Annotated in this window: 82 protein-coding genes, 1 tRNA gene and 11 pseudogenes; 54 read left to right on the forward strand and 40 right to left on the reverse strand. The window is 69.3% G+C overall.

What is annotated here, in order from left to right:
- Positions 1–278 precede the first annotated feature (278 nt).
- Entirely contained in the window at positions 279–1,241 is a 963-nt protein-coding gene (locus tag RUTHE_RS01190) for a sugar phosphate isomerase/epimerase family protein (RefSeq protein ID WP_021096396.1), read from the reverse strand.
- 280 nt (positions 1,242–1,521) lie between these two features.
- Between RUTHE_RS01190 and RUTHE_RS01195 the strand changes: the two genes are divergently transcribed.
- Positions 1,522–2,385 carry a PfkB family carbohydrate kinase gene (locus RUTHE_RS01195; RefSeq protein WP_040644911.1) on the forward strand — a complete coding sequence of 288 codons (864 nt, stop codon included), beginning with the start codon at positions 1,522–1,524 and terminating at the stop codon, positions 2,383–2,385.
- A 9-nt stretch (positions 2,386–2,394) separates the two neighbouring features.
- Here the strand turns inward: RUTHE_RS01195 and RUTHE_RS01200 are convergent, their stop codons facing one another.
- From RUTHE_RS01200 to RUTHE_RS01220, 6 genes and pseudogenes are all read right to left on the reverse strand, one after another.
- Entirely contained in the window at positions 2,395–3,330 is a 936-nt protein-coding gene (locus RUTHE_RS01200; RefSeq protein WP_021096398.1) for an HAD-IIA family hydrolase, read from the reverse strand.
- Positions 3,323–4,090 carry an SDR family NAD(P)-dependent oxidoreductase gene (locus tag RUTHE_RS01205; protein ID WP_021096399.1) on the reverse strand — a complete coding sequence of 256 codons (768 nt, stop codon included), beginning with the start codon at positions 4,088–4,090 and terminating at the stop codon, positions 3,323–3,325. Before RUTHE_RS01205 ends, RUTHE_RS01200 begins: the two co-directional genes overlap by 8 nt.
- A 3-nt stretch (positions 4,091–4,093) precedes the next feature.
- Positions 4,094–4,654 carry an SIS domain-containing protein gene (locus RUTHE_RS01210; protein WP_021096400.1) on the reverse strand — a complete coding sequence of 187 codons (561 nt, stop codon included), beginning with the start codon at positions 4,652–4,654 and terminating at the stop codon, positions 4,094–4,096.
- Positions 4,651–5,259, reverse strand: coding sequence for a dehydroquinate synthase/iron-containing alcohol dehydrogenase family protein (locus tag RUTHE_RS15210; protein WP_021096401.1), 609 nt, complete (start codon positions 5,257–5,259; stop codon positions 4,651–4,653). Before RUTHE_RS15210 ends, RUTHE_RS01210 begins: the two co-directional genes overlap by 4 nt.
- 238 nt (positions 5,260–5,497) lie before the next feature.
- Positions 5,498–5,995 (reverse strand): annotated as a pseudogene (locus tag RUTHE_RS18520) (iron-containing alcohol dehydrogenase); the annotation flags it as partial.
- Complete coding sequence (locus RUTHE_RS01220) at positions 5,992–7,053, reverse strand: ABC transporter ATP-binding protein (RefSeq protein WP_021096402.1); 1,062 nt, start codon at positions 7,051–7,053, stop codon at positions 5,992–5,994. The gene RUTHE_RS01220 and the pseudogene RUTHE_RS18520, both read right to left, overlap by 4 nt.
- Positions 7,054–7,189: 136 nt before the next feature.
- On the opposite strand from RUTHE_RS01220, the gene RUTHE_RS01225 reads away from it, so the two are divergent.
- From RUTHE_RS01225 to xylB, 5 genes are all read left to right on the forward strand, one after another.
- Positions 7,190–8,530: an ABC transporter substrate-binding protein gene (locus RUTHE_RS01225; protein ID WP_021096403.1), complete on the forward strand. Its 1,341-nt coding sequence runs from the start codon at positions 7,190–7,192 to the stop codon at positions 8,528–8,530.
- A 141-nt stretch (positions 8,531–8,671) separates the two neighbouring features.
- Positions 8,672–9,550: a carbohydrate ABC transporter permease gene (locus RUTHE_RS01230; protein WP_021096404.1), complete on the forward strand. Its 879-nt coding sequence runs from the start codon at positions 8,672–8,674 to the stop codon at positions 9,548–9,550.
- A 1-nt stretch (position 9,551) separates the two neighbouring features.
- A complete protein-coding gene (locus tag RUTHE_RS01235; RefSeq protein ID WP_021096405.1) occupies positions 9,552–10,379 on the forward strand; it encodes a carbohydrate ABC transporter permease in 828 nt (275 codons plus the stop codon).
- 8 nt (positions 10,380–10,387) lie between these two features.
- Positions 10,388–11,356, forward strand: coding sequence for a sugar-binding transcriptional regulator (locus RUTHE_RS01240; RefSeq protein ID WP_021096406.1), 969 nt, complete (start codon positions 10,388–10,390; stop codon positions 11,354–11,356).
- Positions 11,356–12,804 carry a xylulokinase gene (xylB, locus tag RUTHE_RS01245; protein ID WP_021096407.1) on the forward strand — a complete coding sequence of 483 codons (1,449 nt, stop codon included), beginning with the start codon at positions 11,356–11,358 and terminating at the stop codon, positions 12,802–12,804. Before RUTHE_RS01240 ends, xylB begins: the two co-directional genes overlap by 1 nt.
- Before the next feature lie 40 nt (positions 12,805–12,844).
- Here the strand turns inward: xylB and RUTHE_RS01250 are convergent, their stop codons facing one another.
- A complete protein-coding gene (locus RUTHE_RS01250; protein ID WP_021096408.1) occupies positions 12,845–14,335 on the reverse strand; it encodes a DEAD/DEAH box helicase in 1,491 nt (496 codons plus the stop codon).
- A gap of 268 nt (positions 14,336–14,603) precedes the next feature.
- Here RUTHE_RS01250 and RUTHE_RS01255 point away from each other — a divergent pair, with 268 nt between their 5' ends.
- Entirely contained in the window at positions 14,604–15,032 is a 429-nt protein-coding gene (locus RUTHE_RS01255) for an OsmC family peroxiredoxin (protein WP_021096409.1), read from the forward strand.
- A 9-nt stretch (positions 15,033–15,041) separates the two neighbouring features.
- Here RUTHE_RS01255 and RUTHE_RS17250 read toward each other — a convergent pair whose 3' ends face one another.
- Together RUTHE_RS17250 and RUTHE_RS01260 are read right to left on the reverse strand one after the other, a co-directional pair.
- A complete protein-coding gene (locus RUTHE_RS17250) occupies positions 15,042–15,191 on the reverse strand; it encodes a hypothetical protein (protein ID WP_021096410.1) in 150 nt (49 codons plus the stop codon).
- Positions 15,149–16,753 (reverse strand): trypsin-like peptidase domain-containing protein, encoded by a 1,605-nt coding sequence (locus tag RUTHE_RS01260; RefSeq protein WP_245542175.1) that lies wholly within the window; start codon positions 16,751–16,753, stop codon positions 15,149–15,151. Before RUTHE_RS01260 ends, RUTHE_RS17250 begins: the two co-directional genes overlap by 43 nt.
- Positions 16,754–16,960: 207 nt before the next feature.
- Here RUTHE_RS01260 and RUTHE_RS01265 point away from each other — a divergent pair, with 207 nt between their 5' ends.
- Genes RUTHE_RS01265 through glyS form a run of 3 tightly spaced genes read left to right on the forward strand, consistent with a single transcriptional unit; the run spans position 16,961 to position 20,463 of the window.
- Complete coding sequence (locus RUTHE_RS01265; RefSeq protein WP_021096412.1) at positions 16,961–17,890, forward strand: glycine--tRNA ligase subunit alpha; 930 nt, start codon at positions 16,961–16,963, stop codon at positions 17,888–17,890.
- Positions 17,887–18,402, forward strand: coding sequence for a DUF6446 family protein (locus RUTHE_RS01270; RefSeq protein ID WP_021096413.1), 516 nt, complete (start codon positions 17,887–17,889; stop codon positions 18,400–18,402). The genes RUTHE_RS01265 and RUTHE_RS01270 overlap by 4 nt, the downstream gene beginning before the upstream one ends.
- Positions 18,403–18,405: 3 nt before the next feature.
- Positions 18,406–20,463, forward strand: a complete 2,058-nt coding sequence (gene glyS, locus RUTHE_RS01275) for a glycine--tRNA ligase subunit beta (protein ID WP_021096414.1) — start codon at positions 18,406–18,408, stop codon at positions 20,461–20,463.
- Between the two features lie 3 nt (positions 20,464–20,466).
- Here glyS and RUTHE_RS01280 read toward each other — a convergent pair whose 3' ends face one another.
- Positions 20,467–21,171: a class I SAM-dependent methyltransferase gene (locus RUTHE_RS01280; protein ID WP_021096415.1), complete on the reverse strand. Its 705-nt coding sequence runs from the start codon at positions 21,169–21,171 to the stop codon at positions 20,467–20,469.
- 247 nt (positions 21,172–21,418) lie between these two features.
- Between RUTHE_RS01280 and RUTHE_RS01285 the strand changes: the two are divergent.
- The 4 genes and pseudogenes from RUTHE_RS01285 (at position 21,419) to glmM (ending at position 27,412) form a co-directional block, all read left to right on the forward strand.
- Positions 21,419–23,919: pseudogene (locus tag RUTHE_RS01285) on the forward strand (putative PEP-binding protein).
- Between the two features lie 225 nt (positions 23,920–24,144).
- The gene (locus tag RUTHE_RS01290) at positions 24,145–25,062 is read left to right on the forward strand and encodes a dihydroneopterin aldolase (RefSeq protein ID WP_021096418.1); all 918 of its coding nucleotides are present in this window, start codon (positions 24,145–24,147) and stop codon (positions 25,060–25,062) included.
- 23 nt (positions 25,063–25,085) lie between these two features.
- A pseudogene (gene folP, locus RUTHE_RS01295) lies at positions 25,086–26,059 on the forward strand (dihydropteroate synthase).
- The gene (gene glmM, locus RUTHE_RS01300; RefSeq protein ID WP_021096421.1) at positions 26,060–27,412 is read left to right on the forward strand and encodes a phosphoglucosamine mutase; all 1,353 of its coding nucleotides are present in this window, start codon (positions 26,060–26,062) and stop codon (positions 27,410–27,412) included.
- Positions 27,413–27,823: 411 nt separating this feature from the next.
- Here the strand turns inward: glmM and ilvC are convergent, their stop codons facing one another.
- The 3 genes from ilvC to RUTHE_RS01315 all read right to left on the reverse strand — a co-directional run bounded on the left by ilvC (position 27,824) and on the right by RUTHE_RS01315 (position 30,841).
- Positions 27,824–28,846 carry a ketol-acid reductoisomerase gene (ilvC, locus tag RUTHE_RS01305; protein ID WP_021096422.1) on the reverse strand — a complete coding sequence of 341 codons (1,023 nt, stop codon included), beginning with the start codon at positions 28,844–28,846 and terminating at the stop codon, positions 27,824–27,826.
- An 80-nt stretch (positions 28,847–28,926) separates the two neighbouring features.
- Positions 28,927–29,775: an FAD-dependent monooxygenase gene (locus RUTHE_RS01310; RefSeq protein WP_425413914.1), complete on the reverse strand. Its 849-nt coding sequence runs from the start codon at positions 29,773–29,775 to the stop codon at positions 28,927–28,929.
- 388 nt (positions 29,776–30,163) lie between these two features.
- Complete coding sequence (locus RUTHE_RS01315) at positions 30,164–30,841, reverse strand: pyrimidine 5'-nucleotidase (RefSeq protein ID WP_021096424.1); 678 nt, start codon at positions 30,839–30,841, stop codon at positions 30,164–30,166.
- A 152-nt stretch (positions 30,842–30,993) separates the two neighbouring features.
- Between RUTHE_RS01315 and RUTHE_RS01320 the strand changes: the two genes are divergently transcribed.
- Positions 30,994–31,653 (forward strand): GntR family transcriptional regulator, encoded by a 660-nt coding sequence (locus RUTHE_RS01320; protein WP_021096425.1) that lies wholly within the window; start codon positions 30,994–30,996, stop codon positions 31,651–31,653.
- On the opposite strand, the gene RUTHE_RS01325 is transcribed toward RUTHE_RS01320, so the two are convergent.
- Both RUTHE_RS01325 and carA read right to left on the reverse strand, forming a co-directional pair.
- On the reverse strand, positions 31,604–33,355 hold the full coding sequence (locus tag RUTHE_RS01325; protein WP_021096426.1) for a glycosyltransferase family 2 protein: 1,752 nt from the start codon (positions 33,353–33,355) through the stop codon (positions 31,604–31,606). The two genes, RUTHE_RS01320 and RUTHE_RS01325, sit on opposite strands and share 50 nt — an antisense overlap.
- Positions 33,356–33,454: 99 nt before the next feature.
- Positions 33,455–34,618: a glutamine-hydrolyzing carbamoyl-phosphate synthase small subunit gene (gene carA / locus RUTHE_RS01330; RefSeq protein ID WP_021096427.1), complete on the reverse strand. Its 1,164-nt coding sequence runs from the start codon at positions 34,616–34,618 to the stop codon at positions 33,455–33,457.
- A gap of 113 nt (positions 34,619–34,731) precedes the next feature.
- Between carA and RUTHE_RS01335 the strand changes: the two genes are divergently transcribed.
- Together RUTHE_RS01335 and RUTHE_RS01340 are read left to right on the forward strand one after the other, a co-directional pair.
- Positions 34,732–35,193, forward strand: a complete 462-nt coding sequence (locus RUTHE_RS01335; protein ID WP_021096428.1) for a GatB/YqeY domain-containing protein — start codon at positions 34,732–34,734, stop codon at positions 35,191–35,193.
- A gap of 71 nt (positions 35,194–35,264) precedes the next feature.
- Entirely contained in the window at positions 35,265–35,453 is a 189-nt protein-coding gene (locus tag RUTHE_RS01340; protein ID WP_021096429.1) for a DUF3008 family protein, read from the forward strand.
- 18 nt (positions 35,454–35,471) lie between these two features.
- Here RUTHE_RS01340 and RUTHE_RS01345 read toward each other — a convergent pair whose 3' ends face one another.
- Both RUTHE_RS01345 and ctaD read right to left on the reverse strand, forming a co-directional pair.
- A complete protein-coding gene (locus RUTHE_RS01345; RefSeq protein WP_040644918.1) occupies positions 35,472–35,999 on the reverse strand; it encodes a DUF2244 domain-containing protein in 528 nt (175 codons plus the stop codon).
- 14 nt (positions 36,000–36,013) lie between these two features.
- Positions 36,014–37,688: pseudogene (ctaD, locus tag RUTHE_RS01350) on the reverse strand (cytochrome c oxidase subunit I).
- Positions 37,689–37,915: 227 nt separating this feature from the next.
- On the opposite strand from ctaD, the gene RUTHE_RS01355 reads away from it, so the two are divergent.
- Complete coding sequence (locus RUTHE_RS01355; protein WP_021096431.1) at positions 37,916–38,557, forward strand: GGDEF domain-containing protein; 642 nt, start codon at positions 37,916–37,918, stop codon at positions 38,555–38,557.
- Positions 38,542–39,531: a putative bifunctional diguanylate cyclase/phosphodiesterase gene (locus RUTHE_RS01360; protein ID WP_021096432.1), complete on the forward strand. Its 990-nt coding sequence runs from the start codon at positions 38,542–38,544 to the stop codon at positions 39,529–39,531. The genes RUTHE_RS01355 and RUTHE_RS01360 overlap by 16 nt, the downstream gene beginning before the upstream one ends.
- A 7-nt stretch (positions 39,532–39,538) precedes the next feature.
- On the opposite strand, the gene lipB is transcribed toward RUTHE_RS01360, so the two are convergent.
- A complete protein-coding gene (lipB, locus tag RUTHE_RS01365; RefSeq protein WP_021096433.1) occupies positions 39,539–40,270 on the reverse strand; it encodes a lipoyl(octanoyl) transferase LipB in 732 nt (243 codons plus the stop codon).
- A gap of 34 nt (positions 40,271–40,304) precedes the next feature.
- On the opposite strand from lipB, the gene RUTHE_RS01370 reads away from it, so the two are divergent.
- Positions 40,305–40,391 (forward strand) — tRNA-Leu (locus tag RUTHE_RS01370).
- A gap of 168 nt (positions 40,392–40,559) precedes the next feature.
- Here RUTHE_RS01370 and RUTHE_RS01375 read toward each other — a convergent pair.
- Entirely contained in the window at positions 40,560–41,567 is a 1,008-nt protein-coding gene (locus RUTHE_RS01375; RefSeq protein ID WP_021096434.1) for a GlxA family transcriptional regulator, read from the reverse strand.
- 126 nt (positions 41,568–41,693) lie between these two features.
- Between RUTHE_RS01375 and RUTHE_RS01380 the strand changes: the two genes are divergently transcribed.
- From RUTHE_RS01380 to RUTHE_RS01410, 8 genes and pseudogenes are all read left to right on the forward strand, one after another.
- Complete coding sequence (locus RUTHE_RS01380; protein ID WP_021096435.1) at positions 41,694–42,827, forward strand: extracellular solute-binding protein; 1,134 nt, start codon at positions 41,694–41,696, stop codon at positions 42,825–42,827.
- A gap of 65 nt (positions 42,828–42,892) precedes the next feature.
- Positions 42,893–43,042 (forward strand): annotated as a pseudogene (locus RUTHE_RS18125) (GntR family transcriptional regulator); the annotation flags it as partial.
- 166 nt (positions 43,043–43,208) lie between these two features.
- Entirely contained in the window at positions 43,209–43,607 is a 399-nt protein-coding gene (locus RUTHE_RS18130; protein WP_021096436.1) for an FCD domain-containing protein, read from the forward strand.
- On the forward strand, positions 43,604–44,515 hold the full coding sequence (locus RUTHE_RS01390; RefSeq protein ID WP_021096437.1) for a dihydrodipicolinate synthase family protein: 912 nt from the start codon (positions 43,604–43,606) through the stop codon (positions 44,513–44,515). Before RUTHE_RS18130 ends, RUTHE_RS01390 begins: the two co-directional genes overlap by 4 nt.
- Positions 44,512–46,005: an aldehyde dehydrogenase gene (locus RUTHE_RS01395; protein ID WP_021096438.1), complete on the forward strand. Its 1,494-nt coding sequence runs from the start codon at positions 44,512–44,514 to the stop codon at positions 46,003–46,005. Before RUTHE_RS01390 ends, RUTHE_RS01395 begins: the two co-directional genes overlap by 4 nt.
- The gene (locus RUTHE_RS01400; RefSeq protein WP_021096439.1) at positions 46,005–46,763 is read left to right on the forward strand and encodes an NAD(P)-binding domain-containing protein; all 759 of its coding nucleotides are present in this window, start codon (positions 46,005–46,007) and stop codon (positions 46,761–46,763) included. Before RUTHE_RS01395 ends, RUTHE_RS01400 begins: the two co-directional genes overlap by 1 nt.
- Entirely contained in the window at positions 46,760–48,100 is a 1,341-nt protein-coding gene (locus tag RUTHE_RS01405; protein ID WP_021096440.1) for an NAD(P)/FAD-dependent oxidoreductase, read from the forward strand. Before RUTHE_RS01400 ends, RUTHE_RS01405 begins: the two co-directional genes overlap by 4 nt.
- 212 nt (positions 48,101–48,312) lie before the next feature.
- The gene (locus tag RUTHE_RS01410) at positions 48,313–49,239 is read left to right on the forward strand and encodes a proline racemase family protein (protein WP_021096441.1); all 927 of its coding nucleotides are present in this window, start codon (positions 48,313–48,315) and stop codon (positions 49,237–49,239) included.
- 36 nt (positions 49,240–49,275) lie between these two features.
- On the opposite strand, the gene RUTHE_RS16910 is transcribed toward RUTHE_RS01410, so the two are convergent.
- Together RUTHE_RS16910 and RUTHE_RS16915 are read right to left on the reverse strand one after the other, a co-directional pair.
- Complete coding sequence (locus RUTHE_RS16910; RefSeq protein ID WP_021096442.1) at positions 49,276–49,452, reverse strand: SDR family oxidoreductase; 177 nt, start codon at positions 49,450–49,452, stop codon at positions 49,276–49,278.
- Positions 49,449–51,013 (reverse strand): annotated as a pseudogene (locus tag RUTHE_RS16915) (trimethylamine methyltransferase family protein). The gene RUTHE_RS16910 and the pseudogene RUTHE_RS16915 overlap by 4 nt, the downstream one beginning before the upstream one ends.
- 183 nt (positions 51,014–51,196) lie before the next feature.
- On the opposite strand from RUTHE_RS16915, the gene RUTHE_RS01420 reads away from it, so the two are divergent.
- Complete coding sequence (locus RUTHE_RS01420) at positions 51,197–52,090, forward strand: LysR substrate-binding domain-containing protein (protein ID WP_021096444.1); 894 nt, start codon at positions 51,197–51,199, stop codon at positions 52,088–52,090.
- 136 nt (positions 52,091–52,226) lie between these two features.
- Positions 52,227–53,789, forward strand: a complete 1,563-nt coding sequence (locus RUTHE_RS01425; protein WP_021096445.1) for a trimethylamine methyltransferase family protein — start codon at positions 52,227–52,229, stop codon at positions 53,787–53,789.
- A 33-nt stretch (positions 53,790–53,822) separates the two neighbouring features.
- Here the strand turns inward: RUTHE_RS01425 and RUTHE_RS01430 are convergent, their stop codons facing one another.
- The gene (locus RUTHE_RS01430; RefSeq protein WP_040644921.1) at positions 53,823–55,433 is read right to left on the reverse strand and encodes a peptide chain release factor 3; all 1,611 of its coding nucleotides are present in this window, start codon (positions 55,431–55,433) and stop codon (positions 53,823–53,825) included.
- 86 nt (positions 55,434–55,519) lie between these two features.
- A complete protein-coding gene (locus RUTHE_RS01435) occupies positions 55,520–56,539 on the reverse strand; it encodes a Hint domain-containing protein (RefSeq protein ID WP_021096447.1) in 1,020 nt (339 codons plus the stop codon).
- Positions 56,540–56,625: 86 nt separating this feature from the next.
- Between RUTHE_RS01435 and RUTHE_RS01440 the strand changes: the two genes are divergently transcribed.
- Both RUTHE_RS01440 and RUTHE_RS01445 read left to right on the forward strand, forming a co-directional pair.
- On the forward strand, positions 56,626–57,405 hold the full coding sequence (locus RUTHE_RS01440; protein WP_021096448.1) for an SDR family oxidoreductase: 780 nt from the start codon (positions 56,626–56,628) through the stop codon (positions 57,403–57,405).
- A 37-nt stretch (positions 57,406–57,442) separates the two neighbouring features.
- Complete coding sequence (locus RUTHE_RS01445) at positions 57,443–58,588, forward strand: ABC transporter ATP-binding protein (RefSeq protein ID WP_144079609.1); 1,146 nt, start codon at positions 57,443–57,445, stop codon at positions 58,586–58,588.
- On the opposite strand, the gene RUTHE_RS01450 is transcribed toward RUTHE_RS01445, so the two are convergent.
- The gene (locus RUTHE_RS01450) at positions 58,570–59,244 is read right to left on the reverse strand and encodes a helix-turn-helix transcriptional regulator (RefSeq protein ID WP_040645102.1); all 675 of its coding nucleotides are present in this window, start codon (positions 59,242–59,244) and stop codon (positions 58,570–58,572) included. The two genes, RUTHE_RS01445 and RUTHE_RS01450, sit on opposite strands and share 19 nt — an antisense overlap.
- Before the next feature lie 122 nt (positions 59,245–59,366).
- Between RUTHE_RS01450 and RUTHE_RS01455 the strand changes: the two are divergent.
- From RUTHE_RS01455 to RUTHE_RS01470, 4 genes and pseudogenes are all read left to right on the forward strand, one after another.
- Positions 59,367–59,558, forward strand: a pseudogene (locus RUTHE_RS01455) (twin-arginine translocase TatA/TatE family subunit); the annotation flags it as partial.
- 127 nt (positions 59,559–59,685) lie between these two features.
- Entirely contained in the window at positions 59,686–60,237 is a 552-nt protein-coding gene (gene tatB, locus RUTHE_RS01460) for a Sec-independent protein translocase protein TatB (protein ID WP_021096452.1), read from the forward strand.
- Positions 60,234–61,142 carry a twin-arginine translocase subunit TatC gene (gene tatC / locus RUTHE_RS01465; protein ID WP_021096453.1) on the forward strand — a complete coding sequence of 303 codons (909 nt, stop codon included), beginning with the start codon at positions 60,234–60,236 and terminating at the stop codon, positions 61,140–61,142. Before tatB ends, tatC begins: the two co-directional genes overlap by 4 nt.
- Positions 61,143–61,165: 23 nt before the next feature.
- A complete protein-coding gene (locus tag RUTHE_RS01470; RefSeq protein ID WP_040645106.1) occupies positions 61,166–62,017 on the forward strand; it encodes an ATP-binding protein in 852 nt (283 codons plus the stop codon).
- A gap of 236 nt (positions 62,018–62,253) precedes the next feature.
- Here RUTHE_RS01470 and RUTHE_RS01475 read toward each other — a convergent pair whose 3' ends face one another.
- Positions 62,254–62,454: a hypothetical protein gene (locus RUTHE_RS01475; protein WP_021096455.1), complete on the reverse strand. Its 201-nt coding sequence runs from the start codon at positions 62,452–62,454 to the stop codon at positions 62,254–62,256.
- 463 nt (positions 62,455–62,917) lie between these two features.
- Between RUTHE_RS01475 and RUTHE_RS01480 the strand changes: the two genes are divergently transcribed.
- On the forward strand, positions 62,918–63,625 hold the full coding sequence (locus RUTHE_RS01480; RefSeq protein ID WP_245542177.1) for a GDSL-type esterase/lipase family protein: 708 nt from the start codon (positions 62,918–62,920) through the stop codon (positions 63,623–63,625).
- A gap of 71 nt (positions 63,626–63,696) precedes the next feature.
- The gene (locus tag RUTHE_RS01485) at positions 63,697–65,298 is read left to right on the forward strand and encodes an ABC transporter substrate-binding protein (RefSeq protein ID WP_021096457.1); all 1,602 of its coding nucleotides are present in this window, start codon (positions 63,697–63,699) and stop codon (positions 65,296–65,298) included.
- A 129-nt stretch (positions 65,299–65,427) separates the two neighbouring features.
- Here the strand turns inward: RUTHE_RS01485 and RUTHE_RS01490 are convergent, their stop codons facing one another.
- Complete coding sequence (locus RUTHE_RS01490) at positions 65,428–66,225, reverse strand: NAD-dependent epimerase/dehydratase family protein (protein ID WP_021096458.1); 798 nt, start codon at positions 66,223–66,225, stop codon at positions 65,428–65,430.
- A gap of 144 nt (positions 66,226–66,369) precedes the next feature.
- On the opposite strand from RUTHE_RS01490, the gene RUTHE_RS01495 reads away from it, so the two are divergent.
- The 6 genes and pseudogenes from RUTHE_RS01495 to RUTHE_RS17260 all read left to right on the forward strand — a co-directional run bounded on the left by RUTHE_RS01495 (position 66,370) and on the right by RUTHE_RS17260 (position 71,278).
- Positions 66,370–67,116: a FadR/GntR family transcriptional regulator gene (locus RUTHE_RS01495; protein ID WP_021096459.1), complete on the forward strand. Its 747-nt coding sequence runs from the start codon at positions 66,370–66,372 to the stop codon at positions 67,114–67,116.
- 74 nt (positions 67,117–67,190) lie between these two features.
- Positions 67,191–68,108 (forward strand): annotated as a pseudogene (gene kdgD, locus RUTHE_RS01500) (5-dehydro-4-deoxyglucarate dehydratase).
- Positions 68,108–69,244, forward strand: coding sequence for a mandelate racemase/muconate lactonizing enzyme family protein (locus tag RUTHE_RS01505; protein WP_021096462.1), 1,137 nt, complete (start codon positions 68,108–68,110; stop codon positions 69,242–69,244). Before kdgD ends, RUTHE_RS01505 begins: the two are co-directional and overlap by 1 nt.
- Positions 69,241–70,134 (forward strand): amidohydrolase family protein, encoded by an 894-nt coding sequence (locus RUTHE_RS01510; RefSeq protein ID WP_021096463.1) that lies wholly within the window; start codon positions 69,241–69,243, stop codon positions 70,132–70,134. Before RUTHE_RS01505 ends, RUTHE_RS01510 begins: the two co-directional genes overlap by 4 nt.
- Complete coding sequence (locus RUTHE_RS17255; protein WP_021096464.1) at positions 70,131–70,739, forward strand: enolase-like domain-containing protein; 609 nt, start codon at positions 70,131–70,133, stop codon at positions 70,737–70,739. Before RUTHE_RS01510 ends, RUTHE_RS17255 begins: the two co-directional genes overlap by 4 nt.
- Positions 70,739–71,278 (forward strand): enolase C-terminal domain-like protein, encoded by a 540-nt coding sequence (locus RUTHE_RS17260; protein WP_021096465.1) that lies wholly within the window; start codon positions 70,739–70,741, stop codon positions 71,276–71,278. The genes RUTHE_RS17255 and RUTHE_RS17260 overlap by 1 nt, the downstream gene beginning before the upstream one ends.
- 45 nt (positions 71,279–71,323) lie before the next feature.
- Here the strand turns inward: RUTHE_RS17260 and RUTHE_RS17265 are convergent, their stop codons facing one another.
- The 7 genes and pseudogenes from RUTHE_RS17265 to RUTHE_RS01545 all read right to left on the reverse strand — a co-directional run bounded on the left by RUTHE_RS17265 (position 71,324) and on the right by RUTHE_RS01545 (position 76,618).
- Positions 71,324–71,662, reverse strand: a complete 339-nt coding sequence (locus RUTHE_RS17265; protein ID WP_051150356.1) for a hypothetical protein — start codon at positions 71,660–71,662, stop codon at positions 71,324–71,326.
- A gap of 19 nt (positions 71,663–71,681) precedes the next feature.
- Positions 71,682–72,347, reverse strand: a pseudogene (locus RUTHE_RS18525) (dienelactone hydrolase family protein); the annotation flags it as partial.
- Positions 72,331–73,077 carry an ABC transporter ATP-binding protein gene (locus tag RUTHE_RS01525; RefSeq protein WP_021096468.1) on the reverse strand — a complete coding sequence of 249 codons (747 nt, stop codon included), beginning with the start codon at positions 73,075–73,077 and terminating at the stop codon, positions 72,331–72,333. The gene RUTHE_RS01525 and the pseudogene RUTHE_RS18525, both read right to left, overlap by 17 nt.
- A complete protein-coding gene (locus RUTHE_RS01530) occupies positions 73,074–73,925 on the reverse strand; it encodes an ABC transporter ATP-binding protein (protein ID WP_021096469.1) in 852 nt (283 codons plus the stop codon). Before RUTHE_RS01530 ends, RUTHE_RS01525 begins: the two co-directional genes overlap by 4 nt.
- Positions 73,922–74,812, reverse strand: coding sequence for an ABC transporter permease (locus RUTHE_RS01535; protein ID WP_021096470.1), 891 nt, complete (start codon positions 74,810–74,812; stop codon positions 73,922–73,924). Before RUTHE_RS01535 ends, RUTHE_RS01530 begins: the two co-directional genes overlap by 4 nt.
- Complete coding sequence (locus tag RUTHE_RS01540; protein ID WP_021096471.1) at positions 74,812–75,897, reverse strand: ABC transporter permease; 1,086 nt, start codon at positions 75,895–75,897, stop codon at positions 74,812–74,814. The genes RUTHE_RS01535 and RUTHE_RS01540 overlap by 1 nt, the downstream gene beginning before the upstream one ends.
- 337 nt (positions 75,898–76,234) lie before the next feature.
- Entirely contained in the window at positions 76,235–76,618 is a 384-nt protein-coding gene (locus tag RUTHE_RS01545) for a septal ring lytic transglycosylase RlpA family protein (RefSeq protein ID WP_021096472.1), read from the reverse strand.
- 438 nt (positions 76,619–77,056) lie between these two features.
- On the opposite strand from RUTHE_RS01545, the gene RUTHE_RS01550 reads away from it, so the two are divergent.
- The 9 genes and pseudogenes from RUTHE_RS01550 to RUTHE_RS01590 all read left to right on the forward strand — a co-directional run bounded on the left by RUTHE_RS01550 (position 77,057) and on the right by RUTHE_RS01590 (position 84,341).
- Positions 77,057–77,413 (forward strand): hypothetical protein, encoded by a 357-nt coding sequence (locus RUTHE_RS01550; RefSeq protein WP_021096473.1) that lies wholly within the window; start codon positions 77,057–77,059, stop codon positions 77,411–77,413.
- Complete coding sequence (locus RUTHE_RS01555; RefSeq protein ID WP_021096474.1) at positions 77,410–79,305, forward strand: pyrroloquinoline quinone-dependent dehydrogenase; 1,896 nt, start codon at positions 77,410–77,412, stop codon at positions 79,303–79,305. The genes RUTHE_RS01550 and RUTHE_RS01555 overlap by 4 nt, the downstream gene beginning before the upstream one ends.
- 109 nt (positions 79,306–79,414) lie before the next feature.
- Positions 79,415–80,026 carry a ribonuclease D gene (locus RUTHE_RS01560; RefSeq protein ID WP_021096475.1) on the forward strand — a complete coding sequence of 204 codons (612 nt, stop codon included), beginning with the start codon at positions 79,415–79,417 and terminating at the stop codon, positions 80,024–80,026.
- Entirely contained in the window at positions 80,016–81,011 is a 996-nt protein-coding gene (locus tag RUTHE_RS01565; protein WP_021096476.1) for a KpsF/GutQ family sugar-phosphate isomerase, read from the forward strand. Before RUTHE_RS01560 ends, RUTHE_RS01565 begins: the two co-directional genes overlap by 11 nt.
- Positions 81,012–81,359: 348 nt before the next feature.
- The gene (locus RUTHE_RS15225) at positions 81,360–81,683 is read left to right on the forward strand and encodes a hypothetical protein (protein WP_021096477.1); all 324 of its coding nucleotides are present in this window, start codon (positions 81,360–81,362) and stop codon (positions 81,681–81,683) included.
- Between the two features lie 17 nt (positions 81,684–81,700).
- Positions 81,701–82,222: an LptA/OstA family protein gene (locus tag RUTHE_RS01575; RefSeq protein WP_021096478.1), complete on the forward strand. Its 522-nt coding sequence runs from the start codon at positions 81,701–81,703 to the stop codon at positions 82,220–82,222.
- A gap of 39 nt (positions 82,223–82,261) precedes the next feature.
- Positions 82,262–83,044: pseudogene (gene lptB, locus RUTHE_RS01580) on the forward strand (LPS export ABC transporter ATP-binding protein); the annotation flags it as partial.
- 189 nt (positions 83,045–83,233) lie between these two features.
- Positions 83,234–83,866 (forward strand): ribosome hibernation-promoting factor, HPF/YfiA family, encoded by a 633-nt coding sequence (gene hpf, locus RUTHE_RS01585; protein WP_021096480.1) that lies wholly within the window; start codon positions 83,234–83,236, stop codon positions 83,864–83,866.
- Positions 83,867–83,876: 10 nt separating this feature from the next.
- Positions 83,877–84,341 carry a PTS sugar transporter subunit IIA gene (locus tag RUTHE_RS01590; RefSeq protein ID WP_040645122.1) on the forward strand — a complete coding sequence of 155 codons (465 nt, stop codon included), beginning with the start codon at positions 83,877–83,879 and terminating at the stop codon, positions 84,339–84,341.
- A gap of 56 nt (positions 84,342–84,397) precedes the next feature.
- Here RUTHE_RS01590 and RUTHE_RS01595 read toward each other — a convergent pair whose 3' ends face one another.
- The 6 genes and pseudogenes from RUTHE_RS01595 to RUTHE_RS17270 form a co-directional block, all read right to left on the reverse strand.
- Positions 84,398–85,780 (reverse strand): hypothetical protein, encoded by a 1,383-nt coding sequence (locus RUTHE_RS01595; RefSeq protein ID WP_021096482.1) that lies wholly within the window; start codon positions 85,778–85,780, stop codon positions 84,398–84,400.
- A 93-nt stretch (positions 85,781–85,873) separates the two neighbouring features.
- Positions 85,874–87,607 carry a DUF5927 domain-containing protein gene (locus RUTHE_RS01600; RefSeq protein ID WP_021096483.1) on the reverse strand — a complete coding sequence of 578 codons (1,734 nt, stop codon included), beginning with the start codon at positions 87,605–87,607 and terminating at the stop codon, positions 85,874–85,876.
- Positions 87,604–88,590, reverse strand: a complete 987-nt coding sequence (locus tag RUTHE_RS01605; RefSeq protein ID WP_040645123.1) for a glycosyltransferase family 2 protein — start codon at positions 88,588–88,590, stop codon at positions 87,604–87,606. The genes RUTHE_RS01600 and RUTHE_RS01605 overlap by 4 nt, the downstream gene beginning before the upstream one ends.
- A gap of 153 nt (positions 88,591–88,743) precedes the next feature.
- Complete coding sequence (locus RUTHE_RS15805) at positions 88,744–89,082, reverse strand: hypothetical protein (protein WP_211217713.1); 339 nt, start codon at positions 89,080–89,082, stop codon at positions 88,744–88,746.
- A gap of 29 nt (positions 89,083–89,111) precedes the next feature.
- Positions 89,112–89,783 carry a glycosyltransferase family 2 protein gene (locus RUTHE_RS15810; protein ID WP_021096486.1) on the reverse strand — a complete coding sequence of 224 codons (672 nt, stop codon included), beginning with the start codon at positions 89,781–89,783 and terminating at the stop codon, positions 89,112–89,114.
- Between the two features lie 118 nt (positions 89,784–89,901).
- A pseudogene (locus RUTHE_RS17270) lies at positions 89,902–90,063 on the reverse strand (sugar phosphate nucleotidyltransferase); the annotation flags it as partial.
- Between the two features lie 5 nt (positions 90,064–90,068).
- Between RUTHE_RS17270 and RUTHE_RS01615 the strand changes: the two are divergent.
- A partial coding sequence (locus tag RUTHE_RS01615; protein WP_021096487.1) for a thiamine pyrophosphate-binding protein occupies positions 90,069–90,480 on the forward strand: 412 nt, incomplete at its 3' end.

Here is a 90,480-nt window from a genome sequence, read left to right on the forward strand (position 1 = left end):
AATCCTGTCCATCACCCGATTTGCACAACAGAGCCTTCGAGCGCTGCCAGGGGCTGCGCTTCTGCCTGGCAACCGGGCATGGCGGAGGACCGCCGGTCCCCGGATGGTGCCCTTGGCACGAACGGCCGCCGGACAGCCGGGATCAGCAGGCGCCCCGCAAGGCGACGGGCCTTGCCATCCTGACCCGCCGTCGCTTCCCGAGGCTCTCGCCCGGCGTCGAAGCGGCAGGGCCGGCGTCGAAGCGGCAGGGCGGGTTTCCGGACCCTGACAGAGCGGATTCAGGCACCATAAAGCGCGGCCATCACAATCCGCGTGGCGGCGGCGGCATCCTGGCGGGCCTGCGCCTCGGCCAGCGCGGGATCAGCGGCCAGAATGCGCGCAATGGCACGCAGGCGGTCGGTCGCGGCGATGTTGGCCCGCGCCTCGCCCACGGGGTCGGTGCCGCCATGGTCGGGGAAGGTGTCGAAATAGATCACCCCGTCATAGCCCGCCCGGTCGAGCGCGACGAAGAGTTCGACCGTCTGCACCGGATGGACCGAACCCGCGATCAGCCCGTCGTCGCGCTTGCCGTAGCCGTCGTTCAGATGCACGCCGAGGATGCGGCTTTTTCGCGCGGCCAGCATCGCGGCGCGCGCCGGCATCTCGCCGGCAAAGAGCATGTGGCAGAAATCGAGCGTGACCCCGGTGTTGGGCCGCCCGACCTCGGCTAGGGCCAGAAGGGTCGTCGCCATGTCGGGCATCACCACATGGGCGCGGGGTTCGTTCGGCTTGTATTCGATGGCGATGTCGATGGACGGGTTATGATCGGCGATCTCGGCGATGGCGGCGATGCTGTCGTCCCACATCCGCTCGTAATCGGCCTGGAAGGAATAGTCGAACCCGTCCTGCCCGAGCCAGAGCGTCATCAGCCGCCCGCCCATGTCGGCCAGCGCATCGAGGCCGCGCTTCGTCAGGTCGATCGCGGCGCGACGGGTGGCGGGATCGGGGTGGGAGAAGGCCCCGAGCCGGAAGCCCGGATCGGTGTAGTAGCGCATGGCAAGCCCGTTCAGCGCCATGCCGTGATCGGTCAGGATCCGGGTCAGTTCGGCCGGGGGGTGATGCTCGAAATGGTCGGGAAAGTTCAGGTCGGCGGCATCGAGGCCCCCCACCTGCGCGGCGGCCGCGATCATCTCGGCCACCGTGTCGCCCTTGCGTCCGAAGGCGTTCAGCCGGGTGGCATAGCGGGGTCTGTTCGGGATCATGGTGGCGTGATCAGTCCGGGCTGGTTGTGTCCCAATGGGGCAGGGGGGTCGGTATCGGGCAAGGATGCGGCTGCAAGGCACCCCTGCCGCCCCGGGCAGCGGGCCCCGGTCTGGTCACAGGCGCTGACAGCGGCCGCGATGTTAGATGGCGTGAGGGGGCTGTCAATCAGCCCCGTCCTCCGATCCGGAGAGCAGGAGGCGGAGCGCAGCAGGCAACAGTTGCACCGGGCCGCGCGGGCCGTAACCTGTCGGCAGAGCGAGGGAGATCCAGCCCGTGACCATGCCCACCGTCCTTGTCGTCGGCAGCCTGCACCATGACATCATGGTCGAGGCCGACCACCTGCCCCGCCGCGACGAGACGGCGGTCGGGCGGCGCTGGTATCCCAAGTTCGGCGGCAAGGGCGGCAATCAGGCGGTGGCGGTGGCCCGCGCCGGCGCCCCCTGCCGGATGTTCGGCGCGGTGGGCGATGACGGCTTCGGCGCCTTCCTGCGGCAGGGGTTGCGGGCGGGCGGGGTGGAGGACCGTTTCGTGCAGACCCTGCCCGGCGTGGGGTCGGGGATGAGCGTGGCGATCCTCGACGCGCGGGGCGACTATGCCGCGACCATCGTCTCGGGCGCGAACCTCAAGGCCGATCCGGCGGCGCTGGCCGCGCCCGATCTATGGCGGGATGTGGGCCTGCTGATCCTGCAGAACGAGGTTTCCGAGGCGCTGAACCTGGCGGCGGCGCGCGAGGCGCGGGCGCGGGGTGTGCGCTGCCTGCTGAACGCCGCCCCGGCGCGGGAACTGCCGGCGGACCTGGCGGGGCTGGTCGATCTTCTGGTCGTTAACGCGGTCGAGGCCGAGATGATGGGCGCGGGTGCCGTCCGGTCGCTGGAAGAGGCGCGCGCCGCGGCTGAAAGTCTGGCGCGGCGGTTTCCGGCAGCGATCGTCACCGCGGGCAGTCTGGGGTTGGCGGCGGCAGAGGGGGAGACGGGGTTTGCGCTGCCGGCCGAGAAGGTGCGGGCGGTGTCCAGCCACGGGGCGGGCGACACCTTCATCGGCACGCTGGCCGCGGGGCTCGTGCGCGGGCTGGACCTGCGCGCGGCGGCGGGCGCAGCCTCGCTGGCCGCCGCGCGGCATGTCGGCGGGCAGGCGCCGGGCTGAGCGGGGGGCTCAGGGGCTTGGCACGATGAAATCCGGCACGATGCCGGAAGCGGCGATGAAGGGCGCGGTGGCGCGACCGGCAAAGAGGCCGTGATCGGTGACCAGCACGCTGCGGCAACCCGCCGCTGCGCCACCCAGCACATCGGTGTGCAGCGTATCGCCCACCATGGCCAGGCGGTCGGGTGCCAGGCCGGTGCGGGCGATGCCTTCGGCGAAGGCCTCGGGGAAGGGTTTGCCGAACCAGTGCACCTCGAGCCCCGGCAGGGCATCCAGAAGGTCATGGCCGAAGAGCCCCGGCTCCAGCGTGAGACCGCCTTCGCGCGGGGCGACGAGGTCGGGATTGGCGATGACAAGGGGGCGCGGGCGACGGTCGAGCGCCAAGGCCAGGCGGCGTTGCAGCGCAGGCGACCAGCGTGCGGTGGACAGGAACAGGATCGCATCGGCCCGGTCGAAGGCGGCGGGGTCGGCCAGCGCATCGACAAGGTGCGCAGGGATATCGGCGAAGGTGTCGCCCGCCGCCGCGATCGCGGCCCAGGTGGCGCCGGGGGCGATTGCCTCAAGCCGCGCCACGGCGACATCGCGCGAGGCCACGACCTCATCGGCGGTGAAGTCGAAGCCCAGGCGGTGATACTTGGCCAGAAGCTGATCGCGCGTGTAGCTGGCAGCATTGGTCAGCACCGCCAGCCTTTTCCCGCGCCGGCGAAGGCTCGCCATGCGCGCCACCGCGCCGGGGATCGCGGTTTCGCCCACGTTGAGGACGCCGAAGGCATCGAGGAGGAAGCCGTCCACCTGATCCGCCACCTCGTCCAGCGAGGACAGGTGCAGCGACTGCGCCGGATAACGGGCGACGGGCAGGCGGGGGCGGATCGCCTCATACCGCGCGAAGGCAGAGGGCGCGTCGGAGAGCATGTCCCCCGGCCCGGCGTCGAGGGAGACGTCAGACACTGGTGAACCCGCCTTCCACCATCAGAAGCGCGCCGTTGACCATGCTTGAGGCGTCCGAGGCGAGGTAAAGGGCCGCGTCGGCGACCTCCACCGGCTCGGCAAAGCGCCTTGCCGGGGTGGCGTTGCGGAAGGGGTCGCCCTTTTCCGGCTTGCCCCAGACCTGTCGGCCCATGGGCGTCATCACCACGGTCGGGCAGATCGCGTTGACCTGCACGTTGAACCGCGCCCATTCGGCGCAAAGCGACTTCGTGAGCGCGTTCAGCCCGCCTTTGGAGGCGGCATAGGCCGCATGGTCATCCAGCGCGATCACCCCGGTCTGGGAAGAGATGTTGATGACCTTTCCCCACCTCTGCGCGATCATCGCCGGCGCCAGCGTCCGGGCCGTCAGGAAGGGGGCGCGCAGGTTGACGGCCATCATCCGGTCCCAGGCCTCGGTCGTGAAATCCACCGCCGGGGCGACATGGGCGATCCCGGCGGAGTTCACCAGGATGTCGATGGTGCCCCATTCGGCCAGCGCGCGTTCGCAGGCTTCGACGGGTTCGGTCGGGCTTTCCATCTCGGCCGTCAGGGTCAGGCAGCGCCGGCCATGGGCGCGGACGGCCTCGGCCGTGGCGGCGAGGTCGGCCGCATCGCGGCCCAGCGCCACGATGTCGGCGCCGGCCTCGGCAAAGACGCGGGCGATCTCGGCCCCGATTCCCTTGGAGGCCCCGGTGATCAGCGCCTTGCGCCCCGTCAGCGAAAAGCGGTCCTGCCAGGACATCGGTCACTCCAGATTGGTATGACGCGCGCGCATCGCCTCGGGCGTGACGCCGAGATGGTCGCGGAGGGAAAGGATCAGCAGCTCGAAGGCCAGATACTGCGCGCCCTCGAACAGCGAGCCCATCGGCAGGACGGAAGTCGCCGCCGCACCCTGATCGTTCGCCATGGTCTGCGCCGGGATCAGGAATACCCGGTCGGCGGCACGGGGGGCCGGGCCCTGAGGCTGGGCGGTGACGCAGGCCACCCGCGCGCCCGCCTTGCGGGCGACGCCGATCAGCCCCTCGACGGTGGAAAAGCCACCCGGCCCCGCGCTGACCACCAATAGGTCGCCGGGGCCGACCGGCGGACAGGACATGTCGCCCACCACATGCGCATCGAGCCCCATGTGATAAAGGCGCATGGCAAGCGCCCGCATCATCAGCCCCTCGCGCCCCACCCCGTAGCAGACGATGCGGCGGGCCTGGGCCAGTTCCTCCACCATCCCCTGCAACGCGGCGGGGTCGATTGCGGCCACGGCATCGCGGATTTCCCCGGCAGCGCGGGCGGCAAGGTCGGAAAGCGTCATGTGCCCACCTTCGATTGCAGGGTCTGCGGCAGGGCCGCCAGGGCAGCGTGATCCAGAAGCCCGACCTCGTCCAGCAGGTCGAGCACGGTATAGCGGCTGCGCAGGAAGCGGGCCTTCAGGATCGTGCGGTGCAGATAGGCCGGATCGACGCCGATGTCCGCCGCCTCGACCGGGGCGCCGGCGCGGGCGAGATGATTGGCCATGCGCTCCGCGGGCCAGAGCCGGGCGCGCAGCCGGGCCGACAGGTCGGGCCAGATGTCGCGCAAGCGGGTCAGGCGGGCCTGCAACGCGGCCCCCTCGACATGCTTGGCGCGGGTCTCCTCGATGGCGCGTTCGGCGATCTCCCCGGGGCCGAAGCGGGCGCGAATCTCGGCCTCCTTCGCGGCAAGGGTCGGGGCTTCGGCCGCCCGGCGGGCGGGGTCGAGCGCGGTGAGGTCGCGCGCGAGAAGCCAGTCGAACATCCGCAAGGCCGCCATGGCGCCGACCGCGACGCAGGCGCCATGGCTGACCCGCTCGCCGTTGTGGTGCAGGTCGTCCATCTCCCATAGATGGGCGATCTGGTGGTCGGCCCCGGAGGCGGGGCGCGAGGAGCGGTGCGCCTCCATCGCCAGACCGACCAGCGTCAGGCCGAGGAACAGGGCCCTCCACCGCCGCGCGGTCGCCGGCGGCGATCCGGTCGGGCTGCGACAGCCAGCCTTCGAGGCCGCCCTGCACCATGGGCCAGGCGACATCGTCGATGGGTTCGATCCCCAGCGCATCGGCAATGATCCAGTCGCCCCCCGCCGGAACCTTGCCCGCGAGGTCGCCATAGCCCCAGCCCGTCATCTCGGGCGGGGCGGCGGCGATCACGTCGAGGTCGGCGAGCAAGACCTTCGCCGGGCGGCAGGGGATGGTCTTCTTGAACCCCTTCTCCGACAAGGGCGCGCCGGCCGAGGTATAGCCGTCCATGCTGGCCGCCGTGGCCACGCACATATAGGGGATGCCGGCGGTGAAGGCCGCATGCTTCACCACATCGTTCATCACGCCCGAGCCGACGGCAACGGGCGTCTCGCCAGGACGCAGCACGGCGCGGAGCGAATCGGCCAAGTCCACCGTGGGCTTGGGGCGCGGGATGGCCGGAATGACATGGCGGCGCGTCGGGATGCCGGCTGCCGCGAAGGCCGCCTCTACCGCCTCCCCCGCCGCGCCCCAGCCGCGGTCGTCGGCCATCAGGACCACGGGGCCCGAGAAATGCCGGGCGTAGAGGCTGCCCGCCTCGGCCAGCACCCCGCGTCCGATCAGCACTTCGGCCACATGGGCCGAACGCGCCACGGCCTCGCGGATCGGGTCCGGCCCGCTCATGCCGCCACCCCGCCCGAGGCCAGCGTCCGCCCGTCGGCGGCGAAGTGGTGGAGGCGATGCGGCGGCAGGTCGAGCCCGATCTGGGCGCCATGGTCCAGTGTCGTGTCGCCCTCGGCCCGGACGACCAGGGTCTGCCCGCCCGGAAGCCGGACATAGAGATAGGCATCGCCGCCCAGAGTCTCGGTCAGAGATACGGTCGCGGCAAGCTGTCCCTGTCCCGCCGGGCGCAGGACCAGATGTTCGGGCCGGATCCCCAGCTTCACCGTCCCGGCCGGTGCCGCGCCCAGGGATGCGCCGTCCAGCATGGCCTGCCCCTCGCGCCGATCGACGGTCAGGAAATTCATCGAGGGCGCCCCGATGAAGCCGGCGACGAATTCCGACGCAGGTCGGTGGTAAAGCTCCATCGGGCTGCCGACCTGTTCGATGCGGCCGGCGTTCAGCACGACGATCTTGTCGGCCATGGTCATCGCCTCAACCTGGTCGTGGGTGACATAGATCATCGTGGCCTTGAGGTCGCGGTGCAGCGCCTCGAGCTCGACCCGCATCTGGACGCGGAGTTTCGCATCGAGGTTCGACAGGGGCTCGTCGAAGAGGAACACCTTGGGGTTCTTGACGATGGCGCGCCCGATGGCGACGCGCTGGCGCTGGCCGCCCGACAGCTGTCCCGGCTTGCGGTCGAGATAGGGTTCCAGTTGCAGGATGCGGGCGGCCTCGGCAATGCGGCGCTTGCGGTCGGCTTCGGGGAAGTTGTTGATCCTCATGCCGAAGTCCATGTTCTCGCGCACCGTCATGTGCGGATAGAGCGCGTAGGACTGGAAGACCATGGCCACGTCGCGTTCGGACGGCGCGGCGCGGGTCACGTCGCGGTCGTCGATGTGGATGGTGCCGTCGCTGATCTCCTCCAGTCCCGCGATGGAGCGCAGCAGCGTGGATTTGCCGCAACCCGAAGGGCCGACGAAGACCACGAACTCGCCATCCTCGATGGTCAGAGTGATCGAATGCAGCGCCTGCACGCCGCCGTAGAACTTGTTCACACCCGACAGCCTGACCTCGGCCATGCGCCCCCCATGTCTGCGCCGCCCGGGCGGCGCCTTGCGATTTTCCGGTTGACTCGCTCCGGTTTCGATACATTTATATGCGTAGCGTTACAAATGAAAGTCAACTCTGGAACGCTGAGCCCAAGGGGAGGAAAGCATGACGTTCAAGTCGCATATCAGCGCAGTGGCGCTGGCTGCGGCCTCGCTGGCCGGGCTGGCCGGCGCGGCACAGGCCTGGTCGCTGGAAGAGGCCGCCAAGCCCTATGCGGGCACGGTCGTTGACGTGGTGTTCCTGGATCGCCCCGGCTACAACGCCATCAGGGAGATGCTGCCCGAGTTCGAAGCGGCCACAGGCATCACGATCAACATCACCACGATGCCTTACGAGAATGCGCTGGGCGAACAGGTGCGCGATTTCGTGGCCGGCGGCGATCTCGATCTCGCACTGATCGATCTCGTCTGGATCGGCAACTTTGCCGAGAACGGCTGGATCGTGCCGATCGAGGAGTTCACGTCCAACCCCGATCTGGTCGATCCCGAGCTCGATCTCGAGGATTTCTTCCCGCTGGTTCTCAATGCCTTCGGCGCCTGGAACGGGGTCGTCTACGGCCTGCCCATCGACAACTATTCGGGGCTGCTGTTCTACAACCGCTGCATGCTGGAGGAGGCCGGTTTCGACCGCCCGCCCGAGACCTGGGAGGAACTGAAGGACGTCTACGGTCCGGCGCTGACCGGGGATGGCAGATATGCCTTTGCGCTCCAGTCCAAGCGCAACGAGACGCAGTCGGCCGACAGCTTCGCTCGGATGCTCTGGCCGTTCGGCGGCAGCTTCCTGAACGCAGAGTTCCGCTCCAACCTCAACTCGCCCGAAAGCCAGGCGGGGCTCCAGTTCCGGCAGGAGCTGATGGCCTACATGCCGCCGGGTATCGTCGCCTACGACCATGCCGAGACGGTGAATGCGCTCGCCCAGGGTGATGTGGCGATGATCACCGAATGGTCGGCCTTCTACACCACCCTCGTCAGTCCGGAGACATCGAAGGTGGCCGATTGCATCGAGGTGGCCCCCGAGCCGATGGGCCCGGCGGGCCGCAAGCCCGCACTTGGTGGCTTCTCGCTGGCTGTGGCCACGCAGGCGGACGAGGCCGAGAGGGCGGCTGGCTGGCTTTTCATCCAGTGGGCGACATCGAAGGCCAATGCCGAGACCTATCTGCGCAAGGGCGGGGTGCCGGCGCGGCAGTCGGTCTATCAGATCCCCGGCATTGCCGAGGAATTCAAGTTCGTGCCCGCCCTGGTCGAGAGCTGGCAGGAAGGCGTGCCCGAGTTCCGTCCGCGCTTTGCCGAATGGCCGACGATCAGCGAGATCGTGCAGGAATGGGGCACGAAGATGATGCTGGGCGAGGTCAGCATCGAGGATGGTGCCCGCGAGATCGGGACCCGCATGGAGGCGGTGCTCGAGGATGCCGGCTATTACAGTGGCGAGAAGCCGCTGGTTCAATAGCGGGACATGTGACGGAAGGTTCCGGGCGCCGGCCTGCGGTCGGCGCCCGACATCTGTGGCGCCGGTGCCCCCGATAGGCGGAGCGCGGACGGCGCCCTGGCAAGACCGGTTTCCTGAGACGGATCCGGGGGAGGGAGAACGATGACAGCCCGAGTCCGGCGCAGGACGATCCTGGCGTTCCTTGGCCCTGCCGTTACAGCCCTGGCGGCTGTCGGCATCCTGCCGCTCGGCTACGCCGTGTGGAAGAGTCTGCACGACTTCAACCTGACACGCATCGCAAGGCAGAAATTCGTGGGGCTCGACAATTATGTCGCCGTGCTGGGCGACCCGGTGTTCTGGGCCGCGGTGGGCCGCACGGCGATGCTGTTCGTCATCGCGGTCCCGATCCAGATCGCCCTCGGCCTGATGATCGCGCTGGTCCTGCACCGGCCGGGCCTCGGCTTCTGGAAGACGCTGACGCGGCTTTCGCTCGTGCTGCCGATGGCTACGACCTATGCCGTGGTGGGGCTGCTGGCGCAGGTGATGCTGAATCAGAAATACGGCGTCGTGAACCAGATGCTGGGCTGGATCGGGATAGATCCAATCAATTTTATCGGTGATCCTACAAATGCATTCATCGCCGTCGTCCTGTGGGACATCTGGCAATGGACGCCCTTTGTCGCGCTGGTCCTGCTGGCAGGCCTGTCCACCGTTCCGCCCGAGATCGAGGAAGCCGCCCGGCTGGAGACGAAATCCGGCTGGACCATCCTGCGCCATGTGCAGTTGCCCTTCCTGGTGCCGAGCCTCGTTGCGGTGCTGATCCTGCGCACCGCCGACACGCTGAAGCTGTTCGACATGCCCTTCACCATGACGCGCGGCGGTCCGGGATCCGCGACCGAGTTCATCGCCGTGCTGATCGAGCGTGTAGGCAACCGCCAGTTCGACATCGGCATGGCCGCGGCACAGTCGATCATCATGCTGGCGATCACCATCGTGCTGGCCCGGCTTTACATCCGCCTCTTCTATCGCGAGGTCCGCTGACATGGCCGCCCCTGTGCGCCGCCCCCATCTCTGGGCCGAAGGCCTGCTTCTCCTCCTCATCGGTCTCTTCTGCGTCTTCCCCTTCTACTGGATGGTCACCACCAGCCTGAAGACGCAGGTGGTCGCGCTGGAATCCCCTCCGGTCTGGTGGTTCACACCGACGCTGGCGAATTACTGGGAAGTCCTGTTCGTGGACAGGGTCGGCCCGGCCCTCATCAATTCCATCATCGTTGCGGTCTGCACCACGGCACTGGCCGTGGGCCTGGGGACGCCCGCAGCCTATGCGCTGGCGCGGTTCGAGTTCCGCGGCAAGCGCGACCTGTGGTTCTGGTTCATCACCAACCGTTTCGTCAGCCCCGTGGTGCTGGCCTTTCCTGTCTTCCTAATCGCCCGCGAGGTGGGGCTGCGCGACACCCACCTGGCCCTGATCCTGATGTATCTGACCTTCACCCTGCCGATCGTGATCTGGATCTGCACCGACCAGTTCCGCTCGATCCCCTACGAGCTGGATGAGGCGGCCATGCTCGAGGGCGCCTCGCAGTGGCGCATCTTCCGTTCGATCTGCCTGCCGTTGGCCATGCCGGGCGTCGCGGTGAGCAGCATCCTGTCCTTCATCTTTTCGTGGAACGAGCTTCTCTTTGCCTACATCCTCGCGCCCAAGGCCGCGAAGACCGCCCCCGCCATGGCTGTGACCTTCATGGAAGGCTATGATGTTCCTTACGGAAAGATCATGGCGACGGCGACGCTGATCGTTGTCCCTGTCTTGATCTTCGCGCTGCTGGCGTCGAAACACCTGGTTCGGGGCCTGACGATGGGGGCCGTGAAGTAGGGGGTGTCATGGCCCGCGCGCCGAAGCTTCCGCAGATCGACACCGAGGAGCGTTTCCTGGCCCAGGTCGCCTGGGCCTATCATGTCGAAGGGCTGACGCAGGAGAAGGTGGCCGAAAAGCTGGGCGCGACGCGGCTGCGCGTCAACAAGGCCCTGGCCGAGGCGCGGGCCCGGGGCCTGGTCCGCATCACCTTCAATACCGCCTTCGCCGCCTGTGCCGAACTTGAGGCGGCGCTGCGCGCGCGCTGGGGGCTGAAGCAGGCCTATGTCGCCCCCGCGCCGATGGATCCGCGCGATGTGCAGATGATCACGGGCGCGGCACTGGGCAACCTTCTGTCCGAAGTGCTGGCCGACCCGAAGGTGCGTCTGTTCGGCATGTCCTGGGGCGGGACGCTGAACATCGCCACCCGCTTCGTCGCGGCGATGAACCGGCCGGATCTCGAGGTGATCTCGGTCATGGGGGGGCTTACCCGCGGATCGGATCTGAACAGTTTCGAGATCACCACGCGCCTGGCCGACCTGCTGGGCGCCCAGCACAGTTATTTCACCGCGCCGCTCTACGCCGGCAGCCGGGAAAGCCGCGACACGATCATGCAGCTCGACGTGTTCCGCGAGGTGCTGGAAAAGCTGCGGAGCGTCGATGCGCTGGCCATGGCGGCGGGCGACATCTCGAAGGCTTCGCTTCTGATGCGCGACGGGTTGCCCGGCGACGTGACGATGGAGGAGCTGCGCGCCCTGGGTGCGGTGGGCGACGTGCTGGGCGTGGTGATCGACGCCGAGGGACAGCCGATCCCGCATCCGATCAACGAGCGGGTCATCGGTATCGGGCTCGAAGATCTCGGGCCGATCCCGAATGTCATCCTGGCCGCCGGGGGGCCTCACAAGGTGCCGGTGGTGCGCGCCATCCTGAAGCGGGGCGTCGTGAATACCCTCGTGACCGACGAGGCAACCGCCCGTACACTTCTGGAGCGCGGCTGATGGCGCTCCATGTCGGCATCGACCTCGGAACCTCGGGCATCAAGGCGGTGCTGATCGAGGATCTCTCCCGCGTCGTCGCCGTGGCGGCAGAGCCCGTGGCGGTCAGCCGCCCGCAGCTAGGCTGGTCCGAACAGGACGCCGACCTCTGGGTCTCCACGGTGTTTTCCTGTCTCGACCGGCTGGCGGCCGTGGCCCCGCGCGAAATGGCGGCAGTCGAGGGGATCGGGCTGTCGGGCCAGATGCTGGCGGCGCTGATCCTGGATGACGCCTTGCGCCCGTTGCGCCCGGCGATGCTGTGGAACGACCAGCGCGCGATCGCGGAATGTGCCGAGCTGCTGGCGGCGGTGCCCGACATCGGCCGGCGCACCAATGGCACGCCCGACCCCGGCATCACCGCGCCGAAGCTGATGTGGCTGCGCAAGCACGAGCCACAGCTGATGGACCGCGCGCGGATGCTCTTGCTGACCAAGGATTACGTCCGCCTCGCCCTGACCGGGGAGGTCGCGACGGAGCCTTCGGATGCGGGCGGGACGCAGCTTCTGGACGTTGTCTCGGGGAGCTGGGACCCTGCGCTCTGCGCAGCCGCAGGCTGGGATCCGGCGCATCTGCCCCCGGTGCTGGACAGCTGGGCCGAGGCCGGGCGGCTAAGGCCCGAGCTGTGCGCCCGCTGGGGCATGACGGGGCCGGTCGCGGTGGCGGCGGGCGCGGGGGACAACATGGGCTCCACGCTCGGCGCGGGCGGGGTGCGGCCGGGGGATGCGGTGCTGACCGTCGGCACCTCGGGCGTGGCCTGCGTGGTGGATGCGGCCTTCCACCCCGGACCGGAGCGCGCGATCCTGACCTCGGCCCATGTCGTACCGGGGGTCTTCCTGTCCATGGGTGTAGTGATGTCGGCAACGGCGAGCCTCGACTGGCTGGGCCAGATCACCGGGCGCGCCGTGCCCGATCTGGACGCCGAGGCCACGGCCTTCGCCGCCCGTGGCATCGAGGCCGCGCCGCTGTTCCTCCCCTGCCTGACCGGCATCCGCACGCCGCTGAACCGCCCGGACCTGACGGGGCGCATGGCGGGGCTGCATCCGGGCGTCACGCCGGCGATGCTGGCCTATGCGACGATGGAGGGCGTCGCCTTCCAGTTCGCCGACTGCATCGCCGCGCAGGAGGAGGTGGGGGTGCGGCCCGAGCGGTTCACCGTGGTCGGCGGCGGCACGCGCAGCGCGCTGTGGCTGCGGCTGATGGCCAGCGTGCTGGGCCGTCCGCTGGCCCTGATCGAGGGCGCCGACATGGCCGGCCCACGCGGGGCGGCGCGGCTGGCCGCCGTCGCGGCCGGGGCGCCGGTCGGGATCCTGTCGGAGCCCGTCCCCGCCCGCCGCGAGGTCGCGCCCGATCCTGCCCTGGCCGAGGGACTGGCCTTGCGGCGCATGGGCATGGCCGCGCTGACAGGCTTCTGATCCCTATCCGATGCGGCGCAGGCCCGCTCAGGGGCCCTTGTCATCCGGCCAGCCGCTCTTCGAAGCTGCGGGCGATGAAGGACGGAACGTCGTCGCCCATGCCCACGATGCAATCCTCCTCGGCCTGAGGGCGGGGGGGCTGGATGTCCTCGCGCCGCTCGTCCCGGCGGTCTTCGCGGCGGGGCCGTTCCGGCCTCTCGCGGCGCGGCTCGGGGCGGGGGGCGCTGTCCGCCGCCGCTGCCGGTTCGGGCAAGGCGGCTGCTGCGGCCGTGCGGCGTTTCGGGCCCTCGGACTGGCGGGCCTGTTCCCGGCCCCGGCGCCGGTCGGACCTCTGTTCGCCCGCGGAGGCGGCGCCAGACGAAGGCCGCGGCGGGGCACCCTTCAGCGGGTTCTCGACCCGGGGAATCTCGCGCTGGATCAGGGTCTCGATGGCGGCAAGAAGCTTCTCGTCGCGCGGGACGGCGATGGTCAGAGCCTTGCCGGAGCGGCCGGCACGCCCCGTGCGCCCGATGCGATGGACATAATCCTCCGAATGGGTGGGGACATCGAAGTTGAAGACATGGCTCACGGCCGGAATGTCGAGCCCGCGCGCCGCCACATCCGAGGCCACCAGCAGACGCAGGCGCCCTTCACGGAAGGACTCGAGCGTGCGCATCCGCTCGGACTGGTCGAGGTCGCCATGGATCGCGGCGGCATTGTAGCCGTATTTCCGCAGGCTCCTGGCGACAATGTCCACATCGACCTTGCGGTTGCAGAAGACGATGGCGTTGGTGCAGGCTTCTCCCTCGGCATCGATGAGGGCGCGCAGGACGGCGCGCTTCTCGGCGGCCTCGCTCTCGCGTCGGGAGGGCTCGAGCAGGACAAGCCCCTGGGTGATGGTTTCGGCGGCCGTGGCGCGGCGGGCGACCTCCACCTTGACAGGGTCGCGCAGGAAGGCGCGGGTCAGCCGCTCGATCTCCTTCGCCATGGTGGCCGAGAAGAACAGCGTCTGGAAGCTGCCGGGACGCAGCAGGCCGAAGATGCGCTCGATGTCGGGGATGAAGCCCATGTCGAGCATCCGGTCGGCCTCGTCCACGACCATGATCTCGATCCCGGTGAGCAGCAGCTTGCCGCGCTCGAAATGATCGAGCAGGCGGCCGGGCGTGGCGATGAGCACGTCCACACCGCGATCGATCAGGGCGTCCTGGTCCTTGAAGGACACCCCCCCGATCAGCAGCGCCTTGGAGAGCTTCACATGGGCGGCGTATCGGTCGAAATTCTCGGCCACCTGGGCGGCCAGTTCGCGTGTGGGACAGAGCACCAGCGAACGCGGCATCCGGGCGCGCGCCCGGCCCTGCTGAAGCCGCGTGATCATGGGCAGCACGAAGGACGCCGTCTTGCCCGTTCCGGTCTGGGCGATGCCGAGGACATCGCGCCCCTCGATCGCGGGGGGAATCGCCTGGGCCTGGATCGGGGTGGGCGTCGTGTAGCCGGCTTCGGTGACGGCCTGGAGGACGCGAGGATCGAGATTGAGGTCGGAGAACTGTGTCAAGCGGGGTCCGTTCGCAGTGGATGATGCGGCATGGGTGGCCGCTTCCCTGTCGCGCGGCCGGCCCGGCCGGATTGCCGGGACTGTCGTGTCAACGCCTTGGGCGTCATGCAATTGCGCCTTGTGCGTTAGGGGAAAGGCGACGGAAGGTCAACCCTCTTGTCCGTTGTTCCTGTCGCCGCTCCGCCCCCTCCTTGGCATGTCCGCGCTCCGCCCCCCCCTTGGCATGTCCGTGGGGTGCACTAGCTTGGCGCGCATCACGGAGGGCAACATGATCCGCAAATTCGGCAGCGCGCGCTGGCAGGGCAAGCTCAAGGAAGGGCAGGGCACGGTCTCGACGGAGACGGGGTCCCTCATGGACCAGAAATACAGCTTCGCCAGGCGATTCGGTGAAGAGCGCGGCACCAATCCCGAAGAGCTCATTGGTGCGGCCCATGCGGCCTGCTTTGCCATGGCGATGAGTGTGGGCCTCGAGAAGGCCGGTCTGGTGGCGGACTCCATCGAGGCCAAGAGCACGGTGACCCTGGAAACGAAGTCCGAAGGGGCCGAGATCACGCAGATCCATCTCGATGTGGTAGCCAGGATCCCCGGCGCCGACGAAGCCCAGTTCCAGAAGATCGCGGAGGAGACCAAGACGGGCTGTCCGGTCTCCAGACTGCTCAAGGGCGCGCAGATCACGATGACGGCGCGCCTTGCCTGAAGGGGCGTCCTACCAGCAGGACACCAGAACGGCCAGACCCTCTGCCTCGCGGGTCAGCCGTTCGGGGGTGAGCGGCGGAAGGGCATCGGTGGTGGCGGGGCGGATCCCCATCTGGGCTAGCGCGTCGAGGATGGCATCGGTCTCGAGCGCATAGCGCATGTCAGGGGGGAGCTGTTGCGCCCCTTCCGGTGGGGCAGCAGCATTCCCAGCACGGCGCCCCCCGCATCCAGCACGGGGCCGCCCATGTCGCCCGGCTGGGCCGCCAGGGCGAGGCGCTTGACCTGCTCCTCGCCGTTCAGGCCACGGATATCGGCCAGGGTGCCGAAGGTCAGGGCGGGTTGGGCCAGTGCCGGACCATAGGGGAATCCGGCCACGGCCACCTCTGCGGCGATGCGCGGCACCGCAGTCTGAAATGCCGCAACGCTGCGGGGGGCCAGCGGCTCCTCGGGATCGAGGACGGCAAGGCCCAGATCCGCCCTCAGGGCGGTCACGCGGGCGGTCACGCCGCCGTCGATCGTCACCTCCCCGCAGCCTTCGACGGCTGCGGCCGCCGTGACCACGGTGCCGTCCCCGTCCACGAAGAAGCCCGAGGCGGTCTGCTGCGCCTGCCGGATGCGGAGCCCCGAGACGAGGTCCACGGCCTGATCCTCGCCGGCCGGGCTCGCCCCGGGATCGAGCGTGCCGGGCAATCGCCGGAAACTCGTGCGCATGAGCTCGATCACGCGGGAGCGGCGCTCTTCGTCGCCGGCGGGCCAGACAAGGGTGAAGCCCTTGATCTCGCCGTCCACGAGCCAGGCATAGGTCGTCGAGTGGATGCGTTCGTCGATCCCCTCGATCGCAAAGGCATCGGCGCTCCGCTGGCGCGGGCCTTCGGGCGGGACGATTTCGAGCGTCTGCATGATCTCGTAGAGGCCTGCCAGACGTTCCGCATCGCCGGGCTGGGAAATGAGGATGACCCGCACGGCAGGATCCCCGGCCGGATCGAAGCGGACGAAGGGCGGGTTGTGGACGGGCGGCTTCAGCAGGGCGAGCGGAAGCGCGATCTCGATCCCCGCGGCCGTGTCGCGCAGCGTCTCCATGCCCAGACCGTCAAGAGGGGCGTGATAGGCGGCCAGAAGCTCTGCCCGCTCGCGCGTGGTGAGGATGCCGGTGACATCGCGGCCATTGGCCCGCTGCCATGCGGCCATGGCGGCCCGCGTGCCGCGCCCGAAGACGCCGTCGATGCCGCCCGAATAGAACCCGGCCCATTGCAGGGCGATCTGGATCAGCTCCTTCTCCTGCTGGCTGAGCGCCGCTTCGGATCCGAGGGCCTCCTCGGGGCTTTCCTCGGGCAGGGCATGCCCGGTCGTCGCGGTGGGCTCCCTCAGGCTTTCCGGCGATGCCGGGGCCGTCGCCGGGGCAGAGGTCGGCTCCTGCGCGGCGAGGGGATGGAACTGCTGGCGGAAGCTGCGACCATCCGCGATGAAGGCGTCGCGGGGGATGAGGCCCTCGGCCAGAAGCTGGCGGCGCACCGCCTCCGCCTCTTCGCGCGAGGCATAAGGCCCGAGCACGACACCATACCAGCCCGAACCGAGATAGTAGCCCTGCACATCGGCAAGGGTGTCCGCATAGGCCGCAACGCGATCCTGGGCGCGCCCGAGCGTGGGCAGGGCCTCGATCTGCACCCAGACCGGTCCTGTCTGCCTGCCCCCCTCCTGTGCTGTCACGGTCTGAACCGTCATGACAGACATGACGAGCCCCGCGATCCACCCTGTTCTCATCACCCGTCCGTATCATCGGCTGTCTCATGCGGGGTTAGCAGTGCCTCAGCCACGGGACGGCTGCAGCACAAATCTGCGTGGGAGCTGATGACATCCGTGAACCGTGGCCCCCTTGCCCCTCTGAAGGGTGCCGACTAGGACGGGCCCGACACGACCGGAGGGCAGATCGTGGCCACGCTTCCCCGTTCCTTCCAGGAGATCATCCTGCGGTTGCAGACCTACTGGGCGCAGGCCGGCTGCGCGATTCTCCAGCCCTATGACATGGAGGTGGGGGCGGGCACCTTCCATCCCGCCACGACGCTTCGCGCGCTGGGCACACGCCCCTGGGCGGCGGCCTATGTCCAGCCTTCGCGCCGGCCCACGGACGGGCGCTATGGCGAGAATCCCAACCGGCTGCAGCACTACTACCAGTATCAGGTCCTCATCAAACCCTCTCCGCCGGATCTGCAGGATCTCTATCTCGGCTCGCTCGAGGCGATCGGCATCGACCTGCATCTTCATGACATCCGCTTTGTCGAGGACGACTGGGAAAGCCCCACGCTCGGCGCCTGGGGGCTGGGATGGGAGGTGTGGTGCGACGGGATGGAAGTGTCGCAGTTCACCTATTTTCAGCAGGTCGGCGGGCATGACTGCCATCCCGTCTCGGGCGAGCTGACCTATGGGCTCGAGCGGCTGGCGATGTATGTGCTGGGCGTGGAGCATGTGATGGAGATGCCCTTCAACGACCCCGGCGCGCCCATCCCCCTGACCTATGGAGACGTCTTCCGCCAGACCGAGGAGGAATATTCGCGCCACAATTTCGACGCGGCCGATACCGAACGCCTGCTGCGCCATTTCGAGGACGCAGAGGCGGAATGCCGGGCGCTTCTGGCGGCCGAAGAGACGGACCCGCGGACGGGTCGGCGCATCGTGATGGCCCATCCTGCCTATGATCAATGCATCAAGGCCAGCCATCTGTTCAATCTGCTCGATGCCCGGGGCGTCATCTCCGTCACCGAAAGGCAGGCCTATATCGGCCGTGTCCGGGCGCTGGCCAAGCTCTGCGCGGATGCCTTCGTGCGGACCGAAGCCGGAGGATGGACAGGAGAGGCCGCGTGACGACCGCCCGCGTCCTGCTGTCCGCAATGCTGCTGACCGCTGCCCTGGCGGGGGCGGCGATGTGGTATCTGCAGGTCTATGCCTTCTATGAACCGGTCGAGCCGCCCGAAACGGTGCATCTGGCCACCGCATCCGGGCGTCTGCTGGAAGTCGCGCCGGTGGATTTCGAGGGGATCGACGCTCCATCCTCGCCCATCCGCTACCGGGCCTGCCTTCGCCTGCCGCCCGAGGCGAGCGCGCGCGACCTTGTGCCCTTCGCCGATCCCCGGCCTCCCGTCGCCCCCCCCTGGTTCGACTGCTTCGACGCCGCGGCCATCGGCGAAGCGCTGGAGCGGCGCGAGGCGCGCGCCGTTCTGGGGCAGAAGGACATCGTCTGGGGAATCGACCGCGTCCTGGTGCTGTTCCCCGACGGACGCGCCTATGCCTGGAACCAGATCAACGCCTGCGGGGCGGTCGTCTTCGACGGCGAGCCGGTGCCCGACGGCTGCCCGCCCCTGCCGGAACGAGACTGACCCATGCCCGACCTTTTGATCGAGCTCCTCTCCGAAGAGATTCCTGCACGGATGCAGGAAAGAGCCGCCGAGGATCTGCGGCGTCTGATGACCGACGGCCTTGTCGAGGCGGGTCTGACCTATTCTCACGCCCAGGCCCATGCGACGCCGCGCCGGCTGACGCTGGCCATCGAGGGGCTGACCGAGCGGTCGCGCCCCATGCGCGAGGAACGCAAGGGGCCGCGCACGGATGCCCCGCCGCAGGCCATCGAGGGCTTCCTGCGGGCGACGGGACTGACGCTCGACCGGCTGGAGCGGCGGGCCGAGAAGAAGGGCGAGGTCTATTTCGCCGTGATCGAGAGGCCGGGACGGGAGGCCGCCGAGATCGTCGCCGAGGTGCTGGGCCGGACGATCCGCGACTTTCCCTGGCCCAAGTCGATGCGCTGGGGGACGGGATCCCTGCGCTGGGTGCGGCCGTTGCAGTCGATCCTGTGTCTTTTGGTGCGCGACAGCGGGCCGGAGGTCGTGCCCTTCGAGATCGGGGGGCTTGTGGCCGCCAACACCACCCGCGGCCACCGCTTTCATGCCCCGCAGGGGTTTTCGGTCACCTCCTTCGAGGATTACGAGGCCAGGCTCAGGCGGGCCCATGTCCTTCTGCGCGCCGGAGAGCGGATGGAGCGGATCCGCCATGATGCCACCACGCTCGCCTTCGCCAGGGGTCTGGAGATCGTCGATGACGACGGCCTCCTGCGCGAGATCGCAGGGCTGGTCGAATGGCCCGTGGTCCTGATGGGGGCCATCGAGGACGAGTTTCTCTCACTTCCGCCGGAGGTGCTGCGCACCTCCATGAAGGAACATCAGAAGTTCCTCTCGGCGCGCAATCCGGCCACGGGACGCATCGAGGGATTCGTGACGGTGGCCAATATCGAGGCGCCCGACGGCGGTGCGACGATCCTGGAGGGCAACCGGCGCGTGCTGCGCGCCCGGCTGTCGGATGCCCGGTTCTTCTGGGAGAACGACCTGCGCGTGGCGCGGGCGGGCATGCAGGAGTGGAAGGAAGGTCTGCGTCATGTCACCTTCCACAACCGCCTCGGCTCCCAGTGGGACCGCGTGGAACGCCTCTGCGTGCTGTCCCGCGAGATTGCCCCCCATGTCGGCGCCGACCCGGATCTCGCCGCGCAGGCGGCCGAGGTGGCGAAACTCGACCTGCGCTCCGCCATGGTGGGAGAGTTCCCCGAACTGCAGGGCCTGATGGGCCGCTACTACGCCGAGGCTGCCGGCCTGCCCCCGGAGGTTGCGGCCGCAGCGGCAGACCATTATTCGCCGCTTGGGCCGTCGGACGACGTGCCGGCTGCGCCGGTCTCGGTGGCCGTCGCCCTCGCGGACCGGATCGACATGCTGACGGGCTTCTGGGCGATCGACGAGAAGCCGACGGGCAGCAAGGATCCCTTCGCGCTGCGGCGGGCAGCGCTGGGGGTGGTGCGTCTGCTGACAGCGAACGGGTTGCGCATGGCCTTGCAGCCCCTGTTCGGGGCCCGCCTGCCGCAGCCCGTCGCAGCCGATCTCCTCGCCTTCCTGCATGACCGCCTCAAGGTCCATCTGCGCGAGCGCGGCATCCGGCATGATGTCATCGACGCCTGTCTTGCCATGCCCGGTGCGGACGACCTGACCCTGCTCGTCCGGCGGGCCGAGGCCCTGGCGGCGTTCCTGAAGACCGACGACGGCACCAATCTGGTGCAGCTCTACAAGCGGACTGCGAACATCCTGACCCAGGCCGAGGAGCGGGATGGGGTCGAATATTCCTTCGGGGCGGATGCCCGATTCGCAGAAGCCGCCGAGGAACACGCCCTCTTCGCCGCACTCGATGCGGAGGAACCCGCGATCCGGGCCGCCATGGCGCGCGAGGATTTCGCCACGGCGATGGCGGCGCTTACGCGGCTGCGCGGGCCGATCGATGCCTTCTTCGAGGCGGTGCAGGTCAATGCCGACAACGCCATGATCCGCCGCAACCGGCTCAACCTGCTCTCGCGCATCCGCATGCTGTGCCTGTCGGTCGCCGATCTGTCCCGGATCGAGGGATAGCCCTCATTTCGGGCGCAGCACACAGCTCCGGCGGATCATCTTCTCCTTGCGGAAGTAGTCCGCCACACCCTTGCGCCGCTCGGGGGGGAGATCCTCCCAGCGGATCCATTCGAGGCGATAACCCAGCGTGTCGGCGATGGCCTCCATCGCGGCGGAGGAGGGGATGCCCTTGAGAACCTTTTCCTGCCCTTCGTAATAGGGGGCCGCGTTGAGGATGTTCGAGGGATCCTCGCGGATCAGCTGCACCATCGGCCAGGCATGGGTCATGAACTCGCTGTCCACGATCACCAGCCGGGGGCGCAGGCGGCGGATGAGGACGAACAGCCGGTGATGGTCCATGAGGTGGTAGAGGATGCCGAACACGGCCACCACGTCATAGACCCGCCCCTCGCGCACGAAATCCTCGAGCGCCTCGAACAGATCGCTCCGGATCAGACGCACCCGCGCCTTGAAGGGCGTATCGGGATAGGCCGCGAACTGGGCGATCAGATCAGGCCGCACCTCCACCCCATCGACCGAGGCCGCTCCCACCCCGGCAAGCGCATAGCTCCAGCGCCCGTCATGGGCAGCCAGGTCCAGCACGCGGGCGCCCTCGATCTCGGCTCGGAAGGGTTCGACGAGATGTTCGAAGCGGCGGTTCATGCGCGCCACCTCGCTGTCCGAAGTGGCATAACGCGCAAGTCCGCCGAGAAAGTCGAAGAAAGCCATGCCCGATCCTGTCCGCGCCGCCGGGCGCCCGCAAGCCCCGGCATGCTGCACCCGGATCAGGCCGATCCGGCGGCCGTGCGATGGCAGGACCGGGGCAGGGCGGCCGCACACCGCATCCGGCACCAGGGCTGTCGCGCAACGCCCTTTCCTTGAGACGATTCGCCGCTATGCTCGCGGGGGAAAGGATGCCGCAGTGCAGAAACTCGTCGTCTTGCCGCCTGTCCAGCTCATCACGGCCGATGCGCCGATGTCGGCCGCCGTCTATGGCGGCCGGGCCAAATGCCTCCAGCGGCTGATCCGCCTCGATCTGCCGATTCCCCAGACCGTCGCCCTGTCCTTTGATGCGGTCCGCGGAATCGCGGCCGGACGGATGCCAGACATTCCTTCCCTCATGGCCCCCTTCGGTCATGCCCCGCTGCTGTCGGTGCGGCCCTCCTCGCTCGATCCGGATTGGGGCGGGCCTTCGGCGATCCTCAATATCGGCATGAACGAGGAACGCCACGAAGCCCTGTCGATGACGGCCGGGCCGGTGGCGGCGACATCGCTCTATCTGCGCTTCATCCAGTGCTATGCGATCCATGTCGCCCGTCTGGACCCCGATGCCTTCGTTTTGCCGGAAGAGCCGTCGCGGGCTGCTCTGCGGGCGATGCTCGCCGCCTATGAGAGCGAGACCGACGAGCCGTTCCCCCAGGACCCCGCCGTCCAGCTGGCCGAGGTGCTGCGCTCCATGGCGCGGACATGGGAGGGGACGACGGCTCGCCTCCTGCGGCAGGCCAAGGGGGCGCCCCCGATGCCGGGTTGGGCCTGGTGGTGCAGGCGATGGCCTTGGGCGTGGGGCGCGGCGAGAGCGGCTCGGGCGTGATCCAGTTCATCGACGCCACTACCGGCGAGCGACGGATCATCGGACGCTATCTGGGCCAGAGCCAGGGACGCGAGGCCCTCTCCAGCACAAGGGGGGCGTCCTACCTGACCCGGGATCCGCGGGGCCCCTCGCTCGAGGAGGCCTGCCCGGAGGCCTTTGCCCGGCTTCTCGAGGCAGGCGACCGCATCCGCACCCGCCTGCGCGAGGAGATGCAGATCGAGTTCACGCTCGAGAACGGGCAGCTCCGCATCCTCGATGCGATCCGTGTGCCCCGCAGCGCCCGCGCCGCCGTGCGCGTCGCGGTGGCCCTGGCCGAGGACGGCATCATCGGCCGCGACGAGGCGGTGATGCGGGTGGACCCCGCCGCCCTGCCGCAGCTTCTCCACCGGCAGGTGGACCCGGATGCCCCGCGAGACCGCCTGGTGACCGGGATCGGGGCGAGCCCCGGTGCCGCCTCGGGCCGGATCGTCCTGACGGCCGAGGATGCCGAAGCGGCCGCGGCACGGGGCGAAGCCTGCATCCTCGTGCGGCGCGAGACCACGCCCGAGGACATCCGCGGCATGCATGCCGCCGCCGCCGTCCTGACCATTCGGGGCGGCATGACCAGCCATGCCGCCGTGATCGGCCGGGGCCTCGGCATCCCCTGCGTGGTCGGAGCCGCCGAGCTCGAGATCGACCGCCGCCGCCGCGCGGTGATCGCCCCCGGCGGGCGGATCCTGCACGAAGGCGACCTGGTGACGGTGGACGGCACCACGGGCGATGTCCTGATGGGCGCGGCGCCGACACTGCCCGCCACACCCGACGACAGCTTCCGCCGCCTCCTCGAATGGGCCGACACCTTCCGGGACATCGGCGTGCGCGCCAATGCCGACACGCCGCAGGATGCCCGCCTCGCCCGCGACTTTGCCGCCGAAGGCATCGGCCTGTGCCGGACCGAGCACATGTTCTTCGAAGGCGGCCGCATCAACCTGATGCGCGAGATGATCTTCGCCGAGGATGCCGGCGAGAGGCGCGCCGTTCTCGACCGCCTGCTGCCGCTGCAACGGGCCGATTTCGCCGCGATCTTCCGCATCATGGCGGGGCGTCCCGTCTGCATCCGGCTGTTCGACCCGCCGCTGCACGAGTTCCTGCCCTCCGACCGCGCCGCGCTGCGCGACCTGGCCGAGGTCGTCTCGCGCCCCCTGTCGGAGGTCGAGGCCCGCGTGGACCAGCTTCGCGAATACAATCCCATGCTGGGGCTGCGGGGGGTGCGGCTCGGCATCACGGTGCCCGAGATCTACGAGATGCAGGCCCAGGCCATCTTCGAGGCCACCGTCGAAGCCGCCCAGGACGGCGAAGCCGTGGTGCCGGAGGTGATGCTCCCCCTCGTCTCGGCCCGGCGCGAGGTCGAGATGCTCAAGACGCGCATCGATGCCGTGGCCAGCGCGGTGCGCAGCCGCACGGGGGTGCCCTTCGCCTACCGGCTGGGCGTCATGGTCGAGACGCCCCGCGCCGCCCTGCGCGCCGCCGAGATCGCCCAGAATGCGGCCTTTCTGAGCTTTGGCACCAATGACCTGACGCAGCTCACCTACGGATTGTCGCGCGACGATGCCGGCCGCTTCCTGCCCGCCTATGTCGCGCAGGGCATCTTCCCGGAGGATCCCTTCCATGCCATCGACCTTGAAGGGGTGGGAGAGCTGATCCGCATCGGGGCCGAACGGGGACGACGCGGACGGGCCGATGTGGTCCTGTCGCTCTGCGGAGAGCATGCCGGCACGCCGCGCGCCATCGAGTTCTGCCGTCGCGAGGGGTTCGACTACGTCTCCTGTTCGCCCTACCGCGTGCCCGTCGCCCGGCTGTCCGCCGCCCAGGCGGCACTGCGCAGCCGCTCTGCCCGGGGGGGCTGAGCGCCCCGCAACGGCAGCAGGACCGCCCGCCTGGCGTTGCCCCCGTGCCTCCGCCTGTGTCCCCGCCTGTGTCCCCGCCTGTGTCGCGATCCCGGCAAGGCGGAGGGGATACATCCTGTGTCGTCCCGGCCTGCCGAAGCGCCGCTGCCGCCGTTGCCGCCGCAGACCCGCCGCGCTAGGCAGGCCGGCAGGATCGCAGGCCGCAAGGGCGGGCAGGAGACCGGCATGACCACTGACGAAATCCGGGCAGCCTTTGCCCATCCCGCCCTGCGCGCGGAGATGACCCTGCCCGGCACGGCGCCGCTCGACCGTATCTCCCTGCGCGATCATGTCCGCGAGGTCGAGATCGGCGCCTTCCAGCAGGAACGGGGGCGGACCCAGCGCCTGCGCTTCGACATCGTCGTGGAAGTCCTGCGCGAGGGACCCGTCGATGACGATGTGGACCGCATCCTGTCCTACGACCGGCTGACCGAGGCGATCGATGCCGAACTGGCCTCCGAACGGGTCAACCTCCTCGAGACGCTGGCCGAGCGCATCGCCGACCGCATCCTGCTCGAGCCGCAGGCGGCGCGGGCCTTCCTGCGCATCGAGAAACTGGACCGCGGCCCCGGCGCCCTGGGCGTGGAGATCGTGCGGCTGAAGGGCGGAACCGGCAGGGGGGCCGAGCTGGTCGCCCCGGCGCCGCAGCCGCGGGTGGTCTTCCTGGGGGCGGGCATGCTCGATCATGCGGCCCTCCCGGCAATGCTCGACCGGCTGATTGCGGGGGATGCCCCGGCGGTGATCTGCCTCGCCGCGCCGGATCTGCCGCGCCCGCGCAGCCCCGCCGCCCTGGCCCAGCGGCGGATCGATCTTCTGGCCATCGAGCAGGCCGCCTGGGTGCTGGCCGGGCGGGATCGGCGCTGCCTGGTCGTCAATTCCCGCACCGAGCTCGACTGGGCCATGCGGCGCAGGCAGCTTTGCGTCTGGGCCCCGTCGAAGATGGTGCTCGATGCCGTGGACGGCCCCAAGGCGAGCGACGGGCTGTCGCTGGCCGTCTGGTTCGCCGAGACGATGGGGGCCCTGGAGCTGTGCCTGATCGGCACGGATGACCGGGTGCAGGCCGTCGTGCCCGTCCGCCGCGCCAGCATGGAGACCCCGCTGTGACCGTCTACTGGCGTCCCGTGCCCATGACCGATCCAGCCCGACCCGCCGGCGCGCTGACGCTGGCGGAGGGATGGTGCTGGTTCGACCGGGTGGAGCGGATCGAACGCGGCCGCCCCCCGGCCCTCGTCCCCCTGACGGAGGTGCCGCAGGATGTCCTGGAGCGGCTGACCGCGCCACGCCTTCCCATGGCCGGGCTGGACTTCCGGCGGCCGCGGCTTCTCGGCATCCTCAATGTGACGCCCGACAGCTTCTCCGACGGGGGGCTGTTCGTCGCAGCGGATGCGGCCATCGCCCAGGCGCGGCGGCTGGCGGCAGAGGGGCGGATGCCCTCGACATCGGCGGGGAAAGCACAAGGCCCGGTGCCCGCGAAGTCCCCCCGGGGGAGGAGATCGCGCGCGTCCTGCCCGTGCTCGAGGCCCTGGCAGGGGAGGTAACGATCCCCCTCTCCATCGATACGCGCAAGGCGGCCGTCGCGCAGGCCGCCCTCCGGGCCGGAGCGCGGATCGTCAATGATGTCTCCGCCCTGACCTTCGATCCCGGCATGGCCGCCGTCGCCGCCCGGGCCGAGGGCGTCTGCCTCATGCATGCGCAGGGCAGACCGGAGACGATGCAGGACGATCCGCGCTACGAGGATGTCCTGCTCGATGTCTTTGACGCGCTGGAGGAACGGATCCGCGCCGCCGAAGCCGCCGGCATCCCGCGCGGGCGGATCCTGGTCGATCCCGGGATCGGCTTCGGCAAGACTCTGCAACACAATGTGAGTCTGCTTCGCCGGGTCAGCCTCTACCATGCGCTGGGCTGCGCGATCCTGATCGGGGTTTCGCGCAAGCGCTTTGTGGGAATGATCGGAGGCGCCGAAGAGGCGCGGGACAGGATGCCCGGATCGGTGGCCGTCGCGCTGCATGCGGTGCGGCAGGGGGTGCAGCTGATCCGGGTGCATGATGTGAAGGAGACGCGGCAGGCCCTGCGCCTGCTGGCGGCCATGGACGGGGACTGAATGAGCGAGACGAAACGGCGGCTCTTCGGCACGGATGGCGTGCGCGGCACCGCCAACCAGTGGCCCATGACGGCAGAGATGGCGCTGCGGCTGGGTGCCGCCGCCGGTCGCCATTTCCGCAATGACGGATCCAACGGGCATCGCGTGGTCATCGGCAAGGATACCCGCCTGTCCGGCTACATGTTCGAGAACGCCCTGACCGCGGGGCTGACCTCCACGGGGATGAATGTGCTGCTGCTCGGCCCCGTGCCGACGCCCGCGGTGGGGCTGCTGACCACCTCGATGCGGGCGGATGTGGGCATCATGATCTCGGCCAGCCACAACCCCCATCACGACAACGGCATCAAGTTCTTCGGCCCCGATGGCTACAAGCTTTCGGACGAGGCGGAGGCGGCGATCGAACGCCTGATGGAAGAGGGGGTGGAGCCCGCACAGGCCAACAATATCGGCCGCGCAAGGCGCATCGATGACGGGCGCTTCCGCTACATGGAGCGCGTCAAGTCCACCTTCCCGCAGGGGCGGCGCCTCGACGGGCTCAAGGTCGTGATCGACTGCGCCAACGGGGCGGCCTACAAGGTGGCCCCCGAAGTCCTGTGGGAGCTGGGCGCATCCGTCGTGCCCGTGGGCACCGCGCCCAACGGATTCAACATCAACGACCATGTCGGCTCCACCGCGCCGCGCGTCGCGGCCGAAACCGTCGTCGCCCATGGCGCCGATCTGGGCATCTGTCTGGATGGCGATGCCGACCGCGTCATCCTGATCGACGAGACCGGCACCGTCGCCGATGGCGATCAGGTCATGGCGCTGCTGGCCGCACGCTGGGCCGAGGCCGGACGCCTCCGGGGCGGCACGCTGGTGGCCACGGTGATGTCCAATCTCGGGCTCGAGCGGTTCCTGGCCGGGCGCGGGCTCCGGCTGGAACGGACGGCCGTCGGCGACCGCTACGTCGTCGAGGCGATGCGGCAGGGCGGCTGGAACCTGGGCGGAGAGCAGTCCGGCCATATCGTGATGACCGATTACGCCACCACCGGCGACGGGCTTCTGGCCGCGTTGCAGGTTCTGGCCGCGATGATCGAGACAGGGCTGCCGGCCTCGCGCCTGCTGCGGCAGTTCGAGACCGTGCCCCAGAGGCTGCGCAATGTGCGCCTGGCCGCAGGAAGCCAGCCCCTGGCCCATCCGCAGGTGGCGCAGGTCATCGAAGGGGCGAAGGCGCGGCTGAACGGGCAGGGACGCCTGCTGATCCGCAGGAGCGGGACCGAACCCCTGATCCGCGTGATGGCCGAATGCGAGGACGAGGCGCTGCTGGACGCCGTGGTGGCCGAAGTCGTGGCCGCCGTCGAACACGCCGCCTGACCCCGGGCGCCCGGATCCCGGAGCCCCCAAGCCCGCAGGCCCGTCGCCGCCCCGGCCGCGATGCCGACCGGGCCCTGCCGCAGCCCGCGCCACAACCGGCAGAAGGGCCGGCAGCGCGGTCAGCAAAAGGGCCTGGGGCGGGCAGGGCATCGGGGTCTCCTTCTCTGGGGGCGCGGGGATTCGCGCCGGTGAGAGGGAGATTCGCCGCAAGAGGTTAACAGGCGGTTAGCGGGCCGCGCGCTGCGGCCCCGATTCGCGCAACACCCCCCCCGGCGGGGGGGTGTCCCGAGCGATGGCCCGGAGGGACCCGGAAGAAATGGCCCCGGAGAGCCGCCCGACGGCGGATCGGGAGGGGTGTCCCGGAGCCGCCCCGGAGCCGCCCCGGATCCGACCCGGAGCCGCGGGCGCCCGTCAGTTGCGGGCGCGGTCCACCAGCTTGCCCTTGCCGATCCAGGGCATCATGGCGCGGAGCTTCTCGCCCACCTTCTCGATGGGGTGTTCGTCGTTCAGGCGGCGGCTGGCCTTGAAGAAAGGCTGGCCCACGGCATTTTCCTGCATGAAGTCGCGCACGAACTTGCCTGTCTGGATGTCGTGCAGCACCTCCTTCATCCGCCGCTTGGTCTCCTCGCGCGGCAGGATGCGGGGGCCGCTGACATATTCGCCGTATTCGGCGGTGTTCGAGATCGAGTAGTTCATGTTGGCGATGCCGCCTTCGTAGATCAGGTCCACGATCAGCTTCACCTCGTGCAGGCATTCGAAATAGGCCATCTCGGGCTCATAGCCGGCCTCGACCAGCGTTTCGAAGCCCATGCGGATCAGCTCCACAAGGCCGCCGCAGAGCACCGCCTGTTCGCCGAACAGGTCGGTTTCGCATTCCTCGCGGAAATTGGTCTCGATGATGCCCGAGCGGCCGCCGCCGATGGCCGAGCAGTAGGCCTTGGCGATTTCCAGCGCATTGCCCGAGGCATCATTGGCCACGGCCACGAGGCAGGGCACCCCGCCGCCCTTGAGATATTCGCCCCGCACGGTATGGCCGGGGCCCTTGGGCGCCATCATGATCACGTCCACGCCCTTCTTCGGCTCGATCAGGCCGAAATGAATGTTGAGCCCGTGGGCAAAGGCGATGGCCGCTCCCTCGCGCAGGTTGTCATGGACATACTGCCTGTAGGTCGCGGCTTGGAGCTCATCCGGCATGGTGAACATGATCAGGTCGCACCAGGCGGCGGCCTCGGCGATGCCCATGACCGTCAGCCCCTCGGCCTCGGCCTTGGCGCGCGAGGGAGACCCCTCGCGCAGCGCGACGACGATGTTCTTCGCGCCCGAATCACGCAGGTTCAGCGCATGGGCATGCCCCTGCGAGCCATAGCCGAGGATCGCGATCTTGCGGTCCTTGATGAGGTTCACGTCGCAGTCGCGGTCATAGTAGACGCGCATGGGCTCTCCCTTTCCCCTTGGTCGCGCAGCGGGATAGCGCGCGGGACCGGAAGGGGCAATGCCTGCGGAGCCAGAAGCGCTCAGCCGCCGGCCCGCAGCCCCAGGCGCATCAGCCCATGCCGCACCGGCCGCACCCCGTGCAGGGCGCGCAGGCCCAGGCCCCGCAGTGCCACGAGCGGCAGCGCCCCCGCCATCGAGGCCCGGTTGAGCAGGGCGATCCCGGCCGCACGCAGGCGGATGTCGCCTTCGCGCCGGCGGGCATAGGCGGCCAGCCAGCCCTCCGAGCCGATCGCCTCGGGCCGGCTCCGGGCGAGGTCCATGAGCGCGCCCAGATCGGCCAGCGACATGTTGAGACCCTGCGCCCCGATCGGCGGGACGACATGCGCCGCCTCGGCCATCAGGGCGGTGCGGCGCGCCGTCAGGCGGTCGGCAATGCGGGTCAGGACGGGCCAGAGCTGGCGCGGGCCGACGGGAACCAGAGGCCCCATCACGCCGGCCGAGCGGGCATTGACCGCCTCGGCGAAGGCGTCGGGCGGCAGATCGAGAAGGCGCGCCGCCTCGCGCCCTTCGGTCATCCAGACCACGGCCGAGCAGGGACGGCCCTCATGATCGGGCAGGGGAACCAGGGTGAAGGGGCCCCCCGAGGCGTGAATCTCGGTCGAGACCCCCTCATGCGGGGCATCATGGGTGACGGCAAAGACCAGCGCCTTCTGCCCGCTGCGCCAGTTGCGCGTGCCGATCCCGCAGGCGGCGCGCACCGCCGAATCACGTCCGTCGGCGCCGATCAGCAGACGGGCCGAGACCCGGCTGCCGTCCGACAGGCCGACCTCCACCGCATCCAGATCCGCAAGCCGCGAGCGGAAGGCCGTGCCGCGGCGCAGCTCCACCTCCGGCATGGCGGCAAGGCGGGCGGCAAGGGCGTGTTTCATCGCCCGGTTGGGAATGTTCCAGCCGAAACTGTCCTGCCCTGCATCCGCGGCGAGGAAATCCCGCCTGACAGGGGCATCGGGCCGCGCCCCCGCCATCCACGATGCGCATGACCGTGAGGGGGGGTCGCATGGGGGGCCAGCGCCTCCCACAGGGCCCACCTCCTCCAGCAGGCAGCGCGCGGGGGGCGAGGATGGCGGTGGTGCGCAGATCGCCCTCGGGTCCGTCCGGGGCGTCGCCGGGCGCAGGGTCCACGCAGAGAACCGACAGGCCGAGGCGGCCGAAGGCCGCCGCCGCCGACGAGACCCGCGGTGCCGCCGCCCGCGATGACGATGTCGAAGCGATCCATGCGCGGGGAGATAGGCCGGCCGGGGCGCGGCGGGAAGGGCCTCAGATCAGACGGGCGAGAAAGGCCGACAGGTCTGCGGCGTGGTGATGGACATGCGCATGGGGGGGCCTCTCGGGTGCCACGAGGACCGTGCGCATCCCCAGGCGATGCGGCACCAGCAGATTGCGCGGATCGTCGTCGAAGAAGGCGCCCTCTTCGGGCGACAGGCCGTCGAGCGCGAAGACGGCCTCGAAGGCGGCCTGATCGGGCTTGGGCAGCCAGCCGGCATGTTCCACGCCATAGACCGCATCGAAGACCCCCGAAAGCCCTCGCGCGGCCAGAACCCGGGCCGCATAGGCGCCATCGCCATTGGTGAAGACGATCCGCCGCCCCGGCAGCGCCGCGATCCGCCTGGCCAGCACCGGATCGGGCGAGAGGGCGGACAGGTCCAGATCATGCACGAAGCGGAGATATTCGGCCGGGTCCAGCCCGTGTTCGGCCATCAGTCCCCGCAATGTCGTGCCATAGCGGTGCCAGTAGGCATCGCGTAGCGCATCGGCCTCGGCCTCGGTCAGGCCGAGCACCCGGCAGACGAAGGCCGTGATGCGGGGCTGCATCTGCGCAAAGAGCGCGGCCTGCGGCGGATAGAGCGTGTTGTCCAGATCGAACACCCAGACGCGGACATGCGCAAAGTCGCGCGGATCGAGGTGGTCGGGGGCAAGGCCGGGGGACAGGGACATGGGCGCAGGCTAGGCACCCGCTGGCGGATCCGCAACGGGGCGGGGCAGGATGGCATCCCCGGCCCGGGAAGGCGGGACCGGGACAGGATCGGGATGCGGCCGGGCGCGCAGGATGCTTGCGCGCAGCCCCGCGCAGAGGCAGGGTCCGTCCCATGACCGATGGCCGCACCCCTTCGCAGACGCGCGACGCCTATGACCTGATCCTCGAGGCGATCGACCAGGGCATCTATCGTCCGGGCGATCGGCTTGTGGAATCGGAACTGGCCGAACGCTTCGGCGTCTCGCGCACCCCGATCCGCGAGGCGCTCCAGCGAATGGAGACGCAGTCTCTCCTGACCCGGGACGGGCGCAGCCTGATCGTGGCCTCGCTCGATCACAACCAGCTGGCCGAACTCTATGTGGTGCGGGGCGAGCTCGAGGGCCTGGCGGCGCGCCTTGCGGCCAAGCATGCCGCACCCGAGGAGGTGCGCGTGCTGCGCGACATGCTCGAGGCGGACCGCGCCCTTGTGGACGATCCCCCGGCACTGGCCCGCGCCAACCGCCGCTTCCACCGGCAGATCCATCTGGCCTCGCACAACCGCTTCCTGATCCAGCAGCTCGATCTGGTGCATCGGAGCATGGCACTGCTGGCTTCCACCTCGCTGGCTGCGGAGGGGCGGGGACGGGGCACCATCGAGGAACACGAGGCGATCGTGCGGGCCATCGAGGCCGGCGACGGGGAAGCGGCCGACCGCGCCCTGCGCGAGCATATCAGCCGGGCCTTCACGACGCGGCTGCGGCTCGATGCCGGGCGGATGACATCGGGGGGCTGAGGAACACCGGCGGGTCGATCCCATGGGCCGTCTTGTCCCAGCGGAAGGGACAGACGGCCACCTCCCACCAGGCCCGCCAGATGGCGATCGTGGCCAGCGGGAAATAGAACGGCAGCAGGGGTGCCCACAGGCCCAGCCGCCCCTTGCCTGCCCGCGCCACCCCCAGGGCCGCGCATCCCAGGTCGAGCGCCTGTCCGGCCAGGAACAGCACCGAGAGCACCGCCAGGGCCGGCCTCGGCAGGACCGGCGCCAGCGGATGGGGCAGACCGAACGGCACCAGCCAGCCCAGCCACAGCAGCGGGGCCAGGGTGAAGGTGACGAGCGTGCCGAGGAACAGGATCTGGAACCCCCAGAAGCGCCGCGGCCCCAGATCCCGCCAGAGCCGGAGCGGCGCGCGCATATGCACCGCCCATGTCACCGCATAGCCCTTGAGCCAGCGGCTCCGCTGGCGGATCCAGGGCCAGGGACGGCAATTCGCCTCTTCCTGTGTGGTGATGGGAATCACCTCGGTCACATAGCCGTGCCGGGCAAGGCGGATGCCCAGATCCGCATCCTCGGTCACATTGTGGGCGTCCCAGCCGCCGACGGCCTCGATCGCCTCGCGCCGCAGGAAGAGCGTCGTGCCGCCCAGCGGGATGGCCAGACCGAGCCGCATGAGTCCGGGCAGAAGGACCCGAAACCAGGCAGCATATTCCAGGGTGAACATCCGCGCCATCAGATTGCCCCGCCAGTTGTAGTAGTCGAGCGCGCCCTGCAGGCAGGCGGTGCGGGGGCCGCGCCGGGCAAAGATTTCGGCCACACGGCGCAGGTGATCCGGGGCGGGGACATCCTCGGCATCGTAGATGCCGATGATGCTGCCCCTGGCGAAGGGCAGGGCATAGTTCAGCGCGCGGGGCTTGGTCCGCAGCGTCCCCTCGGGGACGGTCACGATCCGGGCCCAGGCGGGCAGATCGGTGGCTGCGAGCGCCTCCTGCGTCAGATGGTCGTCATCCTCGACCACGAGGCAGAGATCGAGCCGGTCGCGCGGGTAATCGAGGGCGGCCATGCGGGCCAGCAGATGGCTGGCCACCTCTTTTTCGCGATAGAGGGGGACAAGGAGGGAGATCAGGGGCAGGCGCGCCGGGATGACGACGGCGCCGCGGTCGCGGTCGTCAGGCCGCAGCGTGGCCAGAAGGGCCGCGGCCTTCAGCCCGGCCGCCGCGAGCCCCGCCAGCGCGGCCGCCAGCGTGAGACCGGCCAGCAGCAGCCCGGGCGCGAGGATCAGCCCGGTGAGGAGGATCAGCCCCCCCGCCGTCGCGGCGGCCAGAAGCGGGCGCCGGGGCAGGCTGCGGCAGCTGTCCTGCCGGGGCGTGCGCGTCTCGGCCAGATGGACGAGCGGGCGTCCGACATGGAGGGCGAGGGCCTGCTCCAGCCTTCCGGGCCGGGCCCGGGCCAGGCGGACCGGGCCGAGCGCGGCCTCGAGCCGGGGGAGATGACGCGCCGCCGCGACGGGATCGGCCGCGATGACCAGGGCGAGCGGTCCGATCCGCCGCCAGGGCAGGAGCCCCTCCTCCAGCATGAGCTGGGGCGGGAGCGCGGCAAGCAGACCGGGGTCTGGCGGCTGGATCAGGGGATCGGCCCCCGAAAGCCCGGACAGGAGTTGCCATGAGGGCGCCGCCCGTGCCGCCCGATTCGCCGCTGTCGATCGCCCTGATTCGGACATTCTGCCCTCTCCCTGCCGGAGAGGATGAGGGCAGAATGGTTAAGGACGCGTTAACGACACGGAAAAGTCCTGGAAAAGCCGCGAAGGGCCTTTCTGTCTTCAGGCGCCCCTTGCGGCCTGCCGGGCCGCCATCGCGGCGGCAAACCGGTCGAAGAGATAGGCGCTGTCCTGGGGGCCGGGGCTCGCTTCGGGGTGATACTGGACGGAAAAGACCGGGCGGTCCTTCATGCGCAGGCCGCAGTTGGACCCGTCGAAGAGCGAGACATGGGTTTCGATCACGCCTTCGGGCAGGGTCTGGGCGTCCACGGTGAAGCCGTGATTCATCGAGGTGATCTCGACCTTGCCGGTCTCCAGATCCTTGACGGGGTGGTTGGCGCCATGATGGCCGTGATTCATCTTCACGGTCCGACCCCCGAGCGCCAGGGCCAGCATCTGATGTCCGAGGCAGATGCCGAAGAGGGGCAGATCGGTCCGGTCGAGCACCTCGCGGATCATGGGCACGGCATAGGCGCCCGTCGCGGCCGGATCGCCCGGGCCGTTCGAGAGGAATACCCCATCCGGGTTCTGGGCCAGCACATCCGCCGCGGTGGAGGTGGCGGGCATCACGACGACCTCGGCCCCCACCGCCGCGAGCGAGCGCAGGATGTTCCTCTTGGCCCCGTAATCCAGCGCCACCACGCGGAAGCGGGGGGCTTGCTGCCGGCCGAACCCCCCGGGCCAGGCCCATTTCGTCTCGTCCCAGCGATAGGACTGGGTGCAGCTCACCTCGCGCGCGAGATCGAGCCCCACAAGCCCGCGAAAGGCGCGGGCCTCGCTGACCAGCCGTTCGATGTCGAAGCGTCCCTCCGGGTCGTGGGCCAGGGCCACATGGGGCGCCCCCTGCTGGCGGATGGCCCGGGTGAGCCGGCGCGTGTCCACCCCGCCGATGCCGATCCGCCCCCGCCTGGCCAGCCAGTCCGACAGGCCCTCGGCCGCGCGCCAGTTGGAGGGGGCGGTCGGATCCCATTTCACCACCATGCCGGCGGCAACGGGCTGGGCCGCCTCGTCATCCTCGGGGTTGGTGCCGGTGTTGCCGATATGGGGAAAGGTGAAGGTCACGACCTGACCCGCGTAGGAGGGGTCCGTCATGATCTCCTGATAGCCGGTCATCGCCGTGTTGAACACGAGTTCGGCCGTCACCTGTCCCGTGGCGCCGAAGCCGCGCCCGTAGAACAGGGTGCCGTCGGCCAGGGCAAGACAGGCGGTGGGTCGGGTCTGGGGCATGGGACGGCTCCGCGCAGGATCGGTCGGGGGTTACGCGCGAGGGCGGCAGAGGTCAATTGCGGCATCGCGCTGCGGTCCCTATCTCGGGTCCGGAACCGGCAAGGAGAGACGGGATGGACCTGCGGACGCGGATCGGCGAGGCTCTCAAGGAGGCCATGCGCAGCAAGGATGCGCTGCGCGTGGGGGTGCTGCGCATGGCGGGGGCGGCGATCAAGGACCGCGACATCGCTGCGCGCGGCGAGGGGCAGCCCTCTCCCGTGCCGGAGGATGGCGTCATCGCCGTCCTGGCGAAGATGGTCCGCCAGCGGCAGGAGAGCGCCCGCGCCTATGACGAGGCGGGGCGCGCGGATCTGGCCGAAAGGGAGCGTGCCGAGGCCGCCGTGCTCGAGGCCTTCCTGCCCCGTGCCCTGTCGGAGGCGGAGACCGAGGCCGCCGTGGAGGCGGCCATCGCCGAGACCGGCGCCACGGCGGTGAAGGACATGGGGCGCGTCATGGCCGCGCTGAAGGCTCGGCATGCCGGCGCGATCGACATGGGGCGGGCAGGGGCGCTGGTGAAGGCCCGCCTCTCGGCCTGAGCGATCGCCACGGGGAACGGGGCAGGGGCGGCGCGGGTTGATCCGCTGTCCCGCCTGTCACGGAGGATCCGATGCCCGCCCGTTCCAAGGCCCAGCAGCGCGCCGCCGGCGCCGCCCTGTCCGCCAAGCGCGGAGAAACCCCCGTAGAGGATCTGCATCCCACCGCGCGCGAGATGCATGACAGCATGACCGAAGCCGAGCTGGAGGACCTGGCCTCCACGAAGCACGACGGCCTGCCCGACCACGTCGAGGGGGACTGAAGTTCCCCTTCGTTCCCCTCAGCGCAGGCGGGCAAGCGCGGCCTCGATCTCGGGCCGCAGGGCCAGCCGTTCCTCCTCGGAGAGGAAGGCGCCGATCTCCACGGTGCGGCCGGCGCCGCTGAGGGTGAGGTATTGGGGCACCGGCCCGCCTTCCGCATGCAGGGCGGTCCGCACCCAGTGCGGATTGGCCTCCCAGCGGCGGGGTGGCCGGCCGGGATCGTGCCGCACCAGCTCCACGCGATCCGGCCAGAGGGAGAGCACCTCCATCACCTCGCCCGTGCGATAGCTGTGGCGGATAGCGATCCATGTCCCCGCGAGGGTCGCCGTCACGAAGGGCAGGAGGCCCCAGAGGACGGCGGTGCCCAGCACCGACAGCAGGGGCAGAGCCGCCAGCGCCGCCGTGGCGGCGAAGAAGACGGCAAAGCCCCGCAGCGGCAGGGACCGATGCGGCCAGAGCCGGAGCTGCACGCGCGGGGCGGGAGCGGATGCGCGAACGGCCCCGGATTGCTCCGGGGCCGTCTGCGGGGTCGTCCATGCATAGGGCATGGGCTGTCCGGGTCTCAGTGGGCCGGGCTGCGGTCCCAGTCCTCGCGCCGCGGAAGCGTCTCGAAGGTGTGCTCGGGCGGCGGAGAGGGGAGGGTCCATTCCAGCGTGTCGGCCCAGGGCGTCCAGGGATTCGCCGGCGCGGTGCGCGGGGCGCGGGCGAGCACCCAGAACAGCGCGGCGATGAAGAACAGGAAGGACGCGAAGGCGAGGAAGGCCCCGATCGAGGAGACGTAGTTCCAGGTGGCGAAGGCCTCCGGATAGTCGATGTAGCGGCGGGGCATCCCCTGACGGCCCAGGAAGTGCTGCGGGAAGAAGGTGAGGTTCGCGCCGATGAACATCAGCGTGAAATGCACCCGGCCGATCCATTCGGGGATCATCTTCCCGGTCATCTTCGGCAGGTAGAAGTAGATTCCGGCGAAGATCCCGAACACCGCGCCCAGCGACATCACGTAGTGGAAATGGGCCACCACATAGTAGGTGTCGTGATAGTAGCGGTCGATCGGCGCCTGCGAGAGCACGATCCCCGTGACCCCGCCCACCGTGAACAGAAAGATGAAGCCCAGCGCCCAGAGCATGGGCGTGCGGAACTCGATGGAGCCGCCCCACATGGTGGCGATCCAGGAGAAGATCTTCACCCCGGTGGGCACCGCAATGACCATCGTTGCCAGCATGAAGTAGGTCTGCTGGGTGAGGGGACATGCCGGCCGTGTACATGTGGTGCGCCCAGACGACGAAGCCCAGCACGCCGATGGCGATCATCGCCCAGACCATCGGCAGATAGCCGAAGATCGGCTTCTTCGAGAAGGTCGAGACCACATGCGAGATGATCCCGAAGGCGGGGATGATGATGATGTAGACCTCGGGATGGCCGAAGAACCACAGGATGTGCTGATAGAGCACCGGATCGCCGCCGCCATCGGGGAAGAAGAAGGTGGTCCCGAAGTTGCGGTCGGTCAGCAGCATGGTGATCGCGCCGGCGAGCACGGGCAGGGCGAGCAGGATCAGCCAGGCGGTGACGAAGATCGCCCAGGCGAAGAGCGGCACCTTGAACAGCGTCATCCCCGGCGCGCGCATGTTCAGGAAGGTCGTGATCATGTTGATCGCGCCGAGGATCGACGAGGCCCCCGACAGGTGCACGGCGAAGATCGCCAGATCCATCGAATAGCCCGATTCCGTCGTGGACAGGGGCGGATAGAGCACCCAGCCCACGCCAGCGCCGAGCTGGCCGTTGCCGCCGGGGGCCAGCATCGACGCCACCCCCAGCGAGGCCCCGGCCACGAACATCCAGAAGGACAGGTTGTTGAGCCGCGGAAAGGCCATGTCTGGCGCACCGATCTGCAGCGGCATCAGATAGTTGCCAAAGCCGCCGAAGAGCGCCGGGATGACCACGAAGAACATCATCAGCACCCCGTGATAGGTGATGAAGACGTTCCACAGATGGCCGTTCGGCGTGCAGCTTGCCTCGGGCTGGGGCAGGAAATGCATCCCCTCGAGGCACATGTACTGCACCCCCGGATGCATCAGCTCCATGCGCATGTAGACGGTGAACAGAACGGCGATGAAGCCGAGGACGCCCGACACCCACAGATAGAGGATGCCGATGTCCTTGTGGTTCGTGGACATGAACCAGCGGGTGAAGAACCCGCGGTGATCGTGATGGTCGTGGTCGTGGATGGCGGCGTCGGCCATGCGGCGGCTCTCCCGGACGGACGTGGCGCTGGGACGGCGCGGCCGCCGGATGGAGAATCCGGACGGACGGACACCGGGCCCGCTTCAGGCCGGGTTTAGCGTGGCCGCGCCCGACCGGCAAGGCGGCGCCAGGGGGCGCGGCGACCTGTCCCAGCCTCTCGTCGTCCACCGGATCTTAACGCCCGTGCGCGAAGAAAACCCTCAGAGGCGAATCATCGGGGTTCTGGATGCGGTTCTATGCATGGCTGTCGCGGGCGCGCTGGCTCAACTATCGGGCCAAGATCATGGTCATGGCCTTTGCCGGCACGCATGTGCCGCTGATCGCCCTGGCCGGCAGTTATGCCGCGCGCGGCGCGACAAGCCGGGGCGAGGTGATCTGGGCGCTGGGCGTGGCGCTGGCGGCGACGCTGGCCGGGACGGCGGCGACGCTGTGGGTGCTCGACCGGCTGCTGCAGCCGGTGATCGCCACCTCGCGCGCCTTGCGCCGCTATCGCGAAGCACGAGTTCTTCCCGATCTGCCCACGGACTTCGCGGACGAGGCGGGAACCCTGATGGCGGATGCCCAGCGCACGGTGACCCAGCTCGATGCGGCGCTCCTGCGGCTGGAACGGCTGGACGAGGCGACAGGCCTTCTCAACCGCACGGCCTTCCTGGCCGAGGCGGAAGGGCCGCTCTGTGTGTTGCGGCTCGGGAACTTCTCTGCGCTGGCTGAGAGTTTCGATCGCGCCACCGCCACGCAGGCCCTCGGCGAACTGGCCGCGCGCGTGGCGCGGCATCTGGGACCGGATGCCCTGCTGGCCCGGGTCGGGGACGGGGACCTGGCTTTCTGCCTGCCCGAAGGGGGGGCGAGGCGGTGCGCCACCTGGTGACGGATCTGTCGGCCCCGATCGCCCTGGGCCCGGCGCGCGTGACGCCGGTGCTGGCGGCTGGGTTCGCCGAGGCGGCCGCGGAGGGATCGGCCGCGACGCTCGACAATGCGGTGGCGGCGGCGGCGCTGGCCGCCGAAGGGCGCGGCGAAGGCGGGCCCGTCGCGGCCCACAGCCCCGCCGAGCGCGAAAGACTGCGCGACCGCTTCCTGATGGAACAGGATCTGCGCGCGGCCCTGCAGAGCGGCGGGTTCCAGCTTCACTTCCAGCCCGTGCAGGACATCCGTCGCGGCGGCTGGGCCGGGGCTGAGGCCCTCATCCGCTGGCACAGCCCCAGCCGCGGCATGGTGCCGCCGGGGGTCTTCATCCCGGTGGCCGAAGCGGCCGGCCTGATCGAACCCATCGGCCTGTGGGTTCTGCGCGAGGCCTGCCGCGAGGTTGCTCATTGGGCTCCGGGCATGCGGGTTGCCGTCAACCTTTCGGCGCGGCAGTTCCTGGACGAGAGCCTGCCCCGGCATGTGGCCGAAGCCGTGCAGGCCGCCGGTATCTCGCCCGAGCGGCTCGAGATCGAGCTGACCGAGTCGGTCGCCACCACCGATCACGATCATGCCCGCCGCACCTTCGGACGGCTGCGGGACATGGGCGTGTCCATCGCCATCGACGATTTCGGGACGGGCTATGCCTCGATGAGCGTGCTGCGCAAGCTTCCCTTCGACAAGCTCAAGATCGACCGGGAATTCGTCACCGATGTGCATCGCAAGCCCCACAGCCAGGCGATCTGTGCCGCGATGCTGGCGCTGGGACGGGGTCTGGATCTGTCGATCCTGGCCGAGGGAACGGAAACGCCCGAGGAGGTGGACTGGCTGGTCCAGCAAGGCTGCACGCTGTTCCAGGGCTACTACTTTTCGCGCCCGCTGCCGGCCCCGGTGCTGCGCGAGCGGATGCGGATGGAGGCGCCGCTGCGGGCGGCGTCCTGATCCGGATCTAGGGCGGATCGGGGAAATGGCGCGCAAAGCTCTGCCGCAGGGCGAGATCGAGATCGCCCATCGTCACCGGCAGCCCGAGATCCACGAGGCTCGTGACCCCGTGATCGCGGATGCCGCAGGGCACGATGCCGTCGAAATGGGACAGGTCCGGCTCCACATTCACCGCCAGGCCATGCAGGCTGACCCAGCGTTTCAGGCGCACGCCGATGGCGGCGATCTTGTCCTCGCGCGGGGTTCCATCGGGATTCGGCGCCCTGTCCGGCCGCAGGACCCAGATTCCGACGCGCCCCTCGCGCCGTTCTCCGCGGATGCCGAATTCGGCCAGCGCGTCGATCACCCAGGCTTCGAGCGCGCGGACGAAGGCCCGCACGTCGCGGCCGCGCCGGTTCAGATCGAGAAGGACATAGACGACACGCTGGCCGGGGCCGTGATAGGTGAACTGTCCGCCCCGGCGGGTGGGAAAGACCGGAAAACGGCCGGGATCGCGCAGATCCGCCGGCCGGGCCGAGGTGCCGGCGGTATAGAGGGGGGGGTGCTCGAGCAGCCAGACCGCCTCGGCCGCCGCCCCCCGCGCGATGGCCTCGGCACGCGCCTCCATCCAGGCGACTGCCTCGGGATAGGGCACCGGTTCGCGGCTCTCGATCCATTCGACCATGGGCCTGTCATGGGCCTTCGGGGCGTCCCTGTCAAAGCGGAGGGAAAATCCCCTGCTGGCCCCTTGCGCCGCCATGCGCCCCCCTCTATACGCCCCTTCGCCAGTCAGTGCGGTTGTGGCGGAACTGGTAGACGCGCAGCGTTGAGGTCGCTGTGGGGTAACACCCGTGGAGGTTCGAGTCCTCTCAACCGCACCATCGGTCCCCGTCGGGGGCTGATCGTCGGGGGCTGATCCCTGTCCCGATCGCCTCCCTGTCCTGATCGCCGTGCGGATATCGGCCGCCTGAGGGTTCGGGCATCTCGGCAGTCGTTTGCGGTCTTCCCGGAATCCGACTCTCAGGAGTCCAGCCGTTTCAGGGCAGGATTCAGGTCAGACGCGCGCGCTGCTCCCGGGGGGACAGGCCGAACTGCGCCCGGAAGGCGCGCGCGAAATGCGAGGTGGAGGTGAAGCCGCTCGCCATCGCGATTTCGGACAGGGGCTGTTCGCTCTGGAGGATCAGGTTGCGCGCCCGCTGAAGCCGCAATTCCATCGCATAGCGCCGCGGCGATGTGCCCAGATGGCGCCTGAAGAGCCTCTCCAGATGGCGTGTCGAGACCCCGAGCGCCGCGGCCACCTCGCGCGGGCGGGGGGGGTCCTCGATCTTTGTCTCGAACAGGCGGACAGCCTGCAGCAGCAGCGGATTGCGGATGCCATGCCGCGCCCGGAGCGAGACGCGCTGCTGCGCGCTGCCCTCGCGCACCGCATTGTGGAGCATCTGGTCGGCCACCTCGGTGGCCAGATCCTCGCCATGATCCCGGCCGATCAGATGCAGCATCAGATCGGCCGCGGCCGTGCCGCCGGCGGCGGTGAGGATGCGCGGCCCTGCGACGAAGACCGAAGGGACCACCCGCACCGCCGGAAAGCGTTCGCGCATCAGATCGTGCCAGGCCCAGTGAAGGGCCACCTCCTCGCCGTCGAGCAGCCCGGCCTCGGCCAGAAGGAGGGGGCCGGAACAGATCGCCCCGGCCAGACGGCCATGGGCCCTTTCCCGGCGCAGGAAGGCGAGGATGTCCGCGGTGATTCGCTGCTCGGCCCGCAGGCCGGCGATGACGAAGAGCCTCTCATCCCGTTCGAGCGGGCCAAGACCGCGATCCACCCGCGTCAGAAGGCCGTTCGAGCTGCGGGCCTCGGTTCCGCCGCGCGAGAGCAGCGACCAGCGGTAGAGATCGCGCCCCGCCACGAGATTGGCGATGCGCAGCGGCTCGATCGCGCAGGAGAAGGCCAGATGGGTGAAATCCTCGATCAGCAGGAAGGCGAAGCGGGCCGGAGAGACGGCCGGAGAGGGCTGCGCCTGCGGGACCGGGCCGGAGCGGGAGGGAGCCAAGGCAGGCATGGCTGGTCACCAGTGAAGACAGAGATCCATCTTCATTGTAGACTTATTGTAGGATTTGTGCCAAGTCATGAATGGCGCCGGAAGGCGCCGGCCGGTCACGGCCGAGATCGGACAGGGAGAGATGCGATGACCATGACGCGCCTGGCGGCCGGTGCCGCCCTGGCCCTTGCAGCGGGCCCCCTCTTTGCCCAGGAGGCGGAACTGCCGCCCTGCGAAAACTGTGCCGGCAGCATGGTGATCATGTCCTGGGGCGGGGCCTATCAGGCCGCCCAGCTTGCTGCCTATGTGCAGCCCTATATCGACGCCACCGGCGTCACCGTCACCTGGGACGAATCCTCGGGTCAGGCTGTCGCCAAGCTGCGCGCCATGAGCGAGACGGGCAATGTCACCGCCGATGTGGTGGATGTGCTGGCCACCGATGCCATCCGCCTGTGCGATGACGGGCTGGTGATGGAGATCGATTACGACGAGATGCTCGATCCCGGCATCGACGGCACGCCGCCGGCCGAGGATTTCGGCGACAATGCCGTCTCCGAATGCTTTGTGCCCACCAATGCCTATTCCACCACCTTCGCCTATCGCACCGATGTGGCCGAATGGAACGGCGCCGTTCCCGACGACATCTGCGATATCTTCGACCTCGAGGCCTTCCCCGGCCGGCGTGCGCTCGAGCGCAATCCCATCAACAATTTCGAATGGGCGCTGATCTGCGACGGCGTGCCTGCCGAGGAGGTCTATGATGTGCTCTCCACGCCGGAGGGCGTCGATCGCGCGCTGGCCAAGCTCGACACGATCCGCGACAGCGTGATCTGGTGGACCGCCGGGGCCGAGACGCCCCAGCTCCTCGCCGATGGCGAGGTCGTGATCGGTTCGGGCTACAACGGGCGCCTGTTCTCGCTCATCGAGGAGCAGGGCGCGCCGGTTGCCATGCTCTGGGACTATGAGGTGCTCGATCTCGACGGCTTCGTGATCCCCAACGGCCTGCCCGAGGACCGGTTGAACCGGGCGCTGCATTTCCTGCGCTTTGCCACCGGCTCGCAGAGCCTGGCCAATCTGACGCGCTACATCTCCTACGGGCCGACGCGGGCGTCTTCGCTTCCGCTGGTGGGCACGCATGAGACGCTGGGCATCGAGATGGCCCCCCACACGCCGGGCAACCCCGCCAACAATGGCGGCCGGTCCTTCCTGTTCAACTACAGCTGGTGGGCCGATCATCGCGACGAGCTCGACGCGCGGTTCCAGTCCTGGCTGGCCCGGTAAGGCCCCGGATGACCGTCTCGGGCGGGGCCCCCGGCGGCCCCGCCTCCATCCCGAGGGACACCGACATGGCCGATGCCAGCCCCAGCCGAAAGGCCCATTGCGCCGCCGATCTGCGCCGGCGCATCCTGATCCTCGACATCGAGCCGGGCAGCCTTCTCGACGAGACGGAGCTGGCCGCGGCCTATGGCCTTTCCCGTCCGCCGCTGCGCGAGGTGCTGCGCCAGCTTGCGGGAGAGGGTTATGTCGTTCTGCGCGACAACCGCCCCGCACAGGTGGCGCCCATGTCGCACAAGACGCTGCGCAACTTCTTTGTCGCCGCGCCGATGATCTATGCCGCCGTCAGCCGGCTGGCCGCCCCATCATGCGACGCCGGCACAGCTGATGCGCCTGAAGGATACCCAGACCCTGTTCCGCGCTGCCATCCGGAACGGCGACAGGGTGGAGCGGGCGCTGCTCAACGAACGCTTCCACGCGATCATCGGAGAGATGGCCGACAACGAATATCTGATGCCGTCGCTGCGGCGGCTGCTGATCGATCATACCCGGATCGGGATGACCTTCTACGATCCGCACAATCGCATGCTGGCGGCCCAGCGCGAGGAGGCCGCCGACCAGCACGACCGGTTCATCGCCCTGATCGAGGCCGGCGATGCCGACGGGGCCGCCGCCCTGGCCCTGGCCCATTGGGAGCTGTCGCGCAGCGCCCTCGAAAGCTTCGTCATGCCCGCGAGCCTCGAGATTCCGCTGGGCGCCACCCCCGCGCCGAGGGCCATGGCATGAGATTCGACGGCATCTGGACCCCCGTCATCACGCCCCATCGCGAGGACGGCGCGATCGACCGCGACGCCCTTGTCGCGCAGATGGAATACCTGATCGCGCAGGGTGTCCACGGGATCATCAGCGGCGGGTCCACGGGCGAATACTATGCCCAGTCGATGGAGGAGCGCCGCGCGATGGCGAGCCTCGCCCGCGAGGTCACGCAGGGGCGCGTGCCGCTGATGGTCGGCACCGTGGCGATCAGGCTCGAGGACTCGATCGCCATGGCCGAACATGCCGCCCGCATCGGGGCCGATGCGATCCTCGTGGGCAGCCCGCCCTATGCAGTGCCGACCGAACGCGAGAACGCCCTGAACGCGCTGGCCATCGACCGCGCCTGCGGCCTGCCGATCATGCTGTATAACTACCCCGGCCGCATGGGCGTGACCATGGGCGAGGAATTCCTGGATCGCGTGGGCCGGTCCCGCAACTTCTGCGCCATCAAGGAAAGCTCGGGCGACATCAACCGCCTCCATCTTCTGGCCCGCGACTACCCGCATATCCAGATGTCCTGCGGCATGGACGACCAGGCGCTGGAATTCTTCGCCTGGGGCGCGCGGTCGTGGGTCTGTGGCGGGTCGAACATCCTGCCGGCCGAGCACATCGCGCTGTGGAAGGCCTGCGCCGTCGAGGGCGATTTCGCCAAGGGCCGCCGGATCATGTCGGCCCTGATGCCGCTGATGCGGGTGCTGGAACAGGGCGGCAAGTTCATCCAGTGCATCAAGCACGGCTGCGAGATGATGGGCCGATATGCCGGCCCGCCGCGCCCGCCGCTCAAACCCCTGAACAAGGACGAGAAGCGCGAGCTGGAACAGGTCGTGCGCGTCCTGAGGACCACCATCGCACGGATCGAGGCGGAGCACGGCCGATGACCCTGCTGACCCATGACGAATACAAGGCCATCGCCGCCTCGCTCACCTTCCCGACCACCGCCTTCATCGACGGCCGTTTCCGCCCGGCGATCTCGGGCCGCACCTTCGACACCGTGAACCCCGCCACCGGCGAGGTGCTGGCCCAGGTCGCCGCCTGCGGGACCGAGGACGTGGACCTGGCCGTCGCCAAGGCCCGCGACGCCTTCGAGGACGGCCGCTGGTCGCGCCTGCCCCCGCGGGAGCGGAAGGAAACGCTCATCCGATTGGCGAAGCTGGTGAAGCGCAATGCCCGCGAACTCGCGGTGCTGGAAAGCCTCGATTCCGGCAAGACGATCCACGACTGCGAGACCGTGGACCTGCCCGAGACGATCCACTGCCTGATCTGGCATGCGGAACTCATCGACAAGCTCTACGACCACGTCGCCCCGGCCTCGGACGACCATATCGCCCTGATCGTCCGCGAGCCGGTGGGTGTGGTGGGCCTGGTCCTGCCCTGGAACTTCCCGCTGCTGATGCTGGCCTGGAAGATCGGCCCGGCGCTGGCCGCGGGCTGTTCGGTCATCGTCAAGCCCGCCGAGGAAACCCCGCTGACCGCGCTGCGCCTGGCCGAACTCGCGCATGAGGCGGGCCTTCCGCCGGGTGTCCTCAACGTCCTTCCGGGCACCGGGCCCGAAGTGGGCGAGCCGATCGGGCGGCACATGGACATCGACGCGGTCTCCTTCACCGGCTCGACCGAGACCGGCCGCCGCTTCCTGCGCTATGCCGCCGAGTCGAACCTCAAGGAGGTCACGCTCGAGATGGGCGGCAAGAACCCCGCCGTGGTGCTGGACGATGCCGAGAATCTCGACCGCGTTGCGGCGCACATCGTCAATGGCGCCTTCTGGAACGCAGGCCAGAACTGCTCGGCCTCCTCGCGCCTGATCGTGCAGAAGGGGGTGAAGGACGCCCTTCTGCAACGCATCCTGGCCCATGCCCGCGAATGGCCGGTGGGCGACCCGCTCGACCCGGTGAACCGGGTCGGCGCGCTGGTGTCGAAGGCGCATTTCGACAAGGTGTGCAGCTATCTGGAGACGGGCGCGAAGGTCATCCTCGGCGGCAGGGCCGAGAAGGGGTTTGTCGAACCCACGATCCTCGAGGTTGCGCGCGACAGCCGGCAGGCGCGGGACGAGATCTTCGGCCCGGTCCTGTCGGTCCTGGCGGTGGAGAGCTTCGACGAGGCCATCGCGCTGGCCAACGCCACCGAATACGGCCTTGCCGCCAGTCTCTTCACCGGCAACGTCAAGCGCGCCCTGCGCGGGGCGCGGGCGATCCGGGCGGGCACGGTGACGGTGAACAGCTATGGCGAGGGCGATGCGACCACGCCCTTCGGCGGCTTCAGGGCCAGCGGATTCGGCGGGCGCGACAAGGGACGCGAGGCCCATGACCAGTATACCCGGATCAAAACGATCTGGGTGGACCTCGCCGATGACGCGCCCGAGGCGGTGGACTGATGCGCCTCGGGTTCCTCGGCACCGGAGAGATCGCCGCCGCGATGCTGCGCGGGCTCAAGGGGCAGGGGCATGACATCCGGGTCTCGCCCCGCAACGCCGAGATGGCCCGCATCCTGGCCGCCGAGATGCCGGGCGTCCGCATCGCCCCGAACGAAGAGGTGGTGGCCGGGTCGGAGGTGGTGTTCCTCTGCCTCCTCGCCCGCGTGGCGTGGGAGGTGCTGCCGGGCCTGCCCTTCCGTGCGGATCACAAGGTGATCTCGGTCATGGTGGACGCGCCCCTGGCAAGGCTGCGCGCCGTCTGCGCCCCGGCGGCCGACATCGCCATCGCCATCCCGCTGCCCCCCATCGCGCAGGGCGGATGCCCGCTGCCGGTCTATCCCGCCTCTCCGGTGCTCGAGACCCTCTACGGGGCGCGCAATCCCGTCCTGCCGCAACCCTCCGAGGCGGCGCTGGCCGCGCATCTGGGCGTTTCGGCGATCTGCGCGCCGATCCTCGATCAGCTTCTTGCGGCGGCCGACTGGCTGGCCGGCTTCACCGGCGATCCGCGCGCCGCCGAGGCCCATGTCGCCGCCATGATCCGCGCCTATCTGCCCCAGCGGGCGCAAGGCGGGGACATGGCCGCCGCCCTGGCCGGGTTGTCCACCGAAGGCGGCCTCAACGCCACGCTGCGTGCGGCCATGCGCGGGGCGCGGGACGATCTGCGCCGGGGCCTCGACGGGTTCCGCGATCGGCTCGGCCTCCCGGAGGGCGGCGCATGACCCCTCGCCGCGTGCGCCGCATGCCCGTCTTCCGCGGCCCCGCCGCCTGGTCGGCGATCCTGCCCGGCCAGCCCGCCCCCGTGGCCTTGCCCGGAGACCAGACCGTCGATGTCGCCATCGTCGGCGGCGGCTTTGCGGGGCTCTCCGCCGCGCGCCGCCTGCGCCAGATCGACCCGACGGCAAGGGTCGCCGTGCTGGAGGCCGGGCGCCTGGCCGAGGGCGCCTCGGGCCGCAACTCGGGCTTCATGATCGACCTGCCGCACGAGCTGACCTCGGACGACTATGCCGGCCACGGCGACGACCGCGCAATGATCGCGCTGAACCGCCATGCCATCGCTTTCGCCCGCGAGGCGGTGCAGGACTACGGCATCAGGGCCGATTACTTCGACCCCGCCGGCAAGGTGAACGGCGCGGCCTCCGAGGCGGCGGATGCGCTGAACCGCAGCTATGCCGAGCACCTGACCGCGCTCGGCGAGCCCTGGGAGCGGCTGGATGCGCAGGCGATGTTCGAGCTGACCGGCAGCCGCCATTACCTGTCGGGCCTCTACACGCCGGGCACGGTGATGCTGCAACCGGCAGGCTACATCCGGGGCCTCGGCGAGGGGCTGCGCAAGGCGGGCGTCGGCATCTGGGAACAGACCCCCGTCACCGCCTTCGCCCGCCAGGGCGGCGGCTGGACCCTGACCACGCCGCGCGGTTCCGTCAGTGCGGGTCAGGTGATCCTGGCCAACAACGGCCATCTCGAAAGCTTCGGCTTCGCCCGCGGGCGGCTGATGCATGTGTTCCTCTACGCCTCGATGACGGTAGAGCTTCCCCCCGAGGCGCTGAAGGTGCTGGGCGGGCGGCCGCGCTGGGGCATCACGCCCTCGGATCCGATGGGCACCACCATGCGCCGGATCGACACGCCCCTTGGCGGCCACCGCATCGTCACCCGCAGCTGCGCCAGCTTCCTGCCGGGGATGGAGCCGTCCCAGGCCGCCCTGGCCCGCGTCGCCGCCGTCCATCGCGCCAAGTTCGCCGACCGCTTCCCCCAGCTTGCCGGCGTGCGGCAGGAATACAGCTGGGCCGGGCATCTCTGCCTGACGCGCAACGCTGTCTCCATCGCGCGGGAACTGGAGCCGGGCCTCTTCGCCGCCGCCGTCTGCAACGGGCTCGGCACCACGCGCTCGACCCTCACCGGCATCGCCGCGGCGGAGCTGGCGATGGGGCAGGAATCCGACGTGACGCGGCACTTCGCCGCCGAGGCGGAGCCCGCCCGCCTGCCGCCCGAACCCTTCGCCAGTCTGGGCGCCAATGCCTTCCTGCGGTTCAGGGAATGGCGCGCGCGCCGGGACTAGCAAGCGACATGGCCGCCGGGCGCCGCCCTCCCCCCCCGTCGGGGAGGGGGATGGGCGGCCGGGGGAACCGAGAAAGGAGCGCAGGATGACCTTCAGACGCATGATCACCGCCGTCGAGACCCATTCCGGCATCCCGATGCGGGTCATCACCGGCGGCGTGGGCCACATCCCCGGCGCGTCGGTGCAGGACAAGATGCGCTGGCTCGAGGCCCATGACGACGGCCTGCGCAAGCTCGTCCCTGCGCGAGCCGCGCGGCTATCCGGCGCATTGCTGCAACCTCCTGGTGCCACCCTCCCACCCCGAGGCGCAGGCGGGCTACATCATCATGGAGCAGGTCGAATATCCGATGATGTCGGGCGGCAACACCATCGCCGTCGTCACCGTGCTGCTGGAGACCGGGATCATCCCGATGCAGGAACCCGTGACCGAGCTCACGCTCGAGGCCCCCGCAGGTCTCATCCGTGTCCGCGCCGACTGCGCGGGCGGCAAGGTCAGGGCCGTCACCTTCCGCAATGTGCCCGCCTTCGCCGCCCATCTCGATGCCGTGATCGACGTGCCTCATCTGGGCAAGGTCACCGTCGATGTCGGCTGGGGCGGGATGTTCTACGTCATCGCCGATGTGCGCCAGTTCAGGGGTCTGCAACTGATCCCCGAACACGGGCGAGAGATCGCGCGCATCTCGGCGATGATCCGGCAGGCCGCCATCGAGCAGCTTCCCGTCGCGCATCCCGATTATCCGGGCGTCGGGATCACCATCTCGCAGCTCTCCGGCCCCTCTGACGATCCCGGCGCCGACTGGAAGAACGCCGTCACCATGGCGACCGGTCCCCTGGACTGGGACGACCCCGCCACCTGGACCGGCGCCATCGACCGCTGCCCCTGCGGGACGGGGACCTGCGCGAAGATGGCGGTCCTGCACGCGAAGGGCGAGCTGCCCCTTGGCCGCGACTTCCGCCATCAGGGCATCCTCGGCACCGTCTATACCGGGCGGCTGGTCGAGGAGACCCGGATCGGCGACCGGGTCGCCGTGGTGCCCACGATCTCGGGCCGGGCCTGGATTTCCGGCTTCAGCACGCTGGTGCTCGACCCCGAAGACCCCCTGCCCGAGGGCTACCGGCTGGGCGACATCTGGGCCTGACCGGGGCGCGCCGCTGCGCCCCCGCGGCAGGGGCTGTCATGGCGGCAGGCTCAGCTTCACCATGCGCCCGCCGTCCACGGCGAAGGTCTGGCCGGAGACGAAGCCCGCCTCCCCGGAGGCGAGCCAGGCCACCAGCGCGGCGACATCCGGGGGATCTCCCGTGCGCCGCGCCGGTGACCAGCGCGGTTCTCCCTTCGAACCGTCCCATCTCAATGCTCCGTGTTCAGCGCATCCACCGCCGGGATCTCGCGCGTCCGTCGGGCGATGAAATCCTGCAGCGCCTCGGCGATGCCGGGATCGAGCGGCGGTTCCTCGTAATCGGCCAGAAGCTGGCGGGCATGGGCCAGCGCGCGGGCGGTGATCTCCTGCGCGCCTTCGGCCTGCCACTGCTCGATCGAGTTGTTGTCGAAGAGGCGCGGCATGAAGAAGGCGCGCTCGAAATTCTCCAGCGTGTGCGGGTGGCCGAGGTAGTGGCCGCCGGGGCCGACATCGCGCACCGCCTGCATGCCGGCCTCGAAGTCGTCCCAGCGGATGCCCTCGGCCATGCGGTAACCCATGGCGCAGACCTCGGCATCGACGACGAACTTGGCCACCGAGCAGTGCATCCCCGCCTCGTTCCAGCCTGCCGAATGCCAGATGTAGTTGCAGCCCGCATGCAGCACGGCGTTCATCGTCATGGCGGACTCGTAGCCCGCCTGGGCGTCGAAGGTCTTGGCCCCGCCGAGCAGGTTCGAGCTGCGCCAGGGCACGCCGTAGAACCGCGCCATCTGGCCGATCATGAAGTTCATCAGGCTGATCTCGGGCGTCCCCGCCATCGGCGCGCCCGACTTCATGTTCACCGTCGAGAGGTAATGGCCGTAGATCGCGGGGCAGCCCCTGCGCACGACCTGGGTATAGGCCAGCGCCGACAGCGCCTCGGCATTGAGCTGCGCCACCGACGGCGCCACGGAAGCAGGCGTGTTCGCGCCGCCAAGGACGAAGGGCGAGCAGAGGACGGGCTGGCGGCGCCGGCAGAAGGCGCGCATGGCCGAGAGCATGGTTTCGTCCCAGACCAGCGGCGAGTTGCCGTTGCAGTTGCCGGTGACGACGGGCGTTTCCTCCATCACTTCGGCGCCGAACAGGATCTCGCACATGGCCATCACGTCCTCGGCGTTCCTGCCTGAGGTCGTCATGCCCATGAAGGTCTTGTCGGAATGCTTGATCGACGACCATGTGATGTGGAGGTGCCGGTGGCTGACCTTGATGTCCATCGGCTCCACGATGTGATGCGCGGTGGAATGCAGCGCCGGCGACATGTGGGCGAGCTTGTGGAACATGTGCAGGTCGGCGAGCGTCGGCCAGCGGCGCACGTCGTCGAGATCGCGCAGGAAGGGCGCGCCGGTCATCGGCACGAAGATCGAATGCCTGCCGCCGAAGGGCAGGTTCTTCGCCGGGTTCCGCGCCCGGTAGGTCCAGCCCGAGGGGATCGAGGCGATGAGCTCGCGCACGAGGCCACGGTCGAGGTGCACGCGCTCGCCCCGCACATCGGCCCCGGCGCGCGCCAGTCCTCCAGCGCGACGGGGTCGCGGAAGACGACGCCCACATCCTCGAGGATCGCCATCGAGGCCGCGTCGATCCGTTCGACCTGTTCGGGTGTCATCGGTTCGCAATGGGGCAGGGCACGGCGCAGCGCGGGCAACATGCCGAGGTCGGGCGCGCTGCGGGCGGCACGACGACCGGTCCGGCCGCCGCTGCGGACATTGCGGATGCCGACCGGGGCGGACTCTGCTGACATCGGATCCTCCTGGCATCGAAGGGGGAAGAACGGGCCTCGTCATCCAGCCGCAGCGGCCCGCCGGGGGCAGGCCCCGGGACGAACCGCCTGCGACAGGAAGCGACTCTGCCGTGGCGGGGACGGTCTTGTCCCGAACAGGGGGCGATGATCGGATCGCGATGACCCGACCGAAGGACCGCCATCATGACCGGGATCCGTCGCAACCTGCCCCCGCTTGCGCTGTTCGTGACTTTCGAGGCGGCGGCACGGCTCGGCAGTTTCACGCGCGCCGCCGCCGAGATGGGGATCACGCAGGCCGCGGTCAGCCGGCAGGTGCGGCGGCTCGAGGAAGAGTTGGGCCTGCGCCTCTTCCTTCGGGCCCATCGGCGGGTGGAGCCGACCCCCGCCGGCCGGCATCTGGCCGCAACGCTGACCGAGATCTTTGGCCGCCTGACCGAAACCGTCGAGGCGATCCGCCCCGTCCCGGCCAGGGACATGGTCGTCGTCGCCACGACGCTGGCCTTTGCCCATTTCTGGCTGGTGCCGCGCCTGCCCCTGTTCCGGGCGCGACATCCGGGGGTGCGCCTGCGCCTGATCTCGGAGGATGCCGCCTTCGACCTGCGGCAGGATCGCATCGATGCCGTCGTGCGCTATGGCTGCCCTCCCTTTGCGGACGGCACGATCCTGGCCAGCATGGCGGACGAGGTGTTCCCGGTGGCCAGCCCCGCCCTGCTGGAGAGGGATCCGGCAGCGGCGCTTCCGGCGATCGGGCTCGAATGGCCGGACCCGTCCTGGCTGTCCTGGGAAAGATGGGCCCGGCTGGCCGGGGCGGACGGGCAGGCGATCCCGGCGCCCTTCCTGCGCTTCAACCATTACATCGATGCCGTGCAAGCCGCGATCAACGGAGAGGGCGTTGTCCTCGGCTGGCGCAGGCTGATCGCACAGGCCCTGCGGGAGGGGCGCCTTGTGCGTGTCGGCCATGCTTCGGCGGTTCCGGTGGAGCGCTATCATGTCCTCGTCCCCGCGCTCCGCCGTCCCGGTCCGGGGGCACAAGCCTTCTGCGACTGGCTGCAGGAGGAGTTCGCGCGCGATCCCTGACCGCGGTCCCTTCCATCCGCTCCGATCCATGACTCAGGCGTATGGATCGGTGACTGCTTTGGGGCCGTCACGCCGCCGGGGATGACGGTTATCCTGAGCGGAGGACAGGCCGGGAACCGGGGAGGAGAGACAGACCATGGCACAGCATGCAGGGACGATCGCCGCCGCGATGCCGGCGGGGCGCAGCGGCGGGCGCGAGGGACGCCGGGCCGAACGCAGCGGCCCGCGCCCCGTGGCCCGCGCCCCCTGGATCCGCCGGGGCATCCCACCCTATGACATCCTGTCCGAGGACAATCTCTGCCGGATCGAGGCCGCCGCCGACCGGATCCTGTGGGAAACCGGGATCGAGTTCCGCGACGATCCGCCCGCGCTGGAGCACTGGCGGCGCGCCGGGGCCGTGGTGGACGGGGTACGGGTGCGCTTTCCCCCCGGCCTGCTGCGCGAGATCCTGTCGAGCGCGCCGGCCGAATTCGTCCAGCATGCCCGGAACCCGGCCAATTCCGTGCGCATCGGGGGGGACAATGTCGTCTTCGCTCCGGCCTACGGCTCGCCCTTCGTGATGGATCTCGACCGGGGGCGCCGCTTCGGCACGCTGGAGGATTTCCGCAACTTCGTCCGCCTGGCGCAATCCTATCCCTGGTTCCACCATTCCGGCGGCACGATCTGCGAACCGACCGACATCCCCGTGAACAAGCGCCATCTCGACATGGTGCTGGCGCATCTGACGCTGTCGGACCGGCCCTTCCTCGGTTCCGTGACGGCCGAAAGCCGGGCCGAGGACAGCATCGAGATGGCGCGGATCGTCTTCGGCCACGACTTCGTGGAAGCGAACTGCGTCATCATGGGCAATGTCAATGTCAACTCGCCCCTCGTCTGGGACGGCACGCTGACGCGATCCCTGCGCGCCTATGCCCGCGCCAATCAGGGGGTGATCGTCGTGCCCTTCATCCTGGGCGGCGCCATGGGGCCGGTGACCACCGCCGGCGCCATCGCCCAGTCCCTGGCCGAGACGATGGCAGGCTGCGCCCTGGCCCAGCTCGAACGGCCCGGCGCCCCCGTGGTCTTCGGCAATTTCCTGTCCTCGATGGCGCTGCGTTCGGGCGCGCCGACCTTCGGCACGCCGGAACCGGCCGTGGGGTCGCTCGTGGTCGGGCAGCTCTGCCGCCGTCTGCGCCTGCCGCTGCGCTGTTCGGGCAACTTCACGACATCCAAGCTTCCCGATGCGCAGGCGATGACGGAAGGGACCATGTCCATGCTGGCCGCCATCCATTGCGGCGCCAACTACATCCTGCATGCCGCGGGCTTCCTCGACGGGCTGCTGTCGATGTCCTACGAGAAGTTCGTGCTCGATGCCGATCTGTGCGGAGCGCTTCATGCCTATCTGGCCGGCGTGACGGTGGACGACAGCCATCTGGCGGTGGAGGCCTTTGCCGAGGTCGGACCGGGCAACCATTTCTTCGGCTGCAGCCACACCCTGGCCCATTATCAGTCGGCCTTCTGGGACAGCGAGACCGCCGACAACGACCCGTTCGAGAAATGGGAGGCGGGCGGCGCCCTCGACGCCGCGAGGCGGGCCCATGCGATCTGGAAGCGCCGCCTGCGCGACTTCGAGCCGCCCCCCATCGATGCGGGCCTGTCCGAGGCGCTGGCCGATTTCGTGGCCCGACGGAAGGCCTCGATGGAGGACATGTGGTACTGACATCGCCCCGGGCGGCGCCCGGCCCCCGTGCGGTCAGGCGGTCATCATCTCCTTGGTCGCGCTCAGACGCAGGGCCGGAAAGTCGCGCTGGACGCGGTCGATGTCCCATTGCAGGCGAGTCAGGAACACCACATCGCCGTCATTGTCATGGGCGATATGCGCCTTGTTCTTCGCGATCAGTTCGTCCACCGCCTCGCGCGGGCCCTGGACCCAGCGGGCAGAGGTGAACTGCGTCCCCTCGAAGCGGACGGGCAGGCCGTATTCCAGCTCGATCCGGCTGGCCAGCACGTCGAACTGGAGGGCGCCCACCACCCCGACGATATGCCCCGAGCCGATCAGCGGCTTGAACACCTTGGCCGCGCCTTCCTCGGCGAACTGCATCAGGGCCTTTTCCAGATGCTTGGCCTTCATGGGGTCGCCGGGGCGGACGGCCTGGAGCAGCTCGGGCGCGAAGGAGGGGATGCCGGTGACGCGCAGGGCCTCGCCCTCGGTCAGGGTGTCGCCGATGCGCAACTGCCCGTGATTCGGGATGCCGATGATGTCGCCGGCCCAGGCCTCCTCGGCCAGCTCGCGATCGGCGGCGAGGAACAGCACGGGGGCGGAGACCGTGATGGGCTTGCCTGCGCGGACATGATACAGCTTCATTCCCCGCTCGAAATGGCCCGAGGCGAGGCGGACAAAGGCCACGCGGTCGCGGTGCTTGGGGTCCATGTTCGCCTGCACCTTGAAGACGAAGCCGGTGACGGTTTCCTCCTCCGGGGCGATCTGGCGCGGCTCGGCCCGCTGGGGCTGGGGCTCGGGACCATAGGCGCCGATACCGTCCATCAGCTCGCGCACGCCGAAGCTGTTGATCGCGGAGCCGAACCAGATGGGGGTGAGATGCCCTTCGAGCACCGCCTGCCGGTCGAAGGGGGGCAGCAGGCCGCGCGCCATCTCCACCTCCTCGCGCAGGCGGGCGAGCAGCTCGGGCGGCACATGTTCCGCGATGCGGGGGTCGTCCAGGCCGTCGATCTTGACGCTTTCGGCCAGGCGGTTGCGGTCGGCGCGGTCCATCAGCTCCAGCCGGTCATGCAGGAGATCATAGGCGCCGATGAAATCGCGCCCCATCCCGATCGGCCATGAGGCCGGCGTGACATCGATGGCCAGTGTCTCCTGGATCTCCGAGATGATCTCGAAGGTATCCCGGCTTTCGCGGTCCATCTTGTTGCAGAAGGTCAGGATCGGCAGGTCGCGCAGGCGGCAGACCTCGAAGAGCTTGCGCGTCTGGCTTTCCACCCCCTTGGCGCCGTCGATCACCATGACGGCGGCATCCACGGCCGTCAGCGTGCGATAGGTGTCCTCGGAGAAGTCGGAGTGGCCCGGCGTATCGACGAGGTTGAAGCGCCAGTCGCGATAGTCGAAGGACATCGCCGAGGCGGAGACGGAGATGCCGCGCTCCTTCTCCATCTGGAGAAAGTCCGATCGCGTGCGCCGGGCCTCGCCCTTGGCGCGCACCTGCCCGGCCATCTGGATCGCTCCGCCGAACAGCAGGAACTTCTCGGTCAGCGTGGTCTTGCCCGCATCCGGATGCGAGATGATCGCAAAGGTCCGGCGGCGGGCGATCTCGGGCGGCAGGGGGGCACGGTTCGACATGGCGGCCCACATAAGGGGCGGCCGGGTCCGGGGCAACCGCATGGCAGGGAAACGCAGCAGAGGGCCGGCCCGGCACGGGGCCGCAGCCCCAAGATGGCCTATCGCGCCGCGGAAGCCCGGCGCAGCAGCTCGACAGCCTCGGCTCTGGGCAGAAGGCTTTCGGTGACTTCGTAGCGCAGATGGCGGCGGGGTGCGTGGGGAGGAGTGTTTTCCGGCAGGGCGGCGCGCGTGAGCGAATCCACGATCACCGATTCGGCGGCGATGCCTTCGGCGAAGATGATCTGATGGTCGTCGAACACGATCTGGAAATAGTCGACATGGCCGCCTTCGCGCACATAGACGGTGTCGCCGTTCACCAGATGGCGCACCTTGACCAGCACCTCGGCCCGGCCGGTGCCGAGCCAGTCCTGCCGCTGCCAGACGAAGATGCGGTGATCCGGGGCCAGCACGAGGTCATGGGCATTGTGCAGAACGCCCTTGCGGATCACCACCGGGGCAAAGGCACCGATGGCGCGCAGCGTGCAGCAGCCGATCCAGCGGATCGGCTGGGGCCCGTCGTCACGCGTCAGGACACGGTCGCCCACGCGCAGCGCCTCGACCGGCACCTGTTCGCCCGATGCCATGGTGATGCGCGTGCCCCGGACAAAGGAGGCGCTGGCCGCCTGGGCCAGCCGCCGGGTCGCGGCGTGGCGGTCGATCCCCACGAGGCGATAGTCCCGCTTGGGCATGAGCGGAGCCAGCGGCAGCCCGTAGATCTCGGCCACGGCATCGTCCTCGACTTCGACAAGGACCAGCATCTCGATCAGATGGCCATCCGGTTCGGCCAGGGTCAGGCAGCAGTCCAGGTGCAGCCTGTGGCCCGGTTGCCCGGTGGGCGAGCCATCGGCGATGGCGATCCGGCCGTCCGGCGCGATCGCCGCGACAAGATCGAGATGCGGCGCCTCGGGGGAGAGCTGATAGATGTCGTCGAGAACGAGATCATCGGCGATCCCCAGCCCGTCGCCGCGGGCCGCGCCCAGCGTGACGACAAAGGCCGCTGCCGGCACGACACGAAGGCTCTGGATCGCCGCAGGGCCCCCGGGGGCCGACGCAGGGCGGAGCGGGTGGAAATCGGTCATCGGATCGGACGGAACAGACAGCCGGGGGTTGCAGTGCCGGCAAGGCTAGGTTCATGCAGCGCAGGGGTCAACGCAGGGGAGACAGCATGGATCTGGGGATCAGGGGACGTCGGGCCATGGTGACGGGGGCCTCGCGCGGTCTGGGTCGGGGCTGTGCCGAGGCGTTGGCCGCCGAAGGGGTGGATCTCGTGATCGCAGCCCGGGGGCGCGAACCCCTGGAGGAGACGGCCGCCGCGATCCGTGCCCGCCATGGCGTGGCCGTGACGGCCGTCATCGCCGATGTGACCACCGACGCGGGCCGCGCCGCCTTGCGCGAGGCCGCGGGCGAGCTCGATATCCTGGTGACCAATGCGGGCGGCCCGCCGCCCGGTCGCTGGGAGGATTTCGGCCCCGAAGCGCTGCAGCGCGCCCTGGAGGCCAGCATGCTGGCCCCCATCGCGCTGATGCGCGACCATCTGCCGGGCATGATCGCGCGCGGCTGGGGGCGGGTGGTCAACATCACCTCCTCGGCGGTGGTCGCCCCCACGCGGGCGCTCGGCCTCTCGACGGCAGCGCGCATGGGGCTGACCGGCTGGGTCGCCAACACCGCGCGCGAGGTGGCAGGGCAGGGCGTGACGATCAACAACCTGCTGCCGGGCAGTCACGAGACCGACCGCATCCGCCGGCTCGATCAGGATGCCGCCGAACGCGAAGGGCTGACACCCGAGGCCGTCCGCGCCCGCGCTCTGGCACGCATTCCCGCAGGCCGCTATGGCGATCCGGCCGCCTTCGGGGCGGTCTGCGCCTTCCTGTGTTCCGAACAGGCCGGCTATATCGTCGGACAGAACATCCTGGTCGATGGCGGCGCAGTGGCGCGCACGCTGTGACGCTTGTCCCCGTCCGTCCGATCCCCTAGATGTCCGAATGTTTCCGTCGGGAATGGGGGATGGCGTGGCGCCACGTCTGGCGATCGAGGGGCTGACGCGGCGGTTCGACGGGCGGGCGGTCGTGGACGGCGTGTCGATGGCCATCGAGGCCGGGCAGGTGAGCTGTCTTCTCGGTCCCTCGGGCTGCGGCAAGTCCACGACGCTGCGCCTGATCGCCGGGGTGGACTGGCCGGATGCCGGCAGGATCCATGTGGATGGCCAGCCCGTCGTGGACGGCGCTGCGCGCGTGCCGCCCGAAAGGCGGGGCATCGGCCTGATGTTTCAGGACTTTGCCCTGTTTCCCCATCTCACGGTGGCGGACAATGTGGCCTTCGGCCTGCCCCGGCGCGATCCCGGCACGGCGGCGCGCGTGCGCGATCTTCTGGACCGGGTCGGCATGACCCATCATGCCGCCGCCTATCCCCATCAGCTCTCCGGGGGCGAACAGCAGCGGGTGGCGCTGGCGCGGGCCCTTGCGCCCCGTCCGCGCATCCTGCTGATGGACGAGCCCTTCTCGGGTCTCGATGACCGCCTGCGCGACGATATCCGGGACGAGACGCTCGCGGTTCTCAAGGCCGAAGGCACGGCGGTGCTTCTGGTCACGCATGACCCCGCCGAGGCGATGCGCATGGCCGACGAGATCCTGCTGATGCGCGAGGGCCGCATCGTCCAGCGCGGCGCCCCCTACACGATCTACAACAATCCCGTCGATCTGCAGGCCGCCGCCTTCTTCAGCGATCTCAATGTCATCCGCGGTCGGGTGCAGGGGGCCCTGACGCAGACGCCCTTCGGCCCCTTCCTGGCACCGGGTGTGCCCGACGGCACCGAGGTGGACATCGCCATCCGGCCCCAGCATCTGGCCATCGATTTCGACCGGGCCGGGCGCGGCCCCCTTCCGACGGCCAGCCATGGCGATGCGGCACGCGGCATCGTGGAGCGGGCGCGCTTCATCGGGGCCGTCAGTCTGGTGGAACTGCGCATGGAGCATGACGGCTCGCTGCTCAAGGCGGCGGTGCCGTCCGTCTTCCTGCCCCGGCCCGGCACGCCGCTGTGGGTGATGTTCCGACGCGACCGCTGCTTTGTCTTCCCGCGCGGGCAGGCGGCCCGCCCGCAAGACCCGCAGAATCAGTCGCGCGCGGCGTGACGGTCGGACAGACGGCGCCCCGGCTCGTCGGCAAAGAGATGGGGCAGGGGGACGACGTCCTCGATCAGATCCATGCGCAGATCGGCAAAACCTCCGGTCGTCTCGCACCAGACCGTCACGGTCCAGACCCGCCCCCAGTAGTCGAGCCGCAGCGGACGCACCACGCGCTGCGGCGCTTCGGGGTCGGGGGGGATCACGAGGCGGAGCTTCTGGCGCGCGCGGATCGCCGCCCGGATCGTCGGCATGTGGCGGAAACCGCGGGCCGCATCGGCAAAGGCCCCGATGGCAAGGCCCATCGGGGCAGCGGCGGGCGGGGGTCGGCCCTCGGGCAGCACCGCGTCGAGCTTGTCGCCAAGCGAGCGGGCCGCGGCCCTGAGCCCGTCATCGCCCGCCTCGGCGACGACCGCCAGCCCGAGCTGGAGCGCCTCCAGCTCCTCCAGCGTCAGGTTCAGCGGCGGCAACGTGACCTCGGCTGTCGCCATGTAGCCCAGGCCCCTCTCTCCCGCGATCGGCACCCCGGAGGCGATCAGCGTATCGAGGTCGCGATAGATCTGCCGCCGCGACACGCCCAGACGCCGGGCCAGATCCTCGGCCCGGTGCAGGCGGCCATCGCGCAGGATCCGCGACAGGGCAAAGAGACGGTCGGTGCGGGAGATCGCCATCGGAGGGTCAACTGACAGGTTCCTGTCACAAAATGCGACCCGAATCGCCCTTTGCAAGGTTCCGCCCGAGGCGTCCCTGCGCTAGAGAGGGCGAGCCACGCGATGGGAGATCCGTCATGCTCAACAACATCGGCCTTCCCGGCCTTCTGCTGATCGCGGTCGTCGTGCTCGTCCTGTTCGGGCGCGGGAAGATCGCATCCATGATGGGCGAGGTCGGCAAGGGCATCACCGCCTTCCGCAAAGGGATGGAAGATGGCCGCCGCGAGATCGAGGAGGGCCACGCCGCCCCGGCCCAGGACGTGACCCCGGTGCCGCAGGTCACGGCACAGTCCGGCACCACGCTGCACGGCGCCCAGGGGAACCAGGCCGCCCCGACGGTTCCCGCGGACACGACCCGCAGCCAGGGCTGACGCCCGCAGGGTCGGGAGGCAGGCCATGTTCGACCTCGGCTGGTCCGAGATGATCCTGATCGGCGTCGTGGCGCTGATCGTCGTCGGACCGAAGGATCTGCCCAACCTGTTCCGCTCGCTGGGGCAGGCGGTGGGCAAGGCGCGCGGCATGGCGCGCGAATTCACCCGCGCGATGGAGGCGGCCGCGGACGAATCGGGCATGCGCGAGATCGACCGGACCATCCGCGCCGCGACCCGGCCCCTGAGCTATGCCACGGACCGGCTGCGCGAAACGGCGCTGGGTCCGTCCCGCTCCCCGTCCGCCTCGACCATCCCGCCGGCCGGCACACCCCTGACATCGCCTTCCCCGACCCCTGCTCCGGGAGCCGCCGGTCCGGCGACTCAGGCCCTTTCGGCCGAACGCGAAAGGCAGCGCGCCGAGGCGCTGGCCGCTGCCGCCGAGCGCCGCGCCGCCGAGGCCGAACGTCGCGCCGCCGAGGCCGAGCGCCGCGCCGCCGAGTTCGAACGCCGCGCCGCCGCCGCGCGCGAGGCTGCCGCGCGCGAGGCCCCTCCCACCCGCACGGATGAGACGGCATGACAGCCAGACCCAAGACGCCCGATCCGGTGGACGAGGTCGAAGCCTCCTCGGCCCCTCTCATCGAACATCTGGCCGAGCTGAGGACCCGCATCATCTGGTCCATGCTGGCCTTCGTTGTCGCGATCTTCCTGTGCTTCTTCGTCTGGGAGCCGATCTACGGCTTCCTGACGCGCCCGCTCTGCGATGCGCTGAACGCGCGGGGACAGAACTGCCAGCTCATCTTCATCAGCCTCCAGGAAGGCTTCTTCCTCGCCTTCTCGATTTCGGTCATGGCGGGGTTCGCCCTGTCCTTTCCCGTCATCTCCTACCAGATGTGGCGCTTCGTCGCCCCCGGCCTCTACCGCAACGAGAAGCAGGCCTTCCTCCCCTTCCTGCTGGCTTCGCCCCTGATGTTCTTCCTCGGCGCGGCCTTCGCGTATTACATCGTCACCCCGATGGCCTTCAGCTTCTTCCTGACCTTCCAGGATCCGGGCACGCTGGCCGGCGAGGGGGGGGAGGCGGCCGCAGGCGCCGCCTCGGCGGCGATGGTCTTCCAGGGCTCGGCCCGGTCCTATCTGAACCTGACGATGAGCTTCATCGTCGCCTTCGGTCTGTGCTTCCAGCTTCCCGTGCTGCTGACCCTCATGGGGCGGGCGGGCCTCATCACCTCGCGCGGGCTGGGGCGGATGCGCAAATACGCCATCGTCGGCATCCTGGTTCTGGCCGCCCTCGCGACCCCGCCCGACATGATGAGCCAGATCATCCTCTTTGCCGCGGTCTATCCGCTTTATGAGGTCTCGATCCTGCTGATCCGCCGCAGCGAGAAGGCGCGCGAGGCGCGGCTGCGGGCCGAGGGCCTTCTGGGCGAGAACGAATCCCTTTTCGACGAGGCAGAGGACAATCTCGCCTCGGGAGGCAAGGCATGAGCTTCGAAGCAGCCGGCACCGGGATGACAGACGCTCTGCGGCGCATTGCCGAGGCGCTCGAACGGATTGCCCCGCCTCCGCCCCCGCCGCCCGACTTCACGGCCCCCGCCCATGTCTGGCACACCGACCCGGATCGCCTGGTGCCCGTCAGACAGGTGTCCCGGGTGGATCTGTCGCTCCTGCGCGGGGTGGACAGGGCGCGGGATGTCCTGCTGGCCAATACCCGTGCCTTTGCCCGCGGCTTTCCGGCCAACAATGCCCTGCTCTGGGGCGCGCGCGGCATGGGGAAATCCTCGCTCGTCAAGGCTGTCCATGCCGCCGTGGCGGCCGAGGTGCCGGGGCTCGGCCTTGTGGAGGTGAGCCGGGAGGATCTTCCCTCGATCGGCCGCTGCCTGGCCCTGCTGCGCGAGGCGCCGGGCCGCTTCATCCTCTTCTGCGACGATCTGTCCTTTTCGCAGGATGATGCGCATTACAAGTCGCTCAAGGCGGTGCTGGACGGCGGGATCGAGGGGCGGCCCGACAATGTGGTTCTCTATGCCACCTCCAACCGGCGCCATCTGATGCCCCGCGACATGATCGAGAACGAGCGCTCTACGGCCATCAGCCCCTCCGAGGCGGTCGAGGAGAAGGTCTCGCTCTCGGACCGGTTCGGCCTGTGGCTGGGCTTCCATCCCTGCTCCCAGGAGGATTTCCTGGGCATGATCCGCGGCTACTGCGATGCCTACGGCCTGGCCATCGACGACGAGACGCTGCGCGCCGAGGCCATCGAATGGCAGGCGACGCGGGGTGCCCGATCGGGGCGCGTGGCCTGGCAATATGTGACCGATCTGGCGGGGCGGCGGGGGGTGCCCCTGTCCCGGCCGGGGTCGGGGTGACCGGGCTGTCCGTCCCGGGATTGCGGCCCTGACAGCGGCGCAAACCCTCCCTCCTCCGGGCGGTCCCCGTTCCCGCAGGAAATAGTATGATCGGTTCGAGCGTGCGCGCCGGCGTGCGATGTCCTCCGACGTCCTGCGGCGGGACCAGTTGGCGTGGCGATCCGGCGCGGCGGGATGGGGCGGGGGGAAGGCGGCGCAGGCCGAACGGGATCATGCGCAGCTTCCCCCCCCTGCCGTCAGGCCCGGTCCGTGTCCTCGGCGGGGGTCTCCTCATCCTCGCTGCTGACGCTGAGATCGAAGAATTCGCCCTCGGCTTCGCTGTGGTCGATGATCAGCCCTGCCGCGTTGTCGAGGAAGCGGTTCTCCGGCATCTGGCCGACCGGTTCGATCGTCAGACGCGTCGCGGCCTTCTTCTCCTTGGGCGGGACAGTTTCCACGGCAAGCCTCCTCTTCCTGGCATTCCATTCTACCATCTTCATGGTCTGATGACGAGCGAAAACACCGCCCCCTGGCCCGGAACCATCTCTGATAAATACGACATATCAATGTCTTGAGAGCAGACCGCGCCCATCGTGGCAAGCCCGCGCCGGACGGTCGGAGGCTGCGGCAGAGCCGCGTTCCGAAGCGGGCCGTCGGGCTCCTCCACCAGCGGGTTCGTGCCGGCGCGGAGCTGGTGAAGGCTCTGCGGCCCCCCGTTGATCGCGCTGTAGGGCCCCCGGTGCAGGCCGCCATGGCTGCCTCCTGCCCCCGGTCCATCACGGAGCGTCCGGGTTCGTGCCCGCCTTCGGCGCGAACGGCCCGCCCGTCCCGCCGGGGGGCCGGGGGCGCTGGCGGGGTGGCGCTTCTGCTCGGTGCATGTATGACATGTTTGCGGCCCCGGAAGCGCACATGGAGGCGGAGATGAAGGAAATCCTGATCGTCGGCGACAGTCTGACCTGGGGCCATGATCCGGCGTCGGGGCTGCGCCACCCGCCCGGACAGCGCTGGCCGGTGGTGCTGGCAGAGGGCCTGGCCGGTCGGGCGCTGGTGACGGCCGACGGCCTGGGCGGCCGCACGACCTGTTTCGACGATCATGCCGGCCCTGCCGACCGCAATGCGGCGCGCTGCCTGCCGGGACTTCTGGCCAGCCATCAGCCCCTCGATCTGGTTGTGCTGATGCTGGGGACCAATGACCTGAAGCCCCATGTCTGCGGTCTGGCCAGCGGGGCGGCGGCGGGGATGCGCCGCCTGGTGGAGATTGTCCGGTGCTTTCCCTTCAAGGGTCCGCGGCGTCCGGCGGTGCTGGTGATCGCGCCGCCCCCTGTTGTGCGGGCCGGATGGCGTCCCGGCCGGTCAGCGCCGGATCGAGGAAAGCCGGCAGCTTGCGCCCCTGTATCGGCATCTGGCGGAGGAGTGCGGCGCCTTCTTCCTGGATGCAGGCGCGCATTGCCGGGCGTCGCCGCTGGACGGCGTCCATCTGGACGGGGAACAGACCACGGCCCTGGGTCGGGCGGTGCTGCCGGTCGCCGCGCGGATCCTGGGGCTTGGGGAGGAGCGGCCGGATCGCCTCCCGGCAGCTGGGGATCCCTGGTGATACGGCAATCTTCGCCCAGCATATATTATAATTGACAGACAACATATGATCTGTAATCCGTTCCCTGTGCCGGGGCGCGCCCGGCCCGTGCGTTCAGGGAGGACAGATGAACAGATTTCTCGCAGGCATCGCGGCGGCGATGCTGGGGCTTGGCGTCGTCTCGACCGACGCGCTGGCCGAAACCCCGCCGGATCAGCTTGTCGTGGCGACATCGCTGGCCAATGTGCTGACCCTGGACCCCGCTGACATCGTCAGCCGCGAGGGGGCGCAGGTGATGAACGCGGTCTACGAGACGCTGGTCCAGATCGATCCTCATGACCGGAGCCGGATCATTCCCGGCCTCGCCGAAAGCTGGGAGATCAGCGAGGACGGGCGTTCCATCACCTTCCATCTGCGCGAGGCGAATTTCGCCTCCGGCAATCCGGTGACGGCGGCGGATGTGGTCTGGTCGCTCACCCGTCTGATGAGCATGAATCTGGCGCAGGCCTCCTTCCTCAAGACGCGCGGATTCACGGCCGAGACTGCCGCCGAGAGCTTCGTGGCGCTGGACGAGCGCACCTTCCGGCTGAACCTGCCCAAGCCCGATGACCCGCGCCTGGTGATGATGGTCCTGGCGGTTGGGGGCACGGGGGCCGTGATCGACCATGTCGAGGCTCTCCGCCATGAGGTGGACGGCGATCTGGCGCAGGGCTGGTTGCGGCTGAACTCGGCAGGGTCGGGCCCCTATGTCGTGCGGGAATGGCGCTCGAACGAGCTCATCCTGCTCGAGCGGAACCCCAATTACTGGGGCGAGGCGCCGGCCATGCGCCGGGTCCTGATGCGGCATCTGCCCGAATCGCAGACCCAGCGTCTTCAGCTCGAACGCGGGGATATCGACATCGGCTATTCCCTGCTCTCTGCCGATCTGCAGGGGCTGGAGGCGAATCCCGATGTCGTGGTCGCCAGCGAGCCGAGCGCCGGCTTCTACTATCTGGGCGTGTCGATGAAGGACGAACGCTTCGCCAACCCCCTCGTCCGTCGCGCCCTGGCCCATCTGATCGACTATGAGGGGCTGAACCGCTCGGTCATGCCCTATTTCGGTCAGCCCCATCAGAGGCCGATTGCCGCGGGGGTGATGGGAGCGCTGCCCGATCCGGGCTACCGGCTGGATGTCGAGACGGCGCGCGCCCTGCTGGCCGAGGCCGGCTATCCCGACGGGTTCGATGTCACGCTGCGGGCTTTGGCCGAGCCGCCCTTCATCAATATCGCGACCGCCCTGCAGGCGACCCTGGCCCAGGCCGGGATCCGCGCCGAGATCATCACCGGATCGGGCGACCAGATCTATGGCGCGATGCGGGAGCGGAACTTCGAGCTGATCGTGGGGCGCGGCGGCGGCGGAACCATCCCGCATCCGGATTCGAATCTGCGGGCCCTGGTCTACAATCCCGACAATTCGGACGAGGCCGCCCTGACCAATTTCCAGGGCTGGCGGACCAGCTTCCATGACGAGGAGCTGAACCGGATGATCGACGAGGCCCTGCTCGTCCTCGATCCCGAGGAGCAGCGCGAGGCCTATGAGGCGATCCAGATCCGCTATGACGAGCTGGCCCCCTCGCTCATGATCTTCTCGCAGGTGGTGGTGTCGGTGGCCTATCGGGACGATGTCGAGGGGCTGATCATCGATCCCTGGCATACCCGCTTCCAGATGATCGAGAAGCATCGCGAGTGACGGGCCAGGGGTGCGGGGCGCGGGAGAGGCCGCGCCCCGGACCGCCATTCCCGCGCCGGCCTGGACCGGGCTCCGGATCGCAGAAGGGGGCGCCGAAGAGGGGGCGGGGCGCAGCACCCGCCCCGGCCGTCATCCGTCGCGGTGGATGGGATCCTGGGTGAAGCGGCCGCCCTGGAAGATCGCCAGCGGAGAGTCGGGGGCAGGGCGCGGCATGTTCTGCTCGATCCTGTCGCGGAAGCGCTCGGCATTGTCCCGGGGGGTCCAGCCCAGATAGGCAACCGCGCCGTTGTCCCACCAGGCCGCGGCATTGGCCGAGACGCCCCAGATCACCGGACAGCCGAGCCGCGGCACGCGCAGGATGCAGTCGATCAGGGATTCGAAGTCGTCATGGGACAGCCATGTCGACAGCATCCGGTGATCGCGCGGTTCCTCGAAGCAGGATCCGATCCGCACCAGCGCCGTTTCCTGCCCGAACTTCTCGAAATAGAGGCGGGCGAGGGCCTCTCCGAAGCATTTGGAGACGCCGTAGAGACCATCCGGCCGGAAGGGGACGGTGGCATCGAGACGCTGATCCTGCGGATAGAAGCCCACTGTGTGATTGGAGCTGGCAAAGATGATGCGCGGCTGGCCATGGGCGCGTGCGGCCTCGTAGAGGTTGTAGACGCCGCGGATATTCGCCTGCAGGATCCGCTCGAAGCGATCCTCGACCGAGATGCCACCGAGATGGAGGATGGCATCGCAGCCGGCCACCAGGCGATGGACGGCCGCCTCGTCCGCCAGATCGCAGGGCATCAGCTCCTCATGCGGGGCGGCGGGCCCCAGATCGGCGATGTCCGACAGGCGCAGGACCCTTGCGCGCGAGGCCAGGCGCCTGCGCATCACCCTGCCCAGATTGCCGGCTGCGCCCGTGATCAGCAATCGTTCCATATCGTCCTTCCTGCGGTCCAATGGGGTGATGGGCAATACATCATACAAATTATGGGAGATGTCATCCCATGTCGAGTCTGGGGGCGCGGCGGTCTTGACTTGCTGTCATGCGGGCGGGATAGAAATGGGAACGACGAGCCAGGGATGACCGAGTTGACCCGCGCCAGCCCGCAACGGCCGAACCGCAAAGCCGGCAATCTTGTCGTGCAACTCGCCGCCGAGCTGCGCCGCGCCATCGAGGCGGGGGAGTTCCGCCCCGGCGACAGGCTGCCGAGCGAGGCCGGCCTGACCGCGGCCCATGGCGTCAGTCGCACCGTAGTGCGCGAGGCGATCGCTGCGCTGCGGGCCGATGGGCTGGTGGAGGCCCGGCAGGGGGCCGGCGTCTTCGTCCTGCCCCCTCCGCCGGCCGCGCCAGCGCCGTTCCAGGGGATTGATGTCGCCCGGATTTCCTCGGTCATCGAGGTGCTGGAGCTGCGGACCGCCGTCGAGGCCGAAGCCGCCGCCCTGGCCGCCCTGCGCCGCTCTCCGGCGCAGGAGGAAACCCTTTTGCGCCGCCATCACGCCGTGATCGAGGCGCTGCGGGCGGGCCGGCCCACCGCCGAGGCGGATTTTGCCCTGCATCTGGCGATCGCCGAGGCGACCAACAACCCCCGCTTCGTGGAATTCCTGACCATGATGGGGCCGGCCATCATCCCGCGTCTGGCGCTGCAGGACGGGGCGGCCAGCGACTCGGAGGCCTATATCGCCCGGATCCATGCCGAACACGGCCAGATCGTCGAGGCGATCGCCAATGGCGATGCCGAGGCCGCGCGCGAGGCGATGCGCCATCACCTGCGCAGCAGCCAGGCCCGCTATCGGGCCCTGCAGCGGCGGATGCCCGACAACACATAATACGTGTTGTTGACATCTATCATGCAACTGGGCTAGGGCTGACCTGCTCCTTCCGCTCAGCGCATGAGGCCCCGATGGATCCCCTCCGCATCAAGACCAGGCTTGGCGCCGGCCTCCTGTCCTTTCCCGTCACCCATTTCGATGCCGATGGGGCCTTTGCCCCCGACAGCTACAAGGCGCATGTCGAATGGCTGAGCGGCTTCGGTGCGCCGGTCCTCTTTGCCGCCGGCGGCACGGGCGAGTTCTTCTCGCTCCGCCCGGACGAGATTCCGGCCATCATCGCCGCGGCCAAGGAAGCCGCCGGTCCCAGCGCCATCGTCTCCGGCTGCGGCTATGGCACCGAGATCGCGGTGGAGATCGCCCGCGCGGCAGAGCGGGCCGGGGCCGATGGCCTGCTCCTGCTGCCCCATTACCTCATCGATGCCCCCCAGGAAGGCTGTTCCATCATGTCAGACGTGTCTGTCAGGCAACCGGTCTGGGGGTCATGGTCTACAACCGCGACAATGCCGTCCTTCAGCCGGAGACCCTCGAACGGCTCTGCGAGATCTGCCCCAATCTCGTCGGCTTCAAGGACGGTACCGGCGACATGCCCCTCATCCGCCGGATCACGGCCCGCCTCGGGGACCGGCTGACCTATCTGGGGGGGGATGCCCACCGCCGAGATCTATGCCGAAGCCTATCTCGGGGCCGGATTCACGACCTATTCCTCGGCGGTGTTCAACTTCGTGCCGGCCCTCGCACAGAGGTTCTATGCCGCCCTGCATGCCCGCGACCGCGCCACCTGCGAGCAGATCCTGAATGACTTCTTCTGGCCCTTCATCGAGCTGCGCTCGCGCCGCAAGGGTTATGCCGTGGCCGCAATCAAGGCCGGCGTCCGCCTGCAGGGCTTTGCCGCCGGCCCGGTGCGCAGCCCCCTGTCCGATCTCACCGCCGAGGAGGAGGCCATCCTGGAGCGCCTGATCGGCGATCAGGCCCGCCGGAAGGCCGCGTGATGCGGATCGCCGCCATCCGCACTCATCTGCTCGGATCCCCCCTCGCCCATCCCTATGAAAGCGCGACGATGCGCTTCGATCGGCGGGCCCATCTCCTGGTCGAGGTCATCTGCGATGACGGGACGACGGGCTGGGGGGAATGTCTCGGCCCGGCGCGGCCGAATGCGGCGATGGTCCGCGCCTATGCCGAATGGCTGATCGGCCAGGACCCGCTGCAGACGGAGCGGATCTGGACGACCCTCTACAACGCCTTCCGCGATCAGGGACAGCGGGGGCTGGCGGTGACAGCCCTGTCGGGAATCGACGTCGCCCTCTGGGATATCAAGGGTCGGCATTTCGGGGTTCCGGTCTCGCTGCTTCTGGGGGGGCGGTTCCGCGACGAGGTCCGCGCCTATGCCACAGGCGGGTTCCGCCGCCCGCGAGGCGACCCGATCGCGGAGACCGCGGCCGAGATGGCAGCCCATGCCGCAGCCGGTTTCCAGGCCTGCAAGATCAAGATCGGCTTCGATCCGGCCGAGGATCTGCAGGTCATCGCCGCCGTGCGCGAGGCGATCGGCCCCCGCATGCGGCTGATGATCGATGCCAATCACGGCTACGATCCCCTCGAGGCGATCCGCCTCGGCCGCGCGGCGGCCGAGCATGACATCGACTGGTTCGAGGAACCGGTTGTTCCCGAACAGATCGGGGCCTATCGGGCCGTCAGGGCCGGCCAGCCGATCCCGCTGGCCGCGGGCGAGACCTGGCATACCCGATGGGGCATGGAGGAGCCGATCCGGACCCGGGCGGTGGACATCATCCAGCCCGATCTGGGCGGCTGCGGCGGCTTCACCGAGGCCCGGCGCATCGCCGATCTGGCCGCCCTGCATGGGCTGCGCGTCGTGCCCCATGTCTGGGGAACGGGGGTGCAGATCGCCGCGGCGTTGCAGTTCCTGGCCGCGCTGCAGCCCGAGCCCCTCCGCCATCGGCCGCTCGATCCGATCCTCGAATTCGACTGCACCGAATGCCCCTTCCGTCAGGCGATCCTGACCCGGCCGATCGGCCATGAACAGGGTGTGGTGCGGATCCCCGATGGCCCCGGTCTGGGCATCGGGATCGATCAGGCTGCCCTTCGCGAATTTCGGATATCGGACTCATGACGCTCATCCGTCGCTGCACGGGAAACCCGCCGCGGATCGCCCTGCCGAAGGGGGCGATCGACACCCAGGTGCATCTGTATCTCCCCGGCTTTCCGGCGCGGCCGGGCGGCCCGCCCCTTCCGGCAGGCGATCTGCCCGGCCCCGATCAGTATCGTTCGGTGATGCGCTGGCTGGGCATCGGGCGGGTGGTGATCACGCAGGGCAATGCCCATCAGACCGACAATGCCAATCTCCTCGCCTGCCTGCGCGAGATGGGCGACATCGCCCGCGGCGTGGCCGTGATCACGCCCGAGACCCCGGCCGCCGAGATGGAGGCCCTGGCCGCCGCCGGGGTTGTCGGGGCGCGGATCATGGATCTGCCGGGCGGCGCCGTCGGTCTGGACCGGCTCGAGGCGATCGACGCCCGAGCCGCAGATATCGGCTGGATGCTGGCCATCCAGTTCAACGGCAGCGCCCTGCCGGATCTGGCACCGCGCCTGGCGCGCCTGCGCAGCCGCTGGGTCCTCGATCACCACGGCAAGTTCCTGGACGGCGCCGGTCCGGCCCATCTCGATGCCCTCAGGCGGCTGATCGACGGGGGAAGGACCTGGTTCAAGCTTGCCGGCTGCTACGAGGCCTCGCGGCTCGGTCCCCCGGATTATGCCGATGTGGCCGCCGTCTCGCGCGCGATCGCCGCCCATGCCCCGGAGCGGATCGTCTGGGGAACCAACTGGCCGCACAACCTGATCCGGACGACCGAGGCCTATCCCGATGACGCCCGCCTGGCCGACACCGTCCTGGGCTGGCTGCCCGATGCGGCGGCGCTCGGACGCGCTCTCGTGACCAACCCCGAGGAGCTCTACGGCTTTCCGCCCTTTTCCGATCCGTCCCCAGCCGAAGCGACGCCATGATCATCACCGATGTCTCGGTCACGACCTTCCTGACCACCACCCGCCGCCATGTGGACAGCGCCGGCCATGCCCATCCCGGACCCCCCCATCGGGTGCGGCAATCGCTTCTGACCCTGCGCAGCGAGGACGGGGCCGAGGGCTATTCCTTCGCCCCGCCGGAGGTTCTCCGTCCCTTCCTGATCGAGGCCCATGTCCGCCCGGTGCTGATCGGTCAGGACCACCGGGACCGCGAACGGCTCTGGCAGGCGCTGGCGCATCGTCAGCGCGGTTCGGCCGGGCAGCTGTCCGACCGGACGCTGGCTGCGGTCGATGTCGCGCTCTGGGATCTGGCCGGGCGATCCCTGGGGATCCCCGTCTGCAAGCTGATCGGGGGATACCGCGACAAGGTCCCCGCCTATGGCAGCATCATGTGCGGGGACGATCTCGAAGGCGGCCTTGCGACACCCGAGGACTATGCCCGCTTTGCCGAACGGCTCGTGGCGCGCGGCTATCGGGGCATCAAGCTGCACACCTGGATGCCCCCCGTCGCTGGCGCCCCCGATGTCCGGCGGGATCTGCAGGCCTGTGCCGCCGTGCGCGAGCGGTCGGCCCCGACATCCATCTGATGCTCGATGCCTATCACTGGTATTCCCGGACCGAGGCTCTGGCCCTGGGCCGCGGGCTGGAGAAGCTGGGCTTCGACTGGATCGAGGAATGCATGGACGAGCAGTCCCTGTCCTCCTATCGCTGGCTGGCCGATCAGCTCGACATCCCGGTGCTCGGCCCCGAAAGCATCGGCGGCAAGCACTGGCACCGGGCCGAATGGATCATGGCCGGGGCGGTGGACATCCTGCGCACCGGCGTGAACGATGTCGGCGGCATCACCCCCGCGCTCAAGACCATGCATCTGGCCGAGGCCTTCGGCATGGACTGCGAGGTGCATGGCAACACCGCGATGAACCTGCATGTCGTCGCCGCCTGCGGCAACTGCCGCTGGTATGAACGCGGTCTGCTGCATCCCTTCCTCGATTACGACGAGGGGGTGGACTATCTCCGCTCGCTCTCCGATCCGATGGACGAGGACGGATTCGTCCATGTGCCCGACCGCCCCGGTCTGGGCGAGGACATCGATTTCGACTTCATCGAGAACAACCGCATCGCCTGAACCGCCGCAGGGGGGGAAGGGGCTGCACCCCCGCCCCGGCCCCGCTCAGAGATGGTCGCGCAGAAAGCGGGCCGCCTCGTCCTGGATGGATCGGGGACAGAGATGGGGACCGGCAAAGAGGGCGCAGTCCGCCACCCCACCGGCTGCTGCCGCGATCGCCCGCAGATCGGCAAAGGCCGGCCGGACGGCCTCGGCGGGGAAATGCCGGTCCTCGGTCCCCACGCGCAGGAAGAGGGCCCTGTCGGCCGCCAGACCCGCCAGATCGGGGAAATCGGCCCGGCCGGCCAGCGCCGGATGCAGGGTGTAGAAGGCCGAATGCCCCTCGATCATCGGGTTGCCGGCACGCAGCAGCAGAGAGGCCCGCCCCATCCAGGACAGCGCCACGACAGCCCCGGACCCGCCCCGACAGGGCCGCCGCCTGAAAGGCCCGGAACCCCCCGAAGGAGAAGCCCCAGACGCCGATCCGTCCGGGATCCACCTCCGGCAGGGCGGCCAGAAGTTGCAGCGCCTCCAGATCCTCGGCGGCGACGATCCCGGCCAGCGACCAGCCCAGCCGCAGCGCCTGGCTGGCCACGGCCTGTTGCCGGGCATGGCCGCCATACTGGCGCGTGCCCCAGCCGAAGGCATCCGCGCAGAGCACGACATGGCCCTGCCGGGCCAGCGCCTCGCCGACGAAGAGCCCATCGTAATGCGGCCCCGGATCCGGCGGGACGGATCCGTCGGGGATCATCTTGCGCCATCCGCGGTCGAAGCGGCCGCCATGGTCGTGCATCAGCAGGATCCCCGGCCGCCGCCCCTGCGGGCGGGCGGGACGCAAGAGGGCGGCCTCGCCGCTGCCACCGGTGGCATAGGTCAGATGCAAGGATGTCAGATGCAGACCGTCCGGACGCTCTGACTCCGCCAGGCGGATCACGGCGGGGGGGGTGCGATGGGGGGGCAGGCTGTTCCGCCAGACCCGGCGCAAACGGGCCTGCCAGCGCGGAAAGGGCGGCCGGAAGTCCAGGTCGGGGACCAGGGCATCGCGCCGCGCGGCGAGGAGGGGCGGCAGATCCTCAGCGGCCCCGTTCATGCTCGAGCGAGGCCTCGATCAGCTGTCGGGCATAGGGATGGCGGGCGCCGTTGCCGATCAGCGCCGCGCGATCCAGGATCTCGACGATCCGGCCCGCCTGCATCACGGCAAGGCGGTCGCACATGTGATCGATCACGGCGAGGTCATGGCTGACCATCACATAGGTGAAGCCCCGGCGCCGGCGCAGCTCGCTCAGCAGGTTCAGGACCTCTGCCTGGACCGAGACATCGAGCGCCGAGGTGGGTTCGTCCAGCAGCAGGACCGCCGGCTCGAGGATCAGCGCGCGGGCGATCGCGACCCGCTGCCGCTGCCCGCCGGAAAGCTGATGCGGAAAGCGGTCGAGGAAATGGAGGGGCAGCCCCACCTCGGTCAGGGCGCGCTCCAGACGCTCCTGCGGGCGGTCGAGCCGGTGGATGCGGATCGGCTCGGACAGGGCGGTGCGAACGGACTGGCGCGGATGCAGCGATCCGTAGGGATCCTGGAACACCATCTGCACGCTGCGGCAGCGCTCCTGCAGGGGCATGCGGCGGATATCGGTCCCCCCGATCCGGATGCGCCCCTGCCAATGGACCATCAGCTGGGCGATGCATCGCAGGACGGTGGACTTGCCCGATCCGCTTTCCCCCACAAGGCCGAAGCATTCTCCCGCCGCGACCGAAAAGCCGATCCCGGAGAGGATCGGGACATCCCCCAGCCGGATGGACAGATCCTCGACATCGACAGGTTTCATGGCTGTGGCCCGATGGGTTCTTTCCAGTCCGCCCGGCGTTCGGGCACTTTCAGGGGGCTGCGGTCCCCTCCGATGCGCGGCTGGGCCGCCAGCAGGGCCTGGGTATAGGGATGCCGCGCCCGTTCCAGATCGGCCGCCGGCAGGCTTTCGACCACCCGCCCGGCATACATGATCAGCACTCGGTCGCAGAAATTGCGCACGAGGTTGAGGTCATGGCTGATCATGAGAAGACCGATGCCCCGTTCGGTCACCAGCCGGTCGAGGATGCGCAGCACCTGCAGGCGCACCGTGACATCCAGCGCCGAGGTCGGTTCGTCCGCGATGACCAGATCGGGCTCCGGCAGAAGCATCATGGCGATCATGATCCGCTGGCCCATCCCGCCCGAGACCTCGTGCGGATACAGGTGATAGACCCGCCGCGGATCGGCGATCTGCACCGCCTCGAGCATGGCCAGGCTGCGCTCCCTGGCCTCGGCGCGGGAACAGCGCAGATGGATCCGGCAGGCCTCGGCCACCTGGTCCCCGACGCGGCGGATCGGATTGAGCGAGAATTTCGGGTCCTGCAGGATCATCGACATGCGCCGCCCGCGCAGGTGGCGCATCGCCCTCTCGGGCAGGGAGAGCAGGTCCATGCCGTCAAAGGTCATCCGTTCGGCGGTGATGCGGGCCTGCGGCAGGAGCCGCAGCAGGGCGCGTCCCAGCGTGGATTTGCCCGAGCCGCTCTCGCCGACGATGCCGAGCTTCTCGCGCCTCAGCGTGAAGGAGACATTGTCGACGGCCAGGGTCGCTCCGTGCTCGCCCGGATAGAGGACGCTCAGGCCGCGCAGATCCAGAAGGGGGGCTGTCATGGCATTGCTCTCCCGGTCATCTGCCGCGGGTCGAGCGCATCGCGCAGCCCGTCGCCGACGAGGTTGAAGGCCAGGCTGACCAGCAGGATGGCCAGACCCGGAAAGGTGACCAGCCACCAGCTGTCGATCATGTAGCGGCGTCCGGTGGCGATCATCGCTCCCCATTCGGGAAGCGGCGGCTGGGCGCCGAGTCCCAGAAAGCCCAGACCGGCCGCCGTCAGGATCACCGTGGCCATGTTCAGGGTCAGCCGGATCACCACAGAGGGCAGGCACATCGGCATGATCGACCTGACGATGATCCGCAGGGTCGAGGCGCCCTGAAGCCGGGCGGCGGCGACATAGTCGGTGGCCCGGAAGGTCAGGGTTTCGGCCCGCGCCAGGCGGGCGATGGGCGGCCAGGAGGTCAGGGCGATGGCGATGATGGCGTTGTTCAGGCTCGGCCCCAGCGCGGCGACAAAGGCCAGCGACAGGATCAGGGCGGGAAAGGACAGGAAGATGTCGGTGATCCGCATCATGATCCGGTCGAACAGCCCGCCGACATAGCCCGAGGCGGTGCCGATGATCAGGCCGATCGGCCCGACGATGACGGTCACCAGGGCGATGATGCGGAGGGTGATCCGGGTTCCGAAGACCAGCCGGCTGTAGATGTCGCGCCCCAGTTCGTCGGTGCCGAACAGATGGCCGCCGCCGGGCGGGCGGAGCGTGTTGTCCAGATCGACCGCATGGGGGTCATGGGTGGCCAGCAGCGGCGCGAAGAGCGCGATCAGAAGCAGCAGCCCGATGATGGTCAGACCGAAGGCCGAGGGCGGGTTGCGCAGCAGCGCGCGCAGGATGTTGCCCAGCGGACGCAGCAGGGGCAGGCCGGTGGAACGGGGCAGGGCGGTCATCAGCGGGTTCTCGGGTCGAAGACGCGGTAGAGAACGTCCGAGAGCAGGTTGAGCGTGATGAAGATCACGCCCACCAGCAGCACGCAGGTCATCACGGCACTCATGTCGCCGATCATCAGGTTGTTGGTCAGATACTGGCCGAAACCGGGCCAGGCGAAGACGGTCTCGATCAGGACCGCCCCTTCGAGCAGGCCGCCATAGGTGAGGGCCACGATGGTCACGAGCTGGACGCGGATATTGACGAAGGCATGGCCCCAGATGGTGCGGCTGCGGGAGAGGCCCTTCACCCGGGCGGTGGTGATGTATTCCTGATTGAGCTGGTCCAGCATGAAGCTGCGCGTCATGCGGGTGATGTAGGCGGCCGAGGCATAGCCGAGGATCGAAGCCGGCAGCACGAGATGCCTCAGCGCCGAGCGGAACACCTCCATCTCGCCGGCCAGCAGGCTGTCGATGAGCAGAAGGCCCGTCGGCCCCTCGACGAGGCCGAGATAGAAGTCGCTGACCCGTCCCGACCCGCCGACCCAGCCCAGCACGGCATAGAACAGGATCAGCCCGATCATGCCGGTCCAGAAGATGGGCATCGAATGGCCCAGAAGGCTGACGATCCGGATGAGGTGATCGGGCCAGCGGTCCTTGTTGGCGGCGGCGACCACGCCCAAAGTGATACCCAGCCCGGCGCCGATCAGGATGGCAAAGGTGGCCAGCTCGATGGTGGCGGGCATGACAGCCAGGATGTCCTCGATGACGGGGCGCCCGGTGCGGATCGAGGTGCCGAAATCCCCCCGCAGCACATCGCCGACATAGATCAGGAACTGTTCCCACAGGGGCCGGTCCAGGCCGAGCTGCCGGTAGACCTGCATGTAGGTATCGGGCGAGGCATCCTCGCCGACGATGGCGCGCACGGGATCGACCGGCATCATCCGCCCGATCACGAAGGTCAGCAGCAGCAGGCCGAACAACGTCACCGCGATGCTGATGACCTGACCCAGGATCCGCCCCGGGCGCAGGCGAAGACGCCGCTGACGGTGCCCCGTCGGGTTGGCGGAGATGTCGGAAGCGGTTTCCGGGGCGTCTTGCGCCGTCATCGCCTGTCATCCTCCTCCCCGCCGGCGACCGGGCCGCAAGGCCCTGTCATATGACAAGTCAGACTGTCATATGCGCTGTCGGGAGTCAACAAGACCCGCGATGATCGTGTTCAGGCAAGGTGCCACAGGCCGTTTTTCCGGGAAAAGATCCAGACGGGACAGGATCGTGAGGCTCCCGGCAGGCGCTTGGCGCGGTCGATGCAGGGGCCCGGGGCGGCGCGGGCAAGCCTGCGCATTCCTGCCTGTCATATGAATTTTCGCAAGCCCGGCGACATGAAACCCGCCCCGGCCCGACGCTGACCGTGGGGCAGGGCGCGCGTCGGCCGGATCGCTGTGCCTAGGCCTGGCCCAGCACCTCGATCGTCACGCGACCGATGCCGGTCCGCAGCAGGCCGATTTCGGCGGCGGCCTCGCGCGAGAGGTCGATCACCCGGTTGCCGTGAAAGGGACCCCGGTCATTGATGCGCACGATGACCGATTCGCCATTCGCCTGATTGGTGACGCGGACCCGCGTCCCGAAGGGCAGGCTGCGATGCGCCGCCGTGAGAGCGTTCTGATCGAAGCGTTCGCCGCTGGCCGTGCGGCGCCCGTGGAAACCGGGACCATACCAGGAGGCCGTCCCCGCCATCATCTGCGCCGAAGCCGGTGTGACACCCAGGGGAGACAGCGCCAGGGTTCCGGCGACGGCCAAGGCACTGGAGATGGAACGCAACAGCTTCATCCGACGTTTCTCTCTCGACAGATCGTCCGACGGGCGGCTGACCTCGGCCAGCCCTGTCGGCTCCGCAACGCGGTTCGCTCATCGGGGGCGGAACCGGCAGACTCTTGCGCGATCCGGCGATTCTGCCGCGATTCCATCGGCGGAACCTTGCCGGTGCCGGGTCGCCTCGCGTCTCGCTCTGCGTCCCCCTGCCGCAGGGTGAGCCTCAGGATGAACCTGTCGCTGCCGGGGCCCCGCACCGGGAGCCGGCGAGCCGGCCCCCGCCTTCGTGGCACTGGGCCGGACAGAGGGGCCGGACAGGGGGGCCGGGCAGGCGGGTCGTGCCGGGCTGCAAGAAGGGCCGTCGGAGAGGCCGCTTCAGGACGAGCCCGGGACGGGCCGGGGCGGCCCTCTCCGCCCTGCCTGTCGGGCGCGTCACAGACAGAAGAGGAGACGACCATGCATCTTGTTGCTCATGCCGGCGCGGCGCTGGCGGCCCTGGCGGGCTCCGCGCTGGCGGCCATGGCCTTTCTCGGGCCCGAAACGGGGGTGGAGGGCACATCCGGCGCCCTTCTGGCGCTTGTCGGTGCCCTGGTCGTGGCGCTGGGGGCCGGACTGGCGCTCTGGCGCGGCCTGCGCGGGTTCTGGCGGATCCTGCTCGATGGGTTTCTGCTGATCGCGGCAGCCCTGACGGCCCTCGCCGCCTGGTTCCTGATGCAGCCCCTCCTTGCGGCGGCCATGGTGCTGGCGCTGCTCGCTGTCCTTGTCTCCCTTGTCACCCTTGTCTCCCACCCGCAACGGAGGCCTTCCCGATGACCTGTTCCTTGCTGACCCTGCCGCTCCGTTCCGCCGCCCTTGCGGCCCTTCTGGCGGCACCGGCCCTGGCCGAGCAGACCACCTGGACCGGCTTTCATGGCGATCTGGCTTCGACCAAGTTTGCGGATGTGGCCCGCTTCACGCCCGCGACGGTGGGCAATCTCGTGCGCGCATGGGAGGTGCGGACGGGGGATGTCTCGGACGGGTCGGGGGATCGGCCGGCCACGGTGTGGTCCGCCACGCCCGTCTATGCCAATGGCATGCTCTATCTCGGCACGCCCTTCTACCGCATCCTCGCGCTCGATCCGGCCACGGGGGCCGAGATCTGGAGTTATGACAGCCATTCCACGCTCGAGGCGCTGACCCAGCCCGCCCTCAAGAACCGCGGTGTCGCCTACTGGGAGAGCGGGCAGCAGGGGCCCTGCGAAAAGCGCGTCTATCTGGGGACGATGGATGCCCATCTGCATGCCGTGGATGCCGATACCGGAGCCCTGTGCCCCGATTTCGGCGAAGGGGGCATCCTCGATGTCAACCGCTGGAACAGGGTCAATGCCCGCTTTCCCTTCTCCCTCCTTCAGCCGCCGCTCGTGGTGGGCGACAGGCTCTATCTCGGCTGGGCGGGGAAGGATTGGGAATATGCCGTCGCGCCGCCGGGCAACCTGCTGGCGCTGGATGCGCGCACGGGACGGCTGGAATGGGAGCTCTCCTTCATCCCCGAGGAGATGATTCCGCAGACAGGAACGGCGAATATCTGGACGGCGATGAGCGCCGATCCCGAACTGGGCCTTCTCTATGCCCCGGTCTCCTCACCCTCGCCCAACTACTGGGGCGGCAACCGGACCGATCCGATCCCCTTGGCCACCTCGGTCACGGCGGTCGATCTGGAGACGGGCGAGGTCGTCTGGTCCTTCCAGCATGTCCATCATGACATCTGGGATTACGACACGCCCGCCGCGCCACAGCTCGTGGACATCGAGCGCGACGGGCAGACGATCCCGGCCCTCGTGCAGACGACCAAGCAGGGCTTCCTCTACGTGCTCGACCGACGGACCGGCGAGCCGCTCTTCCCGGTGGAGGAGCGCCCCGTGCCGCCCTCCGATGCCGAGGGCGAGGTCGCCTCACCCACCCAGCCCTTCGCGCTGACGCCGCCCCCCACCAATGATCCCTTCCGCATGCCGGGGGTCTGGTGGCTCGCCGATCTGACGAGCGGCGGGCAATGCTCGCGCGAGCGGGAGACCTATCGCTACGAGGGCATCTTCACCCCGCCCTCCGAGCAGGGCACCTTCCTCTATCCCGGCACGGCGGGGGCCAATAACTGGGGCGGGGCGGCCGTGGATGACCGCAACGACATCCTCTATGTCAACTCCATGCGCGTCGTGCAGGTGCTGACCCTGATCCCGCGGGAGGAATATGACCGCATCCAGGGCGACAGCGGCAACGAGGAAGGCTATTATCCGCAGGAGGGCGCCCCCTACGGCATCCATCTGACCGAATGGCGCAATGCCCTCGGCCTGCCCTGCTGGGAGCCCCCCTACGGCACCTTTGCAGCCTATGACCTGCGCAGCGGCGAACGGCTCTATGAGGTGCCCTTCGGCCTCAGCCAGCAATGGGGCTTCTACGGCCTGCGCGACTGGGGTTCTCCCACGCTCGGGGGGCCGGTGGCGACGGCGGGCGGGGTGATCTTCATCGGTGCCTCGATGGACAATCGCGTGCGCGCGCTCGATGCCGCAACGGGTCGCGAACTGTGGAGCGATATCGTCGATGCGCCGGTGGTCGCCAATCCGGCCGTCTTCACCCATGACGGGGTGGACTATGTGGTCTTCGTCGCCGGGGGGAACTCGATCCTGAAGGACGAGGTGTCCGATCAGGTCGTGGCCTACCGCTTGCCCTGAGCTTCGGGGCGGGCGGTCCCCTCTCCGCGCAGCGATTGACCCCCGTTCGGGCCGGCGCTACGCACGCCCTGCGCGGCGACGGGGCCGGCGCACCGGCAGGGGATGTCTGATGGCGAACTTCCTTCACAAGGGTGACCTGCCCGATGGGCTCGATCTCGGCCCCATCGTCGCTCTCGACTGCGAGACGATGGGCCTCGTGCCCGGCCGCGACCGGCTCTGCCTCGTGCAGATGTCGGCGGGGGACGGGGACTGCCATCTCGTCCAGGTTGCCCCCGGCCAGCGCGAGGCCCCCAATCTCTGCCGGATGCTCGCCGATCCCGGCGTGCTCAAGCTCTTCCATTTCGGCCGCTTCGACATCGCCATGCTCGATCACGCCTTCGGCGTGCTGGCATCCCCGGTCTACTGCACCAAGATCGCCTCCAAGCTCACCCGGACCTTCACGGACCGCCACGGTCTGAAGGATCTCCTGCGCGATCTGCTGGGTATCGACATCTCCAAGCAGCAGCAGCAGTCCGACTGGGGCGCCGCAGAGCTCTCTGCCGCCCAGCTCGACTATGCCGCCTCCGATGTGCTGCATCTGCACCGTCTGAAGGAGGCGCTCGATGCCCTTCTCGCGCGCGAGGGGCGGACGGCGCTCGCGCAGGCCTGCTTCGACTTTCTCCCCCATCGCGCCCGCCTCGATCTGGCGGGCTGGCCCGAACAGGACATCTTTGCCCACTGAGCCTGCATCCCGCCCCGAACCCGCGCGCAGTCGGGCCCGCGCCACCGGCGCGCGGGTCATCCGCGAGGAGGCCCGCGCCCTCGAGGCCCTGGCCGCCGCCTTGCCCGATCGCTTTGCCGATGCGGTCGCGCTGATCCTGGCGGCACAGGGCCGGGTCATCCTGTCGGGCATGGGCAAGTCCGGCCATGTGGCGCGCAAGATCGCGGCCACCCTCGCCTCGACCGGGACACCCGCCCATTTCGTGCACCCCGCCGAGGCAAGCCATGGCGATCTCGGCATGATGCTGCGGGGGGATGTCGTCCTGTGCCTGTCGAACTCCGGCGAGACGCCGGAACTGGCCGATCTCGTGGCCCATACGCGCCGCTTCGCGATTCCGCTGATCGCGGTCAGCTCGCGCGAGGGCAGCTCGCTCATGCGGCAGGCCGATATCGCCCTCCTTCTGCCGTCCCTGCCCGAGGCCTGTGGCATCGGCATCGTGCCGACGACCTCCACCACCATGATGCTGGCCCTGGGCGATGCGCTGGCCATCGCCCTGATGGAGGCGCGCGACTTCACCCCCGAGGCCTTCCGCCTGTTCCATCCCGGCGGCCGGCTTGGCGCCCGTCTGACCCGCGTGCGCGACCTGATGCATCGCGGCGAGGCACTTCCGCTTGTGCGGGAAGACGCCCCCATGGCCGACACCCTCCTGGAGATGAGCCGCAAGGGTTTTGGCGTGGCGGGGGTGACGGATGGGCGAGGGGGGCTTGTCGGCATCATCACCGATGGCGACCTGCGCCGCCATATGGACGGACTGCTGGGCCATCGCGCGGGAGAGGTCATGACGCGCAACCCCCGCACGATCGGCCCCGACGCCCTGGCCGAAGAGGCGCTGGCGGTGATGAACGGGCATCGCATCACCTGCCTGTTCGTGGTCGATCCGGCCGATCCGGTGCGCCCGCAGGGGCTCCTGCACATCCATGACTGCCTGCGCGCGGGGCTGGGATGACTGCGGCGGGGCCCGAAGGGGGCGCAGGGGGGCCGGGCGGCCCGCTGCGCGTTCCCTTCCGCCTGCGCTCGCGCCTTGTCGCCTGGGCCAAGGTGATCCTGCCGCTGGCGGCTCTGGCCCTGCTCTCGACGCTGTTCCTGTTCGCCCGCGACCCCGAGGGGGCGGCGGCCATCCCCATCGCCCGCATCGAGGAAATCGCGCGCGAGGAACGGGTTGGCGGCCCCCGCCTCGCCGGTGTGGCCCCGGACGGCACTGCCGTCTCCGTCTCGGCCGACCGCCTCGCCCCCCTCGCATCCCGCTCCGGCGCCTGGGGCTTCGTGGCCCCGCGCTTTCTCATCCTGACGCCGGATGGTCTTCGTCTTTCTGCCGAGGCGGCCGAGGGAGAGGCCGGCCCCCCCCGGCGACAGCCTGCGCCTGTCGGGCGGGGTGGAGGTCCGGGCCGACAGCATGGGCTCCGGCGTCTGGCATCTGCGCGCCCCCGTGGTCGAGGCCGATCTGGCCACCGGTCTGCTGACCGCCCCGCAGGGGATCGAGGGGCAGGCGCCCTGGGGCTCTCTTGCCGCCGGCGCGATGGGGGTCAGGCGCGACTCTGCCGAAGGGCCGTCTCGGCTGGTGTTCACCGGAGGGGTGCAGTTGCTATATGACCCGAAGCCTGCCGCTGATGGCGGCTGACGATCCGGAGCCGCCCGATGCCCCCTTTCCGTTTCCTGTTCGCCTGCGTCCTGGCCGCCCTGTCCGGCCCGGGGATGGCCAGGGCGCAGGGCCTTTCGCTGGGGGGCATTGCCACCGATCCCTCCGCTCCGGTCGAGGTGACCGCTGCCACGCTGGTCGTGGATCAGGAAACCGGCGCCGCGACCTTCTCGGGCGGGGTGATCGTGGGACAGGGGGCGCTGCGCCTCCAGGCGGCCGAGGTCGAGGTCCGCTATGACGCCGCCTCGGGAGAGATCGCCCGCCTGATCGCCCGCGGCGGTGTGACCTTTGCCACCCCCTCCGAGGCCGCCGAAGCGCGCGAGGCCGATTACGACCTCGCCGGACAGATCCTGACCCTCTCGGGCGAGGTGCTGCTGGTGCAGGGTGGCAATGCGATCGCCGCCGAACGGATGGTCGTGGATCTGGCCACCGGCACCGCGCGGCTGGAAGGGGGGGTGCGGACCGTGCTGGGCGGGGGGACCGCGGCGTCTGCCGGCGCGGCCGCAGGAGGCACGCCGTGACCGCATCCCCCGGATCCCGCGACGCCCGCCCCGCCCCCCGTCGGCCTTCACGTCCGCGGCCTGCGCAAGAGCTATCGCCGCCGCCCCGTGATCCGCGATGTCTCGCTTGATCTGGCCCCGGGCGAGGTGGTCGCCCTTCTGGGCCCCAATGGTAGCGGCAAGACGACCTGCTTCTATGCCATTGCGGGCCTTGTCCAGCCCGAAGGGGGGCAGGTCGTGCTGGACGGCCAGGACATCACCGGCCTGCCCATGTATCGCCGGGCGCGGCTGGGTCTGGGCTATCTGCCGCAGGAAATGTCGATCTTCCGCGGCCTGTCGGTCGAGGACAACATTCTCGCCATCCTCGATCTGCACGAGCCGGACCGCGCCCATCGGCGGCAGCGGCTCGAAACGCTCCTGGCCGAATTCGGGATCGCGCATCTGCGCCGGGCCTCCGCCCTCGCCCTGTCGGGGGGCGAAAGGCGGCGCGTGGAGATCGCCCGTTGTCTTGCCGCGCGCCCTTCCTATGTCCTGCTCGACGAGCCCTTCGCAGGCGTGGATCCGATCGCCGTGGGCGAGATCCGCAGCCTGGTGGAGGGGCTGAAACGACGGGGCATCGGCGTGCTGATCACGGATCACAATGTGCGCGAGACGCTGACCATCGTGGATCGGGCCTGCATCCTGCATGACGGGCGGCTGCTGATGACCGGCACCCCGGCCGAGGTCGTGGCCGACCGTGCCGTGCGCCGCGTCTATCTGGGAGAGAGCTTCGATGCACCGGCTCCGGCACCCTCTGTCCTGCCCATGCCGGGACGCCGCGCCCCTCCGCGGAGTGGGCCCTGACCTCTTCTGCGGCTGCGCCCTTGACGCCCCGACAGGGGCGGGCCAAGGGGCGCGCGTTGACAGTCGGCCGGGACAGGGGGGAGAATCCGGCCGATGCCCGTCCGGCGACCGTCCGGTTCCGCCGCCGGGCGCCAACCTCCGGGATCATGCCTCGGCATGACCCGGACCCAAGGGAACTGAGGAGACGACATGCGCATCGAAGTCAGCGGCAAGCAGATCGACATCGGCGAGGCCCTCCAGACGCATGTCACGCAGGAGGTGACGGCTGTGGCGGGCAAGTATGCGGGCCGCCCGACCGATGCCAAGGTGACCTTCTCGCGCGATGCGCATCTCTTCTGCTGCGAAATCTCCGTGCATCTCTCCACCGGTCTTGTCGTTCAGGCGAAGGGCGCGGCGACCGAGATCTATGCCGCCTTCGACGAGGCGCTGGATCGCATGGCCAAGCAGCTTCGCCGCCACAAGCGCCGTCTGAAGGACCATCACAAGGAACGCCCCGAGCCGATCGAGACTCTGCCTGCGGCCGCCTTCGTTCTCGCCCCCTTCGGAGAGGAGGACGAAGAGACGGAAGGTGGCGAGGCACCCGGCGGCGCCCCCGCCATCATCGCCGAGACAGAGACGCGCCTGCCGTCTCTCACCGTGGGCGAGGCCGTGATGCAGATGGAACTCGCGCATGTGCCCGTGCTTGTGTTCCGCAACGAGAAGGGGGGAGCGCTCAATGTCGTCTACCGGCGCGAGGACGGAAACATCGGCTGGATCGACCCACGGCCCGAGGCCGTCGCGGTCCCCGAACCCGTCCGCGACGGGCCGCACGGTCATGGCTGACCGCGCGGCGATGCGGCTGGCCGAGATCCTCCGCCCCGATGCCGTCAAGGTCCAGGCTGCCGCGCCATCCAAGCGGCGCCTCTTTCAGGATCTGGCCGAGATGGCCGAAAGCTGCTGGGGCCTCGATTCCCAGCGGGTGACCGAGGCGCTGCTCGAGCGCGAGGCGCTGGGCCCCACCGGTGTCGGACATGGAGTCGCGCTGCCCCATGCGCGGCTCGAGGGTCTCGACCGCGTGCGCGGCCTTTTCCTGCGGCTCGAACGCCCCCTCGATTTCGATGCGGTGGACCGCCAGCCGGTGGACCTCGTCTTCTGCCTGCTGGCACCGGCTGCGGCGGGGGTGGAACATCTGCGCGCTCTCGCTCTCGTCAGCCGGACGATGCGGGAAACCGCGATCTGCCAGAAGCTGCGGGCGAATTCCGACCCCGCCGCGCTGCACATGATCCTGACCGAGGGGCCGGCCAATCTGGCCGCCTGAGGCCGCTGCGCCCATCCGGCCGGCGGCGATGGCACCGCCGGCCGGCCGTCATCCCCTCATCCCCGCCAGCGTCCGAAGCCGAACAGCACCATGTCGCGCTGATAGGCCTCGCGCGCCAGCGCCTCGAGGCCGTCGTCATGGATCGCGGCCAGCCGTGCGGCCAGGGGATCGGGCGGGGGGGCATAGGGCCGGGCCGGGGCGCCGACGCGCTCTGCCAGACGGGGCAGCTCCTCGGCCAGCTCCTCCTCGCGCAGGATCAGATCCGGCGGGTTGAGGTTGCAGAACCCCTGCACCACTGCCGTCTGGCTGGCCCAGGACGGGTCCGTGCGCAGCGCCGTCTGCCCCCCGAGATTGGCCTTCACGAATTCGAGGAAGCGCGCAAAGGCGGCCCGATGCGCGGCGTCCGTCCAGGGCGCCCCCTCGGCCAGCCCGCCTTCGGGCACCGGCAGGCCGAAGGTGCGCCGCAGCGTCTCGCGCAGATCGGCAAAGGTTCCGGGGCCGGCCGGCAGGATCCGGGTGCAGAACACCGCATGGGCCCGTGCAAGGGGGTGGCGCAGAACCGTGAAGCTGCGATGGCCGGAATGGGCAAGCTTCCACTGCCGCAGCGTGCGGGCGTTGAACCCCTCGCTCACCTGCCCGCCACGATCGAACGAGGCCAACCAGCCCCGCACCGCCTCTTCCGGGCCGCCGGGGATCGGCAGATGCAGCAGCCCCGCATTCCGCGCGGCGATCATGCGCGGCACCATGGCGCCCCGCCGCGGTTCGAAATTCGGCGTGCGCGAAAGATCGAACCGGTCGAGAGGGCCGAGCGCCGATTCCATCTCGGCAAAGTTGACGACCTTGGTCCAGAGCGGTTCGGGATTCTGCTTCTTGAGCGTTCGGTCCAGCCCCTCGGGCGGGGGCACCTCCAGGAAGCGGGCCAGCCCCTGCATGACCTCCAGATCCTGGAGATCCTCGTAATCCACGTAGAAGGCCGTCTGACCGGAGATCTGGAGCGCGCGCAGAATCCGCAGCTGGAACGCCTGCAGCCGTTCGAGATGGGCGGCGAATTCCCGTGCATCGAAATGCACCTGCCCCGATCGGGCATGCTGGGGATTGGTCAGCTTCCACTGTCCGGTCAGGGCCGCGATCTTGCGGCTGACATAGCTCTCGGCGGGGTTGCGGGTGAGCACGATCTTGGCGCAGCGCGGATCCGCCAGCACCGCATCCACGGCGCGGGGGTCATGGTCGCCGAACAGGCGGAATCCGTTCAGGCCGGGTTGCGCGCGCAACGCGGCCAGAAGGGCCCGAGGATCCGCATCGCGCTGCGCCCGCGTGATGCCCAGAAGCGTCTCCTGGCCGGGATAGCCCAGGAAATGGGGATTGAACGCCTCGCCATGGCAGTGCACGCCGGGAATCGCGTTGAGATTGGCCTCGAGGAAGTTGGAGCCCGTCCGCATCTCGGCCAGCAGCACGAACAGATCGAAGCGAGGCCGCCGGTCGGCCGGATCGGTGGAGTGAGGGGGGCATGGGGCCTCTCGGAATTCAACTGATCAGATAGGGGCGCCGCCGCGGCGGGGGCGGTGCGGCGGCGGGGCGGGGCTGTCCGGCTCGGCGGTGAGGTCGCCCATCAGATAGGGATGCATGCCCTCGTTCTTGAGGCTCTGGAGGAAACGCCCCAGCCCCCGCAGATCGCGCAGGCGGGGGGCCTCGGACAGGCGGGGGCGTGATGCCGGGCCCGGTTGCGCGGGAACCATGTCGTCGAGGATCGCCTGCAGGGCCTCCATCGGCGATTCGAGGAATTCGCTCAGCGTCCAGATGCGGATGCGCGCCTTGGCATAGGGCGAGCGGAGCGCGCCCAGATGCTCGGCCTCGATCTTCTGGAGCCGGGCGACACGCTCGCGCAGGTCGGGCGGGGGGTTGTGGAACAGCGGCACGATCCAGCCGCCGGAGATGACGCTGATCTGCGCATTGGGATCCTTGGCCATATCCCAGCTCAGAAGCTGGCTGTCGCCGGGACCGAACTGGAAGCATTGCCGCTCGCCGCGGGTGTTCCAGATCAGGTTGCGCAGGAACATCTGGGCATTGTGGTCGCGGATGCGGGGATTGTCGGTCAGGACACCGGCAAAGGTCGTCTGACCGCCTTCCCATTCGACGCGCTGCGGGGCGAAGAGATGGCCATGCACGCGCGCGCCGGTCATCCGGGCCAGCCAGGTTTCCCAGTTCTCGAACAGTTCGGTGAACCCCTCGAAGACAGAGTAGGGCCCGGCGGTGACGCCATGCTCCCATCCTTCGCGGGGATAGCGGCTCTGCATCCACAGGCCCGACCGTCCGCGCCGGCGGCGTTCCGTGGCCTTGGCGAAGACGCGGTCGATCTTGGCGGGGTTCGGCTCGGCGGCCATCGTGTTGGCATCCTGCCGCAGGAAGGTCGCATAGAGCCGTTCCGCATGGGGCCAGATCTTGCGCGCCACGAAGCAGTCCGACCGCCGCAGCAGCTGGAGATGGTCGTCGTAGAAGATGTGCGGCTTGCCCTGGTGATCGAATTTGGACAGCGTGAGGGAGCGGCTCTCGATGCGGGTGCCGGGGCGGTTCTGGTGGCGGCGGACAAGGGTCTGGAAATAGCTCTCGTCCGGGATCCAGACTCGGCGGAAATAGCGGTCGAAGACGGGGCGTTGGGGATCGCTCAGGATCGCCTCGAGCGTGCCGCGCGTCAGGCACCACCATTGCGAACCCATGTGCGGCACGATGCCGGGGGGGATGCGCCGCTTCAGCCCCAGTCGGCGCTGGAGCGCCACCCAGCGGTCGAAGAGCTTGCGCTGCCGGCGCCAGGAAAAGGGAAAATGCAGGGTGAAGCGTTCCTCCGACAGCCCGCCCACCGTCCAGGGCACATCGGCGGTGGTGGCCGATTCGATGAAATCCGTGCCCGGCCACGCGGCGAGATAGTCGCGCAGGGCCGCCACCGGCCGCAGCGGCAGGCAGGCGCCGGAGGCGAGATAGACATGGCTGACATCGGGAAAGCGGGCCAGCATCGTCTCGCAGGCGGCGATGGTGGCGGCGACGATGCCCCATGTGCCCCATTCGCAGCGGTGCCGGGGCGAGAGGACAACGCGCGGGGCCAGATCGTGCAGCCGCCCGGCAAAGGCGTCATGCACGGCCTTCGGCACGGCGCGGTCCACATGCACGACGACCGGACATCCGCCGGCCGCCCAGAAGCGGATCACCTGCTCGGCCCGGTCGAAGGCCGTATGCACGAGCATCACCACGCCGATCGTGACGGCCTCGCTCATGCCCAGTTCCCCTTGGACATCAGCCCGAGGATCTCGAGCTGGCGCCAGTTGATGTATTGTTCGCTCCAGGGGGTCCAGAGATCGAGCCCGTCCTCCAGCCTTTCGGCATAGGCGCGGTATTCCCGCGCGCCGGCGTAATGCTCGCCCCGGCGGGCCTCTTCCTCGACCTTCTCCCCCAGCACATGCAGGAACTTGGTGTGCAGCAGCAGGCCCGAGGCCTTTTCCCCCCCCCATTCGTCGAAGACGAGATTGAGCCCGCGCGGCAGCAGCATGTGGGTGGAGGAGACATAGGTCGTGCTGCGATCCCATTTCACGAGCGGGATCTTGTTGAGTGCCGGCGCCCGCCAGGGCTCATCGGCAAAGAAGACGCGCATCCGCGGTCCGCCCTGGATCCAGAGATTGCCATAGCGGTGATTGCGGTAGATCGAATAGTTGCCGGCATCGAACCAGCAGGCGATCTCGAGCGGGTCCTGCCCGGGGCGATAGGGCACCTGCCCGATCGGCCCCTTGGGATACATGTCAAGAAGCATCGCCCCGAAGGACTTGACGAAGGAGGCATCGAGCCAGTCGGTCAGCGCGCGCAGGGGCCGGGTGTCGCAGAAGGGATAGATGAACAGCTCATCGGGATCGACCGTCAGACACCAGTGGCCGACGCCATGCCGCATGGCAAGCCCGTTGAGCCAGTCCACCCCGTAGCGCGAACGCCGGTAGCTTGCCCCTGTGGTCCAGAGCGACACGTCCTTCTGGTCGGCCAGCATCTCGCGCCCGCCATCGGTGCTGCCATTGTCCACCATCAGGAAATGGTTCACGCCCATCCGACGGTAATATTCAAGAAACCACGGCAGACGCACAGCCTCGTTGCGGAAACAGGACAGCACCAGGATGTCGCCGCGGCGAATCGCGCCGGTGCGATCGGCGACCGGGGTCAGCTCCCGGCGCTTGATGCGGGCGCGGAGGCGGTAACGCTTCCGCCGCAAGCGCATCCTGTAGGAGTCCCACCACTTCACGGCAGACCGATTCCTGTTCCTGTGCGGATACAGCCTATATCGGGAAGGTTGACAAATGGTGGCTGTCTTGGGGTCTCTTTGGGACAGCGCGGCTGCGGGACGTGACATGGCCGCATCGTGGCGGCGGATTCAGTCCCATCCCCCCCGCGACAGAAGGCCCAGCGCCTCGAGCTGCCGCCAGCCTTCATAGCGGCAGGATCCGGAATGGCGGAAATCGGGCCGCGCGGCGATGCGGTCGTAATAGGGGCCATGGGCCGCGCGATCGGTGAAATGCTCGCCCCGCTGGCGTTCCTCGGCCGAACGGGGGATCAGATCGGGCAGCAGCTTGGTGTGCAGCAGCACGCCGGAGACGATGTCCGGCGCGGGCCAGCCCTCCCAGACCGCGTTGGGCGCGGCAGGCAGCAGGAAATGCGTCGAGTTCACATAGACCTGTCCACGCCGCCAGCGCAGGAAGGGGGTCTTGCTCATGACCGGGGCGCGGGCCGGGTCATGGGCCATCAGCACCCGCGCCCGCGGCCCCCCCCGGACTCAGCAGACAACCATGGGTTCGCTGTCGCTCGGCCCGGAAGCCCTGCGGGTCGAACAGCGGCAGCGCGGTCAGCGGATCGCCCTCCTGCGGCTCTCCGCTGCCCAGCGGGCCATCGGGATAGGGCTCGATCATCAGACAGGGCAGGGCCGCCTGTCCCGTCGCTTCCATCCGGGCCCGCAGGCCGCGCAGGCCCCCGCTCCTCCCAATGGGGGAAGATCAGCAGCTCGTCCGCATCGAGCGTCAGGCACCAGTGCCCCCGGCCGAAGCGCCCGAGCAGCGCATTCGCCCAGTCCATGCCGAAGCGGCTGGCGCGATAGCTCGCCGCCGTGCTCCAGAGCGAGACATCGGGTTCCGCCATCAGCCGCTCGCGCGTGCCGTCCTCTGATCCGTTGTCCACGATCAGGAAACGGTCCACGCCCATCCGGCGGTGATGCGCCAGCCAGTGGGACAGCCGCAGCGCCTCGTTGCGCATCACCGCAACGGCCAGGATGTCGCCGGGCCGGATCAGCGCCGTCCGGTCGGCCAGAGGGACGATCTCCCGCGCCTTCCGCCGTGCCCGGTCAAGCAGCCGCAGGCGTTTCCAGCCAAGCCGGAGACGGCGCAGGGCCGAAGGGGGCAGGGGCGGAGGCAGCAGGATCATTGTTCCGACTTTCCGCGCCCTGCAGCCTGGTGCAAGGGGGACCGGGGGGCTGTCTGCCCCCCGGACCCCCCGAGGATATTTGAAGTCGGATGAGAGGGACTGCTTCCTCATCCGAATGCCCTTCCTGGATCTCCCGCGCGATGGCATCCGTCAGCTGGATCTCTCCCCCGGCCGAAGGTCTGATCCGCGTCAGATGGCCGAGTACGCGGGGCGTCAGGATGTAGCGCCCGATCACGGCGAGGTTGGAGGGCGCCTCGTTCCGCGGGGGCTTCTCGACCATGCGCTGTGCCGCGGGTCTTCTCGGTGCCGGGGGAATCGTTCCTGGCTGCCCTCGACGGGTTGCTCGATGCCGGCATCCCCAACATCGTCTGTCGCCACGAAGGCGGGGCGGCGATGATGGCCGAGGCCACGGGCAAGCTGACCGGGCAGCCCGGCATCTGCCTGGTCACGCGCGGACCCGGTGCCACCAATGCCGCGGCCGGCGTCCATGTCGCGCGGCAGGACAGCACGCCGATGATCCTCTTTATCGGCGACATCGAGCGTGGCCATCGCGACCGCGAGGCCTTTCAGGAGGTCGATTTCCGGTCGATGTTCGCCCCCCTGGCCAAATGGACGGCCGAGATCGGACAGACCGAGCGCATCCCCGAATATGTCGCACGGGCCTTCCATGTCGCGACATCGGGGCGGCCCGGTCCGG

The sequence above is a fragment of the Rubellimicrobium thermophilum DSM 16684 genome (assembly GCF_000442315.1).
GTDB lineage: Bacteria > Pseudomonadota > Alphaproteobacteria > Rhodobacterales > Rhodobacteraceae > Rubellimicrobium > Rubellimicrobium thermophilum.

Coding starts and splice junctions, on each gene's coding strand:
- RUTHE_RS01480 (WP_245542177.1), top strand. CDS start 62,918: ATGAAGGAAATCCTGATCGTCGGCGACAGTCTGACCTGGGGCCATGAT.
- RUTHE_RS01435 (WP_021096447.1), bottom strand. CDS start 56,539: ATGACCGATTTCCACCCGCTCCGCCCTGCGTCGGCCCCCGGGGGCCCT.
- RUTHE_RS01545 (WP_021096472.1), bottom strand. CDS start 76,618: ATGAAGCTGTTGCGTTCCATCTCCAGTGCCTTGGCCGTCGCCGGAACC.
- RUTHE_RS01470 (WP_040645106.1), top strand. CDS start 61,166: ATGACAGACGCTCTGCGGCGCATTGCCGAGGCGCTCGAACGGATTGCC.
- RUTHE_RS01195 (WP_040644911.1), top strand. CDS start 1,522: ATGCCCACCGTCCTTGTCGTCGGCAGCCTGCACCATGACATCATGGTC.
- RUTHE_RS01430 (WP_040644921.1), bottom strand. CDS start 55,433: ATGTGGGCCGCCATGTCGAACCGTGCCCCCCTGCCGCCCGAGATCGCC.
- glyS (WP_021096414.1), top strand. CDS start 18,406: ATGCCCGACCTTTTGATCGAGCTCCTCTCCGAAGAGATTCCTGCACGG.
- RUTHE_RS01315 (WP_021096424.1), bottom strand. CDS start 30,841: ATGTCCCTGTCCCCCGGCCTTGCCCCCGACCACCTCGATCCGCGCGAC.
- RUTHE_RS01255 (WP_021096409.1), top strand. CDS start 14,604: ATGATCCGCAAATTCGGCAGCGCGCGCTGGCAGGGCAAGCTCAAGGAA.
- RUTHE_RS01310 (WP_425413914.1), bottom strand. CDS start 29,775: ATGAAACACGCCCTTGCCGCCCGCCTTGCCGCCATGCCGGAGGTGGAG.
- xylB (WP_021096407.1), top strand. CDS start 11,356: ATGGCGCTCCATGTCGGCATCGACCTCGGAACCTCGGGCATCAAGGCG.
- RUTHE_RS01375 (WP_021096434.1), bottom strand. CDS start 41,567: ATGCCTGCCTTGGCTCCCTCCCGCTCCGGCCCGGTCCCGCAGGCGCAG.
- RUTHE_RS01355 (WP_021096431.1), top strand. CDS start 37,916: ATGCGGTTCTATGCATGGCTGTCGCGGGCGCGCTGGCTCAACTATCGG.
- RUTHE_RS01555 (WP_021096474.1), top strand. CDS start 77,410: ATGACCTGTTCCTTGCTGACCCTGCCGCTCCGTTCCGCCGCCCTTGCG.
- RUTHE_RS01235 (WP_021096405.1), top strand. CDS start 9,552: ATGGCCGCCCCTGTGCGCCGCCCCCATCTCTGGGCCGAAGGCCTGCTT.
- RUTHE_RS17255 (WP_021096464.1), top strand. CDS start 70,131: ATGATCATCACCGATGTCTCGGTCACGACCTTCCTGACCACCACCCGC.
- lipB (WP_021096433.1), bottom strand. CDS start 40,270: ATGGCGGCGCAAGGGGCCAGCAGGGGATTTTCCCTCCGCTTTGACAGG.
- RUTHE_RS01510 (WP_021096463.1), top strand. CDS start 69,241: ATGACGCTCATCCGTCGCTGCACGGGAAACCCGCCGCGGATCGCCCTG.
- RUTHE_RS01345 (WP_040644918.1), bottom strand. CDS start 35,999: ATGCCCTATGCATGGACGACCCCGCAGACGGCCCCGGAGCAATCCGGG.
- RUTHE_RS15210 (WP_021096401.1), bottom strand. CDS start 5,259: ATGGAGGCGCACCGCTCCTCGCGCCCCGCCTCCGGGGCCGACCACCAG.
- RUTHE_RS01420 (WP_021096444.1), top strand. CDS start 51,197: ATGACCGGGATCCGTCGCAACCTGCCCCCGCTTGCGCTGTTCGTGACT.
- RUTHE_RS01325 (WP_021096426.1), bottom strand. CDS start 33,355: ATGTCCGAATCAGGGCGATCGACAGCGGCGAATCGGGCGGCACGGGCG.
- RUTHE_RS01425 (WP_021096445.1), top strand. CDS start 52,227: ATGGCACAGCATGCAGGGACGATCGCCGCCGCGATGCCGGCGGGGCGC.
- RUTHE_RS01595 (WP_021096482.1), bottom strand. CDS start 85,780: ATGCGGACGGGCTCCAACTTCCTCGAGGCCAATCTCAACGCGATTCCC.
- RUTHE_RS01380 (WP_021096435.1), top strand. CDS start 41,694: ATGACCATGACGCGCCTGGCGGCCGGTGCCGCCCTGGCCCTTGCAGCG.
- RUTHE_RS01440 (WP_021096448.1), top strand. CDS start 56,626: ATGGATCTGGGGATCAGGGGACGTCGGGCCATGGTGACGGGGGCCTCG.
- RUTHE_RS01590 (WP_040645122.1), top strand. CDS start 83,877: ATGCGGCTGGCCGAGATCCTCCGCCCCGATGCCGTCAAGGTCCAGGCT.
- RUTHE_RS01405 (WP_021096440.1), top strand. CDS start 46,760: ATGACCCCTCGCCGCGTGCGCCGCATGCCCGTCTTCCGCGGCCCCGCC.
- RUTHE_RS15810 (WP_021096486.1), bottom strand. CDS start 89,783: ATGATCCTGCTGCCTCCGCCCCTGCCCCCTTCGGCCCTGCGCCGTCTC.
- RUTHE_RS01320 (WP_021096425.1), top strand. CDS start 30,994: ATGACCGATGGCCGCACCCCTTCGCAGACGCGCGACGCCTATGACCTG.
- RUTHE_RS01260 (WP_245542175.1), bottom strand. CDS start 16,753: ATGACGGTTCAGACCGTGACAGCACAGGAGGGGGGCAGGCAGACAGGA.
- RUTHE_RS01605 (WP_040645123.1), bottom strand. CDS start 88,590: ATGCGCTTGCGGCGGAAGCGTTACCGCCTCCGCGCCCGCATCAAGCGC.
- RUTHE_RS01535 (WP_021096470.1), bottom strand. CDS start 74,812: ATGACCGCCCTGCCCCGTTCCACCGGCCTGCCCCTGCTGCGTCCGCTG.
- RUTHE_RS15225 (WP_021096477.1), top strand. CDS start 81,360: ATGGTCTTCGTCTTTCTGCCGAGGCGGCCGAGGGAGAGGCCGGCCCCC.
- tatC (WP_021096453.1), top strand. CDS start 60,234: ATGACAGCCAGACCCAAGACGCCCGATCCGGTGGACGAGGTCGAAGCC.
- RUTHE_RS01240 (WP_021096406.1), top strand. CDS start 10,388: ATGGCCCGCGCGCCGAAGCTTCCGCAGATCGACACCGAGGAGCGTTTC.
- RUTHE_RS01490 (WP_021096458.1), bottom strand. CDS start 66,225: ATGGAACGATTGCTGATCACGGGCGCAGCCGGCAATCTGGGCAGGGTG.
- RUTHE_RS17260 (WP_021096465.1), top strand. CDS start 70,739: ATGCTCGATGCCTATCACTGGTATTCCCGGACCGAGGCTCTGGCCCTG.
- RUTHE_RS01540 (WP_021096471.1), bottom strand. CDS start 75,897: ATGACGGCGCAAGACGCCCCGGAAACCGCTTCCGACATCTCCGCCAAC.
- RUTHE_RS15805 (WP_211217713.1), bottom strand. CDS start 89,082: ATGAGCAAGACCCCCTTCCTGCGCTGGCGGCGTGGACAGGTCTATGTG.
- RUTHE_RS01290 (WP_021096418.1), top strand. CDS start 24,145: ATGACCACTGACGAAATCCGGGCAGCCTTTGCCCATCCCGCCCTGCGC.
- RUTHE_RS01335 (WP_021096428.1), top strand. CDS start 34,732: ATGGACCTGCGGACGCGGATCGGCGAGGCTCTCAAGGAGGCCATGCGC.
- RUTHE_RS01390 (WP_021096437.1), top strand. CDS start 43,604: ATGAGATTCGACGGCATCTGGACCCCCGTCATCACGCCCCATCGCGAG.
- RUTHE_RS01505 (WP_021096462.1), top strand. CDS start 68,108: ATGCGGATCGCCGCCATCCGCACTCATCTGCTCGGATCCCCCCTCGCC.
- tatB (WP_021096452.1), top strand. CDS start 59,686: ATGTTCGACCTCGGCTGGTCCGAGATGATCCTGATCGGCGTCGTGGCG.
- RUTHE_RS01340 (WP_021096429.1), top strand. CDS start 35,265: ATGCCCGCCCGTTCCAAGGCCCAGCAGCGCGCCGCCGGCGCCGCCCTG.
- RUTHE_RS01210 (WP_021096400.1), bottom strand. CDS start 4,654: ATGACGCTTTCCGACCTTGCCGCCCGCGCTGCCGGGGAAATCCGCGAT.
- carA (WP_021096427.1), bottom strand. CDS start 34,618: ATGCCCCAGACCCGACCCACCGCCTGTCTTGCCCTGGCCGACGGCACC.
- ilvC (WP_021096422.1), bottom strand. CDS start 28,846: ATGCGCGTCTACTATGACCGCGACTGCGACGTGAACCTCATCAAGGAC.
- RUTHE_RS01445 (WP_144079609.1), top strand. CDS start 57,443: ATGTTTCCGTCGGGAATGGGGGATGGCGTGGCGCCACGTCTGGCGATC.
- RUTHE_RS01410 (WP_021096441.1), top strand. CDS start 48,313: ATGACGACGGCCTGCGCAAGCTCGTCCCTGCGCGAGCCGCGCGGCTAT.
- RUTHE_RS01400 (WP_021096439.1), top strand. CDS start 46,005: ATGCGCCTCGGGTTCCTCGGCACCGGAGAGATCGCCGCCGCGATGCTG.
- RUTHE_RS01230 (WP_021096404.1), top strand. CDS start 8,672: ATGACAGCCCGAGTCCGGCGCAGGACGATCCTGGCGTTCCTTGGCCCT.
- RUTHE_RS01530 (WP_021096469.1), bottom strand. CDS start 73,925: ATGACAGCCCCCCTTCTGGATCTGCGCGGCCTGAGCGTCCTCTATCCG.
- RUTHE_RS01485 (WP_021096457.1), top strand. CDS start 63,697: ATGAACAGATTTCTCGCAGGCATCGCGGCGGCGATGCTGGGGCTTGGC.
- RUTHE_RS01220 (WP_021096402.1), bottom strand. CDS start 7,053: ATGGCCGAGGTCAGGCTGTCGGGTGTGAACAAGTTCTACGGCGGCGTG.
- RUTHE_RS01205 (WP_021096399.1), bottom strand. CDS start 4,090: ATGTCCTGGCAGGACCGCTTTTCGCTGACGGGGCGCAAGGCGCTGATC.
- RUTHE_RS01550 (WP_021096473.1), top strand. CDS start 77,057: ATGCATCTTGTTGCTCATGCCGGCGCGGCGCTGGCGGCCCTGGCGGGC.
- RUTHE_RS01600 (WP_021096483.1), bottom strand. CDS start 87,607: ATGAGCGAGGCCGTCACGATCGGCGTGGTGATGCTCGTGCATACGGCC.
- RUTHE_RS18130 (WP_021096436.1), top strand. CDS start 43,209: ATGCGCCTGAAGGATACCCAGACCCTGTTCCGCGCTGCCATCCGGAAC.
- RUTHE_RS17250 (WP_021096410.1), bottom strand. CDS start 15,191: ATGCGCTATGCGCTCGAGACCGATGCCATCCTCGACGCGCTAGCCCAG.
- hpf (WP_021096480.1), top strand. CDS start 83,234: ATGCGCATCGAAGTCAGCGGCAAGCAGATCGACATCGGCGAGGCCCTC.
- RUTHE_RS01560 (WP_021096475.1), top strand. CDS start 79,415: ATGGCGAACTTCCTTCACAAGGGTGACCTGCCCGATGGGCTCGATCTC.
- RUTHE_RS01575 (WP_021096478.1), top strand. CDS start 81,701: ATGCCCCCTTTCCGTTTCCTGTTCGCCTGCGTCCTGGCCGCCCTGTCC.
- RUTHE_RS01525 (WP_021096468.1), bottom strand. CDS start 73,077: ATGAAACCTGTCGATGTCGAGGATCTGTCCATCCGGCTGGGGGATGTC.
- RUTHE_RS01190 (WP_021096396.1), bottom strand. CDS start 1,241: ATGATCCCGAACAGACCCCGCTATGCCACCCGGCTGAACGCCTTCGGA.
- RUTHE_RS01495 (WP_021096459.1), top strand. CDS start 66,370: ATGACCGAGTTGACCCGCGCCAGCCCGCAACGGCCGAACCGCAAAGCC.
- RUTHE_RS01225 (WP_021096403.1), top strand. CDS start 7,190: ATGACGTTCAAGTCGCATATCAGCGCAGTGGCGCTGGCTGCGGCCTCG.
- glmM (WP_021096421.1), top strand. CDS start 26,060: ATGAGCGAGACGAAACGGCGGCTCTTCGGCACGGATGGCGTGCGCGGC.
- RUTHE_RS01280 (WP_021096415.1), bottom strand. CDS start 21,171: ATGGCTTTCTTCGACTTTCTCGGCGGACTTGCGCGTTATGCCACTTCG.
- RUTHE_RS01395 (WP_021096438.1), top strand. CDS start 44,512: ATGACCCTGCTGACCCATGACGAATACAAGGCCATCGCCGCCTCGCTC.